The following is a 115343-nucleotide window of genomic DNA, read 5'->3' as shown; positions in this document are numbered from 1 at the left end:
GGCGCTCCTGGATGCCGCGGCCGCGCGCGGACTGCCGGTGCTGGATGACGCCAACGGCCCGTCGAACGAGGGTGCGGTGTTCGCGGACTACAACGCCATCGAGGGTGAGGACGGTTCGTTCGAACGTTGGAGCACCGCCCGCGCCTACCTCGAGCCAGCCCTTGGGCGGCCGAACCTCGACGTGCTCGTCGACAGCCCCGCGCACCGGATCGACCTCGCCGGCTCCCGCACGACCGGCGTGACGCACCTGATCGACGGACGCGAAGTGACCACGACCGCGGACCGCATCGTGCTGGCCGCCGGCGCCATGGACACCCCGCGCCTGCTGCAACTGTCGGGGATCGGTGATCCTGACCGGTTGGCGGCTGTCGGCATCCGTCCCCGGCATGCGCTGCCGGGCGTCGGAGAGAACTTCCAAGACCATCCGCTCGTGTTGGGCGTGAACTTCCGCGCCCGCGAAGGACTCGGGCCGGTCATCGGCAACGGGGGCGGGACGATGCTCAATTGGCGGAGCTCCTACGCCGAGCGCGGACCCGACCTGCACACGGTCATCGCGCACGGTTCCCGCGGCGATGAGGCCCTGCACGCGCGCTACGACCTCGGCGGCGATCAGATGTTCGCGCTAGTGCCGGGGCTCTACGGCTCCCGCTCTGTCGGGTGGGTGCGGGTGCGGTCGGCCGACCCGACCGTGCCGCCCGAGTTCCAGCCGAACTACCTCGCCGACCCGAAGGATCTCGTCGCGATGGTCGAGGCGATGGATGTCGCACAAGAGCTTGTCGCCGGTCCCGCGTATGCCGACCTGCATCCGGAACCGCTGACGCCTCCGCCGTCGATGACCGATCGCGCCGAGCGCGTGCAGTTCGTGCGCGAGAACGTCGGGAGCTTCTTCCACGGCGTCGGCACCGCCCGTATCGGCACCGACGAGCTCGCCGTCGTCGACCCTGGGCTGCGGGTGCGCGGACTCGAGGGGCTGTGGGTTGCGGATGCCTCGGTCATGCCGATCATCCCGACCGCGAACACGCAAGCCCCGACCGTGGCGATCGCCGAGCGCGCCGCCGAGCTCATCGCCGCGGACTGATTCCACCGTTCGGTCGCGCCGAAACGCGGGCACCCGGCATCCTCACCCACAAATCGGCGCGACCGAACGGTGCGCCACCCGACTCAGTCGCGCCATCGTGCGGGTTGCAGCCATGACTTCCCGCAGAACGGCGCGACTCAACGAGTAGCGGTAGCCCAGCGCACGAGGTCGCCGGCGAGCTCAGCCGGAGCATCCAGGTGCACGAGGTGACCGGCGCCTTCGATCAGGGTGAGGGAGGCGTGGGGGATGGCCCGCTGGAGGCGATGTGCGCGATCGATGGGAATCCAAGCATCAGCCGTTCCCCACACGATGTGCACCGGCTCGTCGATCTCGCCGTACCGCGGTTCGATGTCGTTGGTGAAGCGTTCGGATGCCTGCGCGATCTGCCGTACGAACGCAGCCCGTCCCGCATCCGTCGTCCACGGTTCGACGAGCATCGCGAGGTCCTCATCCCGCAGGCCGCGCGCACTCGCACCCCGGATATAGGTTTCGACCATGCCGCGATGGATGGCGGGAGGGATCTGCTCGAAAACCTCGGCGTGATCTCGCACGAGACGGAAGAAGGGCGAACCCCACGGCGCGAGGGCGACAACATCCACGAGCCCCAGCGCGGCGTAGCGAGCCCCATGGCACAGTCGAGCCCGCAACGCGACCGCACCGCCGATGTCGTGCGCGATAACGCGCGGCCGCTCGAGACCCCAGTGATCCAGCAGCGCCGCGAACAGCTCGGCCTGCACACAGATGTCGACAGCATGATCAGGATGCATCGACGACTGTCCGTATCCGGGCATGTCCCACAGGTAGACGGTGTGGGTTCGCGAGAGCGCGTGTGCGATCGAACGCCACAGCTCTGACGACCACGGCGTGCCGTGAAGAAGAACGAGCGGAGGCCCGTCGCCGAGCCGATCCCAGGCGACAGTGCGACCGCGCCAGTCGAAGGAGTGCGAGAGAGGAGTCATTGTGCATCCACCGTTGCAGCGGCATCCGACATCCCGCGGAGCCACTTCGGTCGCGTCGAACTGCGGCCACTCGCTCAACCGACCCGCAACAGGGCGCGACCGAACGAAACCCGCTTCGCGCTACGCCTCGCCGCGCAAGACATCCCCCGCATGGATGCCGATCGCCACCCAGTCCGCGAGCTCGGCGTCGTCTGCCACCTGCTCGGCAGGAACCCGGAGCCAGGCATCGCCCATGACCCGGCCGTTGCCCATCGTGGCGGGGATCGCACCGCGCGCCAGGCGCTCGTCTCGCTTCACCGGGTCGGTCCGCACCAACGCGCTGCCGCCGCGCTCCGCGACGATCGCGAGCGCCTCACGCACCATGAATCCGACGCCCCCGAACATGCGCATCTCGCGGACGTCGACATCCGTGATCATCCCGCGGATCCGCGCCGCCAGCTGCTCCCGCTCGTCGGATGCCGACATCCTGCCCCCTCCGGCCTCGCACCGCCTTGGCGCGAGCGTACTCCGCCCGAAACACCGACCCGCTAACGTTCGTTCATGATCCCGATCGAGAACCTGGTGGCGTTCATACTCACGTCGTTGGTGATCATCGTGATCCCCGGCCCCAGCGTGTTGTTCGTCATCGGCCGCGCCATTGCGCTGGGTCGCCGCGCCGGCGTCCTCAGTGTCGTCGGCAACGCGCTCGGCACGATCCCCGCGGTCATCGCTGTCGCTTTCGGCGTGGGCGCGATCGTCGCCTCGTCGGTCGTGGCGTTCACCGTGATCAAGATCGCCGGCGCTCTCTACCTCGTCTACCTCGGCATCCAGGCAATCCGCCACCGCCACGCGCACATCCCCGGCATCCAGCAGCGGCCGACCCGCACGCGTCGGCTCCTGGCCGAGGGCTTCATCGTGGGCCTCACCAACCCGAAGACGATTGCGTTCTTCGTCGCGGTGCTCCCGCAGTTCGTCGATCCGACGGCGGGCCCGGTCTGGCTGCAGCTCCTGCTGCTCGGTCTCGTCTTCGAGGCGCTGGCGCTGGCATCCGACAGCATCTGGGCCCTTGCCGCGGGCACCGCACGCGCATGGTTCGCTCGCTCACCCCGACGCATCTCGACCCTGTCGGCCACCGGCGGCGTCATGATGATCGGCCTCGGCGGCGCGCTCGCCCTCACCGGTTCGAAGTCCTGACACACGTTCGGTCGCGCCGTAGTGCGGGTAGCGGCGCCCCAGACCCGCGCGAAGACGCGACCGAAGAAGCTCGGCTCTACGGTCGGTCGCGCCGTGGTGCGGGTTGCGGCGGCCTAGGCCCGCGCGAAGGCGCGACCGAAGAAGCCTGACGCGCGCTCGGTCGAGTCAGTCGGCCGCCCGAAGTCCGAGGTCGTCGCAGGTCACGCCCGCGGTCTCGGGAAACACCGCTAGCGTGTCATCCCGCTGTACGCAGACGAACAGGTCTGGCACCGGGTAGGTCTGCCCGTCGTTCGGTGGGGGCCCGTCGAGCCCGGCACCGATGAGGCCGATGCTCCAGACGGATGCGCAGAGGTCGATCGCCCGAGAGACCCGATCCTCCCCCGCAGCCGAGGGGTCGCCCACCTGTTGCACGACGCTGTCGAGGGATGCCGCCTCGAAGCAGGATGCCGAGTTCTGACGCAACTCCGTTGAAGCCAGGGCGAGCAGCGTCCCCGCGGTGGTCGCGGCAACGAGCACCCCGGCTCCCACGAAGACGCCGACCTTCTTGCGGACGCGGGACCGCACACGAAGACGCTGGACGTCGTGCATGAGCACTGTCCGCATCCGGTCGAAGTCCGGCTCCGTTGCCGTCATCGCCCCCTCCGATCCCCCACAGAGTCCGACACCCGCCGTACGGCCTGTCGATAGCTGAGCCCGTCGACGGCGCAGAGCCGAAATACCTCCCGATCGGGCCAGCTCAGCGTCGCGACGATCCGCTGAACTTCCCGCCATCCATCCGACCCCCGAGAATCGGCGAGCTCACCCGCGCGATCTAGCGTGTCGACGGCGGCGCGGTGTCTCCGGCTAGACCGGTCAGGGTGCGCGAGTTCCCTGGCACGAGTATCGGCTGTCACCACCAGCCATGGCAAGCATGAGGCGCCGACGAACGTGATCCGCCGGCTCTTGCGCCAGAGCGTCAAGAACGCGTCGTGGGTCACCTCCTCGGCGTCGGGCTGTGCCGCAACGAGGTCGGTGACGACGCCGTGCACCACGCGCACATGCCGTTCGTGCAGCGCACTCAGCGCTGAATCGTCGCCGGCTCGCAGCCGGTCGAGGAGGGCGGTGTCGTCACGGGGGTAGTCGCCCGACCAGCGTCCCCACGCACTGGGGAAGGCCTGTGCGGAATCGACCACTCGAGGCTCCTTCCGACGATGCGCACCGATCAAACGCGTCCTATTCTCCCCCGCGGCGGGTTCCCATTCGCTGGTGGTGCGGGAGAGGTCCGGCCTCAACAGCGAAAAGCGCTCTGGTGCGCCGACCGCAATTCCTGGGAACCTGGCTCCATCATCCGTCGCACCCGAGAAAGAGCCACCGACATGAGAAAGTCACTTGGCGCCGTCGCCACCGCCCTGTTCGTGTTAGGCAGCGTAGCCCTCACCGCATCTGCCGCCAGCGCCGGCACCCCCGACCGCACCCAGAGCTGCTGGCAAGAGCTCGACACCGGACGATCGCTGTGTGTCGCGGCATCCGCCGACCTCGCGAATGCCGTCTACGACGCCTACGGCATCGCGATCTCGACTCCCGACGGCGCGGTGGGATCGGATGTCAAGCTTCAGGCCACGCGCGATGCCCGCGCGGGGGTCGTCGCTCTCGCGAGCACCGTCATCGGGATCTTCTACGAGAACTCCGGCTACGACGGTGCCTCGTACGTCGCCAGCGTCAGCCAAAACGGATGCTACGGGTACTCACACGGCTACACGAACCTCGGCTCGATCGGCTGGGACAACCGGATCTCATCGTTCCGGTCGTACTCAAACTGCCGGACAGCCATCTTCGCGAACACGAACTACGGCGGATCGTCCTACGGCTACTACACGAACTCGTCGTATGTCGGAAGCGCCATGAACGACCAGGCCTCGTCTATCCGCTGGGCTGCCTAAGGTTCCAGAGCGGCATCCAGCGCCCGGAAGGCAGCGCGGAAGTCCGCCCGCAACCGCGCCTTCTGAGCGTCGTCGCAGAAGGCCGCATCGATGCCGTTGAGGGCGATCTGCTTGGCTTCGTCTGCCGTCACCCCCATGAGGCGGAGCCCCTCGGTGTACTCCCGGCCGATGTCGGTGCGAAAGAACATCGCGTCGTCGGTCGAGACGTTCACCGCGAGCCCCGCATCGATCATGCGACGGATGCGGTGATCGGTGTCGATCGTCCACCCCGAGCAGATCGTCGTCGACAGCGGCGTCGCAGCGAACCCGATACCGCGGTCGCGGGCCAGCGCGACGATCTCCGGGTCGTCCACAATGCGATACCCATGGTCGAGCCGGTCGCAGCCCAGTTCTTCGATGGCGACGCGGACGGCATCCGGGGTCGCATGGTCGGTCTCACCGACGTGCGCCGTCAACAGAAAGCCGTGCTCGCGAGCCAGTTCGTAAGCCTCGACGAACCGTCCCGGATCTTCCGTGTTCTCGGGGGTCAGATCGTCCTGACCGAGCCCCACCACCTCGGGGCGCGGATGCGCGATCATCTCGCGCACGAGGTCGACAGCGGATGCCGCGTCAGCTCGCCGATTGATCGCGACAACGACCCGGAACCCGACGCCGAAGTCCTTCTCGGCCCGGGCAAGTCCCGCGATGATCGGGTCGATCACGTCGGTGTAGTCGAGGCCCCGGTCGGCGAAGTACTGCGGGTTGACGTAGTACTCGCGATAGCGCAGATTGCCGTCGGCGACGGCTTCGGCGACACCGGCATAGGCGACACGCTCGAAGTCTTCGGGATCGCGCAGCACATCATGCGCGAAACGGAATGCGACCAGAAAGTCGACCAGGTGAGCGAAGTCGAACAGCTCGTCAGGGTCGGTGGTCGGCAGCTCGACTCCGTGCTTGGCTGCCAGTTCGATGAACAGTTCGGCGCTCATCGTCGACGCGAAGTGGCAGTGCAACTCGGTCTTGGGCAGCAGGCGCAGATAGTCGGCGTACGAGATCACGCGGTCACCTCTCCGGAAGCGCGAGGCGGGGATCGCCCCGGAACCTGTTTCACGACGAGCAGTCGACACGGCTTCCCGTCGGCCGACCACCACCGGTGGGTGGTGCCGCCGGTGTAGTAGACCGATGCCCCCGGCTCGAGATCGCACGTCTGATCGCCGAGTTCGATGCGCACCTGGCCTTCGATCACATACAGAAACTCGTCTTCGGCGTGGACGAATCGCTCACCCGGCTCGAGGCTGTCTGACACGACCTCCATCGGGTGGAACGTGCGCGCGCGCTGCGCCAGCATCCGTGCCGTTCCCGAGGCGAAACCGTCGGGGATCTCCCCCTCGCCGGGGCGGCTGACCTCGACGAACGATCCGGACTCATCCGATGCGTCGGCTGCCGCGATGAGCTCGATAGGGCTGGTCTCGAGCGCGATCGCGATACGGCGCAGGGACCCCAGGCTCGGCTGCGCGAGCCCGCGCTCGAGCTGGCTGAGGAACGGATGCGAGAGCTCAGTGCGCTCGGCCAGTTGCACGAGGGTCAGCCCGCGGGTCTTGCGCAGCATCCGGATGTGGCTTCCCAGGCGAGCGCCTGCGGCACGCTCGTCGAGACCGTCGGGCACGCTCATGCGGCCGAGCGTACCCCGGCCGCGATCGCGTACTCGTCCACCAGCTCGAGGTAGGCGGCTCGGCGCGCGGGGGTGAGCCACGAGGCGTGGAACGAGTTGCGGGCAAGCTCGACCAGATCGGATGCCGAGAGCCCCGCCTGCTCGGCGAGCGCCACGTAGTTGTCACCGACGTAACCGCCGAAGTAGGCCGGGTCGTCGGAGTTGATGGTCACGCGGACGCCTGCGCGCAGCAGCGAGACGATCTCGTCGGATTTCATCTGCTCGGTGACGAAAGAGTTGGACACCGGGCAGCAGGTCAGCCCGATCCCGCGTTCGACCACGAGAGCGACGAGGTCGGGATCTTCGACGATGTTGGTGCCGTGGTCGATCCGGTCGACGCCGAACTCGAGCGCCTGACGGATGTGGTCGATGGACCCTGGCTGGTCGATGTCGCAGTGCATCGTGACCAGGAACCCCTCAGCGCGCGCCCTCTCAAAGACCGCGGCGAACTTCGCGGGGGGTTGTCGCGCTCATCGGAGTCAAGGCCCACGCCGACGATCCAGTGACGGTACGGCAGTGCCTCGAGCAGCGTCGACATCGCGTGCTCGGCCGAGAGGTCCCGCAGGAAGCACAGGATCAGCTCGGCCGAGATCCCGAGCTCGGCCTGAGCCCGCACGACCGCGCGGCGATAGCCGCCGATCACGGTCGCGAACGGGATGCCGCGACCGGTGTGCGCCTGCGGATCGAAGAACAGCTCGGCGTGCACGACGCCCTGCTCCTTCGCCCGAAGCAGGTACGCCCAGGCAAGGTCATGGAAGTCATCCGCGGTCTGGAGCACACCCATCGCCGGGTAGTAGACCGCCAGAAAGCTCGTCAGGTCAGTGAAGTCATAGGCAGCCTTCACCGCTGCGACATCGCTGTAGGGCAGGGTCAGCCCGTTGCGCTGCGCGAGCGCGAACATCATGTCGGGCTCGAGTGTGCCCTCCAGGTGCAGGTGCAGCTCGGCCTTGGGAAGCCCGCGGGCAAAGCTCGCCAGCTCAGACGGTGCCATGGTGCGCTCAAACGCCCTTCTGCGGATGCATCGCCATGCGGGCCAGCACGACATCCTCAACGATCTGGATGAGGTTGTAGAGCACCAGGGATGCGCCGGTGACGGCCACGACCGATGCCCACAGTGCCGCGAATTGCGCCTGCGGGACGAATCCGCCGATCGAGCCACCGATTCCGCCGCCGACCGCGAGCCATTCTGCGAGCAGGGCTCCGGTGATGGCACCGGGAACCGAGATGCGCACCGCGGCGAAGAAGGCGGGAAGTGAGGAGGGGAACGCCACCTTGCGAAGCTTCGTCAACGCTCCGCCGCCGTAGACATCCACGAGGTCGTTCATCATCGGCGGCGCGGACTTGAGTCCGAACGAAATGTTCACGAGAGCCGGGAAGAGAACGACGATGCCACCGATGACAGCTACCGTCCAGAAGTCGCGACCGAAGATCAGGATGATGACCGGAGCCATCGCGATCAGCGGCACCGAACGCAGGAGCATCGCCACCGGCATGAGGGCGTGTTCGATGCCCTTGTTCAGCTCGAACGCGAGGGCGGCAAGGAGAGCGACGACGAGGCCTGCGACGAAGCCGATCGCGGCGTCGCCCAGCGTGACCATGAGGTTCCCCAGCAACATCGTGCGGTTGGCCTCGGCAGCCGGAACGGTGAACAGCCAGTTCCAGACGTCGATAGGCCCCTTGGCGATCAGGGGCGAGAGCTGAAGAGCCCACAGCAGGCCCACCCAGATCACCAGAACGGCGACGATGGTGAGCACGAGGGTGAGCGTCGACCAGCCGAGCGCACGCAGTACGGCGCGGGTGGATTGGGTGCGCAGCTTGGCGGTGAGCTTCGCTGTTTCCGCCTGGATGTCGGTGGCTCCGGTGAGCGTGATCTGCGCCATCGTCAACGTCCCTTCGACCAGGGGGCGATCGCCTTGGCGATCCACCCGACGAGCGCGAAACCGAGAAGCGCGACGCCCCCGCTCAGAAGCGCCAGCGCCCATACCTGTGGCCCGTTCGACGCCTGCTGCGCGAGGATCATCGCAAGCCCCACCCCGACCTCGATCTTGCCGAAGAACTCACCGAGGACGGCACCGAGGAAGGCAGCGGGAACAGCGATCTGCAGCGCGCTGAGCGTCGCGGGAAGGGCCGCGATCAGCCGCACCTTGATGAGCTGTGTGAACTTCGATCCGCCGTAGACCGTGACCAGGTCAAGGCTCGACTTGTCAGCTGATTTGAGGCCGAGAAGCGCGCCGACGACCGTCGTGAAGAACACCGACAGCGCGGCCAGCACGATAGCTGTGCCACTGGGCTCACCGACCTTGGGAGGGGTGATGACGATGACCGCGAGCATGCCGATGGCAACGATCGGGATGCAGTACGTGAGGATCGCGAGCTGCATGGCGACCCCCTCCAGGCGCGGTGCGAGGAGCACGAACCCCGAAAGCAGAAGCGCCAGGCCGTTCCCCCACAGGTAGCCGATACCGGCCTCAGCGAGAGTGACGGCGAAGTTGTTGATGTAGTACTGCGGGCCCGTCTCGACCATGATCTGAACGACCTGGAACGGGGTGGGAATCGCGCTGGCACCCGAGGGACCGACATTGGAGAACACGGTGGCAGCGAGGATCCACCACAGCAGGATGATGCCGATACCGCCGATGACACCGATCAGCCACGGCGGGAGACGGAAGTCTTCCCACTCGATCGCGCGACCGCGCGTGGGGCTCTCAGTGGTCATCCGCCGCTGCTCCTCCGACACCGAACAGCAGCTCGGATGCCTGGTCGACGTAGGCGTGGAATTCGGGGGTGCGCATCATCTCGGGGGTACGGGGGCGCGGGAGGTCGATCGTCATGACCTCCTTGATCCGGCCCGGGCGCGGGCTCATGACTGCCACCTGGTCAGAGAGGAAGATCGCCTCCGAGATGCCGTGCGTCACCAGCAGTGTCGTCGCGGGCTTCTCAGTCCAGATGCGCAGGAGCTCGAGGTTGAGCTTCTGGCGCGTCATGTCGTCCAGCGCGCCGAAGGGCTCGTCGAAGAGCAGCACCTCGGGCTTCATGATCAGCGATCGCGCGATGGACACACGCTGCCGCATGCCACCCGACAACTGCGCAGGCTTGGCTTTCTCGAAGCCCTTGAGTCCCACGAGGGCGATCATCTCGTCGACATACGCCTTGTCGACCGACGCGCCAGCGATCTCGAAGGGGAGACGGATGTTGGAGACCACGCTGCGCCAGGGAAGCAGTGCCGAGTCCTGGAAGGCGATGCCGAGCTTGTTCTCTTTGCGCAACTCTTTCGGGCTCTTCCCGTCCACGCGGGTCGTGCCGCTGGTGGGCTGCTCGAGACCGGCGAGGATGCGCAGGATCGTCGACTTTCCGCATCCTGAGGGTCCGAGGAGGGACAGGAAGGTGCCCTGCTCGGTGTGTAGGTTGGCGTCTTGGAGCGCCGTGACGGTCTTTCTTCCGGTGGTGAAGACCTTGTTCAGTCCGGAGATCTGCAGGCCGGTGCCCAGGGACTCGCCCTGGGCACCGGTCGTTGCAGAGCCCGTCGTGAGTACTGAACCGGATGCGGTGGGTTCGGTCACGATGGATTCTCCTTGCGTGTTTCTGATCAGCCCGCGTAGGCGACCAGGTCGGGGTTCTCGGCGTAGACCTCTTCGAGCAGCGACAGGTCGAACAGGTCGGCTGCGGTGAGGGTGATACCGGCACCGGCGAGGCTCGCGATGGTCGCTTCCTGCAGTTCCGGAGTGATCCAGAAGAGGCCGAACTCCTCGGTGTCAGCCGAGACGACGAGCTCCTCGGACTGAGCGATGGACCCAGCGATCGAGTTCTCGGGGTTCAGGTCGAGGTCTGCTCCGTAGATCTCGTATGCCAGGCGAGCGCCCTCTTCGGGGTCGTTGACCGCATCGGTCCAGCCCTTGATCTCAGCGACCAGGTACGCCTTGAGCTTCTCGCGGTCGTTGGCGATCATGTCGTCAGTCGTCGTAATGGTCTCGGCAACGAACGGCAGACCGTTGTCGGCGAACGGCAGGTTGGCGACCTCGAAGCCGGCTGCGGCGACGGTGATCGACTCGTTGGTGAGGTAGGCCATGAAGCCGTCGACCTCGCCGTTGGTCAGCGGTGCCGGGTCGTACTGCACGGGCACGATCTCGAGTTCGGACTCGTCGATGCCGTTGGCAGCGAGCAGGGCCTTGAACAGTGCGGTGTTGGAGTCCTGAACACCGATCTTCTTGCCCTTGAGGTCTTCGGGCGTGGTGATGTTGCCGCCGTCAGCCAGCGAGAGGATCGTGAACGGGTTCTTCTGGTAGACCGCGCCGATGATCTTCAGCGGGGCGCCCTCGGCTGCCACGACTGAGCCGATCGAGACCGCGTCCGAGAAGGCGATGTCAGCCGTGCCCGAGATGAGCTCGGCGGCACCGGTCGAAGGACCGGGGGTGAGGACGACCTCGTCGAAGCCGGCCTCTTCGTAGTAGCCGTTCTCGAGGGCGAAGAAGTCGCCCGCGAACTCTTCGTTCTTGATCCAGCTGAGCTGAACGGCAAGCGTGCCGAAGCCCTCCGCAGCGTCGCCGCTGGTGGATTCGGCCGGAGTGGACTCGCCACCGCTGGCGCAGGCGCTCAGCGCGAGCGCCGACACGGCGACGGCTGCGACGGCCATGGCTGACCGGCGCACGATTCGAGAGGAAAGAGATGTCATGTTTGCTGCGTCTCCTGATCGCGGGTGAATGGGACACTCGGTGACGCGCGACTGCGGGACTCGTCGGGTCGTCGAGTCCGACGCTATGAGATGTAGATTTCATGAACACTCGCCGGACTGTTTCGTCTGCGTTACCGAATGTCGGATGCGACGAGCGTCGGATCCCGCAAAGCGGGCGGCGCGGTCAGCGCGGAACGCCGGCGCCGGGGGCACAGGAGATGCCCTCTTCTGCGCCCGGCTGCACCGTCAGCTCGCGAGGGGTCGACACTGCGGGATGCACCGGACCGGTCGTGTCTCGCAGAGCACCGCCGCGTCCCCCCGACCGCACCATGACGATCTCGGCCAGGATCGACAGCGCGGTCTCCTCAGGGGTGCGACCCCCGAGTGCCAGGCCGATCGGCGAGCGGAGTCGCTGGGTTTCGGCATCCGTCAGCCCCGCGTCGGCGAGTCGGCGAGCCCGGTCGTCGTGCGTGCGCCTGCTGCCCATCGCACCCACATACCCAGCCGGGCTGCGCAGCGCGACAGCGAGCGCGGGGACGTCGAACCGAGGATCATGCGTGAGCACGCAGATCGCGGTGCGCGCATCGATCGGCGTGCGCGCGAGGTAGTCGTGCGGCCATTCGTGCACGACCTCGTGGGCGTCGGGGAAACGCGCGGACGAGGCGAAGGCCTCCCGCGGGTCGCAGACCGTGACCTCGAATCCGGATGCCGCCCCGAGCCTGCTCAGCGCGACCGAGAACTCGACGGCACCGATGATGATCAGGCGCGGCGCGTGGGGAAACGGCAGGCCGAGCACCTCCATCGCGTCGACGTCGGTTCCGTAGCGCAGCGTGAGCGCGTGGGCATCGGTGCGGAGGCGCTCGAGGTCAGCGGTGAGTGCGGAGCGGATGCCGGGATCGGCCGTCGCGGGGACGTCGGTCTCGGCATCCGCGCCCTCTCGAGCGAGGACGAGGGTGCCGCGGCTGCGCCCGGCAGTGACGACGCCGAGCGCGCACGGTTCGCGACGAAGGATCGCGGCGCGGAGGTCGGCGATCGCTGCCGCGGCCGACGTGCCGCGGAGGACAGGGAGGACGAGCACGTCGATGACGCCGCCGCAGCTAAGGCCCGCCTCGAACGCGGTCTCATCGGAGATGCCGTAGCGAACGCGGGTCGATTCGCCGGACTCGATCGCCTGGAGGCACAGATCGTGCACGTCACCGTCGACGCAGCCGGCCGAAACGTTGCCGAAGACGACGCCGTCGGCATCCACGATCATCGCCGCGCCGAGTTCGCGCGGTGAGCTCGCCTGCGCCGAGACGAGCACCGCGAGCGCGAACTGACGCTCCTCGGCGACCCAGGCCGCGGCCGGATCAAGAATCTCTCGCATGCTCACCTCCCGGACTCCTGCCTATCATCCGGGTGTTTCTTCGAGATTGCGACAGCCGTCTCGAGCAGAACGCCGGCCCGGACGTCGGTGGCGGGGCGTAGCCTCGGGACGTGAACCGCACCGTGCTGACCGAGCGCCTGCGCGGGCTGGATGATCAGCTCGCGCGGCTGGACGCTGACGCCGCATCGCTGCGCGCCGACCGCGCTGCCGCGACTGCCGATGACGAGCACGACCCCGAAGGCTCGACGCTCTCGGGCGAGTGGCAGCGGGTCGAGGCGCTTCGGGATGCGGCCCTGCGCGACCACGCGGCGGTGGTCGATGCGCTGGCGCGCGTGGACGCGGGCACCTATGGCATCTGCGTCAGGTGCGGGCAGCCGATTCCGGCGGCGCGGCTCGAGGTCAGGCCGACGGCGACGATGTGCGTCCCCTGTGCGTCGGCCCAGCGCGCGTGACTCAGCGCGGGTGGCCGAACTGCGCTGCGCGCGCCGGCAGGTCGGTGTGCACGCGGGCTGACGCCTCGGCAGCCAGGGGGTTGGTCGAGACACCGTTCTCGCTCGCGAGCGCCCCGCCGACGTAGACCTGCTTCAGGTTGCGCAGGCTCATCGACAGCACGTAGGTGCGCACCGGGTGCCAGAGCGGTCCGACATCCGGCACCCGTGGGTCGACGACGACGAAGTCGGCGAACTTGCCGACCTCGAGGCTGCCGACCCGGTCGGCGACGCCCAAGATCTCGGCGCCACCGAGGGTGTGCAGGCGCAGCACCGTCTCGGGCGTCATCGACAGCGGATCCTTGGTGCGGGCGCGCTGCATGAAGATCCCCGCACGCATGTTGCCCCACGGGTCGGCGAGGTCGGTGCAGGCCTGGTCGTCGAGGCCCATCCCGACACGGATGCCGAGCTCGAGCATCTCGGGAACGAGCGCGACGCCCGACGCGAGGCGTCCATTGGAGGCCGGCTGCCACGACATCGACGCGCCGCCCTCGGCGGTGGCCCGGATGATCTCGGGAGTCGTCTGGATGAAGTGGCCGAACATCATGTCGGGGCCGAGCGCTCCGGCATCCCGATACATCGCGAACTTGGCCTGCTGCACCGGAACCGCTTCGGGAGACTCGAGGAAGTGGGCCTGGTTGGTCACGCCGAACCGGCGCATCGCTTCGACCTCGAGCTCGGCGGCCTCGGGGCGCGGCGACCACTGCACCTGGCCCATGATCGAGGCGCCGAGCGCGAGCGCGGGGTCCATGGCGCGGGTGTGTGCTACCTCCGCGGCGAAGCGGTCGAAGATCTCGTCATCGGTGCCGGTGGAGACATCCATGCCGATCGCGTCGACGAACCGGAGGCCGGCGTCGCGGCATCCGTCGGCCTGACGCGTGTGGTACTCGACGGGCCGCAGCGGTGCGTTGCCGCCGAGGCGCTTGCCGTCGACCATCGACTCCCACGCCTGCAGCGGATCGGTGAAGTTGTAGGCGGTCGTGACGCCGTTCGCGAGGAAGTCGAGCGACCCGTGCAGGGTCGACCAGTACATGTCGTCGGGGCTGAGGTTCGCGGTGAACCCGAGCATCGAGTCGCACCAGCCGTAGAGGGTCTCGTTCGCGCCGAGCCCGCGCAGACCGCTCGTGAACAGGTGGCTGTGGCTGGAGATGAACCCGGGCGCAACGAACGCGCCGGCGACGTCGAGGGTCTCGTCGGCGGTCGTGCCCGCGGGAGGCTGACCTGCTCCGGTCGCGGCGATGATGCCGTCTTCGACCAGCATCCAGCCCTCATCGAGGTAGCCGAGGTCGTCGGCGCCGGCGGCGACCGTAATAAGACGAGCGTTGATAACGAGCAGGGATGCCATAAGTTCTCCGGTGGTGCGAGGGTCTCGCAACGCTACCGCTCCCATGTTTCGCTGCTGCTACGCCAGGGGCTCCCGCGCGCTTTGGACCTCGATCCGCCAGCCCTCTCTGTTCAGTCGCGTCATATTGCGGGTGCTGTGTGCCAAGTCCGACCTCACGGCGCGACCGAACCGGACAGGGTCGCACCTTCTCGTGCGTGCAGCTCAGTTCAGTCGCGCCTTGTTGCGAGTGCCCTTCCCCAGAACCCGCAATATGGCGCGACCGAACGAAAGGGTGACCGGATCCAACCCCGCGAGCATCGTGACGGATGTCGCGGCCGGCGGCTCCTCCCCCGCTGGCGCCGACGGGCAGTTGTCCCCGGTTCTGTCCCAGCGTCCGCTCGGCAAGCGCCGCGCGTTCACGGTGGAGGAGTGCAGCCCCGAGAGCTTCCCGCAGACCTCGGACGAACGTTCTCCGTCCAGCGCGCCCGCGAACGTGGTGTGACGTCGTCTCGGCTTCGGGCATCCGACCTTGAGATGCCGTTCCGCGCGGTTCGGCGGCAGCGCCTCGAGCCCCCCGCCGACAGCCCCGACCGTGGCGAGTCGCTTCTGCTCGAGTCGCTGGACGCCTACGCGCAGCGGATGACCGAGCACGAGTTCTTCAGTCATATCTCCGCCGCGGTCGCCTGGGGCGTGCCGCTTCCGCGACGGATGCTGCGCGCGGGAGTTCTTGACGTCTCAGTGATCTGGCCGCGTCGCGCACCGGCCGGACGAGGCGTGCGCGGGCACGCACTGCGACCGTGGATGTGCGAGCTGGTGCAGCATCCGGTGCTGGGAGTCGCCGTGTCATCACCGGCGTCGACCTGGGCGATGCTGTCTTCCCACTACCAGTGGGTCGATGATGCCGTCGTCGCGGCGGACGCGATCATTCGCGAGCAGATGCATCCGGACGATCCGCCGCCGCTTGCCGGGCTCGCGGAACTCGAGGCCGCCGCTGACGCTGGTCGGCGGATCGGCGGCGATGTTCTTCGTAACGCCTTGCCCCTGGCTCACCCCCGATCGCGGTCGCGTCCGGAGACCCTGATGCGTCTTCTGCTCGGTCGGGCTGGCCTCGGTGGGTTCTTGCCGAACTTCGATGTATTGGACGGAGGTGTGTGGATCGCGCAGGTCGACTTCGCGCTTCCCCGCATCCGGCTTGCGCTGGAGTACGAGGGCGAGCACCACCTCACCGACCCCGTGCAGTGGGCAAAGGACATTGCGCGGATGGAGCGCTTGATCGAACTCGGCTGGCGCGTCATGCGAGTGACACAGTCAGACCTCTTCGGAACACCCGAGCTTCTCGTGGCCCGCATCCGTCGCGCCATCGACGCTGCCCGATGACTGGTCTACTCAATCGCGCTTCTTCGGTCGCGCCCAAATGCAGATGACACCGGAGCTACCCACAACAAGGCGCGACCGAACTGTGGGGCAACCACCCCAACGACCTCGCCACGAAATTCAGTCGCGCCGATGTGCGAGGTTGCACCGACGGGACCCACAACAAGGCGCGACCGAACGAAGAGTCTGCCCAGGTCTCGTGCGGCGAGGAGAAACAAGAAGCGTGGTGACCTTCGCTTCAGTCGCGCCGAAATGCGGGTGCACGCTCACGGGACCCGCACGAAGGCGCGACCGAAAATGCTGGCCCAGCTTCAGTCGCGCCGAAATGCGGGGTGACACCCGACAGACCCGCAACGAGGCGCGACCGAACCAGGGGACACCACCCGAACGACCGCCCGACGAAGTTCAGTCGCGCCGATGTGCGGGTGCATGCTCACGGGACCCACAACAAGGCGCAACCGAACGTAATGCTCCGCACGTCAGAGACGGTCGGCTGCCAGCTGGAGCACGGATTCGGTCAGGGCACGGATGCCGAGGGCAACGTCTGCGGCCGAAACCGCTTCGTCGGGGTGGTGACTCACGCCGTCGGGGTTCCGCAGGAACAGCATCCCGACATCCGTGATCGAGCCGATCGCCATGGCGTCGTGGCCTGCGCGACTGAAGATGACCGGCGGCTCGTCGCTGCGGCGCGGGGCCGCGTGCACGATGCCCTCACGCACGACGTCCTGCAGCAGCAGACCGCACCGGACCGCCGGGGCGTTGTGCACCTCCCGCGCCTGCCAACGCAATCCCCGGCGGCCCATGATGTCATCGAGCTCGCGGCTGATCTCGTCCCAGACCCGGTCTCGTTCGCCGTCGAGCTCGCCGCGCAGGTCGACGCTCAGATGCGCCTCGCCGGGGACGACGTTGACTGCGCCGGGGAATGCCTCGAGCTGGCCGACCGTCCCGATGATGTGGTGCGCGCTGCGGCAGATGCGTTCGACCGCGAGCGCAGCTTCGCTCGCCCCCAGCAGCGCATCCCGGCGCATGTCGTAGGGAGTTCCGCCGGCGTGCCGGGCTTCGCCCTCGACCGTGAGCTGGAAGCGGCGGGCGCTGGCGATCGAGGACACGACGGCGAGCGGCTCGCCGGCGCGATCGAGCTCGGGACCCTGCTCAATGTGCGCTTCGAGGTAGGCGACGAGATGGTCGGGTCGGCGCGCGGCCTCGCCGATCCGTCCCGGGTCGAGTCCGAACTCGAGGAACGCCTGCCGCAGGGTCACGCCGTCCTCGTCGGCGAGCGTCCACCAGGCGTCGTTCCAGGTGCCGGCAACGGCAGAGGATCCGAGCAGCGCCTTGCCGAACCGCGTGCCCTCTTCATCCGAGAAGGCAGCGACCTCGACGGCGAACGGCAGAGGCACCCGCGAGACCCCGTCACTCTCCTGGCGCAACAGGCGAACCACTTCGAGGGCCATGAGCGCGCCGATGATGCCGTCGAAACGCCCCGCATCCTTGACGGTGTCCAGGTGCGAACCGATCATGAGCGCCGGCGCCGCGGGGTCAGGATCGGCGCTGCGCTCGATGCGTCCGAGCTGGTTTCCCGCGGCGTCCTGCCAGGTTCGCAGGCCCACCTCACGCATCCATTCGGCAGCGAGCCGATTGACCCGGGCGTGCTCGGGTGAGAGATACACACGCTCGATCGCCCCCGACTGAGCGCTCACCCGCGCGAGTTCGTCGCAGCGGGCCATCACCCGACGGGCGGCGGCCGCGATGCGGTCGGGGGATGCTTCGAGCAAAGGCATGGGTCAGCCGACCGCCAGAGCGTCGGATGCGGCATCCGCACCGGCACCGGCAGGCACTGCCGCGCCGAATCGGCGGAGCACTGCCTCGAGCGCGACGAGGGTCTGCAGCACGGCATCCGGACGCGCGTTGTAGCCCATCGTGCCGATCCGCCAGACCTTGCCGTGCAGCGGCCCGAACGAAGTGCCGATCTCGATCCCGAAGTCCTCGAGCATCGCGGCGCGAGCGGCATCGCCCGGCACGCCCTCGGGGATGTAGACCGCGACGATGTTGCTCATCTTGTGCGACACGTCGCCGAAGACGCGCAGTCCCATCGCCTCGACACCGGCGAGCATCGCCGCCCCCACCCGGCGGTGGCGCGCGATGACGGCATCCCGGCCCTCGAGCAGCAGCAGGCGCGCGCACTCGCGAGCGGCGTAGAGCATCGAGGTCGCCTCGGTGTGGTGGTTCAGGCGCCGCGGACCCCAGTAGTCCAAGATCATGCCGAGATCGAAGTAGTTGGAGCGCACGAAATCGGGCGACGAGGGGTCGCCGGGTTCCCGGATGCCGGCCTCGATCTTCTTGCGCGAGGAGATCACGTCGACGGCGCGGTCGCTGAGGGTGATCGGCGCGGAGCCCGATGGTCCACCCAGGCACTTCTGCAGCCCCGCGGTCGCGGCATCCAACCCCCAGGAGTCGGCCTCGAACGGATTGCCGCCGAGCGACGCCGTCGCGTCGGAGTAGAACAGCACGCCGTGGCGGGCGCAGATCTCGCCGATCTCGTCGAGGGGCTGCAGCATCGTCGTCGACGTGTCGCCCTGCACAAGAGCCAGCAGGGTCGGCTTGACGCGGACGATGGCCTCTTCGATCGCGAAGGGCGTGAACACCTGCCCCCAGACCGTCTCGATCGTGTGCACCTCGGCCATCGCTCGCTCGGCGATCTCGGCCAGCAGATGGCCGAACCGGCCGAAGATCGGCACGAGGACGCGATCGCCGGGACGGATCAGCGAGAGGATCGCGGCCTCGATCCCCGCCCGCGAGGTGCCGTCGATCAGGAGCGTCGCGTCGTTGCCCGTACCCCAGACGCCGCGGTACAGCTCCTGGGTCTCGGTCATCGTGGAAGTCATGAACGGGTCGTACTGGCCGACCAGCGGCGCCGACATCGCGCGCAGCACGCCGGGGTAGGCGTCGACCGGCCCCGGGCCCATGAGGAGGCGGCGGGGCGGGTCGATCGGGCCGGGGATGCTGGATGCAGGTGCGTCGGTCATGTCAGGGGGTCCTTCCCGAGAGGTCGGTCGAGACGAGTGCCGCCAGGCGCCTGGCCAGGCGTACGAGCGCAATGTCGGTGCCAGCCCGCGAGACAAGGCACACTCCGACGGGCGCCGCACCCAGGGGCGAGCGCACCGTGAGCAGCGGAATCGAGATGGCGGGAAGACCAGCGACGGCGGCGGGAGTCGTCATCCGCAGGGTGGCCAGGCGGGTGGCGTCGATCTCGCCGGGATCCGCCGTGCGCGACGGCGCCGGTCCCGGAGCGGTGGGCAGCAGCAGCACGGCGTCGCGCACGAGGTGGTGCAGGTTCTCGCGCAACGGGGCGAGCGCCCCGCGAGCGTCGGCTTCCGCCGCGGGCGAGACCGAGGCCGCAAGCCGGAAGCGCTCGGCAACGGCGGGCCCGACCGCGCCGGGATGCTCGCGCAGCCACTCCCCGTTGTTGCGCCACGCCTCGGCGCCTTGCACCGTCCGGAAGGGCGCAACGTACTCGTCGAGGTCGCCGATCTCGACCCGCGCCAGCCGCGGGGGATCATCGGATGCCGCGAGCCGCGCGACGAGGGAGTCGAAGGCTTCACGGGTTGCCGGGTCCGCGGCATCCAACACCTCATCGGGCACGAGGAACCGCCACGGCAGGTCATCCCCGGACTCGCCGTAGACACTCTCGGTGGAATCAGACCCGTCGTAGCTCAGGCACCACTCCGCCACACGCTGCAGAGTCGCGCCGTCGCGGGTCAGCCACCCGACGGTGTCGAAGCTCTGCGCGAGGGGCAAAACGCCCTGCCGCGGCACGAGACCGTGGGTCGTGCGGAGCCCCCAGAGGCCCTGGTACGAGGCGGGCACCCGAATCGATCCGGCGGTGTCGGTGGCAAGTCCGACATCCGCTTGACCCAGCGCGACGGCGCTCGCCGCTCCGCTGGATGAGCCACCCGGAAGCGCCCCGGGGAGGGCGGCGTTCGGCGGTGTGCCGTAGTGGGCATTGTCGCCGGCGATCGAGTACGCGAACTCGTCGGTGCGCGCGAGACCCCGCACGGACGCGCCGGCTCGGATCAGGTCGGCAAGCGCAGGCGCCGTGGTCTTCTCTGCCCGCGCCTCGCGCAGGTAGGTGGGGTTTCCGGCGCCGATGCGGAAGCCGGTCAGGGCGAACAGGTCCTTCACCGCCACGGTGAGGCCGGCGAGCGGCCCCTCCCACGCGCCCTGCCAGAGCGGGTCGCCGACGCTACGCCAGATCGACCGGTCGAACGCCGGGGTGCGGGGCGTGACGTGTGCCGCCGTGATCAGCCACTGTCCATCGATGCGCTGCCACACCTGGGTCTGGATGCCGCGTCCGCCGCCGTGGAAGCGTGACTCGGCGACCAGCAGCGCGATGTCAGGCCCGAGCGGCCGGTACTCGAGGCGCTCGATCGTGCGCGGGGCAACGCCGCCGCGGGTGACCCGGAACGCGCTGATGGCGTCGTGGCCGACCAGGAGGCCGGCGCCGTCGGCGCGGATCGTTCCCTCCCCGGGGGCGAATGCGGCATCCAGCGCGTCGAGGTCGTTCGCGAGGATCGCCCGCTCATAGGCGTCGAAAGCCGTGAACAGGTCGGCGGGGATGTCGTCGGGAAAGCCACCCGGCACGGTCACGTCAGTCACGGTCCAGCTTCGCGAAGTCGGCCTCACGAATCCGCGCATGCACACCGCACACGACGTCCACAACCTGCGAGATGTCGAAGTCTGTCGCGGCCGACAGGTATGCATACGCGAGGTGTTCGTCCAGGCCCCAACGAGCCTCGATGAGCTTCACGGCTGCGCGCACGGCGTTGCGCATCGCGACGTTGAGGTCGACATCCATGCCCGTGGGAACGAGGTATTCGTCGGTGCGCACGAGGGGACCGACGATCTCACCGAACTCGGCGAGCGCGACCTCACGCGGGACGACCTCGAACTGCAGCGTCGCGCGAAGGGATGCCTCGAGCGCCGTGAGCGCGACCTCACCGTCACCCTGCGCGAAGTGCGGGTCACCGACGTACGCGAGAGCGCCGGCAACCTGCACCGGCAGGTAGAGCACCGACCCCTCCGTCAGTAGCTTGATGTCGATGTTGCCGCCGTGCGGCCCAGGGGGAACCGAGTGCGGGCGCTCGTCGTCGGAGACCGCGACCCCCATGATCCCGAGGAAGGGTGCAAGCGGGAACTCGATTCGACCCTCGCCGCCCTCGGTCACCGGCAGCACGCCCACGAGGCCCTCGGGCCGCGCCTCGACGGGAGTGAAGACGCTGACGTTGTGCGCGCCGCGCGGCAGTTCGCCGATCAGGGCTCCCTTGCCGTGACGGTTCGAGATCACGCCGTACGGCACGCGGGGTGCGAGGCTGACCACGGTGATCTTGAGGAGGTCTCCGGGTTCGGCATCCGTCACCCGAATGGGTCCGGTCACGACATGCGGGCCATCGGTGTCGGGGTTTCGAGACAGCGCCGAGGCCACCTCGACGGCGTCGTCGAGCACCGCCTCGCGGGGAATGCCGTGACTGCCGAAGTACGCAACCGGGTCGGTGCCGTGATCGTCAAGGATGCCCTCGTGGCTGACCGTGTCGATCGTCACCGTCTCGCCGGATGCGACCTCGAGCACCGCCGTGTCGGCGACGCACGGCAGGCGCCCCCACATCACGGTTTCGGGTGTGGAGCGCAGGTAATGGTCACCGGCGATCTCGCCGATACCGGGCTGGAGGATCGGGAAGGGAAAGCTGGTCATCGGGCTCCTTCGTCCGAAGCGGGATCGGTGGCCAGGATCTCACGCCCGTGACGGCCCGTGATCCCCCGGTTCGCAGTGTACGCCGTCTCCCCGTTGACCCAGGTTGCGCGCACGGAGCCGCGCAGCAGCGCACCGTCCCAGGGCGAGAGCTTGTTGCGGTATTCGAGGTCGGCGGCGCGAACGACGGATGCCGCATCCGGCGCGAACGCAGCCAGGTGCGCGGGAGCACCCTTCCGAATCACGCCGCGGCTGCGGATGCCGGCGATCGCAGCAGGCCCGGTCGTGAACCACGGAATCACGGTCTCGAGCGGGATGCCGCGGCGGGATGCTTCGGTCCAGACCGCCCGGAGCCCGGTTTGCACTCCGGAGATCCCGCCCCACGCGAGGCCGAGGTCACCGTCCTCGCGCTCCTTCAGATCCCGAGTCGCGGGCGAGTGATCGCTGACGACGGCATCGATCGTTCCGTCGAGCAGGCCCTCCCAGAGGAGGTCCTGGTTGTGGCCGTCACGCACGGGCGGGCAGCACTTCACGGTGCCCGATCCGTCGGGAAGGTCCTCGGCACGCAGAGTCAGATAGTGCGGGCAGGTCTCGGCCGTGAGCCGGATGCCGGCAGCCTTGGCCTCACGGATGACATCGAGCGCATGCCCATCGGAGACGTGCACGATGTGGGCGCGCGCGCCGGTGCGGCCGGCGGCAGCGGCGACAGCGGCGATCGCCGACTCTTCGCTGATCGGCGGGCGGCTCGCGAGGAATCGTGCATAGCTGCTGCCGATAGCCGGGTCATCGTGCAGGTGGGCGGGGTCTTCGGCGTGAGCGATGAGCAACCCGTCGAAGGCGGCAAGCTCGGTCAGCGCGGACTCCAAGTCCGCGGCATCCAGGTGCCCGAACTCGTCGATCCCCGAGGGCGAGAGGAAGCACTTCACCCCGACCACCCCAGCCGCGAACAGGGGATGCAGCGACCCGAGGTTCTCGGGCACGGCGCCACCCCAGTACGCGACGTCGACGGCGAGCTTGCCGGCTGTCGCTGCGCGTTTAGCGGCGAGCGCCTCGACGGTCGTGGTGACGGGCAGCGAGTTCAGCGGCATGTCAACCACCGTCGTGATGCCGCCCGCCGCTGCTGCAGCCGTGCCGGTTTCGAACCCCTCCCAGTCGGTGCGTCCCGGTTCGTTCAGGTGCACATGCGAGTCGACGAGTCCCGGGAGAAGCACTTCGTCGTCAGAGAGGACGAGCGCGGCATCCGGGTCGAACGGAGCGATCCCCGCGATGAGGCCGTCACGAACGAGGACTGTCGCGGCCGAGAAGCCGCCGTCAAGGAGCACCCGGCGTGACGCGAGGGCGAGGGCCGGGGACGACATGCCGTCACCGTATGATCCGCGCATTTCTCGCATGTTACCTGTACCAACATTTCGGATCACGTCTGCCGCCGTCGCGCGTCTAGCGCGTTACGGTGGCCGCATGGAGCTGACGCACTTCAATGACCTGCCCGAGGCCGAAGCGATCGAGGTCGTCTCGGTGTGGGCTCGCGTCCCGGCCTGGGCCGAGGCCGTGGCCGGCACACGCCCGTTCGCCTCCGTCGACGAGCTCGAGGCCACCGCCGACCGCCTCGCGCGCTCATGGGGCCGGCCCGAGCTGGATGCCGCACTCGCCCACCATCCCCGCATCGGCGAACGTCCGAGCGGCGAGGGCGCCGAGGCTAACGCGTCGCGGCACGAGCAGTCCGCGATGTCGGATGCCGCGGCATCCGTGGCCCAGCAGATCGCCGCGGGCAACGCCGAGTACGAGGCCCGATTCGGGCGGGTCTTCCTCATCCGTGCCGCCGGCCGCACGCCCGACGAGATCCTTGCCGAGCTGCAGCGGCGCCTGGAGAACACCGTTGACGCCGAGGTCGACGAGGCGCTCGACCAGCTGCGGCAGATCGCGATGCTGCGGCTGCGCGCCGCCATCGAACCCGACCCCTCGAGCGGAGAGTGAACCCGTGACAGCGCACCTGACCACCCATGTTCTCGACACGACCGGCGGAACGCCTGCCGCAGGCGTAGCGGTGACACTGCGGCACGCATCCGGTGAGGCGATCGCCGAGGCCGTGACCGATGCCGACGGTCGCGCCGGGCTCGGGCCTGAGCTGCTGCCCCCGGGAGCCTACGCGCTCACCTTCGACACCGGCGCGTACTTCGCAGCTCACGGCACCGACTGCTTCTATCCGAGCGTCACAGTGGACTTCACGATCACCGACGCCCGGCACTATCACGTGCCCCTGCTGCTCAGCCCGTTCGCATACTCGACCTATCGGGGCAGCTGAGACCCGCGTAACGCGGTCGTGACACACGCTCCCTAATGTTCACCACATGAAGATCATCATCATCGGCGCAGGAATCGGCGGCGCCAGTGCCGGGATCGCGCTGGCGCGGCTCGGCCACGAGGTCGTCATCTACGACCGGATGCGCGAGAACAAGCCGGTCGGTGCGGCACTGTCGCTGTGGTCGAACGGGGTGAAGGTCCTCAACTGGCTGGGGCTTGCCGACGAGGTGGCTGCGCTCGGTGGCCGGATGGATGACATGGCCTACATCGACGGCCTCACCGGAGAGACGATGTGCCAGTTCTCGCTTGAGCCGGTGACAGCGCAGACCGGTCAGCGCCCGTACCCCGTGGCGCGGGCCGAGCTGCAGGCACTGCTCATGGAGACGGTCGGGATGGACCGCATCCATCTGGGGCGCAAGGCGGTGTCGGTTGCCGAGCACCTGCAGAGCGTGACGGTGACTTTCGACGATGGCTCCACCGACAGCGGTGATCTGCTGATCGGCGCCGACGGGGCGCGATCGATGGTGCGTGACTACGTGACCGGCGGCGGCATCGAACGCACCTACTCGGGATACACGAACTTCAACGGCCTGGTGGCGCAGGATGCCGCGATCGGCCCCGCGAACCAGTGGACGACCTATGTCGGTGATGGAAAGCGCTGCGCCGTCATGCCGGTAGCCGGCGACCGCTTCTACTTCTTCGTCGACATTCCCCAGCCGGCGGGGCACGCCGCCGAGGCCGGTGAGCCCCTCGCCGCGCTGCGTGAGGCGTTCGGCGACTGGGCGCCCGGGGTTCAGACCCTGCTGGAGGCGATCGACCCGGCATCCTCGCTCAACCGCGTCGAGATCTGGGATATCGACCCGTTCCACACGTGGGTGAAGGGACGAGTGGCGATCCTCGGGGATGCCGCCCACAACACCGCGCCCGACATCGGTCAGGGCGCGTGCTCGGCGCTCGAAGACACCTTCGCCCTCGCGATCTCGCTGGCAACGAACACGAACTCCGTCGAGGATGCGCTGCTGCGCTACGAGCGCTCGCGCACCGAGCGCGCAGGTGACCTTGTGAACCGGGCTCGCAAGCGAGCGGCCGAGACGCATGGGTTCGTGCCCGGTGCGACCGAGGCCTGGTACGAGAGCCTGCGCGGCACCGACGGAACCGACATCATCCGCGGCATTGTCGGCAATATCGAGGGCAGCCCGATCAACCTCGGCGTCGGATCCCTCTGACCCTGCCGGGGCCGCCCCGCGGCATCCGTTCAGTCGCGCCATGCTGCTGTCCGGCGCCGCACAGACCCGCAACACGGCGCGACCGAGAATCCAGACTCATCTTTCAGTCGCGCCATACTGCCGGCGGGCGCCGAACAGACCCGCAACACGGCGCGACCGAACGTGGGGGTCGTACAGCTGATATGTGACTGATCCTTGTCAAGTGGCAGGGGAAAGAGCACCCGGAGTGATCGAGCTCCGGGTGCTCTTTCGTTGGGTCGGCGGTGTCACGTTCGAGGGTGACGAGCGTGTCGTTGGCGACGCGCGGTCAGACTGATATGCGCGGGTTGGTTACCGCAGGACGTGCTTTTCGGCTGGAGCGGGACCGCTTGTCTAGAGTCGAGCGTCGCCTGGTGGGCTGCTCATAGCTGTATCGCGGGTCGCTCCTCGCGGTGCCGTCATCGTCGTCGTGGCCGCCACCGACCGGTCGGGTCGGCTGTCAGTCGGGCATGACGGCCAAGGACCAGCACCAGCCTGCGAGTTCGCGGGCGACGGCGACGTTCGCGATCACGGGACGCTTCTTGCGGGTGGTGAACTGTTGCCACTTTCGATGCAGCCGATGGTTGCCGGCATCGCCGCGAGCGACGGCGATGCCGGGGGCTTGGGCCCATCGGGTCTGCATGACCGCGCCCGGACGATACGGTTTGCGGTGATGCCAGGCCGCTTCGACGAGCAGACGGCGGGCGTGGGTGTTTCCGGTCTTGGTGATCGAGCCCTGCACCCGAGACTGCCCGGAAGAGAACTCGGACGGCACCAGCCCGAGGAACGCGCCGATCGTTGACCCGGTGAATCTGTCCCAGTCGCCGATCTCGACCGCCAACGCGAACGCGGTCAGCGTGGAGATCCCGCGCAAGCAGCCCAGCCGCCGCACCGTGCCCGAATACTCGCTGCTGGCCGCCATCTGCTCGATCAGCTTGTCCAGGCGATCCTTGCGGGCTCCAACTTGCTGGACGGCTTCGTAGTCCGCGTCGAACGCAGCCTGCAGGCCAGGATGCTCGAATCGGTGTCGGCGCAACCATGCGTCGTGCGCACCCGTCCACGCTTTGCCGTCGTAGATGATCCCGTGTCGCAGCAACAGCTTCGAGAGCCGGTGCCGCGCAGCCATCAGCTCGCCGCGATTGTCCTCACGGGCGCGGACCAGATCTCGCGCGGTCTCTTGCTCGATCGATGGCACCCGGACCGCGACGATCTCGTCCAGCCGCAGCAGCCGCGCCAGATGCAACGCGTCCCGCGCGTCCGTCTTGACCCGGTCACCGGTCGGTCGTTGCAGCTTCGACGGCGCCGCGACCAGGCACATGACCCCTGCCGCCTCGAAGAGCCGCGCCAACGCGAACCCCGTCGGACCGGCCTCGTAGGTCACCGTCGTCGGCTGCGGCAAGGAGCGCACCCAGGCCACGACGCCGGCAGGGTCGTACCCGAATCGTCGCCGGATCACCTCACCGGTCCGCTCATCGATCGCGGCTGCGACCACGCTCCGCGCGTGCACATCCAGCCCGACGCTCGTACGCTGAGAACTCAACTGGGGCCTCCATTCGCCTGTCGGATAGGCCAGCCCCCACAGGCTGGCAACCCACGCTTACGCGAATCGAGGCCCCAGCCTCAAGAGGACCGAAGGCTCATATCGTCTAGACGACGAAGAGGGCGTGGACATCGCCCGCGACCGCACGGCCGTTCAATCCCTCGAGTTCCAGGAGCACCGTCGTGCCGATCACCTCGGTCCCGAGCGTCGTCATCAGTTCGCGCGCAGCGGCGATCGTGCCGCCGGTGGCCAGCACGTCGTCGACCAGCAGGATCCGAGTGCCCGGCGCGAGGTCGTCGTGAGCCTCGATGGCTGCTTCGCCGTACTCGAGGGCGTACGAGACGGATGCCGCGGGTCGGGGTAGCTTTCCGGCCTTCCGAATCGGCACGAGACCCACTCCCGCCTCGGCGGCGATGGCGCCCGCGAGCAGGAATCCACGGGCCTCGATCCCGCCGACGACATCGAACCCGTCAGCGAACGGCTCGATGAGCGCTCGGGTCACGGCGTGCAGGGCAGCCGCATCCGCCAGCAGCGGAGTGATGTCGCGAAACTGGATGCCGGGACTCGGGTAGTCGGGGATCGTCCGGATCAGGGACTCGGCGCGGTCAAGGGCGGCGGTGTCGGGCACGCGGCCAGACTACGGCGTGCGCGTGACGGCGGCATGTCGGACGAAGGCAGATCCCCCGGGCGGATTCGAGCGCACATCGTTATGCAAGCGCTTACATCGGTGCAGTATGGTGTGCTCTATGACTTCTGCAGAATCCGTCGCCACCCCCGCGCTCTCCCGCGAGGAAGCTCCCGGCGGCGAATGGTGGCGCACCGCCGTCATCTACCAGATCTACCCCCGCTCCTTCGCTGACCAGTCGGGCGATGGCATCGGCGACCTGCGCGGGGTGACGAGCCACCTCGGAGACCTCGCCGCCCTCGGCGTCGACGCCATCTGGCTGAGCCCCTTCCAGCGCTCGCCCCAGAAGGATGCTGGCTACGACGTCGCCGACTACTGCGACGTCGACCCGATCTTCGGCACCCTTGCCGACTTCGACGAGATGCTCGCGCAGGCGCACGCGCGCGGCATCAGGATCATCGTCGATCTCGTGCCCAACCACTCGTCCGACCAGCACGCGTGGTTCCAGGAGGCTGTCGCGTCTCCCGCCGGCAGCCCCGAGCGGGCGCGCTACATCTTCCGCGATGGCAAGGGCGAGAACGGCGAGCAGCCCCCGAACAACTGGGAGTCGGTGTTCGGTGGTGGCGCCTGGACGCGCCTGACCGAGCCCGACGGCACGCCCGGCCAGTGGTACCTGCACCTGTTCGACGCCTCGCAGCCGGACTTCGACTGGTCCAACCCCGAGGTGCGTGAGGAGTTCCGCCGCATCCTGCGCTTCTGGCTCGACCGCGGCGTCGACGGATTCCGCGTGGATGTCGCGCACGGGCTCGTGAAGAAGGAGGGTCTTCCCGACTACACCCCGCCGAAGGATGCCGGTTCGATGGGTGGCGGCGAGGCGGCTGTCCCGTACTGGGGTCAGGAGGGTGTGCATGAGATCTACCGCGACTGGCACGCACTGCTGGCCGAGTACGACGGCGATCGCGCCCTGTGTGCGGAGGCCTGGCTTCCCTCGATCGCACAGACCGCGCTCTGGGTTCGTCCCGATGAGATGCATCAGGCGTTCAACTTCGAGTACCTCGAAACGCCGTGGGATGCCGAGAAGCTGCGCCTCGTGATCGCCGACTCGCTCGCTGGCTACGGTGCCGTCGGGGCTCCGAGCACCTGGGTGCTCTCGAACCACGACGTGGTCCGCCACGCGTCGCGCCTTGCCCTGACCGCCGAGAACCCGCAGGGCGCGGGAATCGGGCCGAAGTCGCCGGGCAAGCCGGTTCCCGAGGTCGGACTGCGCCGCGCTCGCGCTGCGACGACCCTGATGCTCGCCCTCCCCGGATCGGCATACCTCTACCAGGGCGAGGAACTCGGTCTGCCCGAAGTCATCGACCTGCCCGACGAGGCACGGCAGGACCCGACGTGGTTCCGTACAAACGGTGAGCGCTACGGCCGGGACGGATGCCGCGTGCCGCTGCCCTGGACCTCGGAGGGACCCGCCTTCGGTTTCAACGAGACCGGGGAGGCCTGGCTGCCGCAGCCTGCCGAGTGGGCTGGCCTTGCCCGCGACGCCCAGCGCGACGATCCCGGCTCCACGCTCACCCTCTACAAGAACCTGCTCGCCGAGCGGCGGGCTCGGGGTCTTGGCGCGGGGACGCTCGAGTGGGTCGATGGTCTCGGCACGGATGTCGTGGCCTTCCGCAACGGCTCGATCACCGTGGTGGCAAACCTCGGCGACACACCCATCGAGCTTCCGTCAGGAACCGTCGTGGTCTCCAGCGGCCCGCTCACCGACAGGATGCTGCCGGTCGACCAGGCAGTGTGGCTCACCGGCGAGTAGGCCGCGAGCATCGTGATGGTCGGTATCGATGAGGTAGCCCGCGCGGCCGGGGTGTCCACGGCCACGGTGTCGCGGGCGCTCAGCGGCAAGCACAACGTGTCGGATTCGACACGGGAACGCGTGCAAGAGGCAGCGCAGCGCCTCGGATACGTCGTCTCCTCGTCGGCCTCGAGCCTGGCATCCGGTCGTACCCGCAACATCGGGGTCGTCATCCCGCACCTTGACCGCTGGTTCTTCAGCACGCTGCTCAGTGGCATCGCCGAACAGGTGACCCGGGCCGGATACGACATCACGCTGTACAACGTGACACCCGACCGGGAGCACCGCCGGCAGGTCTTCGAGACCTTCCTGCGCCGCCAACGCGTTGACGGCGTGATCGCCGTCGCGCTGGAACTCGGCGAGCACGAATCCAAGACGCTGCTTTCGCTCGGGATGCCGGTGATCGCGATCGGCGGACCCAACGAGTTGCTGCCAACGCTCTCCATCGATGACGTCGGGCTCGGGCGCCTCGCAACCGAGCATCTGCTCGCGATGGGCCACCTCGACATCGGCCACATCGGCGCCGACCCCGAGTTCGACATCGACTTCCACATCCCCTCCAGCCGACGGCACGGCTTCGAGCTGGCACTGCGAACGTCGGGTGTCGAGCCGAGGCCCGAACTGTTCGAGCCCGGCGACTTCACGATCGAAGGAGGCTTCCGCGCCGCGAAGCAACTCCTCGGCCGGCCCGGAGCCTCACCGACCGCGATCTTCGCGGCATCCGATGAGATGGCGATCGGGGCGATGCTGGCAGCCCGCGACCTGGGTTACCGCGTGCCGGAGGACCTGTCGATCGCAGGAATCGACGGCCACGAGCTGGGCCGATTCTTCGACCTGACCACGGTCGACCAGTTCCCCGCGGGGCAGGGCGCGCGCGCCGCCGCGACCATCCTCCACGAGCTCGAGCAGCCGGCGGGCAGTGTTCCCGACCGCGAAGAGCTGCCGTATGAGCTCGTCGTCCGCGGCAGCACCGCCCGCATCAGCGCGTAACCCCGGGACTTCCGAAGCTTGCGCGGCTGCCCGCGCAGGCGTAATCTCACCCGCCGTGACACCTGACGCGCCCGAATCGGGCGTACCCGAGACGCCGGTCGCCAAGCGCATCCTCCTGGGCCAGCCGCTGTCATCCGACGCGATGGACGAGCACCTCCTCCCGAAGAAGATGGCACTGCCGATCTTCGCCTCCGACGCGCTGTCGTCAGTGGCCTACGCGCCGCAGGAACTGCTGATGATCCTGCTGACCGGCGGCCTCGCGTTTCTCGCCTTCTCGCCGTGGATCGCCGCCGCCGTCGTGGTGCTGCTGAGCGTCGTCGTGCTCAGCTATCGGCAGCTCATCAAGGCGTACCCGTCAGGCGGCGGGGACTACGAGGTGGCCCGCACCAACCTCGGTGAGGTACCCGGTGTCGTCGTAGCGGCAGCCCTTCTGGTCGACTACGTCCTCACGGTCGCCGTTTCGGTGGCCTCCGGGGTCGACAACATCATCTCGGCGCTGCCTGGACTCGACCCGGCGCGCGTCGAGCTGGCCATCGGCTTCGTCGTCGTGATCGTGCTGATCAACCTGCGCGGCGTGCGCGAGGCATCCCTCGTCTTCGCGATCCCCACCTATGTCTTCATCGGCTCGGTGGTGTTCATGATCGGCACCGGGCTCGTGCGCACCGCGCTCGGGGACCCGCCGGTTGCGTCATCCGCTGAGTTCGCGGTGCAGGCCGAGAGCCTGTCACAGGCTGCCGTCATCCTGCTCGTTCTGCGCGCCTTCTCGAGCGGATGCTCCGCCCTGACCGGTGTCGAAGCGGTCTCCAACGGCGTCCCGGCGTTCCGCCGCCCCAAGGTGCGTAATGCCCAGACCACCCTCACGATGATGGGCGGCGTCGCGATCCTGATGTTCGCGGGCCTGACCGCGCTCGCCCTGGTGGCGGGAGTGCACTACGCGGAAGATCCCTGCACGCTCGTCGGATTCGACTGCGCGAATCAGCCGCAGCCGAGCCTCATGGCGCAGGTCGCTGCCGCAACGTTCGGCATGGGGTCGATCCCCTTCTATCTGATTCAGGCTGCTACCGCGCTCGTGCTGCTGTTGGCAGCCAACACCGCCTTCAACGGCTTCCCCCTTCTCGGGGCGGTCCTGGCCCGCGACGGATACGCACCGAAGGCGCTGAACACCCGCGGCGACCGCCTCGTGTTCTCCAACGGGATGCTGGTGCTCGGTCTCATCGCGATCGCCGTGCTGGTCATCTACCAGGCCAATCTCACGACGCTCATCCAGCTGTACATCATCGGGGTCTTCGTCTCGTTCTCGATCGGCCAGATCGGCATGGTGCGACACTGGCGCCGCATCATCCGGGCCACCACCCGCGTCGAAGCGCGGCGAGATCCGGCATCCGGCCTCGAGCGCCGTGGCGCGATCACGGGACTGATCATCAACACGACCGGAGCTACCTTCACCGCCGCCGTTCTCGTCATCGTGACCGTGACGAAGTTCACGCACGGGGCCTGGCTCGTCTTCCTGGCGATCCCGATCCTTGCCACCCTGATGCTCGGCGTGAACCGGTACTACCGCGACGTCGAGCACGAGATCCGGATGGATGACGAGATCCACTTCGGCTCGGACGGCGATGTTGCACTCGTCATGGTCAGCCGGCTGCAGAAGCCGGTAGCGAAGGCGCTCGACTATGCGATGGCCGCGCGCCACGACAAGACGATTGCGCTCCACGTTGCGACCGACCACGAGGATGCCGACGCCCTGCAGGAGGAGTGGAAGGCGCACGGAATCCCCATTCCCCTCGTGATCATCGACTCGCCCTACCGCACCTACGCGGGACCGATCGGCGAGTTCATCCGGCGCTATCGCGAGAAGAACGGGCCGGCCGTGATGACCGTGTATCTGCCGCAGTACATCGTCGGGCACTGGTGGGAGACACTGCTGCACAACCGCCGCTCCCGGCGGCTCGCCCAACAGCTCATGCTGATCCATGGCGTCACGATCACGCTCGTGCCGTGGTTGCTCGACTCGTCCGAGCTGATCTACGGTCGCCGGTCGCGCCCCTTGCCTGGCCAGGAGCGCGCAGGGCGTCCCTACGATCCGGTCGAGAACTTCGAGCACGCCGAGCACTCGAGCCTCGAGCGTCCGCAGGATTAGCGCGCGGCATCCATCGCCGGACCCGTCACCCCGGATCCGCCGACCCGATCCGCCGACACGTACGGCGCGTACGCTGGAGGGGTGACCGTTCCTGCCGTGACCCCGCTGGATCTCGCCGCCATTCGCGCCGATTTCCCCCTGCTCGCGCAGGAGGTGAACGGCCACCCGCTCGCCTACCTCGACTCTGCGGCGACGAGCCAGAAGCCCCAGCAGGTGATCGATGCCGAGATCGAGTTTCTGACCCACACGAACGCCGCGGTCCACCGCGGGGCCCACACCCTTGCCGCCGAGTCCACCGACGCCTTCGAGGATGCCCGCGAGGCGGTTGCAGCGTTCGTGGGCGCCGGCGAGGGTGAGCTCGTCTGGACATCCGGAGCCACCGCCGGCATCAATCTCATCGCATACGCCATCGGGAATGCGACGCTCGGTCGAGGCGGAGAGGCAGCGCGGCGCTTTGCCCTGCGCCCGGATGACGAGATCGTCGTCACAGAGTCCGAGCACCATGCGAACCTCATCCCGTGGCAGGAGCTCGCCGCCCGCACGGGTGCGCGGCTGCGCCATATCCCGGTGCTGGACGACGGCCGCCTTGACATGGGTGCCGCCGCCGAACTGATCGGCGACCGTACCCGGATCGTCGCGTTCCCGCACGTGTCGAACGTGCTCGGCATCATCAACCCCATCGACGACCTCATCGCTCTCGCGCGCGGTGTCAACGCGTTCACGGTGATGGATGCCTGCCAGTCGGTTCCGCACCTGAGCATCGACCTTCCGGCGACCGGCGTGGACTTCGCCGTGTTCAGCGGCCACAAGATGCTCGGCCCGTACGGCATCGGCGGGCTCTACGGCAGGCGGGAGCTGCTCAACGCCCTGCCGCCGTTCCTCACCGGCGGGTCGATGATCACGACAGTCACGCTGGATGAGGCCCAGTACCTGCCCTCGCCGCAGCGCTTCGAGGCCGGGACGCAGCCGGTCTCGCAGGCCGTCGGCCTCGCCACCGCCGCCCGCTACCTGCAGTCGCTCGGGATGGACGCGGTTCACGCGCACGAGGTCGAGCTCGAGCGGCGCATGCGCGACGGACTGCGCGAGATTCCCGGCATCCGTCTCCTCGGAGACACGGACGCCGCACCCCGCGTCGGGCTCGCCTCCTTCGCGGTCGACGGCGTCCACGCTCACGACGTGGGGCAGTTCCTCGACTCGCGGGGCGTGGCGGTGCGCGTGGGTCACCACTGCGCGCAGCCCCTGCACCGGCGGTTCGGTCTCACGGCCTCGGTGCGGGCCTCGGCATCCGTCTACACGACCCCCGATGAGGTCGACCGATTCCTGGACGCAACCCGTGGCGTCCGCGCGTTCTTCGGAGCATCCTGATGAGTCTTGAATCCCTGTACCAGGAGCTGATCCTGGACCACTCCAAGCGTCCGCACGGCTTCGGTCTTGCCGAGGCCGATGACCACACCGGCACGAGCTATCAGCGCAACCCGATCTGCGGCGACGAAGTGACGCTACGGGTGCGCGTCTCGGACGATGGTCAGACGATCCGCGATGTGACGTGGGAAGGCCAAGGCTGCTCGATCTCGCAGGCGTCGGCATCCATGCTCGTCGATCTCATCGACGGCGTCCCGCGCGAGAAGGCAGCTGAACTGATCGACGGTTTCCGCGAGGCGCTGCGCTCGCGCGGCACGATCGAGCTCGACGAGGACGTGTACGAGGATGCCGCAGCCCTCTCGGGCGTCTCGAAGTTCAGCGCCCGCGTCAAGTGCGCGATGCTCGCCTGGGTCGCCCTCGAAGAGAGCCTCGCCCAGACATCCTGAGGATTTCGCATCCGCCCTCAACGCCGAAGGGTCGCAACACGCCGTGCGCTGCACGGTGGCAGCGGCGTGTTGCGACCCCTCGCGTGAGACGGATGCCGCAAGCGGCGACTCAGGCCGGCAGGAGCTCCCGCTCCAGGCGGGCGTAGCTGGTCTCCATACCCTCGGTCATGCCCGTGGCCAGGACCATGTCGCGGGTGTCCTTGTCGGGGTACTCGATGAGGAGCGTGATGAGGGTCGCGCCATCCTCTTCGTAGAGGGACATGTCGTTGGTCGTCGACGGGAAGTCGGTGCCGGTCATGTGCTCGGTGGTCACCGCGCGCCTCGGGGCCTCACTCACGAGCGTCTCGCCATCGAAGCCGAACGCCTCACCCTCCACACCCTCGTCAGGCGTCCACTCGTAGCGGTAACGCCCGCCGACCGCCGGATCGATCTCGCACACCGTCATCCGCCAGCCATCAGGGCCCAGCAACCACTTCTTCATAAGCTCGGGCTCGGTGTGGGCCCGCCACACGAGATCCCGGGGTCCGTCGATCAGCCGCGTGATCCGCACGTGCGTATCGCTGAGGATCTCGGTCTGCGTGCCCTTGCCCTGCGCGTACTCCCGCAGGTCCTGCAGCACCGCGTCGAGTTGGTTGATCGCGAGCGTCGACCCTTCGACGGCACCGAACTCGACGACCTGCTCCAGGGCGTCGAGCGAGTCGAAGTAGGTGATGTTGGTGAGTCGCGAGCCCTCGGGCGTCGCCTCGAAGAGGAACTCGACGCGCATCGTGGGCATGCCTTCGAGCACGTCGCCGTCACCGTTGAGGAACGAGTCGAGCACCTCGAATCGGTGTGGCGAATCGATCGCGGTGAACTCCCAGCCGCCGCGCGACACCTCGCCCTGCGGGCTGGTCATCTGGTACTGCGCGCGGCCCCCGGGGGTGAGATCGAACGACGTGAAGGTCGCCGGCCACCCCGGAGGGCCCCAGAAGCGATCGAGCTGGGCAGGCTCGGTGAACGCCTGCCAGAGGCGCTCGACGGGCGCGGCGAAGTCGCCGACGAGTGTCATCGTGAGCGCGTCGGGGTCGGTGGTGACAGCGGTGACGGGCATCGTCAGTTCCCTTTCGTGGTGATGGATGCCGATGGGTCGGATGGCTCGGCGAGCAGGTCGTCGAGTCGGTCGATGCGCGCACGCCACAGGTCCTCATAGCGGGCGAGGAGCGCTTTCGCTCTGGCGATCATGATCGGATCGGCGCGAACGAGGCGCTCGCGTCCCTCCGCTCGCTTGATGATGAGGCCGGCCTCTTCGAGGACGGCGACGTGCTTCTGGACCGCCGCGAAGGACATGTCGTAGTCCTGCGCGAGCGCCGAGACCGAGTGCTCGGACTCGATAGTCCGGCGCAGGATGTCGCGCCGCGTCGCCGCGGCGAGCGCGTGAAACACGCGGTCAATCTCATCATCAGTGAGGTCCTTTTGTACAACCATTTGGTTGTACGTTAAGGCGCGCCAAGGCCGCCGTCAACCCCGAAGAGTTGTTGATTTCGCGCGTTTCCGCGGTGCGACCGTCGGGCGTCGCCGATAGGGTCATCCCGTGCCGACTCCCTGAGAATCGCTCCACTTCGTCCGCGGCGCGGCCGAAGCAGACGAACCAATGGGGTCGAAGGAGAAGTGGTGGGTCGAGCTGCCGATGTTCGGCGACCGACAGTGGTTACTCAAACTCGCGCGACTCGACGAGCTCGATGGGACTGTCAGCGGAGAAGATTGGGCCGAGTGGACTGTCCACCAATTGGCCGAGCAGCTCGGCGTCCCGAGCGCGACTATCCGCCCAGCAATCCTGGAAGGTCGGCGCGCAATCGTGTCCAGGTCAGTGCTTCGGGACAGTCTCGAGTACCTCGATCATGGCAACAGCGTGCTGTCAGCACGGTTCGCCGACTACGACTAGTCAATCCAGGGCGAGAACCAGGGCTACACGGTGGCGGCCGTCCAGCATGCGCTCGAGGAGGTTGGGCCGCCGGCCGACATCGACTGGCCAGGTGACTTCACTGCCTTTGACGTGTGGACCGGCTATCTGCTTATGGATGCTTGGGTCGCCGGACGCGACCGCCATCACGAAAACTGGGCGGTCATCCTCCGTGGGGGTGAGCGCCGTCTGGCACCTCCCTTCGACCATGGAAATGCGCTCGGCTCTCGAGGAAGACAACGAGGTGAACCCGAAGGCGGTTCTCGTCAATACCCTCGACGGCCAGAAGTTTGGCTACGTTCCGGACTGGCTCTGCCCAGATGTCCACGCTCGGATCAAGGACGGCTGGTCGATCACAGCGATCGCAGAGCGGGTCAACCCGGACGCGCCAGCACACGTTCGTGTGCTCTGCCGCCTCGACGCCTTCCGCGGCTAGCGATTGCCCGGAGCGGTTCTCGTGCGTCACAACTCGGTAAGCGTGACGGGACGGTCGACCCAACCGTCTTTGTAGGCTCTCGGGTCGGGAAAGTACCACGACAAACACCCCCCGATCGCACCTCGAAGGCTCGCCTGACGTGACATCCAGTGTCATCCCGCCGCGTTCCCGAAAGGATGTGCCCGCCGTCCACTCCGGGTGTGGCCACTCGGTCGTCGACAGCTCTACCCCGACGACCTAGCCTGACCACGCGGAGCCGCTCAGAGCGTGCGGGACCCTTCCGCGCGATCCCGGATCGGATCGAGAATCGCCTCCGCAGCCCAGGTCGCAGCGTCGGCGATGTCGCGACCACTCATCCCCAGCTGTCGGCGCATTGCCACCCAGGTCGCCGCCGAGTCGAGGTGACACAGTGCTGCGACAATCTGCTGTCGCTCGTTCTCCCCTAAAGAAGGGACCTCGTGCCGCAGGAGCGCACTGAACGCCTCGCGGTACGGGGCGGGCTCGGCACCGTTGACGCCGCGCATCGAGGTTTCGGCGACCACATAGGCCAACTCCGGGCGACGATCGTACGCTTCCATGGCCTCGCGAATCGCGATCGGGACATCGAAGATGGACTCGCACTGCGATCGAGAGAACGTCGTCCTCTCGATCCAAGCGGATGTCGCAAGCAGCAAGTCGACGCGGGTCGGGTAGTGACGGAACACCGTGCGCTCTCCGACTCCCGCCCGCAGCGCGATCACGCGAAAGGACACGTCATCCGTGCCCACTTCCTCGATCAGTTCGGCGTATGCCGCGAGGATCGCCGATTGGGTGGCAGACAGTTCGGCGTCCGCGTCGGTTGCGGCCACTACGCCGCCCTGCTCGCCTTCGTCTCACGTGGGAGCACTTGAGCCATCGCGGACTCGAAAGCCTCGAAGGTCTGGTCTCCGCTCATGTCGAAGCCCGTCCGCATCCGCGCCCAGAACTGCGCAGATGCGAAGTAGCGAGCGTTGGCGGCGATTCGTAGCGCGTCGCGTCGGTTCAGACCGGGCACCGACTCGTGCAACATGACCATGATCGCATCGGTCATCGGCGTAGCCTGCTCGTCGCCCATCGGGGAAAGTGAGGCACCCCGGGCCGCCACGAAAGCAAAGGCCGGCTCCGCGGCATACGCGGCAAAGCGACTCCGCACGGCTTCCCGGAACTGCGCGAACGTGTGGAACTCGGCGATCCGGAAGTGCTCCTCCTCGATCCAGCGACCCAGCGCATCCAGAAGGTTCGACCTCGTCGGGAAGCGGCGGTAGATGGTGCGCTCTGACACGCCGGATGCTTCGGCGAGATCGAGGTACGTGATGTCCTCGAATGTCCGATGTCGCAGCAGGGTCGCCGCGCAGGCGAGGATCGCACCAGAGGTGTCGATCGTCTCGTCAACGACCACTGTCGCGCTCTCCTCTCGTCGGCGGCGGCTCCGGCGGTAGGACGTATCGGTCCGAATCGTCGAGGGTGAGAGCCAGCGACGAGACGTATTGCACCTCGCCCCGAGGCCCCAACTCAGCCGACATCAGCATATCCGGCCGCTCAAAGGTGTACCCCGTGACGTGGCAACGAAGTCGCTCTCCGGAAGGATTCCCGTCCGCATCCAGAATCGGCGTCGGGATGCCGTCTGAGGACCGGCGCAGGTAGTACCGACCCCGCGTCGCGATCGCCATGAGCGGGGTCACGATGAGAGCTACCCCAATAGCAATCAGCACCGAGAATGGCTGCAGATTCGGGCCGAACGCCCCGGCAAAGGTCAGCAGCGACAGCAGGGAGGCGAGGCTCACAGATACGAGGCCGACCGGGTTCCAGTCGTGCAGCATGCCCCGCCGGAACTCGGGGTAACGCGGCGAGATCTTCAGGATCAGCTTGTTGATGACGATGTCGGCCGAGATCGTCACGAGCCAGGCCATCACAACGTTGGCGTACAGGCTCAGGACGAACGAGATGAGGCTGAAGACATCCATGAGCATGAGGGCAAGCGCGATGATGAGGTTGAACAGCACGAACACCGTGCGCCCGGGATATCGCTTGCGCACCCGGGTGTACACGTTCGACCAGGCCAGCGACCCCGAGTACGCGTTGGTGACGTTGATCTTGATCTGGGCGATCACGATCAACAGCAGCACCAGCGCGAGGGCGAGCCAGTCGGGCACGAGCGATTCGTACATCCCCAAGAACTGAGCGACCGGCTCGACTGCTCGGTCGCCGATCATCGGATCGACCTTGGTGACCAGATAGACCGCCAGGAACAGTCCGATGAGCTGCTTGGTCCCGCTGAAGACCACCCACCCCGGCCCGCTGAAGACAAAAGACACCCACCACGAGCGCGAGTTTCGCGCGGTGCGCGGCGGCATGACCCGGATGTAGTCGATCTGCTCGGCAAGCTGCGGGGTCAGCGCGAAGCACACCGCAGCGCTGGCAACGATCGCGCTGAAACTGACCTCGCCGTCCGAGAGTCCCGTGAACTCGACGAACTCGACGACCGACTCCGGTTGGGTACCGACGATCCAGATCAGGGGAAGCAGCGCCAGCGCCAGCCACAGCGGCGTCGTCCAGAATTGCAGTCTCTCCAGCGCCCGCATCCCGTAGATCACGATCGGGATCACGACCACTGTCGAGATGACATACCCCAGCGGCAGCGGAATCCCCACCGCCACAGCGAGTCCCTGCGCCATGATCGCGCCTTCGAGCGCGAAGAAGATGCAGGTGAATCCTGCGAACACGACGGTGGTGATGATCGACCCGTAGTAGCCGAAGCCGGAGCCGCGGGCGACCAGGTCGAGGTCGAGGTTGTACCGCGCCGCGTAATAGGCGACGGGAAATCCCACCGCGAAGATGATCACGGATGCCAGCAGGATGCCGAGCATCGCGTTTGCCGTCCCGTGCTCCAGCCCGATACTGGCGCCGATAGAGAAGTCGGCGAGAAAGGCAATCGACCCTAGCGCCGTACCGCCGACGGACAGGGCGCTCCACCGGCGGAAGGAGCGCGGAACGTAGCGGAAGGCATAGTCCTCAAGACTGTCTTCTGCAGCCGCTCGCGCGTCGCCCGCACGGTTCAGGGTCCGCATGCCCAGCGCACCCACTCTCACCTCCGCGATGTCGTCTGCTTCGGATTGTGCCGAGAGTGTGTTTCACCGGCGTTGCCGCGAGGAATCGATCTGAATCAGATCGCCATCGCGGCGCGTACATCGTCGATCGCCGACGCCCCACCCTCACCGCTCATCGTGATTCGACCCGATTGCAGCACGTAGTACGTGCTTGTCGATCGCAGTGCGAAGCCGACATGCTGCTCGACCAGCAGGACCGAGAGATCGCCGCGACGCGTGAGGTCGATGATGACCCGTTCGATATCAGCGACGATGTTCGGCTGGATACCCTCGGTGGGTTCATCGAGTACCAAGAGTCGCGGCTTGGTCAGCAGGGTACGAGCGATCGCCAGTTGCTGGCGCTGACCGCCCGACAGGAGGCCGGCCCTTCGCCCCAAGAGTTGCTTAAGGACCGGGAAGAGGTCGAACACTTCGTCGATATCGGAGCTGCGCTTTGCCACCAGCTGGAGGTTTTCCAGCGTGGTCATTTGCGGGAAGGACTGCTGCCCTTGCGGCACGTAGCCAAGACCGCGCTGCACCCGCTTCGAGGGCGGCATCTTGGTGACATCCTCACCGTCGATGCGTACCTGTCCACTCATCACCGGAATCAGGCCTGTAGCGACGCGCAGGAGGGTGGTCTTGCCCGCACCGTTATGACCCATCACCGAGACGGCGGAGCCGGTCGGAATCTGGATGGTGACGTCATGGAGCACCTTGGTGCGCCCATAACCTGCTGTGACGCCGGTGATCTCGAGCATCAGTGGCCCCCCTCGCCTTCCACGGCGGCGTCGGCGGCCGTCCCCAGATAGACCTCCTGGACCCGCCGGTCCGCCTGCACCTGTTCAACAGTCCCGGCAGCCAGGAGCTTGCCCGAGTGCATCACGGTGACCCACTCGGCGTAGTTGCGCACGAAGTCCATATCGTGCTCGATGACGATGATCGTGCGCTGATCGCCGATGCGCTGGAGCAGTTGCCCGGTCTCGTCCCGTTCGTCGGCATTCATGCCGGCCACGGGCTCGTCCAGGAACATGACCTTCGCGTCTTGGACGAGGAGCATGCCGATCTCAAGCCACTGCTTCTGCCCGTGCGCGAGGATGCCGGCAGGCTTGTCGCGAAGCCCGGACAGGCCGATCGTCTCTAGCGCGGACTCCACGTACTCGGGCACTCCGCGCCGAGCAAGAGGAAGTCCCCAGGCCCGGCGATGCAGACCGCCCGCGATGTCGAGGTTCTGGAGCACCGAGAGCTCGTCGAACACTGTCGCGGTCTGGAAAGTTCGCCCCACGCCGGCACGCACGATCTTGTTCGCCTTCATCGAGACAAGATCCATCCCGTTGTAGGTGGCAGTCCCGGTCGCGGGAACCAGACCGGTCAAGGCGTCCACGAGGGTCGTCTTGCCTGCTCCGTTCGGTCCGATGAGAAAGTGGACCTGTCCCTTGAGCATGAGCAGATCGACATCGTCGACTGCCTTGAACCCGTCGAAGCTGACCGTGAGGTGGGACACGGTCACGGAGGTTTCGGCATCGGGGACGAGGACTCCCGCGTCGGATGCTGCGGGCGCCGTGCTCGCGTCCTCACTCATGCTTTCGCCTCGCCTTCGATCGGCAACGGCGCGGGTGCGGAGGTGCGGTCACGCGCCAACAGGTCTTTGACCCGCCCCACCAGGGAGGCCAGGCCGTTGGGGAGGAAGAGGGTCACGACGACGAAGAGCAGACCGAGCAGGTATACCCATCCGTCGGGCCAACTCGAGGCGAGGCTGGATTGACCCCATCCGATGGCCATGGCACCCAGCACCGGGCCGAACAGGGAGGCCCGACCGCCGAGGGCAACGCCGGCGATCATGAGGATCGACGCGGAGGCCCCGATCTCTTGCGGCGTGATGATCCCGACCAGGGGAACGAACATGGCGCCGCCGACGCTGGCCATGACCGCGGCGATGACGAAGGCGGCGAGCTTGACGTTGGCCGGGTCATAACCCAGGAACCGAACGCGCTCCTCAGCGTCGCGGGTCGCCAGCAGCAGCTCGCCGAAGCGGCTGCGGTAGAGCTGCCACACCACGACCATACAGACGACGAGAAGACTCGCGGTGATGAGGTAGACCATCACCTGATTGGCGGGATCCTGCAGGTCGTATCCGAAGAACGAGGTGAAGCCGCTGAGGCCTGTGTCACCTCCGGTTTCGCGGATCGTCGAGCTGATCCAGATGGCGAGCGCGACGGCGAGCGCCTGGGTGAGGATGGCGAAGTAGGCACCTTTGACGCGACGCTTGAACAGCGCAAAACCAAGGATGCCGGCCACGATGATCGGCAGCACGAGGATCGCGAGCAGGGTGAACCACGGACTGCGGAAGGGCTCCCAGAAGGCGGGGAGCGGGGCTAGCGGGTCGTAGAGGATCATGAACCCGGGCAGGGCGTCCGGGCCGGCGGTTTCCAATGTCATGTGCATGGCCATGGCGTAGGCACCGAGGCCGAAGAACACGCCTTGCCCCATGACGAGCATCCCGCCGCGTCCCCACGCCAGTCCGATCCCGACGGCGACGATCGCCCAGGCGCAGTACTTGCCGAGGTTGTTGACCCAGTGCATCGTCAGGATCGACGGCGCCACCGCGAGGAGGATGACGGCGAAGATGCCGATGCCGATGAGCGAGTACCAGGGCTTGAGCTTGGTCAGGATGGTCATGCCAACCCCCTCGTGCGGACGGTGAACAGACCCTGCGGGCGGATCTGCAGGAAGACGACGACGAGCACGAAGGCGAGCACCTGAGCAAGGCTCCCGCTGGTCAGGTCGGCGAAGAAGGCCATCGCAATGCCGATCGCGAAGGCGGCGATCACGGTGCCCTTGATCTGCCCGATACCCCCAGCCACGACGACGAGGAAGGCGGGAATGATGTACTGGGTCCCCATCTGGGAGTTGGTTCCCCCGATGAGGGAGGCTGCGACACCCGCGACTCCAGCCAGTCCCGAGCCCACGAAGAACGTGATGCGGTCCACGGTCCGGGTGCGCACCCCGACGGTCTCGGCCAGGTCGCGGTTTTGCACCGTGGCGCGAATCCGGCGCCCGAACGAGGAGTACTTGAGCCAGGCGGCGAGGATCGCCACGCACGCCGCGGCAAGTCCGATGGTGAACACCTGGCGCAGTGGCCAGGCGTAGCCGAAGACGTTGATCTGGCCCTGGAGCCAGCCGGGGTTCTCCACCGGCACTCCCTGGGCGGGGAAGATCTGCAGGGCAGCCTGTTGCAGGATGAGTGCCACACCGACGGTGACCAGCAGTGTGTCAAGCGGGCGACGGTACATCCACTGGAGAATTCCGGCTTCCAGCAGAAGGCCCAAGAGCCCGGCGACGACGAAGGCGACGGGCAACGCGACAGGGATAGAGATGTTGCTGTCGGGGATGACGAGCTGAACGAGGAATGTCGTGAAGGCGCCGACCATGATGAACTCGCCGTGCGCCATGTTGATCACCCCCATCTGGCCGAAGGTCAGGGTGAGGCCGAGTGCTGTCAAGAGCAGCAAGGCGCCCAGCGCGGTGCCGTTGAGCAGCGGCGGAATCAGTGCATCCATTCGAGTTCACTCCCTTCTGTTCTCGCGCGTGTTCATGGAAGAGCCGGTGCTGCGGGGCCCCGGACAGGCCGGGACCCCGCAGTGCCTTGTGTGTGTCAGCCCGCGGCTGCCACGAGGGCGTTGCGCACGTCCTCGGGGAACCAGGAGTACTGCTCGAGGTACGGGTCGGGCTCGATGAACCCGTCCGATGCCCAGACGATGTCGAACTGGTTGTCGGCGTTGATGCGTCCGATGTGGCCCGGCTTGGAGATGTGGTGGTTCTCCCCGTTGAGGGTCACGACACCCTCGGGAGCGTCCACCGTGATCTCGTTGTCCAGGGCAGCCTGGTTGATCGCGTCGACGTCGAAGGAGCCAGCGGCTTCAACGAGGGCCTTGTAGAGGTAGAGCGAGATGTACGCGGCCTCCATGGGGTCCGAGGTCACGCCGCTGCTGCCCGGGTAGGCCTGCCAGGCCTCGATGAACGCCGGGTTGTTCGGGGTGTCGAGGGACTGGAAGTAGTTCCACGAGGCGTAGTTGCCGGTGACCTCGTGACCCATCGCGGGAGCTTCTTCTTCAGCGATCGAGACCGAGATGATCGGTGTCTCTTCGGGAGTGAGGCCCGCGTCGTAGTACGCCTTGATGAACCCGACGTTGGAGGAACCGTTGATCGTGTTGAAGATGTAGTCGGGGTCAGCCTCGACGATCTTGGCAACCTGGGTCGTCCAGTCGTCACGATCCAGCGGCACGTACTCTTCGCCGACGATCTCGATGCCGAGCTCCTCTGCGTAGAGCTTGATGATCGCGTTCGCGGTGCGGGGGAAGACGTAGTCCGATCCCGCCAGGAACAGGGTCTTCACTCCCTGCGATGCCAGGTAGTCCATGGCGGGAATGATCTGCTGGTTGGTCGTGGCACCGGTGTAGTAGATGTTCGGTGAGGACTCGAGGCCTTCGTACTGGACCGGGTAGAAGAAGAGGCCGTTGTACTCCTCGACGACAGGCTTGACAGCCTTACGCGACGAGGAGGTCCAGCCGCCGAAGATCGCGGCGACGCAGTCCTGCGTGAGCAGCTTCTCGGTCTTCTCGGCGAAGGTGGGCCAGTCGGTGGCGCCGTCTTCCTGGATGTATTCGATCTGCTTGCCCAGGATGCCGCCGTCGGCGTTGATCTCATCAGCCGCCATGTGCAGCACGTTCGAGACCGTGGTCTCGGAGATCGCCATGCCTCCGGTCAGCGAGTTGAGGAATCCGAGCTTGACGGTGTCGCCCGAGGTGTCGACGCAGCTCTCCGCGGCCGCAGGGGCTTCGCTCGAGGCTGCGTCGTCGGTGCGGGCGCCGCATCCGGCGAGGACGAGGGCTGCGGCTGAGGCCATGGCGCCTGCCGCAAGCAGCGTCCGTAGACGCCTGCCAGTGGTGATCATGCTGTGCTCCGTTTCAGGTTGCGTGTGCGAGAGCGCAAGCCGCACCGTCCGCACGGATGGCGCGACGAATACCGCTTGCGTGGCGTTCCGCGTCGGATGCGCCGTTCGCCCGGTCAGAGGATCTGTGGTGCGGGGTGGGACCCCTCGCCGAGGTCTGAGCGAAGAGGTCCCGAATCGCCGGTGGCAGAACACCGCCGACTGCTGCAGGTGAGTTCACCATGGACCCGTGGCATTACATTGCCATTACTCGAATGTGTCGACCATGTAAAACTGCCAGAGCCGTGATCCGCCTAGTGCCTTGAAATTACAGGGTTTTTCGCTGGTTCTCACCACGTCATGACGATGACAATGATGAGTGACTGACGCAAAAATGACAGACTTCTGTCACTGCTCGGGACACTGTCCGACAAGCATCCTGACAGTGATCCGACTCGCCGGCTCCTCAGGAGCCACGCCGAAGGGAGCGCCCCGTGCATCTGTCACCTGCGGATACCGAGAAGCTGCTGCTCGCCGTGGCGGGCATGGTGGCCAGAGATCGCCAGGCACGCGGCGTGAAGCTCAACCACCCGGAGGCCGTAGCCCTCCTGTCGACGTGGGTGATCGAGCGCGCCAGAGAAGGTGTCGGGGTAGCGGAACTCATGGCGGCGGGGCGCACCGTGCTCACCCGCGATGACGTCATGGAGGGCGTGGCCGACATGCTCGTCGACGTCCAGGTCGAAGCCACCTTCCCCGACGGACGCAAGCTCGTCACCGTTCACCATCCGATCGACTGAGAGGATCACCGTGGCATCGGGAACATCATCAGGACCGGGAGCCATCCGCGTGCGTCCGGGCCAGATCGAGCTCAACGCCGACCGCGACGCCGATGAGCGCCTCGAGTTGATCATTCTCAATACGGGGGATCGTCCCGTGCAGATCGGCTCCCACATCCATCTGCCCGACGTGAATGACGCGCTCGACTTCGACCGCGCGGCAGCTGCGGGATGTCGACTCGACATTCCCTCGGGGACCTCGGAGCGTTTCGAGCCAGGGGTCTCCAAGCGTGTGGCAGCGGTGAGCCTGCGCGGGAATCGGCGTGTGGCAGGCATCCGCATCCGACACGAGGGAGGAGATCTCTGATGGTCAGGATCGACAGGGAAAGATACGCCGCGATCTACGGGCCCACCGCCGGCGATCAGGTGCGCCTGGGCGACACCGACCTCTGGATCGAGATCGAGAGGGACCTCACCGCCGGCGGCGAAGAGGCAGTGTTCGGGGGCGGCAAGTCGATCCGCGAGTCCATGGCGCAGAGCACTGTGTCGCGCGCCGATGGCGCCCTGGACACCGTGATCACGAACGCGATCATCCTCGACTGGTGGGGAATCGTGCGCGCCGATGTCGGCATCCGCGACGGCCGGATCGTCGGGGTCGGGCGCGCGGGGAACCCCGACATCGCCGATGGCGTCGACCCTCGGCTGATCATCGGACCGTCCACCGACGTCATCTCCGGTGAGGGGAAGATCCTCACCGCGGGGGCGATCGACTCGCACGTTCACTTGCTCTCCCCGTCACAGATTCACGAGGCGCTCGCGGCGGGGATCACGACGATCGTCGGAGGAGGAACGGGACCGTCCGAAGGGTCGAAGGCCACCACCGTCACGCCGGGGTCCTGGCACCTCGAACACATGCATCGTGCCCTGGATGCCCTTCCGGTCAACGTCCTGCTGCTGGGCAAGGGGAATACCGTCTCGGCAGCGGCATTCGAAGAGCAGGCGCTCGCAGGTGCGGCGGGCTACAAAGTCCACGAGGACTGGGGCTCGACTCCGGCAGCGATCGACGCGAGCTTGCGCGCCGCCGAGGACTGGGGCCTGCAGGTCGCGCTGCATAGCGACTCGCTCAACGAGGCGGGTTACGTCGATTCGACGATCGCCGCGATAGCGGGGCGCACGATCCACGCGTTCCACGTCGAGGGGGCGGGGGGCGGTCACGCTCCCGACATCCTCTCGATCGCGAGTCTTCCCTACGTCATTCCCGGCTCGACGAACCCGACGCTGCCCCACACGGTCAACACCGTCGCCGAGCACCTCGACATGCTGATGGTCTGTCACCACCTCAACCCGGGAGTACCCGAAGATCTCGCCTTCGCGGAGTCCCGCATCCGGGGCACGACGATCGCCGCCGAAGACATCCTGCATGACATGGGCGCGATCTCGATCACCTCCTCCGACGCTCAGGCGATGGGACGGATCGGCGAAGTCATCACCCGGACCTGGCAGGTGGCGCACGTCATGAAGGCCAGGCGCGGAAGCCTCGGCACCTCCCTCCCCGCCGACAACGAACGAGCCCGTCGGTATGTCGCGAAGTACACGGTCAACCCCGCGATCGCTCACGGCATCGACGCGGAGGTCGGCTCGGTCGAGGTGGGCAAGCTCGCCGACCTCGTGCTGTGGGATCCACGGTTCTTCGGGTTCCGTCCGAGTGTGGTCATGAAAGGTGGTGGGCTGGTGTGGGGAGCCCTCGGCGATCCGAACGCCTCCATTCCCACCCCGCAACCGGTGCTGATGCGTCCCGCCTTCAGCGATGCCATCGGCGGTGCCCTATCGGTGTCGTTCGTCTCTCCCGCCGCGCTGGCGGCGGGGATCGAGGGCCGACTCGGACTGACACGCCGGATGCTGCCGCTGCAGTCCACCCGCGGAATCAGCAAAGCCGACATGCGCAACAACGATGCGCTGCCGCGGATCGACATCCGACCCGACACGTTCGACATCCGCATCGATGGCGAGCTCGTCGAACCCGCCCCCGCGTCGCGGCTCCCCCTGGCCCAGCTCTACCAGCTGTTCTGATGGCACTGTCCTCGACCTCCGCCGCGATGCTCCTCGCGGATGCCAGGCTGCCCTCCGGCGGTCACGCGCACTCCGCCGGCGTGGAGCCCGCGCTGATGTCGGGCCTGCAGGCAGCGGAGCTTCCCGCTCTGCTGCGCGGTCGGGCAGCCACGGTGACCCTCGTCGAGGCGGGGACTGCTGTCGCCGCACGCCACGTGCGCATGATCGACGGTGATCTGGACGCTGTCGAGGCGGCATGGGCGGCCCGTACCCCGAGCGCCGCGCTGAGGGATGCCGCGCGCCACCTCGCCCGCGGATACCTGCGGGTCGGGACCGAGCTCCTCCCCGGCGACTCGGCTATCCACACCTGGCGCGGGCGGGCGACCCCTCCGCCGCGGGCCTGCGTGCTCGGGGTCATCGCGGCGGGGCTAGACATGCCAGCGCTGGATCTGGCGCGACTGGTCGTCTACGAGGACATACAGGCAGCTGCAGCCGCGGTCCTCAAGCTCGAGCCTCGCGATCCGCTCGATCTGGTCTCTCTCGTGGTCGAGGTCTGCAGCGAGATCGAGAACGAGCTACCGCTGATTGCGCAGATCACCGACCCGACCGACATCCCCGCCCTGTCCGCACCGCAATCCGAACAGTGGGCCCAGGCCCACGCCCAATCGACCAGGAGGCTCTTTCGTGCCTGACCACTCACCTCGCGCCCTGCGGCTTGGCGTTGCCGGCCCCGTCGGCACCGGCAAGTCCTCACTCATCGCGACGATCTGCCGCATTCTTGCCGACGAGATCCGCATCGGCGTCATCACCAATGACATCTACACCGACGAGGATGCCCGGTTCTTGCGCTCTGCCGGAGTGCTCGATCCTGAGCGCATCGTCGCCGTGGAGACCGGGGCCTGCCCGCACACCGCCATCCGCGACGATGTCACCGCGAACCTGCTCGCCGCCGAAGACCTGGAGCGTGCCTTCGCGCCCCTGGACCTCGTCGTCATCGAGTCGGGCGGCGACAACCTCACCGCCACCTTCTCGCCCGCGCTCGTGGATGCGCAGATCTTCGTCCTCGATGTAGCTGGGGGCGGCGATGTCGCCCGAAAGGGTGGTCCCGGTATCGCCCGGGCCGACCTGCTTGTCGTGAACAAGACCGACCTCGCGCCCTATGTCGGGGTGGATGTCGAGCAGATGGTCGCCGACGCCACCCTCGCCCGCGACGGCCGCACGGTGCTCGCTCTCTCACGCACCGACGCCGTCTCGGTCGCGGCGTTGCGCGAGTGGGTGCTGTCGATCCTCGCCGCACACCGCGACGGATCGCACGTCCCCCAGGATCCCGGCCCCATGGCCCCCCACTTCCACGCCGACGAGGAAGGCGGCGGGTTCCTGCACAGCCACGCCGACGGCGAGCACGCTCACGCACACGCGGACGGGGCCCTGCACGATCACGCGGACCACGCCCACTCGTGAGACCCACCGTCGTCGAAGTGAGCGCGCGGGGCGACTCTGTCGCGTGCGCACTGGACGGCGAGCTGGTTCTCCCCCGCCTCGTGCATCGCCGGGGGCACTCGGTCGAGATCGCGCTGGTCTCGGGCCGAGCGATGCTCATGCCCGGGGACCACGTCGAGCTCGACATCCGTGTCGGGGACGGATGCTCAGTGCGCCTGGTCGACATCGGCGGTCTCATCGTCTACGGGCGAGAGGAGGTCGGCCAGTCGCAGTGGCACGCGCGCCTTGACCTCGGCGCCGATGCTCACCTCGTGTGGGATGGCCTGCCCACGGTGGTCACCGACGCGGGCTCTCTCACGCGGTCGATGACCGTGCGACTGGGCGCCGGAGCATCCGTGATCGCCCGCGAAACGCTCGTCCTCGGTCGCTCCGGCGAGCGCGGCGGCGCGCTCACAGCCGATGTGGACGTGACGGATGCCGCGGGCCCGGTGCTGCGCGAGCGCCTGCAGGTTCGCGGCGACCAGCCCCGGCCCGGCATCCTCGGCTCACACCGCGTGGTGGATTCAGTCCTCTACCTCGGCGAGGGGATCGAGGCGCCGCATGTGCCAGGCGCTCTGCGTCTGGACCTGGAGCGCGGGGGCGCTGTGCTGCGCTACCTCGGCGACCATGCCCACGACAGCCCGCTCGAGCGCCTGCTACCGCTCGGCACGGCGCTGCCGTTCGCTCGGAGCGCCAGCGATGATCCGGGTCTCGTGTCTTATACCGAGACCGGCCGAGGCGATGCTGGTCGTCCGCGCTTGGGACGGTGAGTGTCGAGTTCAAGCACCATTGCGTGTGGGGCATGCGCCGCGAGTTGTGCTTCGACGTGATCGAGCCACCGAAGTTCCGCCTCGACGCCGAAGATCATCGATGCGGTGACAAGCGACCAAGCGAGCTCTTCCGGCCCGCCCACGACCTCGCCACCGAACGTCGAACTGCGCAGAAACTCGAGGCGCCCCCTCGATGCTCGTCGCTGCGTGCTGATGATCTCGAACGCATCGACTCCCGGCAGCGTGGCCGCGAGCGCGAGCTTGATCGCGAGCTCATCCCTGGTCCCGGGGTTGCGTTCGACCGGAGACGCCAGCCAGGCGCGGGCCTCGCCGCGGCCGGCATCCGTGATCTGCCAGTAGATGTGGCCATCTGCGTCGGCTGTGCCTCGCAAAACGAGACCATCGCGCTCGAGCCGCTCGAGAGTGCCGTAGATCTGGCCGACGTTGAGCGACGAGCTCGACCCGGTGCGTCGCTCGAACTCCGACCGCAGCTGATAGCCGTAGCACGGCCCCTGCGCCAGGATCGCCAACAGGCTTTGCCTCACCGACATTCGAGTCTCCCTGCGCGCGATATGTATACCGGGTAACGTCGCTTCTCATGGATACCGCCGCGACGACGCTATGGAGTGTCGCTGGCTGGGCGTTTGGTGGAATCCGCCATATGGTCTGACCACATCGGGCGTCGATGTCGTGGGCTCCACTGAATGATTGGCGATGCGCCGGTTCTCGGCGTAGAACGGCAGCGTGTTCGGTTCGCCTCGGCGCCGCATGGTCGGATGCCTCGCCCTCATCCCCGTTGTCGCGATGGTCGCCGTCGCTTGCTCGCCGGCGGCTGCTACGGCTCCCTCGCCCACAACCATCGACCCGGTAGCGGGGATCGTCGTCGGAGACGGCGCCGTCGACATCGAGCTGTGGAGCGACCCGTCGTGCCCGCACTGCATGAGCCTCGACGAGGCGATCGGCGACGACCTCGCCGCCTTTGTCGCCGACGGCACGGCGACGTGGACGCTGCATCCGATGACCTACGTGAGCGCCAAGCGCGGCGACGTCACCGACTACTCGACCCGGGCCGCCGCCCTGCTTCTCGGCGCCGCAGCTGCGGGCGAAGATGACGCGCTCCTGCCGCTATACGGACTGATCCAGCAGAACCAGGTCACGGCAGATCACTCACCGAGCGACGAGGAACTCCTCGACTTCGCGGCCACGGCGGGTGCGACATCCGATCTGTCGACAGCGATTGCTGACTACGCGAGCCTGGCGGGCGCCGCCAATGACGCGTGGCTCGGCAGGGCGATCCCCGGCACCGACCAGGTCGTCGACCACGTCCCGTTGCTGGTCATCGACGGCACGGTGTTCGAGGTGCGTGAAAACGGCACGGATGCTGCGCGCTTTGCCGCTGCGGTAGCCGAGGCCGCCGCGGACTGACCATCAGCCGAGTCCCTCCCGGTGCGGCGCGGACGCCGCATCCGCCTCCCCGACCACGGGCTTGCGTGACAGGCCGACGGAGCCGGAGGCGGGATCCTTCGACAGCGCAGCAGCGACGGCGGCTGACTCGTCGACATCCGGGTATTGGGGCCGAAGCTGCACGGCCTGGCGCCGCTTCTGTTCCCGCTTGGCTTTGCGTGACGAGTACGTGAGGTTCAGCGCCTCGACGAAGATGGCGAAGGCCATCGGACCGTAGATGAAGGCCTTGTCGATCTTGATGTGGAAGCCCTCGGCGATGAGGAAAACGCCGATCAACAGCAGGAACGACAGCGCCAACATCTTCACGGTCGGGTGAGCGTTGACGAACGCGAAGATGAACCGCGAGGCGAAGAGCATGATGCCGAACGAGAGCACCACGACGGTGATGATGATGACCATGTTCGAGGTCATGCCGACGGCGGTGATGACGGAGTCGAGCGAGAAGACGATGTCGAGCAGCAGGATCTGTGCGATCACCGAACCGAAGGTCACGCTCTTGCGGCCGCCCGCGCCCTCGCCATGCTCCTCTTCGGCGCCCTCGAGCTTGTGGTGGATCTCGGTGACCGCCTTGTAGACGAGGAAGAGCCCGCCCGCGATGAGGATGAAGTCCTTCCACGAGAACGAAATGCCCCACAGGGTCACGACGGGTTCGGTGAGCGAGATGATCCAGCCCGCCGCAAAGACGAGGCCGACACGGATGAGCATCGCGAGCGTAAGACCGAGGTTGCGCGCCCGCGCCTGCTGCTCCTTGGGGAGCTTGGAGGCGAGGATCGAGATGAAGATGACGTTGTCGACGCCCAGCACGATCTCGAGGACGAACAGCGTGACGAAGACCGCGATCAGATCGGGAGTGAAGGCGAAGGAGAAGTCCACGCAGACAGCGTAGGGCCTCGGTTCGGTCGCGCCCTTGTGCGGGTTCGCGCCGCGCCAACCCGCGAAACGGCGCGACTGAAGAATCTGCACCACTATTCGGTCGCGCCTTGGTGCGGGTGGCGGGCTGACGAACCCACGTCACGGCGCGACTGAACGGTCATGCGAACCGAGTGGCATCGAGGACTGATACCCCGCCGCTTCGGGCGCACCAAACCGCAGCTGTGCGCTGGCGACACGTGCACCTACACTCCCCCGGCCCGCGGCGAGCGCCACTCGGTCGAGTGATGAGCGGCGTGTCAACGCAGGACGGGCCTGACGCACCAGTCGCAACGGCGCACGGATTGCCCGACACCCCGCCCGCAGCATCCGTCGCCCGGCGTGTTGGGCACGATCCGCGCCGTTGCGACGAGACCGCACGGCCACGTCGAGCGCCCGAAGAGGAGCACGAACCGACACGGATGCCGAAAGCGGCCGCCGCGTAGACTGGGGTCGCCCGCACGCTGGCGCCGGTCTCGGCATCCTCGACCACTGGAGTCCCACCCCGTGAGCACCCCGATCACTCCCGCCCGAGCAGTCGCCGACACCGCCGCGCCGAGAGGCGCAGCAGCAGCCGATACCGTTGAGAACGCCGCGGCGACGCCCGAACGCGAGCAGCCGTACGGCGCCCTCGGCCTGAAGGATGACGAGTACGCGCAGATCCGCGAGATTCTCGGGCGCCGGCCCACGAGCGGTGAGCTCGCCATGTACTCGGTCATGTGGAGCGAGCACTGCTCCTACAAGTCCAGCAAGATCTACCTGCGCCGGTTCGGGCAGAAGGTCAGCGACGAAATGCGCGAGCGTCTCATGGTCGGCATGGGCCAGAACGCCGGCGTCGTCGACATCGGCGAGGGCTGGGCGGTGACGTTCAAGGTCGAGTCGCACAACCACCCGAGCTACATCGAGCCGTTCCAGGGCGCCGCGACCGGCGTGGGCGGCATCGTCCGCGACATCATCTCGATGGGGGCGCGCCCGGTCGCTGTGATGGACCAGTTGCGCTTCGGCGCCATCGACAACCCCGACACCGCCCGCGTCGTGCACGGCGTGGTCAGCGGCATCTCGTTCTACGGCAACTGCCTGGGCCTGCCGAACATCGGCGGTGAGACCGTGTTCGACGCCGTCTACCAGGGCAACCCGCTGGTCAACGCTCTCGCCGTCGGCGTGCTGCGCCACGAAGACCTGAAGCTTGCCAACGCCTCGGGCGCGGGCAACAAGGTCGTGCTCTTCGGGGCTCGCACCGGCGGCGACGGCATCGGCGGAGCATCCATCCTCGCTTCCGACACCTTCGCCGACGGCGGCCCGACCAAGCGCCCCGCGGTGCAGGTCGGCGACCCGTTCGCCGAGAAGGTGCTCATCGAGTGCTGCCTCGAGCTGTACCGCGACGACCTCGTCGAGGCCATCCAAGACCTCGGCGCCGCCGGCATCTCGTGCGCGACGAGCGAGCTTGCGGCCAACGGCGGCAGCGGCATGCGCGTCGACCTCGAGAACGTGCTGCTGCGCGACCCGACCCTGACTCCTGAAGAGATCCTGATGAGCGAGTCTCAGGAACGGATGATGGCCATCGTCGCTCCCGAGAAGCTCGACGCCTTCCTCGAGGTCGTCGGCCGGTGGGAGGTCGAGACGAGCGTGCTGGGTGAAGTCACCGGCGACGGACGCCTGCAGATCTTCTGGCACGGCGAGCAGATCGTGGATGTCGACCCCTCGACGGTCGCGGTCGACGGCCCCGTCTACGAGCGGCCCGTCGCCTACCCGACCTGGATCGACGCCCTCCGCGACGACTCAGCCGCAGCGCTGCAGCGCCCCAGCGAGCCGGACGAGCTGCGCGAGCAGTTCCTCGCCCTGGTCGCAAGCCCCAACCTCGCCGACACGTCCTGGATCACCAACCAGTACGACTACTACGTGCTCGGCAACACCGCCCTCTCGTTCCCCGACGACGCCGGCATGGTGCGCGTGGACGAGGAGTCGGGCCTCGGCTTCTCCATCGCTACCGACTGCAATGGGCGCTACTGCCAGCTCGACCCGTACCAGGGTGCGCAGCTGGCCCTGGCCGAGGCCTATCGCAACGTCGCCGTCACCGGCGCCAAGCCCGTCGCGGTCACCGACTGCCTGAACTTCGGCAGCCCCGAGAACCCCGAGGTCATGTGGCAATTCGGGCAGGCCGTCGACGGCCTTGCCGACGGATGCCTCGAGCTGGGCATCCCGGTCACCGGCGGCAACGTCTCGTTCTACAACCAGACCGGCGACCAGCCGATCTTCCCCACCCCGGTCGTCGGCGTGCTCGGCATCATCGATGACGTCGCTCGTCGCATCCCGTCGGGGTGGCAGGATGCCGGCGAGAACATCTACCTGCTCGGGGTCACCGCCAACGAGCTCAGCGGCTCGGCGTGGGCGCAGACCGTGCACAACCACCTCGGCGGGCGGCCTCCGGCGGTCGACCTTGCCGCCGAGCGTCGGCTTGCCGATTTGCTGCACGCGGGCGCGCTGCAGGGCCTGATCTCCAGCGCCCACGACCTTTCCAGCGGTGGGCTCGCGCAGGCCCTGGCCGAGGGCGTCATGCGCTTCGGCGTCGGTGCGCGCGTCTGGCTGAACGAGATCATCGAACGCGATGGCGTGGATGCGGCATCCGCCCTCTTCTCGGAGTCGACCGGCCGCGTGCTCGTCTCAGTCCCCCGCGAGGATGACGTGAAATTCCGCGGTCTGTGCGAGGGACGCGGCTACCCCGTGCTGCGTATCGGCGTGACCGATGCTCCCGGCGATGGCGCAGACCCGAGCCTCGAAGTACAGGGACTCTTCACGGTGTCGGCATCCGACCTGCGCGAGGTCTCGCGCGCGACGCTGCCGGCCGCATTCGGGCCGACCATCGCCGAAGCCGCCCTCTAGACTGATCGCATGTCCGACGACGACACCAACGTCTACAGCGAGACCCGGCAGCGACGCATCAAGATCGTCGCGTGGGTCGTCATCGTTTCGCTGATTCTCGTGGGCGGTGGCGCCACCGTCCTCGCGCTGCTGTTCGGCTGAGAACCCTTCGGGCTTCCCCCCATACCCGGCGGGGGATACCGCGGTTAGCATGTCGCGTGGAACACCGCTCCAGAAGCTCTTCGCCGCACACGACGCGGTGACCAAGCGCTGGCTCGAGTACGAACTGGATGTGGCGAAGATCATCGCCTTCCCCGCCATGAGCGACGGCAGACAGCCGTTGACTGCGGCGTTCCTCCGAGCCAAGAAGGTCGCCGACCGGCTCCGCCCCGACTCCGAGAGCGCCAAGCTCTCGAAGGAACAGTTCACCGAGTACCGCACCGCGGTCACCGACTACGAGGTAGCCTTCGATCTTGCCGAGCGCGAGGCTCGCCGCATCCGCGATTCGTCTTTCACCGCCGACGAGCGCAAGCGCCTGAGCACCGCGCAGCAACTGCTGAGCGTCGCAATCGACCAGGCAGCGACTCCCGCCGAGCGACAGCTCGCGTACCGACGCGTGCGCGAAGAGCTCGACGGCCTGCTCGCGATCTCGGATGACGCGATCACCGTCCTTGAAGAGCGCGTCGCCCTCGAACTCCCCGCGACTCCCCCCGCCGCAGCTCCCACCGCAGAGCCGTCTGCTTCGGCATCCGAGCCGCCGCCCGGCCCCGCGGCGCCCGGCATCTGGCCCGTCCCGTCCCGCACTCCGCGCCCCTGACCGAAGCCGTTTGCCCCGGCAACTCCGCCTCGGGCGAGGTCTCGCTGACCCCACACGGATGCCGGGGTTGACGCACCCCGCGTTCTGTGGTTACCTACTTGAGTAACTAACCCAGAAACACATCGGAGGCGCGGATGATCGAAGAAGGCAAGGCCCTCTTCCTGCAGATCGCGGAGAGCGTCGAGGACTCGATCGTCGACGGGAGCCTGGCCGAAGAGGCACAGGCCCCCTCGACGAACGAACTCGCCGCCTTCTATCGGATCAACCCCGCCACGGCAGCGAAAGGAGTGACGATGCTCGTCGACAAGGGCGTGCTCTACAAGCGACGGGGCATCGGCATGTTCGTTGCCCCGGGCGCGCGGGAAAACCTGCTCGCCGAGCGACGCGCGGCATTCCGCGACCGCTACCTCACCCCCCTCTTGGCCGAAGCCCGAAAGCTCGGGCTCGGCTCCGAAGACCTCGCGCAGCTGCTCCGTGAGCACGCGCAGAACACGACAACGGAAGGCGACCAATGACCATCAACGATGTGGCACCCCCGCGGGTGCCGGCGAGACGGTGATCGAGGTGAAGAACCTCACCAAGCGCTACCGCGATACTGTCGCGGTCGACGATGTGAGCTTCTCGATTCAGAAGAACACCATCTACGGCCTGCTCGGGCGCAACGGCGCGGGCAAGACCACCGTGATGTCGATCCTCACGGCTCAGAACTTCGCCACCTCCGGCGACGTGCAGGTGTTCGGTGAGCACCCATACGAGAACGCTCGGGTACTGCGCCGGATGTGCTTCGTGCGCGAAAGCCAGAAATACCCCGACGACGCGAAGCCTATCCACGCGTTCGCGACGGCGAAGCTCTTCTTCCCGAATTGGAACCAGGAGCTCGCCGACCGCCTCATCGCCGACTTCCGCCTGCCGGTGCGCACCCGCATCAAGAAGCTCTCGCGCGGACAGCTCTCGGCCGTCGGCGTCATCATCGGTCTCGCCTCGCGGGCCGAAGTGACCTTCTTCGACGAGCCGCACCTGGGTCTGGATGCCGTCGCCCGCCAGATCTTCTACGACCGGCTGCTCGAGGACTACACCGAGCACCCGCGGACCGTCATCCTCTCCAGTCACTTGATCGACGAGGTGTCCAACCTCATCGAGCGCGTGCTCGTCATCGACCGGGGTCAGATCATCATGGATGCCGCCACCGACGATGTACGCAACCAGGCCACCGCCATCGTCGGCGACGCCACCGCCGTGGACGCTTTCGTCGCGGGGCGGGAGGTCCTGCACCGCGAGAGCCTCGGACGGGTGGCATCCGTCACGGTCGCGGGCGCGCTGTCCGCCGAGGAGCGCTCACGCCTCACCGCAGCCGGCCTCGACCTCGGCCCGGTGTCGCTGCAGCAACTGATCGTGCGCACGACGCAGCACGCCGATGAGACGGATGCCGCGGCATCCGATACCCGCACCACCACGAAGGGAGACCGGCGATGAACCGCGTCGGAAACGTCGTTCGCATGCAGCTGGTCAACAGGCAGACATTCATCTGGGTACCGCTTCTCGTGCTCGGCGGCACCCTGGCTGTCACGCTGATGATCTGGGCCATGTTGCCGCCCGAGGCAGTGAAGTACGGCGGCGGCGCGCAGGCACCCATGTGGTACTTCTTCGCCGTCGGCATCATGGGAATGACGCAAACCTTCCCGTTCTCTCAGGCGATGAGCGTGACGCGTCGGGAGTTCTTCCTCGGGTCCCTGCTGACCGCGGGGCTGACCTCCGCCATCCTCACGGTGATCTTCGTCATCGGCGGCTTCATCGAAAACGCGACCAACGGGTGGGGGGTCAACGGATACTTCTTCTACCTCGACTGGATCTGGAGCTCGGGACCGGTGGTCGCGGCCGCGTTGATCCTGTTCATGACGATGACCTTCTTCGTGACCGGCTTCGCGATCGCCACGATCTACAAGCGGTTCGGGCCTGCCGTCCTGACGGTCATCCTCGTTGGACTGGGGCTGCTGCTCGTCGGCGCGATGTGGCTCATCGGTCGTCTGAACGCTTGGGGGCAGGTCTTCGGCTGGATCGTGACGCAGGGCCCCGAGGGTCTCGCCGTCGGGCTGCTGATCACCCTGGTCGCTCTTTCCGGGATCGCCTACGGGCTGTTGCGGCGGACTATCCCCTGACGGATGCCGACACCAGGCAGCGGGGCTCCCGGCCAGATGGCCGGGAGCCCTCAGCGTACCTGCACCACCGCCACGTCGTCATCGCTGTCGTCGCCGCTCGCACGTCGTAGGCAATCTTTACTCATCGACGCTGACGTGCCGAGCCCCTACGGTCGGGTCGACGCCCCTGTCGCCATTGAGCCAAGGAGACCCATGCCCGCGCACCGTTCCCCCGTCACCGCCCTCGCCGCCGCCGCCCTGGCCGCGCTACTGCTCGCCGGCTGCACCGCCGACGGCACCGGCGCGGACGACGCCTCCGCCGCAACGGCTGACGCGATGGCTCCCGTCACCCAGGAATCTGACGAGGCGCCCGCCGAGCCCGAGGCCGAGCCCGAGGCCGAGCCCCAGGGCGAGCGTCCCGAGGGCCTCGACGCGAGCCTCCCGGTGCCACCCGGCACCCTGGTGAGCGCCACCCCGGAGTCGAGCGCATGGGAGTACATCTACTCGGGCGTCACGAGCGACGAGGCGCGCGCGTTCGCTGACTCACTGAAAGAGATGGGCTTCAAGCAGAAGGTTACCGTCGACTCCGACGGCGTCGAGCAGTGGTACTTCCAGAGCGCCGAGTGGGCGATCAAGCTCGAAGAGACCCATGCGGACGAGAGCCTGCGCTACTGGGTGGACCCGATCTCCGAATAGGCGACGCGCCATCCCTTGACGGATGCCGAAACCACGCAGAGGGGCTCCCGGCCAGATGGCCGGGAGCCCCTCGTCAGTGCCCGTGGATCACTGCACGATGATGGTGCTGAACGCGTTGGGGTTCTCCGAGATCCAGGCCTCAACAGCCTCGGCCTCGCGGCCCTCGCCGTACTCGTTCACGACCATGTCCTCAAGCGAGGCGTAGTCCGCGTCGCTCAGCTGGATGCCGGCGATGAGGTCGGCTGCCTCGGGGCAACGCTCCGAGAATCCGGCGGTGCCGAGGAAGTGCAGAGCCTCGGGCTCGCCCATGGCGCCCTGCGGGTCCTCGAGGTCCTTCAGACCGTAGGCCGCGTTGGCCCAGAACGGACGCCACGAGGTCACGACGATGTCCTCCTGTGCGTCGACGGCGTTGCCGAGCTCGGTGAGCATCGCGGCGGTCGACGAGGTGACGAGCTCGTACTCGCCGTCCAGGCCATATGCGGGCATCATGACGTCCTGGGTCTGAGCGGTCAGGCCCGCGCCCGGCTCGATGCCGACGATGCGGCCGCCGAAACGGTCCGCGTTGCCCGCGAGGTCCTCGATCGAGGTGATGTCGACGTAGTCGGGAACCGCGATCGTGAGCTTGGCGCCCTCGTAGTAGGCGTCCAGGTCCTCGATGTTGTCGCCGTACTCCTCCATGTACGAGGCGTGAGTGAGCTCAGGCCATGCGGAGGGGTAGATGTCGACGTCGCCCTGGGCGAGACCGGCGTAGAGCGGGCCCGCTTCGGTGAGCGTCTGCATCTCGACGTCGATGCCGAGCGCGCCGAGCTGGTTCTGCAGCAGGTACGCGGTGCTCAGGCCGTCCGTCCACGAGGGGAGGAAGCCGAGCGTGACGGTCTCGCAGCTCATGTCGCCGGAGGCGTCGGTCTGGTCGCCACTGGGCTCGGAGGCGCTGCTGCAGCCCGCGAGCGCGAGTGTGGCCACGGCCCCGAGAGCCAATGCTGTGCTGAGGTGTCGCTTGTTCATGTGAAACGCATCCTTCATGTATGTCTCGTTCGTTCCGTATCTTCTTCTCTTGGTGGGAAGCCGCGTGGTGTCCGCGCTCCTCCTCAGCCGGTGGTCACCGGCTGCCCGTGGGCTGGAGTGCCTCCGTTCCCACGTGGTTCTGTGTGTCCTCGTCCCTCGACTGCGCGGCTACTGTGGCGCGCGCGGTCCGTCGGCGCGCGAGCACGCTCCGTAGCGACGAGGGGTAGTCGGCGCGGTTGCCCAGCGCTGCAGTCACCCGGTCCAGGTAGACGGCGATGATCACGACGCCGAGGCCTGCCTCCACGCCAAGGGCGAGATTGACCGTCGACACCGACTGGACGACGATCTTGCCGAGGCCGTCCGCGCCGACGATTCCGGCGAGAACCGCCATCGACAGTGCCAGCATGATGACCTGGTTGACACCGGCCATGATCGTCGGCGTCGCCAACGGCAGCTGGATGCCGCGCAGGATCTGCGAGGGCGTTGCGCCGAAAGCCTGGCCAGCCTCGACGGTCTCCGAATCGACTCCGCGGATGCCGAGCTCGGTCAGGCGCACGCCCGGAGGCAGCGCGAAGATGACCGTCGCAACCAGGCCCGGCACGACCCCGATGCTGAAGAACGTGATGGCAGGGATCAGGTAGACAAACGCCGGCATCGTCTGCATGAAGTCCAGCACCGGCTTGAGAATCGTCCGTACCGTGTCGTTTCGTGCCGACCAGATCCCGAGCGGAATCGCAATGGCTAGCGCGACCACGGTCGCCACCAGGACCAGGGAGAGCGTCTGCATGGTCGGGATCCAGAGGTCCATCGCAATGATGAACACAAAGGCCAGCACCGTGCCGACAGCCATCTGCCACGACCGCACGAGCCATCCGATGAGCGCGAAGACGACGATCATCGCGGGGATGGGGATGATCAGGAGGATGTCGGTGAGTCCGTCGACGAGGAATCGCACGACGACGGTGATGAAATCGAACAGACCGCTGAGGTTATCTCGCAGCCAGTCGACGACTGTCTCGACCCACTGGCCGATAGGAATGCGGAAATCCATCAGACAACCTCTTCCGCGTCGCTGGTGTGTTCTTCGTCATGGGGCACCTGCGCGAGCACTTCGTCGATCTCTGCCCCGAAACAGGAATGACCGGGATCGTGATCTCGCCCGTGGCGCCGGTTCCTGGCCCGAGCGCTGCCAGGAGAGTCACGCGGGGAATGACGCCGGTCAATCTGCCGTGGTCGTCGACAACAGCCAAGGGCAGGGGCGACTCGACAGAGGGCACGAACAGGTTGATGAGTACCTCATCCTCCCGAACGCTCTGCGGGGCCCGCTTGATCGCCGAACCGATCGACTTCTCTCCCGCCTGGACGAGCTTCATCGCGTCACGGTCGGTGACGATCCCCACGAGCCTGCGGTCGCGTCCCACGACGTAGGCCGCGGCGGTGTAGGCGTCGCGCATCTGCCGCAGCGCGGTCCGCGGACCCGCGGTCTCGGTGACGACGGCGCGGGGCCGTTCCATCACGTTCGCCGCGGTCAACACGCGCGCACGATCCACGTCTTGGACGAACTGCTCCACGTAGTCGTTGGCGGGGTCGGTGAGGATGTCCTCGGGTGTGCCGATCTGCACGATGCGGCCATCGCGCATCACGGCGATGCGGTCACCGAGGAGCATCGCCTCATTGAGGTCGTGGGTGATGAAGACGATCGTCTTCTGCAGCTTCTCCTGAAGCTCGAGCAGTTGCTCCTGCATTTCCCGTCGAATCAGGGGGTCCAGGGCGCTGAAAGCCTCATCCATCAGCAGCACGTCAGGATCGGCTGCCAACGCGCGAGCGATCCCCACACGCTGCTGCATGCCGCCGGAGAGTGCCGAGGGAAGCTTGTCTCCCCAGCCTTCGAGCCCGACCAGCGCGAGGATCTCTTCCGCCTTCGCCAGCCGCTCGGAGCGCTCGACACCACGGAGCTGCAACGGGTAGGCGACGTTGTCAGCGACGGACCGATGCGGCAGCAGCGCGAAGTGCTGGAAGACCATCGACACGCGATCGCGCCGCAACTCACGCAGCTTGGCGGGCGTCGTGTCGGTGACCGACTCGCCGCGGACAGTGACGGACCCGGCGGTTGCCTCGTACAGTCCGTTGAGCATGCGGATGATCGTTGACTTGCCGGACCCCGACAGGCCCATGATCACGAAGATCTCGCCGGGGGCGACCGCGAAGCTCGCGTCGATGACGGCGGCGGTCCCCTCATCTGCGACGTCAGCGCGCGACTGTCCAGCGCGAAGACGTTTGACGGCCGACTGGGGGTTCTTGCCGAAGACCTTGAAAAGGCCTTGCGCTTCTAACGCAGGAGTTGTGGTCACTGTGCACCTTGGCAGCCGCTGCAGCTGGCTGCATCGGTCACGCCCGGGTGGCGATCACGGGCACGCGGAAACGGGCACGCATGCGCTGGCGTCGAATGTCGGATTCGAGCACGATCACCGACCGTACGCTCGCCGACAGTGAAAATCGGCAACCGCGGACTGGGTCGACGGGTTCGGGGAACCCAGCGAGCCAAGTTACCAGGCTTCCCCGCCGATAGCCACCCGGTGGCGCTTGAGCTCAGCGCCCGTCAGCAGCTTCCGTGTGGTGGCGGATCACCTCGGCGACAACGAACGAGAACCACTTCTGCGCGAATTCGGGATCCAGATCCGCGTCCTCGGCGAGGCGGCGCAGCCGCGCCACCTGCTGCTCTTCTCGCGTGGGATCGGAGGCCGGCATACCGTGCTCGGCCTTCAAGACACCCACCTGTTTTGTGGCCCGGAAACGCTCGGCGAGCATGAAGATCAGCGCCGCGTCGATGTTGTCGATCGTCGCGCGGAGGCGTAGCAGGTCGGTAACAGGGTCGATCGGCTCGGTCATCCCACTCCCTTCGGACTGTGTCGAGAGTATCGCCTCCCCCTCACCGAGAGAGCGGCCCCCTAGAGTGTGACCATGAGCGACGAGAGCCCGACCCCGCCAGCGACAGCGGCACCCGCGAAGGATGCCTCCGCCGACGTCACCTCGGCACCGGCGGATGCAGCCGCTGGCACCCCGAGCGGCGGCCGTTCTGGGTCGGCCTCGACCAGCCCTTCGCCGTCGGCTTCGCTGTCACCCTGGGCGGACTGGCGGCGATTCTGCTCGGCCTGGCGGTATCGAACCTCGCGACCGTCATCATCTACGTCAGCTTCGCGCTGTTCGCTGCGCTCGGCCTGGACCCGATCGTGCGGGCGCTCGAGCGCAAGGGTGTGCGACGGGTCTGGGGGATGGTGATCGTCTACGTCGGCTTCCTCCTGGTCATTGCCGGCGTCATGCTCCTGATCATGCCGACGGTCATCTCACAGGTGGCTCAGTTCATCCGCGACATCCCGACGATGATCAACGACTTCGAGAAGTCGGACGCGTTCGGGTGGATGCAGACGAATTTCGGCGACCAGATCGGCACGATCCTCAACGATGTCGAGAACTTCATCCTCAACCCCGCGAACATCGCCTCGATCACGGGCGGTGTGCTGGCGGTCGGCGCGGGGATCGCGACGGCGATCTCGGGCATCATCATCGTGATCGTCCTGAGCCTGTACTTCCTCGCCTCGCTCAACACGATCAAGGCCAGCTTCGTCCGCCTCACTCCCGCACGGGCGCGGGCGAAGGTCACCGAGATGACCGAGCAGATCACCGACGGTATCGGTGGTTACCTCATGGGGATGGTGATTCTCGCGTTCTTCAACTCGGTCGTCGCCTTCTTCCTGCACCTCTTCCTCGGACTTCCCTTCCCCGCGCTGATGGCCGTGGTCGCTTTCTGCATCACGCTCATCCCCCTCGTCGGTTCCGTGCTGTACTGGGGCATCGCCACGGTGGTCGCGCTGTTCACGAACCCGATCACCGCCCTGATTTTTGCCGCGCTGTATCTCATCTACATGCAGCTGGAGGCGTACGTGCTGACACCGCGGGTCATGAACCGCGCGATTTCGGTTCCCGGCTCGCTCGTGGTCATCGGAGCCCTCGTCGGCGGAACTCTCCTGGGCCTGCTCGGCGCGCTCGTCGCGATCCCGATCACCGCGTCCATCCTGCTGATCATCAAGCAGGTCGTGATCCCTCGGCAGGACGCGAAACTCTAGGCCATCTGGACGCGGTCAGACCGGTCCAGCAGCCCCAGCCGGTAAGCGGCGGGAACCGCATGGTGACGCGAGGTCACCCCGAGCTTTCGGTAGATCGCTGACAACTGCGTCTTGACCGTGCTCTGCGACACCGACAACGCCTTGGCCATGTCAGAGACCGAGCCGTAGCACTCGAGAGCCTTCAGCACGACAGCTTCTCGCGGCGTCAATCGCGGACGCTCCGTCACCACGAGCGCAGCCGACGCCTTCTCCACGGCAGCTTCGAACGCCGTGCGCATCCCGCGTTCCGACAGGTCGACGATCTCATCCATGAGCCATCCGGGCGTATGCGCGATGATCCGGACCAGACCCGCAGCGACGACCATGCCTCCACACACGACGCTGAGCCCGACCATCTGCTCGCGTGGGCGGAGTGGCGCGCCAAGAGCTTCCATGACGAGGTCACGGTCTGGACACCGCTTGCAGTGCTGACCGCACGCGGACGAATTCGAGAGATCCACATCTCGCCGCCGATGCGCGTCCCGCTACCCGCCGCCACACCGCCACAACCGGAGGAGAGCGCCGCATGAGTCGCATCCACAGGCGCAAGCGATCGCGCGAGCGACGACCTGCACCGCCACCGAGCGGGCCGCGGTGGTGGCACTACCTCCTCGTGGGTCTGATCGCAGCCGCTGCCATCGCTCTCGCTGCAGCGGCGCTCATGCAGGATCACTCGCCCCCGCGGCCAGGCGACCGCACCGTGTCGCTCAGTGTCCCCGCTGCTTCCTCGGAGCCCGGGGTGAGTGCATAGCCCCTCCGCGCTCCCGAGAGCGCCAGATGATGCCCGGGCCCATCTCGCGATAGGTCGGGTTGAAGACGAAAGCCGGCGCATGCCACACGATCCACACACCTGCGACGGTGAGCGCAGCCCAGAACGTGGACAGACGCTCCGCGAGGTGCGGCAGCAACCAGCCCCGCCATCCCGCTTCCTCCCCGAGCCCGAAGGTGAGGATCCACACGACGGCCACGGCTGCCACGTTCCACCCGGGAAGCTTCTCGGTCAGTCCGAACTGCGTCATGTCGGGCCAGCCGCCTGCGACGATGGCCGCGGTGAGGTAGCCGATCAGGAAGTACGCGATCGGCATCCCTAGGGCCCACCACCACCACACCCCGCGGAACCGCACCGAGAAGGTGCGCAGAGCCCCCGCGCGCACCCCTCGCCAGCCGCCACTGAAGGCGCTGGCGGCAACCGCGCCCGCGAGCGGACCGAACGAACCGACGAAGAAGATGAGGGGAACCGGCGGCAGCTCGGTCGAGCCCAGCGCCGCAACCACCAGGGGCGCCCACACCAGCCACGTGAACCCGAACGCGACAACCAGATAGACGACGACGCTCCCTCGGCGTCCGGCTACGGCCGTGTCAACGGCAGACGGCATCTCGACCTCCGCGCAAGCACTGGTGACCGCTCTCAGGCGGCGAGCTGGGAGTCAGACCCCTGCGGCGATTGTCACGGTAGGCGCAGGAGGCAGGTCGGTGAAGGGACCTCGGTCCTGGTCCTGGCACGCCCCGGAATCCCGCGAGCATCGAAAGGCAACACCGCGACGTCGCTCGATCGCTGGCCCGCGACGAGCAAACCGTCACCGACGACCAGGTGGTGCCGCGGCCAGTCGACTCCGGCCTCCACGAGCGCGAGCGGCGAGACCGTCTCGCCGTCGCCGGTCACCCGCATCACGGCGATCGTGTTGCTTCCCCGCACCCCGGCATAGAGGAGTGTGCCGTCGGCAGATCGCGCGAGTTCCGCGGCAGTGTCACCGTCGAGGGTCCCCGTGCCCAGCGGCGTTCCGCCGACCAGATGCCACGTTCCGGTGTCGTCCGGGGCCAGCACGAACAGTTCGCACGAGAGCTCGGCGACGATGTACAGGTGGCCGCTCGGGTGCAGGATGCCGTGCCGCGGCCCGGAGCCGCGGGGCAGCGTCACCTCCTGTACGAGCCGTGGCGCACGAGATCCCGTCTGCCAAAACCTGACGAGGTCGAACCCCATGTCCGTCGTAGCGACGACACCGGGGCTCACGACGATCGACTGATGGGCGTGCGAGACCCGCGGCTCCTGGTCGAACCCCGCGTATGGATCGGATGCCGCATCCGCCGTTGCAGAACCGCGGATGCCGCCGTCAGTGTCCAGCTCGAGCTGCACGACCTGGCCGTCTCCCCAACAGGCGACGAAGAGCCGCTCACGACCGGCGAGAATGTGGCACGGCGCGGCGCCGACAGGGGTCGGCTGCCCGAGAGCGTCCCACTGGTCGGGTCCCCGCTCCTGGAAGGCCTGGACTGCTCCGGAGCCTTCGAGGGTCGCGTACACCACATCGAGGGTCGGATGCTTCGCCACCCAGGACGGCGACGGGGCCGAGGCCAGGATGCCGCGCCAGCTCAGCGCGCCGCCCGTCGTCGAGTCGGCGTCGCCGGCGGTGAGCAGGCCGATCCCCTCGGCAGTGCCCTCCATGTCGGCCGTGTAGCCGCCTACAAGAAAACGCATGGGTGAGAGAGCTCAGTCGACCAGGTCGTGGCGCACGATGACGGCATCCCGGCCGGGTCCGACACCGATCACCGAGATGCGGGTGCCGCTCATCTCCTCGAGGGCGAGGACGTAGTCCTGAGCTTCCAGCGGTAGGTCCTCGAACGTTCGCGCCCCGGAGATGTCCTCGCTCCAGCCGGGCAGGTACTCCAGGATCGGGCGCGCGTGGTGGAAGTCCGACTGATTGTCGGGCACGTCGTCGAAGCGGCGCCCGTCGACCTCGTACGCGACGCACACGGGGATCTGCTCGAGCCCGGTCAGGATGTCGAGTTTGGTGAGCACCAGGTCGGTGATGCCGTTGATACGCGTGGCGTACCTGGTGATGGGCGCGTCGTACCACCCGACCCGCCGCGGTCGTCCGGTCGTGGTCCCGAACTCGAACCCACGCTGACGGATCCACTCGCCCTGCTCGTCGAAGAGCTCCGTCGGGAAGGGGCCGGAGCCGACGCGCGTCGTGTAGGCCTTGACGATGCCGACGATCCGGTCGAGGCGATTGGGGCCGACGCCGGATCCTGTCGCGGCACCGCCCGCGGTAGCCGACGAAGACGTGACGAATGGGTAGGTGCCGTGGTCGACATCGAGCATGGTGGCCTGGCCGCCCTCGAACACGACGAGTTCGCCCTTGTCGAGCGCGTCGTTGAGCAGGAGCGAGGTGTCGGTCACCATCGGGCGAAGCCGTTCGGTGTACGAGAGCAGGTCCTCGACGATCTCGTCGACCTCGATCGCGCGACGGTTGTAGACCTTCACGAGCAGGTGGTTCTTCTGCTCGAGGGCGCCCTCGACCTTCTGCCGCAGGATCTTCTCGTCGAACAGGTCCTGCATCCGGATGCCGACACGGTTGATCTTGTCGGCGTACGCCGGCCCGATGCCGCGCCCCGTCGTTCCGATCTGGCGCTTGCCGAGGAAGCGCTCGGTGACCTTGTCGAGCGTGCGGTGATACTGCGTGATGACGTGCGCTGCCGAGCTGATCTTCAATCGCGACGTGTCGATGCCCCGAGCGCGCAGCGCCTCGAGCTCGCCGAAGAGGACCTCGAGGTCGACCACGACTCCGTTGCCGATGACCGCGTTCACTCCCGGCGAGAGGATGCCCGAGGGCAGCAAGTGCAGGGCATACTTCTCATCGCCGATCACAACGGTGTGACCGGCGTTGTTGCCGCCGTTGAACTTGACGACCCAGTCGGTGCGGTCACCGAGCAGATCGGTGGCTTTGCCCTTACCTTCGTCGCCCCACTGCACTCCGACGATCACGATGCCTGGCATGACGAATTCCCCCGGGGTGACGAGCTGGTAGGTCTCGAGTCTATCGGCGCGTCGCGTCCCGGCCCGAGAAGGCTTTCGCGCTCCCGCTGGATATCGTGAGCGCATGCTGAGATCACGGGCCTGGGCCAACGCGTGGGCGGCGTTGCGACTGCTCGCAGCTGCCGCCGGCGTGGCGGCAATCGTCGGCCAGCTGGTGCGCACCCTGAGCATCTCCGCCAGCAACGGTTGGCCTCTGGTCCTGACCGCCGTCGACTTCTTCAGCTTCTTCACGATCCTCTCAAACGTGGGCGCGGCGATCGCTCTGACGACCGGCGCGATCCTGATCTGGCGCGGGAGCCGCGTCGATCCCGCCTGGTTTGCCACGCTCCTCGCAGCAGTGTCGACCTACATGCTCATCACCGGGATCGTCTACAACGCGCTGCTGCGCAACATCCCGCTTCCCCAGGGATCCACAGTTCCGTGGTCGAACGAGATCCTGCACGTCTGGGCTCCCCTGTTCATCCTGCTGGACGTGTTCTTCGGCCCACTTCGACGTCGCCTTCCCTGGCGTGCGCTCTGGACGATCATTGCCTTCCCGATCGTGTGGGTGATCTACACCCTCGTGCGCGGACCGCTCGTCACCGACTTCCGCACCGGCAACCCGTGGTGGTATCCCTACCCGTTCCTGAATCCCAACCTCCAGCCGTGGGGGTACGGCGGAGTCGCCCTCTACGTCGTCGGCATCGCGGCCGGCATCCTGGTGCTTGCAGCCGGGGTGATCTGGGTCGGTCGTCGTCGCGGCGCTGCCCGCGTGAAGGCGGCCGGCACCGCTCAGTAGACTGAGGTTCCATGTCGAAGGTCCTCCAGTCCCTGCCCATCGGCGAGCGCATCGGCATCGCCTTCTCGGGGGCCTGGACACCTCCGTGGCTGTCGCCTGGATGCGCGACAAGGGCGCGGTGCCCTGCACCTACACGGGGGACCTGGGCCAGCCCGACGAAGACGACATCGCCGCCATTCCCGGCCGAGCGCTCACCTACGGCGCCGAGGTGTCGCGGCTCGTCGACTGCAAGACCGCGCTCGTCGAGGAGGGCTTCGTCGCTCTGTCCTGCGGCGCGTTCCACATCCGCTCGGGCGGCCGCACGTACTTCAACACGACGCCGCTGGGCCGCGCCGTCACCGGTACCCTGCTCGTTCGCGCAATGAAAGAGGACGGCGTCGACATCTGGGGCGATGGCTCGACCTACAAGGGCAACGACATCGAGCGCTTCTACCGCTACGGCCTGCTCGCCAACCCCGCGCTGCGCATCTACAAGCCGTGGCTGGATGCCGAGTTCGTCCGTGAGCTCGGGGGTCGCAAGGAGATGAGCGAGTGGCTCGTGGCGCACGGATTCCCGTACCGCGACTCCGCCGAGAAGGCGTACTCCACGGATGCCAACATCTGGGGCGCGACGCACGAGGCCAAGACGCTCGAGCACCTCGAGGTGTCGCTCGAGACCGTCGAGCCGATCATGGGGGTGCGCTTCTGGGACCCCGCGGTGGAGATCGCCACCGAGGATGTCACGGTGACCTTCGAGGGGGGCCGCCCGGTCGCGCTCAACGGCAGGGAGTACTCCGACCCGGTGGAACTGGTCTTCGAGGCCAATCGCATCGGTGGCCGCCATGGCCTGGGCATGAGCGACCAGATCGAGAACCGCATCATCGAGGCCAAGTCGCGCGGGATCTACGAAGCCCCGGGAATGGCCCTGCTGTTCATCGCCTACGAGCGCCTGGTCAACGCGATTGTGAACGAAGACACGCTCGCGACGTACCACGAGCAGGGCCGGCGCCTCGGGCGTCTCATGTACGAGGGCCGCTGGCTCGAGCCGCAGTCGATCATGCTGCGCGAGTCGATCCAGAAGTGGGTCGGCTCCACGATCACGGGAACGGTCACGCTGCGGCTGCGGCGCGGCGAGGATTACACCGTCCTCGACACCACCGCGCCCGTGATGTCCTACGGCCCAGAGAAGCTCTCGATGGAACGGGTCGGCGACGCCGCGTTCGGTCCGACCGACCGCATCGGCCAGCTCACGATGCGAAACCTCGACATCGCCGATTCCCGCACGCGGCTCGAGCAGTACGCGAGCATGGGTCTGCTGGGCGGGCCGACCGGTGAGCTGATCGGTGCCCTCAAGCGCGGCGAGGCTGACGAGATCACCGAGCACGCGGCGCCCTATGATCACGACCGCGAAGAGCTCGCCGAGGCGACGGATGCCGCGGGCGAAGCTGCTGCATTCGACTTCGGCGCCGACTGAGTGGTGCCGACCGGCGACGGCTGAGCATTCGCCGATAAAAGTGCACATGAGTGTGCACTTTCTGCGATCATCGATGCATGCCCGAGATTGCTGTGCGCCCATCGCGCCGGGACGCCGTGCGCAACCGCGACGAGCTCCTCTCCTGCGCGCAGCGGGAGATCGCCCGCGATCCGCGAGCTTCGCTGGCCACGATCGCCCGGGCCGCAGGCCTCACGCGCCGCGCGCTCTATGGGCACTTCGCCGATCGCGATGCACTGGTGCGCGCAGTCATCGAGCGCGGTGCAGAGCGATTCAACGCGATAGCTCTCGGCGTCTCCGCCTCAGAACCGTTGGCTGAGCTGACCGAGCTGACCACCCGACTCTGGCAGGAGGCCTCCCTTGTTCACGCGTCCGCGGCGATCGCGCTCGAAGAGCGCTACCTGACGCTGACCGCGGCATCCCTCGCTCCCGTGCGGGCGCGGCTCGCGGCGATCGTCGAGTCAGGCCAGCGGACGGGCCGGATGCGGCGCGACATCAGCGCCGCCACCCTCACCCGCTTGATCGAGGAGACAGCGCGCACACTCATCGTGCGCTGGGACGAACAGGATGCCGAGGCCACGGCTCAGCTGGCAGTGCGTGCGGTGCTCAGCATTGCCGGGCTGTCTTGGCAGGATGTCGATGCCCGGCTGCCGAACGTAGACAAGGGAGAGGCTCCCGATGCACGTTGAACTCTCGGACGTCAGCAAGGGCCGGCGCGGGATCGCACTCCCGCACATGAGCCTCGGCTACGGCAATGGTGTCGCCCGACTCGCCGTCGCCGAGACCGAACAGCGCCCCACCGTTCTCGGTCTGATCGCGGCGGGCAGGATGACACCCGACACCGGCACCGTCCGGATCGACGGGGTTTCGGACCGTGGCGCGCTGCGCCGACGAGTAGCCCTCGTCGACGCGCCGGATGTCAGCGATCCCGCACCCAACGTCACCGTATGGGGCATCGTCGCGGAGGAACTCATGTTCGCGGGTCATCCAGCTTCGCCTCGCGCGGTGAAGCAGTGGCTGGTCGCCCACGACGCCGCTGCGCTCTCGCGTCTGCCGATCGCCGATGTGGCACCCGCTGCCCGCCTCCGGCTACTGATGGAACTCGCAGTTCTCCGGCCGGGGGTGGAGGGTCTCGTCGTCGTTTCGCCCGATCGTCACGGTGGTCACCCGCAGCGGTGGTGGCAGATCGCCGTGGGCTTTGCCGATCGCGGCATAAGCGTTCTGGTGATCGCCGGCGCGGCCTCGGGGGCGGTGCTTGCTGACATCGCTCCACGTGCCGAGCTCGGCCCACCGGACGAGAGCGCGCTCCCCGAGGAGGATCGAGCATGAAGGTCCCCGCCATGATCGCCGCCGAGTTTCGGCGCCTGACCGCGACGCGCATGTCGATCATCGCCCTCCTGGCGCTCATGCTGGTCCCCGTGCTTTACGGCGGCGTCTATCTGTGGGCGAATCAGGACCCCTACGGCAGACTGAGCGAGGTTCCGGTTGCCCTGGTGAACCTCGACACCGGGGCCGACAACGACGGCTTGCCGGTGAACTACGGTGACGAGGTCGCGGGGAGCCTTCTCTCCGACGGCAGCTTCGATTGGCGCGCGCTCGACGCGGATGCCGCCGCGAACGCCCTCGAACAGGGATCGGTGGACTTCACGGTCACGATTCCGGCTGACTTCTCGACAGCACTCGTATCGATCTCGGGTAGTGACCCCCACCAGGCCACCCTGTCGCTGGAGACCAACGACGCCAACAACTACCTCGCCTCAACGATCGGCGACCAGGCGATCGAGAAGATTCGTGCGTCAGTGGCGCAACTTGTCGGACAGGAAGCAGCGTCGCGCTTGCTTTCGGGGATCGCCGACATCCGCTCGAGTCTCGAGGATGCCGTCACCGGCGCGACCCAGCTCACCGACGGCACGAATCAGGCATCCGACGGCTCCGCTCGCCTGGCCGACGGCGCTGCGCAGCTCTCGTCCGGTGTCACACAGCTTGCGCAGGCTGCTCCGCAGCTGGCAGCCGGGGCAGCTCAGGTCTCCGACGGCACCGCAACGCTGGCGGGCTACGCCGACCAGGCCAGCGCCGCCAGCCAGCAGGCTGTCAACGAGCTCCCGACGGTTCGCCAGGACATCATTGACGCCCTCACCGCCGAGGGGCTGACGCCCGACCAGATCGACGCGGTGCTCGCCCGCCTCGATCCGCTTGCCGGGGCTGTGCAGAACGCCAACGCGCGGGTCCAGAGCGCTGTGTCATCCGTCGACGCTCTCGCCGCCGGCGCCGCGCAAGTCGCCGCCGGCGCACAGCAGCTCTCCGGCGGGCTTCAGGATGCCGCCGCCGGTGGGGCACAGCTGGATGCCGCATCCCGAACCCTGGCGGAGGGACTGACGCAGATCGACCAGGGGGCGGCGTCGCTGCGCGACGGCCTTGCCTCGGGGGTCGCGCAGATCCCCGATTCGGATGCTGCGCTTCGCGACGCGCAAGCGCAGACGATCGCCGATCCGGTTGCGGTGGAGACCGGCAAGGTCGCCTCGGCGGGGGATTACGGCGCGGGCCTGGCCCCGTTTTTCGCAGCCCTTGCCGGATGGATCGGCATCTATGCGCTCTTCCTGATCGTGAAGCCCATCTCGCGTCGCGCAGTGACCGCCCTGCACTCCCCGGTCCGGGTGACCCTCGCCGGATGGCTCACGCCGGGCCTTCTCGGCGGACTGCAGATGCTCGCCCTGTTCGGCATCCTCGCCGCGGCCCTCGGCTTCACGTTCTCGCATCCGCTGGCGACCCTCGGCGTGATGGTGTTCGCCTCACTCACTTATGCTGCGATCATCCTGGCCCTGAACGTGTGGCTCGGCTCGGTCGGCCAGTTCCTGGGGCTCGTCCTCATGGTGCTGCAGCTCGTGACGGCCGGCGGAACCTTCCCCTGGCAGACGCTGCCCGAGCCGCTGACCTGGCTGCACCACATCCTGCCAATGGGCTACGTCGTCGACGGGATGCGCCAGCTCATGTACGGCGGCGACATTGCCCGCGTCGGCACTGACCTCGGCATCCTGAGCCTGTGGCTCCTGGGTGGACTCGCGCTCGCGGCGATCGGCGTCTCGCGGATGACCCACGGCCGCACCCTCCGCGATCTCCAGCCGAGCCTGATCGGCTGACCCGGTTCGGGGCTGGCGAGCTAGGATGACCGTCTGACACCGAATCCCAGTCCCGCTGCGACGGCGTGTCCACCAGCCCCACCCGAGAGGCTTCAATGTCGAAGACCGCAGCCGCCCTCAGCGGAGATGCCCCGGACGCGCCGGTTCGCCCGCGCCTCGGCCGCCGCATCGGCCTCATCGCCTACAGCGTGTTCGTGGGGGTCGTCGTGCTCGCGCTGATCGCCGCGGGAGTCGGCGTGTGGTTCGTGAACCGCTCCTTCCCGCAGACCGAGGGAACGATCGCCCTGGACGGGCTTTCGGGCGCCGTCACCGTGCAGCGCTCCGAGCTCGGCATCCCGACGATCACCGCAAGCTCCACCGACGATCTGTTCTTCGCGCAGGGCTACGTCCACGCGCAGGACCGCTTCTGGGAGATGGACTTCCGCCGCCACGTCACCAGTGGCCGCCTGGCGGAGCTGTTCGGCGAGAGCCAGCTCGGCACCGATGCGTTCTTGCGGACTCTCGGCTGGCGCGAGATCGCCGAGCAGGAAGTGGCGGCGCTCGATGAGACCACGCTCTCGTACTACCAGTCCTACGCCGACGGGGTGAACGCGTATCTCGTGGACCGCGACAAGGCAGACATCTCACTGGAGTATGCAGTTCTCGGCCTTCAGAACGCCCACTACGAGATCGAACCCTGGACTCCCGCCGATTCGGTCGCGTGGTTGAAAGCGATGGCCTGGGACCTCCGGTCCAACATCGAAACCGAGACCGAGCGCGCGTTGCTCGCCACCACCTACACCGATGAGCAGGTCCTCGAGCTGTACCCGCCCTACCCGTTCGACGAGAACCCGGTCATCGTCCCTGAGATCACTGACGTTCCGGCAGCGACCGAGACGGCGGATGCCGCGACCGCCGGCATCCGGTGGACCGAGGTGGCCGATGTCGTGAGCGCCGTCTCGACGCTGATCGGCGGCACGGGCGAGGGCATCGGTTCGAACTCCTGGGTGGTGGCCGGCGACTACACCGACACCGGGATGCCGCTGCTGGCCAACGACCCCCACCTCGGAGCCTCCCTGCCGAGCGTCTGGTACCAGGCCGGTCTGCGCTGCTCCGTCGTGAGTGACACGTGCCCGTTCGATGTCAGCGGCTTCAGCTTCTCGGGCGTGCCCGGCATCATCATCGGGCACAACGCGTCGATCGCGTGGGGGTTCACCAATCTCACGACGGATGTCGTCGACCTCTACATCGAGAAGCTCGACGGCGACCGGTACTGGCGCGACGGTCAGCTGGTCGACCTCGACACCCGCACCGAAACGCTGAAAGTCGCCGGCGGTGAGGATGTCGAGCTGACCATCCGCTCGACGGTGCACGGCCCGATCGTCTCGGGGCTGACCGCGGACTTCGACGCGATCGCCGATGATCCCGTGACCGGCACGGCAGGCGCCACCGTGACCCCGACGGCTGAGCCCGAAGGGGAGACTGCCGTCAGCATCCAATGGACCGCGCTGCAACCGGGAACGACGGCCACGGCGATCTTCGAGCTGAACGCCGCCACGGACTTCACCGGGTTCCGCGCCGCCGCCGAGAAGTTCGTCGTGCCGGCACAGAACCTCATCTATGCGGATGTCACCGGCAACATCGGCTATCAGACTCCGGGGCAGCTGCCGATCCGCGGCGCCGGTGACGGGTCCCTGCCCCAGCCCGGATGGGACTCGGCCTATGACTGGCAGGGCTACGTCCCGTTCGCGGATCTGCCGGTGGCCTACAACCCCGACGAGGGGTACATCGTCACCGCGAACAACGCGATCGTCGACCAGAACTACCCGTACTTCCTCACTCGCGACTGGGACTACGGCTGGCGCGCGGCCCGCATCGACGAACTGTTGCAGCGCGCCATAGCCGAAGGGCCCGTCACCGCCGAGGTGATGCGCGGCATCCAGGCCGACAACCAGTCCGAGATCGGCAAGACCCTCATCACCGTGTTCGAAAACCTTCGGACCGGCGACGAGGCTACCGATGCCGCACTCGATCTGCTGCGGCAGTGGGACGCGCAGAACGACGCCGACTCGTCGGCAGCCGCCTTCGCGAACGTGGTGTGGGACGAACTCGCGCAGAACCTGTTCACGCGCGGTCGATCGACGCCGGTTCCACTGACAAGCCAGTCGCGACAGTTCCTCGTGGTGCAGAACCTGCTGGCAGACCCGGGTTCGCCCTGGTGGACGAACACCGAGATCGGCGTGTCGGGACAGCGGGACATGCTGGAGGCCAGCGCCCGCAGCGCGACCGAGATCCTCACGACGGCGCAGGGATCAAACCCACTCCAGTGGCGGTGGGGCACCCTGCACGCGATCACGCTCACCCACGAGACCTTCGGCACCTCGGGTATCGCGCCCATCGAGGCCCTGTTCAACCGCGGTCCGTTCCCGGTGGGCGGCGGCTCTTCGGTGGTCAACGCGACCGGATGGCCGCTCGGTGAGGGTTTCGCGACGACGACGGTGCCCTCGATGCGCATGGTCGTCGACCTGAGTGACTTCGACGCGTCAGGCTGGAACCACCTGACGGGCGCGAGCGGTCACGCGTTCCATGAGAACTACACCGACCAGACAGCAACGTGGCAAGCGGCAGGACTCATACCGTGGGCCTTCACTCGGGATGCTGTAACCGCTGCCACCGAGCACACCCTGACTCTCGAGCCGGCGAACTGAGCGTCAACCGGGACCAGCGCCGGTCTCGGGGCGGGAGGTCTCGATCTCGGCGTCGGCGAGTTCGTCGACGACGAGGTCATCCACGTCCATCGTGCGGTTGCGGTAGGCCTGGCGCCCCACCATATGAGCGGCCAGCGGCGATGCCGCGAGCTGGATCAGGATGATCGGCACGATGAACGCGACCACTGCCCAACTGCGCTGTGCGAGGGCGATCGCGACACAGACCAGGATGACGCCCAGGACCTGCGGCTTGGTCGCGGCATGCAGACGGCTCGGCACATCGCGAAACCTCACGAGTCCGATCGCCGCCGTCACACACAACAGCGCGCCGATCAGGATCAGCACGAGAGCGGCTCCGTCCAGAAGGGCCGCGATCTCAGCATCCGTCATTTCGTCACGTCCTTTCGTGCGACGAACCGTGCGATCGCGATCGATCCGAAGATGCCGACCGCCGCGATGATCAGGAGCACCGGCAGGGTGCGGGTGTGGTGTCCGATCACCATGTCGGCGCCGAGGATGCAGACAACCTCGGTCAGCAGCACATCGGATGCGACAGCGCGGTCAAGGATCGAGGGACCGACGACGATGCGCCACAGCGTGATGAGCGCCGCTGCCGTGAACGCGACGTAAATCGCGATGATCAGGATCGTCGAGATCGTCATGACACCTCCGCTTCCTGCGCCCGCCTCAGCCGTTCGAGCTGCTCGCGGGATCCGAATGCCCGGGTCAGGCGCGCCTCCCACGTGAGCGTCTCGCGACGGTGGGCCTCGATCTGTTCCTGGCCACGTACGCCGATGACGTGGAGGTACAGGATGCGGCGATCACGGTCGGCATCCAGCACGAGCGAGCCGGGAATCAGGGAACAGGCGATCGCGGTGTGTGCCATCAGCAGGTCGTCATCGGTGCGCAGCTGGACGGCGATGACGGCTGCGCCGGGCTGTCTGCGCAGATCGAGCACCTGCCACGCAACAGTCAGCGAACCGCGCACCAGTCCCGCGAGGAAGGTAACGACGAACACGAGCGCGTACCAGAGGTTCAGTCGGTTCGACAGTTCGACCACGGGCAGATGGAAAATGGTGGTCACAGCGACCGCAGCGACGAGCCCGGTGAGGAAGGCGAGCAGCGTGAACTGTCCCCACAGCAGCATCCACAGTGCGATCAGCCAGAGCAGAACGGGAAGCTGACGCCACAGGGCGGTGAAGAAGCCGACGGTCTCGGCCGGGCGATCTGTCACTGCTGCACCTCCCCGCTCATGTCGACCGATTCATCCAACTGCACGACGGTGATCGGCTCGAGCAGAGCCCCACCGACGCGCGCGCAGATCTCATACAGCGGCCCCGCAAAGACCGTCAGGGCGACACTGAACGCGACCATTCCCGCGGTCGCTGCCGTCATGATGCGCGGAATCACGCGGCGCTCGGTGATCGTCGTTGCCGCGGGTGCCTCCCGCAGGTAGGCAGTTCGCTGCGACGTCTCGGTGGAGTCGTCCTCCTCGCGCCAGAACGAGAGGTTCCAGGCGCGCATGAGGGCGTAGAGGGTGAGCAGGCTCGTGGCGATACCCGCGACGATGAGTGTCATCATCAGCGGCGTGCCGACCGCAGCGCCTGCGTCGAACAGCGCGTACTTGCCGATGAAGCCCGAGAACGGGGGGAGGCCGCCGAGGTTGACAGCCGGGATGAAGTACAGCAGCGCGATGACAGGTGCTGCCCGCATGAGCCCCTTGACCTTGAGGATCGAGGTGCTGCCGGCACGGCGCTCCACCAGGCCCACCGCAAGGAAGAGGGTTGTCTGCACCACGATGTGGTGGACCATGTAGTAGATCGTCGCCCCGATCGCCGCGGGCGTGGCGATCGCGATCCCGAAGATCATGTAGCCGACGTGGCTCACCAGCGTGAACGACAGGATCCGCTTGAGTTCGGCCTGCGCGACGGCACCCAGGATGCCGATCACCATCGTCGCGAGCGCCGCGATGAGCAGGATCGTATTGAGGTCGTTCTCGAGGAAGATCTGCGTTTCGGTGCGGATGATCGCGTAGACGCCGACCTTCGTCAGCAGGCCCGCGAACACCGCCGTGACCGGCGCGGGCGCCGTCGGATACGAGTCGGGAAGCCAGAACGAGACCGGGAAGACCGCGGCCTTGATCGCAAAGGCCAGCAGCAGCATGACGTGCAGCACGTACTGCGTCTCCTGCGGCAACTGCGTCATCCGGTCCGCGAGCTGGACCATGTTGACCGTTCCGGTCGCACCATAGATCATCGCGATCGCCGAGAGGAACAGGATCGACGAAACCAGAGAAACGACGATGTAGGTGATGCCCGCACGGATGCGTTGCTCGCTGTTTCCGAGGGTGATGAGCACGTACGACGCGACGAGCAGAATCTCGAACCCGACGTACAGGTTGAACAGGTCACCCGCGGTGAAGGCGACGAAAATACCCGCCGCGAGGATCAGGTAGGTCGGGTGGAAGATCGAGACCGGGGTGTCGTCGTCGCCGTCGGCGGCTCCCTGCCCGATCGAGAACAACAGAACGGCCAGCAGCACGACGCTCGAGACCATGACGAGCAGCGCCGCAAGGCGATCGACGTAGAGCACGATCCCGAACGGAACAGGCCAGCCGCCCACCGACACCGCGAAGGGGAGGTTCGACGCGTCGACGGCGACCAGCAGCACTGTCGCGATCGCGAGCGTCAGAACGAGCGTGACGACAGAGACACCCACCTGAACCCGGCGGTGGCGTCCGGCGACGAGCGCAATGGCCGCACCCAGCAGGGGCAGGGTGACCAGGAGCGGAACGAGGGCGGTCATGACCCTGATCCCTTCGTCCTGTCTTCCGCGGCTTCGGATGCGAGGAAGTCGCTCGTCGCATCGTCGTCTTCGGGTTCGATCTCCTGATCCATCTCGTCGTCGGCTCGCATGCCGCGTTCGCGAAGCGCGACATCCGCTTCGTCTTCATCGAAGGTGTCGGCCTGCCCCAGCTGCCACGAGCGGTAGATCAGGGCCAGCAGGAACGCCGAGATGGCGAAGGTGATCACGATCGCGGTCAACGTCAGTGCCTGGGGGAGAGGGTCTGACATCTCCTGGGGTTCTCCGTCGCCGTAGAAGGGCGCGATCCCCGGGCGCCCCATAACGATCAGCAGTAAGAGGTTTGCGGCGTTGCCGAGCAGAAGAAACCCGATGAGCACGCGCGTGAGGCTGCGCTCGAGCATCGCGTACACACCGGCGGCGAAGAGCACTGCCATGATGACGATCAGAACGATCGAGACGTTCACGATCCGCTCACCCCCTCGCGCGCAGCGACGGAGTTCACGGCAGCATTCGCCTGACGGTCGACCTCGGCGCCGAGACTGCGCAGCACATCCAAGACCAGCCCGATCACGACCAGATAGACACCGATGTCGAAGATCGTCGAGGTGACGAACTCGATGTGCCCGAGCACGGGAACCTCGGCCTCGAAGATGGCCCGGGTCAGCGGCTCGACGCCGAAGGCGAGCGGGATGATCGCGCAGGCAACGGCGATTCCCATGCCGATCCCGAGGAAGCGCCCCGCGTCAGTCGGCGCCGCAGCACCGAGTTCGTAGCGGCCCCCGGCGATGTAGCGCATCACCAGCGCCATCCCGGCAACAAGACCCGCCGCGAACCCACCACCGGGAAGGTTGTGCCCGGCGAACAGGAGGTACAGCGACACGATGATGATCGAGTGGAAGAGGATACGCACCACGATTTCGAGCAGGATCGACCGGTTCTCGGGACGCACGCGCTGCCCCGCGACGAGCCAGGCATTGCGGCCGGTTGGGCCGTCGGCATCCGTCTCGGCCAGCGGCGTGCGGCGACGCAGCGCGCGCTGAGCGCGCTGGACGATCGGCGCGGTGATCTGCGGCAGGGAATCGGAGCGGTTCGTGACGAACACCAACGATGCGACGCCGGTGGCGGCGAGCACGACGACCGAGAGTTCACCCATCGTGTCCCACCCACGCAGGTCGACCAGCGCAACGTTGACGACGTTCTTGCCGTACCCGATCTCGTAGGCAAGGTTCGGGAAGGCCAGCGAGATGGGCAGATCGACGCGGGCTCCGGTCGCCACGATGGCAACGCCGGCCATCGTCAGCCCGACGAGCACGGCCAACACCGCGCGGCCCGCAGCGAACGCCGAACCGTTATGGGCACCCAGACGCGACGGGATGCGACGCAGCACGAGCGCAAAGGCGACCAGGGTGACGGTCTCGACGAGGATCTGCGTGAGGGCGAGATCGGGCGCACCGCTCGTGGCAAACAGCACCACCATGCCCAGGCCCGTGACCGAGACCAGGACGACGCCGGTGTAGCGCTTGCGGGCACGAACGGCGATGACTCCTGCCGCGATCATCACCGGAGCAACGGCCAGTTGCACAGGCGTATGGAAGGCATCCAGGTCGGCCTGCCAATCGGATGAGGCCAACAACGCGGTGCCCTCGCCGGCCACGAGCACGAGGAAGATCGTGGCGACGTAGACCGGCAGCGATCCCCGCTGAACGAGCGTGGTCGTCAGCACCGAAAGTCGCTCGATCATCCGCAACGAGCCGTTATAGGCATCCACCGCCGTGAAGGGAAGAACGCGCCGGCGTCCGACTCCCCGCGCCGTGAAGACAAAGAGCACGGCACCGAGCGCGATCGTACCCAGCGAAATCCATAGGGCCGGCTCGAACCCGTGCCACAGCGCGAGGTAAGCGGGATGTTCCGGCGCAGGAACGCCCGACGTCGCGGCGGGCGCCAACTGTGCGTACGGCGTGAAAGCGACATCGAGCAGGGGAGCAGCGAAGCCTCCCCCGAGGCTGAGAATAGCCAAGATGACGGGCGCCGAAACGAAGCCGGCCGATGGCGCCGGCCACGAGACGGCGACGATGTCGCGCTTGGTCCAGAAGGCGCCCCACACGAACCGGATGCCGTACGCCGCGGTCAGGACTGAGCCGGCGACGACGGCAAGCAGCGCGATGAGGCCCCACACCGAGCCTCCGAGCGCCTCATCCAGGAGGGCGGCAAGAGCGCCTTCCTTGGCGACGAAGCCGACGGTGGGGATGATCCCGACCATGGACGCGATCGACACGATCGCTGCCGTGGCCAGGGCCGGCGCCTGGCGTCCGAGCCCGCTGATCTCACGAAGATCGCGGGTCGAAAGCTGGTGATCGATGATCCCGACGACCAGGAACAGGGCCGACTTGAAGAGGGCATGACTGAGCAGCAACGCCAGCCCCGCCAGCGCGGCATCTTGTGTGCCGTACCCGAGCACGACCATGAGGAAACCGAGCTGACTGACAGTCCCGTACGCGAGGAGGCGCTTGAGGTCTGTCTCGCGCAGGGCTTGCCATCCGCCCAGGAGCATCGTGAAGCCGCCGAGGCCGATCACGATCGGGTGCCACGCGGGGTTCTCGGCGAACACCGGCGCCAACACCGCAACGAGGTAGATGCCCGCCTTGACCATCGCCGCTGCGTGCAGGTACGCCGAGACCGGAGTGGGCGCTGCCATCGCACCCGGAAGCCAGAAGTGGAACGGGAAGATCGCCGACTTGCTGAGCGCTCCGACCAGCAGCAGCACGAGCGCGGCTGTCGCGACGGGACTGACGGGTGGGTCGGCGAGGATCTCGGACAGGCTCGAGGTTCCCGCCTGCACCACGATCAGGACGACACCGATGAGCATGACAAGACCACCGAGGGTTGTCACCAGGAGCGCCTGCAGCGCCGCCCGCCTGCTTGCCGCACGCCGGTTGTAGTAGCCGATAAGCAGGTACGACAGAACGCTCGTGACCTCCCAGAACATCACGAGCACGACGACATCGTCGGTGAGAACGAGTCCGTACATCGCCCCCGCGAACGCGAGCAGTACGGCGGCGAACTGGCCGAGGTCTTGTTTGCCATCGAAGTACCACCGGCAATACAGCAGCACGAGGGCGCCGACTCCGGTGACGATCAGCGCGAGCACCCACGAGAGGGTGTCCATCCGCATCGACAACGCGATGTCGAGGGGCCCGATCCAGGTGAACGACTCGAACGGGATGTCCGAAGCGAGCACTCGGGGAGAGAGCGCCGCGGTGTAGACGAAAGCCCCGAACGAGACGGCGGCGGCGAAGAAGAACGCTCGCGGCCCCCACGCCCGCACGAGCACCGGCAGGGCGAGTGACCCGATCGTGAACGCCACGAGAACGAGGAGCATGCAGGCCTCCTCGTGGTCGTCGTCCCGTCGATGCTGCGGGATCGGGCGATCAGGGTGTGGTTCTCATCCTATCCGGGCCGTGATCGGGCGTGGCCGTCTGGCCATAGGATCACGCCCGGGGAGCCGGGCCGGCGGTGGTACCGGTTCGGAACGAACACGTGAACGTGACGGATGCCGCATCCTCCCCCGCCAGCATCGACACCACTGCAGTCCCGGCGGCGCGCCCCTTCTCGACGGCCGGCTGCACCAGGGTCGTCAGTTCGTAGGCATCCAGGCCGTCGACGTCCACCCCGTCGAAGCCGGTGACGCTGAGGTCCTCGGGAACGCGCAGGCCGCACTCTTCTGCTGCGCGGATCACGCCCGCGGCAAGCAGGTCGGTCTGGGCAATCACCGCGGTCGGTCGGTCGGGCCCGGCAAGAATCTCGCGGCCTGCTATCAAGCCTTCATCGATCGAGCTGGTCACCGCAGCGTATGTCGGGGCTTCGGGATAGACGGCACGGGCGCCGGTCAGGCGCGCCGCGGTCACGTCGACCTCGACGGCATCGGCGGGTCCGAACCAGCCGCGGGCACGCGACGGACGGATCGGGAGAGTGAGCAGGGTCACCCGCTCGTGGCCGAGGTCCCTGAGGTAGCTCGCTGCCCGCTGCTGCGCCGCGCTGTTGTCCAGTTCGATCCGCGGGATGTCGGGCCCCGCGTCGCCTTCGATGACGACAACGGGCACGCGTCGAGCGCGCAGAACGTCGAGCGAGGGCTGGCGGGTTTGTCCGAATCCGACGAGGACCGCAGCATCGATCGGCGCGGAGGTCATCGCCGATGACACCTCGATCGCACCGCTGTCGGTGCCGGTTGCCGGAGCCGCAGCTGACGTCTCATCGGGCAGCAACAGAAGCCCCGCACGAAGCGGCGCCACCCCCTCGGCGATGCCGTCCATCATCGCTATCGTCACCGGGTCGTGAAAGGCGGCACGCAGCGAACCCCCGAATACGACGCCGACGATGCCGGACCTGCCCCGCCGCAGCGACGCGGCGCGGGGATCCGGACCGGTGTACCCGAGCGCCTCGGCAGCCGCCAGCACGCGACGGCGGGTCTCGGCGGAGGCGGGCGCGTTGCCACTGAAGACGACGGACGCCGTGGAGGGGGAGACTCCGGCTTCGCGCGCGACGTCAGTGATCGTTGCCCTGCGCTCGCTCATGGTGCCTCGATGGTACTGGCTTGCACGCGCCGTGAACCGGGACATGGTGCGCGTCGAAACGATTCGATACACTCGTCCGGTGGATACCGCTCTCACTCGCGCTCAGATCACCCGATGGCGCACGGCTGTCTTCACCATCTTCTTCCTGAGCGGTCTGAGCGTGGCGACATGGGCTGCGCGGGTGCCGGCGATCAAGGCGACGCTCGGGGTCGACAATATTCAGATCGGCTTCATGCTGCTGGGCGCAGGTCTGGCATCGATCATCGGCCTGTCCCTGGCATCCGTCGTTCTCGCCCGGTTCGGTGCTCGCCGAAGCATGCTCGGCGCCATCCTCACCTTCTCGGTCGGTGTCGCGCTCGTCGGAATCGGTGTGGACGTCGCGAATTCATACATTCTCGTGATCGTGGGTCTCGCGTTGTTCGGACTGGGCAACGGCTCCGTCGACGTCATGATGAACGTCGAGGGTGCCGCGATCGAAAAGACGATCGGCAAGACGATCCTTCCGCTGTTCCACGCCTTCTTCAGCTTCGGCACCGTCGCCGGCGCGGGCCTCGGTGCCCTCGCGATCGCGGTGAACTCGAACGTGCTGACGCACACCGCGCTGATCGCCGGTCTCCTCGCCCTGACCGGCCTGTGGGCCAGCGCCAACGTGCCCGCCCGGGAGATCGCGATGGACCCGGATGCCGACCCGACGCCGACGCAGAAGCCGCGCATGCGCGAACGGCTGAGCGTCGCCCTGTCGGCATGGAAGGAGCCCCGCACCTACACACTCGGGATCATCATGCTCGGGATGGCCTTCGCCGAGGGCGGGGCCAACGACTGGCTCGCCCTGGGGGTCGTGGACGGCCACGACGCCAGCGAAGCGCTCGGGGCGATCGGGCTTGCCGTGTTCTCGGTCAGCATGACGGTGGTCCGGGTCTTCGGTGGGCCCCTGGTCGACAGGTTCGGCCGCGTCGCCACCCTGCGCGTGCTTTCCCTGCTCGCGGCATCCGGCTTGCTGCTGTTCATCCTCGCGCCGAACGTCCCACTGATCTTCGTCGGGGCTGCGCTCTGGGGCGCGGGCACCTCCCTGGGCTTCCCGCTCGGGATGTCGGCCGCCGCTGACGACCCCGCGAAAGCCGCAGCACGCGTGAGCGCAGCCGCCACGATCGGCTACGTCGCGTTTTTGTGCGGCCCACCGATCCTGGGGTTCATCAGCTTCCATATCGGCGTGCTCAACACGCTCTACATCCTGGTCGCCCTCGCAATCGCCTCCGGGCTCGCATCGGGTGCTGCCCGGCCGCTCGCGGTGCCCGCTCCGGCGCCTGCCGGCGGTGAGCGCCCCTCGGAACCCGCCGATACTCGCGCGGAGTGAGGGCCGTTAGGCTCGACGGGTGCGTCTTGTCATCGCCCGCTGCACCGTCGATTACACCGGCCGACTGAACGCGCATCTCGCGCTCGCGACCAGGCTGCTGGTTCACAAGGGCGACGGATCGCTGCTCGTGCACTCGGACGGCGGCTCGTACAAGCCCCTCAACTGGATGAGCCCGCCCTGTTCGCTGGTGGTGGAAGAGCCGGATGCCGAAGCCGCCGACGTCGGCGTCATCGAGCAGTGGCGCGTGACCCACGCGAAGACCGGCGATGCACTCCTCGTGCGAATCTACGAGGTTGTCCACGACTCCTCGCACGAGCTCGGCATCGACCCGGGCCTGGTGAAAGACGGCGTCGAGGCTGACCTCCAACGACTCCTTGCCGAGCAGGTCGACGTCATCGGCGACGGGCTCAGCCTCGTTCGTCGCGAGTACCCGACCGCCATCGGCCCTGTGGACCTGTTGCTGCGCAACCCCGACGGCGGCACGATCGCCGTCGAGGTGAAACGTCGAGGCGACATCGACGGGGTTGAGCAGCTCACGCGCTACCTTGAGCTGCTCGGGCGGGATCCGCACCTGGCACCGGTGACGGGAGTGTTCGCGGCCCAGGAGATCAAGCCGCAGGCGCGCGTGCTGGCCACGGACCGTGGCATCCGCTGCGTCACCCTCGACTACGAGGGCATGAAGGGAATCGAGTCCGGCGCGCCGCGCCTGTTCTAGCCCTCACCCGCTAGCCGCGGTCACGGTGCCGCGGTTCCCCTAGCGTGGAGTCATGCGATCTCCCTGGACCTGCGTGCTGTGGGACGTCGACGGCACCGTCGTCGACGCCTCCGACGGCATCCTTCGTCGACTGACCACGACCCTCGAGCACTTCGGCTATCCCGCACCGACCCGGGCCGAGCTCGTCCACTGGATCGGTCCGCCGATGTTCGAGTCGTTCCAGGTGAACCTCGGCATGACCCCGGAGCAGTCGACGGATGCCGTCGCCTATTACCGGGCCCTCAGCAAGGCCGACGGCTATACGACAGGTGCGCGGTTGTTCGACGGCATCGGCGAGCTCATCGCCGATCTCGATCGCGCCGGAATCCCGCAGGCGACCGCCAGCTCCAAGCCCGAGAACCAAGTCGTCGCCCTGATGGAGCATTTCGCGCTGTCGCCGCACCTGCGTGCGATCACCGGCGCCACTCCCGATGAGCGGACACTCAGCGCGAAGGCCGACATCGTCGCTGAAGCGCTGCGGCGGCTGCGCGCGGTGGGCGTCGACACGTCGCGGCCCGTGCTCATCGGGGATCGTCACCACGATGTCGAGGGGGGCGCCGTCAATGACGTGCCGGTGATCTTCGTGCGGTGGGGTTTCAGTTGGCCCCACGAGTCCGAGGGTGCACAGGCAACGGTCGACGACGTCGCGTCGCTGCGCGAGTTGCTGCTGACACCGACAGAATAGGTGCGCAGGAGGGCAACGATGACCGACACCGCAGCGACCGAAACCCGCGCGCGATCGACACTCGGTGTCGGGATTCGAACCGTCGTGTCACGGATGCCGGCCACGATCGTTTTCGTCCTCGCACTGCTCGCGGTGGGCGTCATCTGGCAGGGCCTGTGGCAATCGTTCAAGCACAATCCGCTGTTCGCGGAGGTGGCCTACGGGCTGCCGGCGTTCCTGGAGGGCCAGTGGTGGGCACCGGTCACGGGAACGTTCTTCGTCGTCCATCCGTGGGTCTACCTCATCACGATCGCGAGCTTCGTCGGCATGGGGTACCTCGAGTGGCGGCGCGGAACCCGAGTAGCCCTCGCGTACTACACGGTGGGACAGCTGTTCGCGATCTTCGCCAGCGCCCTGGCCCTCTGGCTCCTGGCCTTCACACCCTGGCCCTGGGCGCAGCGCGAGGCCCTCGCCCTGGATGTCGGCCCCTCCGGCGGCACGATGGCCTGCCTGGCGGCTGCCGCCAGCCTGCTGCCGTCGCCGTGGCGCTCCCGCGCGTGGCTCGTACTGCTCGGCGGCGGCGCGGTGGCCCTGCTGTATTGGGGTTCGCTCGCGGACATCGAGCACACGTTCGCGATCCTGCTCGTTCTGGTCGTGGCGCGCCCGCTCCGGGTCCGACGCGTGAGCGTTCAAGAGCAGCGATTCGTCGCCCTGATAGCGGTTCTCGCGCTGGCAGCGATCGAGACCCTCACCTCCATCGTTCCCACCGATGGTCCGTTCGGTCGCACCGAACTCGGCGGTGGGTCCTGGATCGACACCGCAATCGACGTCGTCATCCTGCTTCTGGTTGCCCGCGGACTGTTCCGCGGCCGCCGCTGGGCGTGGGTCATCGCCGTCGTCCTCGCGAGCATCAACGTCGTTCTGGGCATCCTGGTCATCGCGCTGTACGTCAGCTTCCCCGCCGCCGATCTCACCTGGGACGGCGACCCGTCGGTAACGGTCGCGACGGCGGTCTTGTGGGGCATCCTGCTCGTCTACCTCGTGTGGGTGCGCGGCGCTTTCCGTGGGCGCCGCCGCGCGAGCCTCGGCCTCAGCCCGACGCCAACCGATAGCGATGTGCGCCAGATGCTGCACGACTTCGGCGGCGGCACCCTGTCGTGGATGACGACCTGGGAGGGCCTGTCGTATGCCCGCACGAGTTCGGGAATCGTCGCCTACCAGCGCCGCTCAGGGGTGGCCCTCGTTCTGGCCGACCCGCTCGGACCCCGCGAGAGCCGCGCGGAATCGGTGCGGGAGTTCGTCTCGATGGCCGAGAGCGCGGGGCTCATACCGTGCTTTTTCTCGGCCGATGACGCAACCCGCGCTGTCATACCGGAGGGCTGGCGCAACCTCATCGTCGCCGACGACACGATCGTCGACCTGGCGGGACTCGAATTCACCGGCAAGCGGTGGGCTGCGGTTCGCACGTCGCTGAACCGCGCGAACCGCGAAGAAATGACCTTCCGGATGACACGCCTGGTCGACGAGCCCTGGGGCATCCAGCAACAGCTGCGCGCCATCTCTGACATGTGGGTCGGCGATAAGGGCCTGCCGGAAATGGGATTCACACTCGGCACTCTGCACGAGGCTGCCGACCCTGAGGTGCGCCTGGCGCTGGCCATCTCACCGCACGGCGACGTCGACGGATTCCTCTCCTGGCTACCGGTCTACGGCGAAGGCCGCATAGAGGGCTGGACCCTCGACCTCATGCGCCGCCGCGAGGGCGGGTTCGGGCCGGTGATGGAGTTCCTGATCGGTTCGTCGGCGCGATTCTTCGCCGACGAGGGAGCACGGATGCTGTCCCTGTCGGGCGCGCCCTTGACGCATGACTACCCGCCGGACGCCGGCATGATCGCTGACATCACCGAGCGGCTGGCCGACATGCTCGAGCCGGTGTACGGCTTCCGGTCGCTGCACCGCTTCAAGGAGAAGTTCCATCCGCGCTACGAGTCGCTGTACCTGCTGTACCGCGACGAGGCTGACCTGGCGCGGATCGGACTCGCGTTGACCCGAGCGTTCCTGCCCGATGCTTCGCTGCGTCAGCTCGCTGGATCGAGTCGGGAACTGCTCCGCAGCGGACGATCCTGAGGGACACCGCGCGATCGAACGCGGCGCCATCGAACGTGGTGCCATCGAACGCCCGGGCCGAGCAACGCTCCAGACCCGGGCGTCGACGGATCCCCCCGGATAGATCGCGCCAAAGCGCGACGAGCCACACTCTATCGACACCCGCGTCCCGCAGGTACCACCGCTGGGTCAGATCGCCGGTCCGCTCAGGATGTCGCGAGGAAGACCGCGTCACCGCCGGTGTTGAGCACCGTCCAGACGCCGCCCTCGATCTCCTCGGCCGGGACGCTCACAGCGACGTTCGCCGACAGATCCTCGGCGGGCGGATACACCGTTCCGATCGACCAGAGCTGATTCGGTATGTCAGCTGCGGCATTCTCGAACAGTTCGTAACTGCGCCCGCTCGCGCCGATGTAGCGCACGACAAGGGAGGCCCACGGGTCGATCCCGAGCGCGTCAGCGTCCGCCGGATCCTCGCCCGCCTCGACCAGCTGCGCACGGATCGCATCCCAATCGATGAGGATACGAAGCGGCAGCACGACATACCCGTCGCCGACCTCCGTCGCGGCAGTCGCACCGACTGACCATGCCGACGCGTCCGAGAGCCGGATGGTCTCGCCGACCGGGAGCGGGTTGCCCCGCGTCCCCGGCGCAGCCTCCGCACTCTCGCTGACCGACGGAGTCGGACTCGGGTCGGGCGCCGACTCGGCGGTACACCCCGTCACCGCAAGCCCCACGATCGTGAGTGCGGCCAGGGCCGCGGCAGGCTGGAATCTCATGACGCCTCGAGTCGGGTAGGACGAAAAGAAGGCCCCTCTCGGGACCTTCTCTCCTGTGCGCGAGGGGGGAGTTGAACCCCCACGCCCTTTCGGGCACTGGCACCTGAAGCCAGCGCGTCTGCCTATTCCGCCACTCGCGCGAACCGCGGCGGACCGCGGATCAACTTCCCGAGGATATCACGACGGATCGGCGCGTCGAGCCCGGTATCGGCGCTTCCGCCAGGTCGTCCATGGCCCGTTCAGAGTCTCCAACTAGCATGGGTGGACCGCTCTGCCTGCCTGAGGAGATCCGTGGGACTACTTGACAGCTTCGAGAAGGGACTCGAACGTGCCGTGAACGGCGCGTTCGCGAAGACCTTCCGTAGCGGGATCCAACCCGTCGAGATCGCCTCCGCCCTGCGCAGCGAGCTCGACAAGAAGGCCGCCGTGGTGGCTCGGGACAGGATCCTTGCCCCGAACACGTTCACCGTCCGGCTGGCACCCGCCGACGACGAACGGATGCAGGCGATCGGACAGCCGCTCGTCGACGAACTGGCCGAGCTCGTCACGAAGCACGCACGCTCACAGGGATATACCTTCGCCGGCCCCGTTTCCGTAACCATTCGTCGAGACGACGCCCTCTCGACCGGCACGCTGCAGGTCGACTCGTCGACCGCACAAGGCTCGGTGTCATGGCGCGGCGTACTTGACATCGCGGGCCAGCGGCATCCGCTCGTGAAGGCCCGCACGGTGATCGGTCGGGGAAGCGACGCCGACATCACGCTCGCGGATTCCGGAACCAGCCGCCGGCACGTCGAAGTGCTGTGGGACGGCGAGCGCGCGATGGTGCGCGACCTCGGGTCGACCAATGGCACGCTGCTGAACGGTCGCAAGATCACCGAGTCCCCCCTGCCACCGGACTCCACCATCACGATCGGCCGCACCGACATGATCTTCCGCGTCGTCGCGCAGGCCTCGGCGCCGGCGCGACCTGCAGCATCCGATGCCACGCGCGCTTTCGACGTGTTCGACGGGGGCGGCCGCGCATGAGTGAACTGACACTTCTTCTGCTGCAGATCGGCTTTCTGCTGCTGCTCTGGTTCTTCGTCTTCGCCGTGGTCTACTCGTTGCGTGCCGACGTGTTCGGTGTGCGGGTACGACGGATGCCGGAGGCTGCGGCGGCCGGACCGTCTTCGCCCCGAGAGACAGCCCCCGTGGCGCCCACAGCACAGCCGGCACCCTCCGGAGCCGCTGGGGGACCCGCAACGAGAGACGCCGTCTCGCGCATCGTGATCACGAGCGGCCCCAAGGCCGGTCTCGAGCTCCCCCTGGGAACCGAACCGCTGACGATCGGGCGATCCAGCGAGTCGGGCCTGGTCATCCGTGACGACTACACCTCGAGCCACCACGCGCGTCTCCTGCTGTGGGGCGAGCAGTGGATGCTGCAGGATCTCGATTCGACGAACGGCACCTGGCATGACGGCGCACGCGTGAGCGCGCCGGTCGAGGTGAAGATCGGCGCCCCGATCAAGGTCGGCGCGACAACCTTCGAGCTGCGGAAGTAACGGCCGACCCGTCATGGTCTTCGAAGGATCCAGCGCGGCGCTGTCGCACACCGGCAAGGTGCGCTCGAACAACCAGGACTCCGGGTACGCCGGGTCCAACCTGTTCGTCGTCGCCGACGGGATGGGCGGCCACGCCGGTGGCGACGTGGCCTCGAGCATCGCGATCGCGCAGCTGGCAGAGCTCGATCGACCCTTCGACTCACCCGCTGCAGCAGAACGCGCATTGGGCGAGGCGATCACCGATACCGCGGCTGCCCTCATCGATACCGTCGCCGCGCGCCCGGAACTGGCCGGCATGGGAACCACCGTGAGCGCGCTTGCGATGGTCGATGACTACGCCGTGATCGCCCACATCGGCGATTCCCGCGTGTACTTGTACCGCGACGGGGCCCTGACCCAGATCACGACGGACCACACGTTCGTCCAGCGTCTGGTCGACTCGGGTCGCATCACTCCCGAAGAGGCGCGGTATCACCCGCGGCGCTCGGTGCTGATGCGCGTGCTCGGTGACATGTCGCCGAACCCCGAGATCGACACCTTCGTCATGCCGACTCAGCCCGGTGACCGCTGGCTCCTGTGCTCGGACGGGCTGTGCGGCGTCGTCCCCGACACCCAGACGTCCAAGGCACTCGCGGCAGATCTCGCTCCCGCCCGCACCGCCGACGCTCTGCTGAAGATGGCTCTGGATGCCGGGGCTCCCGACAACGTCACCATCGTGCTGGTGGATGTCGGGGGGCGGCATCCGCTCTTCTCGGGAACCGCGACGGTTGTCGGGTCCGCGTCGAATCCGGAGGGAATCGACGTCCCCGCGGCCCGCAGCTCCCTGACGGGCTGGTTGCATCCTGCGCGGCAGGCAGCCAACGAGCCGACCCATTTCGAACCGGCCCCGGAGTTCCTCGAAGAGCTCATCGAAGAGGACCGCCGCCGGTCGCGACGCCGCCGGCTTGCCTGGATCGCAGGGTTCGTGATCGTGCTCGCGATGATCGGCGTCGCCCTCTTCGGCGCCTACCAGTGGACGCAGACCCGCTTTTTCGTCGGCGCCGACGACGACACTGTCGTCATCTACCGCGGCATCCAGCAGAACATCGGCCCGATCTCGCTGTCGACGCCGTACGAGGACACCGGCATCCTGCTCGCCGATCTGAGCAACTTCAAGCGCGCAACGGTCGAAGGCACGATCTCGGCCCGATCGCTCGCAGATGCGCGAGCGATCGTGAACGCGCTCGATCCCGACGACGCGGAGGAATCAGATGGCTGATCCCGCGATCACGCGTGAACCGGCGGCCGACGTCTCGACCGACACGGCAGTCGTTCGCGCGCTCAAGCGACTGCGCACCCCGCAGAAGCAGCGCAACCGCGAACTCGGCCTGCTGCTGTTCGCCCTCGTGCTCTCGCTGGGCGCCCTCGCGCTGGTGCAGCTCGGCGTCATGGGCGAGATCGCCCCCGCCTACCTCATCGCCTTCGGCGGACTGTTCACCACGGTCATCGCCGTCCACATCGCCTTGCGCGTCTGGGCCCGGGATGCCGACCCGTTCGTCGTGCCGATTGCGACCCTCCTCACCGGGCTCGGGATCGCGATGATCTACCGCATCGACCTCGCCGACGGCGCCGAAGGGTGGGATGCGGCGTCGGTTCGCCAGCTCGCCTGGGCGGGCATTGCGATCCTCGGATGCCTCGCCGTGGTGATCGCGCTGCGCAACTACCGCGTGCTGTTCCGCTACACCTACATCTTCGGGTTCGCCGGGATCGCCCTGCTGCTACTTCCGATCGTGCCGGGCCTCGGTACCGATGCGAACGCGGACGTCTGGGTGTCGCTCGGGATCTTCTCGTTCCAACCCGGCGAGCTCGCGAAGATCTCGTTGGCGATCTTCTTCGCCGGCTACCTCGTGCGCACCCGCGAGAGCCTGAGCTCGGTCGGAACCCGGTTCCTGGGCATGACGTGGCCGCGGGCGCGCGAGCTGGGTCCCCTCCTCGTCCTCTGGCTGATCTCGCTCGGCATCATCGTGCTGCAGCGCGACCTCGGCACCGGACTGCTGCTGTTCGGCATGTTCGTCGCGATGCTCTACGTCGCCACCGGCAAGACGTCCTGGGTCGTCATCGGTCTCGTCCTGGCCGCGGCCGGCGCCTTCTTCGCCTCGCGGGTGCTGTCCTACGTCGGCGGACGGTTCGACAACTGGCTCGACCCGTTCAACCCTGAGCGCATCGACGCCTACGGCGGCAGCTTCCAGCTCGTGCAGGGAATCTACGGCCTCGCCCACGGCGGGCTCATCGGCACCGGGCTCGGGCAGGGGCGGCCCTACATCACGCCGCTGTCGCAGAGCGACTACATCCTGCCGAGCCTGGGTGAAGAGCTCGGCCTTGCCGGTGTCTTCGCCATCCTGCTGCTGTACATGGTGTTCGTTGCGCGCGGCATCCGGATCGGCGTCGCCGGTCAAGACGACTTCGGCAAGCTGCTGGCGACCGGTCTCGCGTTCACGATCGCCCTGCAGGTGTTCATCATGGTCGGCGGCGTCACCCGAGTCATCCCCGTCACGGGCCTCACGACACCGTTCCTGGCCGCGGGCGGATCCTCGCTCGTTGCCAACTGGATCATCGTGGCCCTTCTGCTTCGCATCTCGGATGCCGTCCGCAGCCGTCCTCGCGCGGTGATCGGATGATGGGGGTGATGCGGCGATGACCAAGGAGTTGCGGCGGCTGAGCATCCTGATGCTCATGATGTTCCTCGCCCTGTTCGCCTCGACGACGTGGATCCAGGGAATCCAGTCGGCGGATCTCGCCGACTACCCGCGCAACACGCGTGCCCTGTACGACTCCTACGAAGTGCAGCGCGGCTCGATCATCGCAAGCGGCTCGGCTATCGCGTCATCGGTCCCCTCGAGTGACGTCTTCAGCTGGCAGCGGGTCTACGTCGACCCCGACATGTGGGCTCCGGTGACCGGGGTGATCCCGGTGGTGGGCGAAGCGACCGGCATCGAACAGGCCATGAACGACGAGCTCAGCGGCACCGCAAGCTCGCAGTTCCTCTCTCGCATCGAACAGATCCTCACCGGGCAGCCGCCGCGCGGCTCCAATGTCGTGCTGTCGCTGGATGCCGACGTCCAGCGAGCCGCGTACGAGGCCCTCGGCGACCTGCAGGGCGCGGTCATCGCGATCGAACCCGACACGGGCCGAGTCCTCGCGATGGTCACGAGCCCCAGCTACGACACGAACCTCCTCGTTTCGCACGACACCGCTCAGGTCGAGACTGATTACGCCGCCCTGCTCGCGGATCCCGCGGACCCGCTCTACAACCGCGCCATCGCGGGGGATCTCAACCCACCGGGATCGACGTTCAAGGTCGTCGTCGTCGCGGCGGCTCTGGCGTCGGGCGACTACACGCCCGATTCGCAGATCCCGAACCCGGCCATCTGGCAGCTGCCCCAGTCGTCGAACACGATCCGCAACGCCAGCGGCGGAACATGTGGGCCGGGCGAGACGGTATCGATAGCCGACGCGCTGCGCCTGAGCTGCAACATCCCCATGGCTCAGCTTGCCGTGCAGCTCGGAGACGAGGCCATCCGCCAGCAGGCTGAGAAGTTCGGCTTCAACCTCTCGTTCAGCATCCCGCTCGACTCGATTCCCTCGAGCTACCCCCGGGGGCTGGACGCTCCGCAGACCGCGCTCACCGGCTTCGGTCAGGGGCAGGTGACGGCGACGCCGCTGCAGATGGCGATGGTCTCGGCCGGTATCGCCAACGGCGGCATCGTCATGAACCCCCGCATGGTCGACCAGGTCATCGGGCCCGACCTTTCGGTGCAGCAGACGTTTGAGAGCACCGTTTTCGGCGAGGCACTGAGTCCCGCGTTGAACGAGGAGATGGTCGCCATGATGGTCGCGAATGTCGAAAACGGCGCCGCCTCGAATGCAAGAATAGAGGGCGTCGACGTGGCCGGTAAGACGGGTACGGCGGAGAACGGACCCAACAAGCCGTACACCCTCTGGTTCACCGGGTTCGCGCCCGCCGACGATCCCGAGGTGGCAGTGGCTGTCGTCGTGGAGAACGGTGGCGGAATGGGTCAGTCGGGATACGGAGATCTCATCGCGTCCCCGATCGCGAAGAAGGTCATGGAGGCGGTGCTGAACAAATGAGACCGACGCAGGGTGTGACCTTCGGCGGCCGTTACGAGCTGGATTCGCGAATCGCGATCGGCGGCATGGGCGAGGTCTGGGAAGCAACCGACCACGTCATCGGACGGACGGTCGCGATCAAGATCCTCAAAGACGAGTACATGGGCGACCCCGGGTTCCTCGAGCGGTTCCGCGCCGAGGCCAGGCACGCAGCGCTCGTCAACCACGAGGGCATCGCCAGCGTCTTCGACTACGGCGAAGAGAACGGCAGTGCGTTCCTGGTGATGGAGCTCGTTCCCGGTGAAGCCCTGTCGACGATCCTCGAACGAGACGGATCGCTGTCGACTGACAAGACGCTCGACATCATCGCCCAGACCTCTGCAGCCCTGCAGGCAGCGCACGCGGCGGGCCTCGTCCATCGAGACATCAAGCCCGGGAACCTGCTGATCACCCCCGACGGCCGCGTCAAGATCACGGACTTCGGCATCGCTCGTATCGCCGACCAGGTTCCCCTGACCGCGACAGGCCAGGTCATGGGCACCGTGCAGTACCTCTCGCCCGAGCAAGCATCCGGTCACCCGGCCTCCCCTGCCACCGACATCTACTCGCTCGGGATCGTCGCGTACGAATGCCTGGCCGGCAAGCGTCCGTTCACCGGCGAGTCCCAGGTCGCGATCGCGATGGCCCAGATCAACGAGCAGCCGCCGCCGCTGCCGCCAACCGTGGCTGTTCCGGTACAGAACCTCGTCATGGCGATGATCGCCAAAAAGCCCGAGGACCGACCTGCCACGGCGGCTGCCGTTGCTCGGGCAGCCACGGCTCTGCGCCGAGGCGACGTCGCCGCCGCAGCAGCAGCGATCCCGGCGATCGCCACGGGCGCCATCGCCGCTGATGACGCAACGGCACTGCTGACGTCCACCGCGACATCCGCCGAGACACGGCTGATGCCGGCTCCGGAGACCCCTACCGAAGAGCCTGCGCCGCGCAAGCGCAGCCCGTGGACCTGGCCCCTCGTCGCGCTCATCGTGCTGCTTGTGCTCGTGCTCGGCGGCACGATCTGGGCCCTGGTTGCCAACCAGCCGCCGTCACCCGACCCCACGAGCTCGTCGTCGGCCCCGTCGCCGAGCGCCTCGACACCGACGCCCTCGCCGAGTGAGACCCGCATCAACATCGACGCCCTGAACCTCGTCGGCATGCAGTGCGACCAGGCTGTGCAGGATGCCAAGAGCGCGGGGGTGCTCGAAGTGGTCACCGACAACGGCACTGCTGCTCCGGATGACTCGCAGGTCGGCGTCGTTTGGCAGGTGAACCCGACCGGCAACATCGAGCCGACAACGGCGCTCACGATCTCGTGCTACGGCCAGGTCACGCCCATCGGCGGCCCGAGCAACCCCCCGGCGATCCAGGGCGGTGAGCCTGCTGTGGCGGGCTCGACCGTCACGCTGACGTGGGACAGCTTCACCTGCCCCACCGGCACGGGCACGCTCAGCGGCTACACCGTCACCCTGCAGAACGCGGTCTTCACCGTTGACGGCACCTCGCAGCGCACGTTCCCCCGAACGACCGCGAGGAGGCGATCCTGATCGCCAACGCAGCCGGACAGACGCTCACCGCGTCGTACACCGCCCTGTGCAGTGGCGCCGAGCAGCGCACGTCGGATGCCTCACCGCAGATGCAGGTTCAGATTGAGGCTCCAGCGACCCCGACCCCCACTCCCTGACCGGAGGTTCACAGGAAGCGCTCGACTAGGCTGAACAGGCTGGCTCAGTCAGGGAGGGGTAGTGTGACCGACGATTCTCGCGTGCTGTCGGGGCGCTACCGGATCGACGAGTCGATCGGCCGTGGCGGCATGGCATCGGTGTATCGCGGATACGACCTGACCCTCGGCCGCGACGTCGCCATCAAGATCCTCGATCCTGAGCTGGCCCGCGATGCCGGTTTCCGCACGCGCTTCCGCTTGGAGGCGCAGGCGGCGTCGCGGATGTCGCACCCGACGATCGTGCGCGTGTTCGACGCCGGCGAAGAGACCGAGTCCCTTCCCGACGGCACGACCCAGCCGGTGCCGTACATCGTCATGGAGCTGGTTTCTGGTCGACTGCTGAAGGACGTCATCGAAGAGGGCCCTGTCGACGCCGAGCGTGCCGTCGCCTATGCCGACGGCATCCTTGAAGCCCTCGAGTACTCGCACCGTGCCGGTGTGGTGCACCGCGACATCAAGCCCGGCAACGTCATGGTCACCGCCGACGACCACATCAAGGTCATGGACTTCGGTATCGCTCGCGCCGTCTCGGATTCGTCGTCCACCGTCGCCGAGACCACCGCGATCCTCGGCACCGCCGCCTACTTCTCGCCCGAGCAGGCGAAGGGCGAACCGGTCGATGCCCGTGCCGACCTGTACTCCACCGGTGTCGTGCTCTATGAGCTGTTGACCGGCAGAGCGCCGTTCCGGGGCGAGTCCCCGGTTGCCGTTGCCTATCAGCACGTCAGCGAGACCCCCCTCACGCCGTCGGAGATCAACGAAGAGATTCCGCGAGCGCTGGATGCCGTAGTGCTGCGCGCTCTCGCGAAGGATCCCTACCAGCGCTACCAAGACGCCCCCTCGTTTCGCGCCGCACTGACTCACGCACTGACCGGTAAGGCGCCCTCCCGCCGCCAGTTGGGAACACTCACCAGCGAGCTCTACGGACCCAACCCGCGGCAAGCCGCAGAGACTGCCCGGTCGCTTCGGCAGCTCTCGACCGACACGACCATGCGCCGCACGCAGTCGGGTCCCCCCGTGGCCTGGGTGTGGGCAGGCGTCGCGATCCTGGCCGTGTTGCTGATCTCGGTCTTGTTCTGGGTGCTCACCATTCCGCGCGGGGACGAGAACGTCCCCAGCAACTCCCGGATCGTCCCCGACCTCACCGGCATGACCTACGATCGGGCCGCCGAAGAACTGACCGCGATCGACCTCGTTCCGGTGCGCGTCGAAGAGTCGAGTGTCGAGGTGGCCGAAGGAAACGTCATCCGGACAGAACCCGGCACGGATGTCTCGGTCGAGGTGAACCAGGAGATCAAGGTTTACGTTTCGACGGGGCAAGAGCTCGCGGCCGTGCCGACGCTCACCGGCCTCACGCAGGAAACTGCCGCGCAGGCCCTCGAGCAGGTCGGTCTGAAGGTCGGCACGGTGACCTCGCGCAACGACCCCGCCCTCGACGCCGGAATCGTCATCGCTGCGGACCCGGCTGGCGGTGATCAGGTCGCGGTTGGAAGCAGCGTCGACCTCGTCGTTGCGACGGGACGCGTTCTGATCAACGACGTGACCGGGTACACCGTCGAGGCTGCCACGCGCGAACTCGAAGCCCCGGACACTCAGCTGACGGTCGAGACGCAGGAGGACACGTCGTGCCCCGCGACCAACCCGCCTGTCGTCATCGCTCAGTCCCTCGCGCCCGGTGAGGTCCCGGTCCGCTCGACGATCACGTTGACCTACTGCTCCGGTTGACCCCCGACCGCACGGCGCCGAGCGGCGCTCGCCTCGTCTGGCTAGACCGTCGAGACTGCAACGTGCCCGCGAGAGAGCCCACTGAGCGCACGGCCTCGCGGGCACGGTGCAGTCTCGCGAGGGATTGACTCACACGCCGGCGGCGACGTGCGGCCGGAGCGTGCGGGATCGTTCGACGGCATCCGGATAGCCGACCTGTTCCAACCAGTTCGCCAGCAGCCGGTAACCGCCTTCGGTGAGCACGCTCTCGGGGTGGAATTGCACACCCCACAGCGGCGCGTCGCGGTGCGCGATGCCCATGACGATTCCGCTGTCGGTGCGGGCCGTGACGACGAGACTCTCGGGGATCGAGTCGGGATCAATCGACAGCGAGTGATACCGGTTGGCGATGAACGGCGACGGGATTCCGAAAAAGAGCGTCGACCCATCGTGAGTGACCGGCGAGGTGACGCCATGGAACAGTTCCGGAGCGACGGACACCCGCGCACCCAGTGCCTCGGCGATCACCTGGTGCCCTAGGCACACTCCGAGCACGGGAACACCCCGCTCCACGGCCTCGCGCACAAGATTCTGCGAGGCCGCGGTGTCGGCGGGGCGACCGGGACCGGGGGAGATAAGGATGCCGGCGTGTTCACCGACGAGCCGCGGGACGGCATCCACGCTGACCTGGTCTGCCTCGACCATGACGGTAGCGGCACCCAACTCGTGCAGGTACCCGACGAGCGTGTGGACGAAGCTGTCGTGGTTGTCGACTACGAGCACCGGTGCGATGCTCGCTGGATCTGCGGTCACCCGACTGTCGCGTCCTGCGGAGTGGTCAGCTCACTGATCCAGGGGAAAACGTAGAACACGAGGCCGTACAGAACAGCGGCGGCCATCACGGTGAGAATCGCGACCTTTGCCCACCACGGGCCGGGCAGCACGTGCCAGAGAGCGGCATACATCAGGCGATTCCTTCCGTGAGGGATGCGGGCGGGCCGGCTTCGCGGGGAGTGAACGACTCGAACACGCCGTACGCGACGATGCGCTCCGTCATGCTCCAGCGCGGACTGCAGCTGGTCAACGTGATGTAGGCATCGCCGGCTGCGACATCCAGCTGCGGCGTCGCGTTGAGCACTGAGGTCTCAGTCGGCTTCACATACTCGAGGGTGCGGAACCGATAGGTGTACCAGCCGGCTTCAGTTTCGACGACGATCGCATCGCCGATCCGCAGGGTCTCGATGTCGGAGAACGGCTTGCCGTACGTCGTGCGGTGGCCGGCGACGGCGAAGTTCCCGGTCTCTCCCGGCATTTGCGTGCCCGGGTAATGACCGATGCCGATCGGGTCGAGCGTTCGTGCACGCGTCACACCGCCCGCGACCGGCACCATGTAGTCCGAGCCCCAGCGGGGAACACGCATGACAGCGAACTCTTGCGCGTCATCGGGCTGCCCGAGAACAGGGATGGAAACGTCGGCGTCGGTGGTGGCGGTCGGCTCCGGCGAGGCCGAAGCATCCGGCGTTGGAGATGCAGTCTCTGCTGCCTGTGCCCACTGCTCCGACAACTCGCTGCCGGCAGCGTTCTTCTGCGCGCCCTGGATGACGTCTCCGAGCCACAACTGCCAACCGACATAGAGGAAGGCGAGGACACCGACGGTGATGAGTAGTTCCCCGATCACGCCGAGGACGCTCACCCGGCGGCGGCGCTTCGTGGTGCGACGCGATCGCCGGGTCAGCTGCGGCGTCTCCTCCGCATCACCCACGGCATCCCCCTCGTCTGAGTCCTCGTTTGGGCCCAGGTCACCGGGCGTCGTACATCACGGGCGATTCTATTCGTCTCCTGCTGGAGGAGCCCTGGCAGTTAGACTTGACGCATGGCACGCCCGAGCAACGACGACGAACCGATCGTCGAGAGCAGCAGCGCGGATTCCGCACCGAACCCTGTCTGGTTCAAGCCGGTCATGATCGGGCTCATGCTGCTCGGCCTGGTCTGGGTTCTGATCTTCTACATCAGCGGCACGCAGTTCCCGATTCCCGGGATCGACGCGTGGAACCTCGTCATCGGATTCGGGATCGCCTTCGTCGGCTTCCTCATGACCACACGCTGGCGCTAGCCGCGCGGATCGGTACCCACCGAATTACACCGCTGTGATTCATCCCCAGGTGTGGATGAATCTGTGGATGAATCACACGTAGAACACGGCGGGGATCGCCAGCAGCGCCAACAAGCCGACGCCGATAGCGATGAGAAGTCCGATCTGCAGCGGCTGGCGAGCCCGCGTGCGGGTTCGGGCGAACACGAGCCCGATGAGTGCTCCGACGACAAGGCCGCCAATGTGCGCCTGCCACGCGATGTTGTACCCCGGGACGAACCCGATCACGAGGTTGATGCCGAGCACGATCAGGATGCCGGTGATGTTCGCCCCGATGTGACGACCGATCACCAACAGCGCGCCAAGGAGACCGAAGACGGCGCCCGAGGCTCCGACTACCCAGATGCCGGGCGCAATCAACGCGACGCCCACGGATCCGCCGAGTCCCGAAAGCAGGTACAGCGCGACAAATCGCGCGTGACCGAGAAGCGGCTCCAGCGATCTGCCGATCATCCACAGCGCGAGCATGTTCAGTCCGATGTGGAAGAAGCTCGAGTGCAAGAAGACAGCCGTGAGCAACCGCCACGGCTCGAATGCGATCGATGGGATCACAAAGGCGCTGTTGAAGGCGAAGATGCCCTCGAGCGCGGGGATGAAAAGCTGAAGAACGAAGACCGCCGCCGTGATCGCGATGATGACGTAGGTCGCCGTCGGTCGCTGGGTTCCGACAGTCATCGGAGCCCGAGACCAGCGTCGCTCGGCCTTCTTCTGGGCAGTGGTCTGCGTCGCACGCTGCTCACGCAGGCACTCCGGGCAGATGACCCCGACTGCTGCCGGGGTTTGACACTCCGGGCAGATCGTGCGCATGCAGCGCTGGCACAGCACAAAGCTCTGCCGGTCCGGATGCCGGTAGCAGAAGTTATCGCGGTTGCTGCGGAACTCGTCGGAAGTCGTCACGGCGGACGCCGCCCTCCGGTCAGACCGAAGCGATGTCGATCGACGAGATCACGACGGGCTCGATCGGACGATCGCCCGGGCCGGTGGCAACGGCGCTGATCGCGTCGACGACACGGCGGGAGTCGTCATCCGCGACCTCACCGAAGATCGTGTGCTTGCCCTGCAGCCACTCGGGTCCTCGGCCACCCTGGCCGGGGACCGTGATGAAGAACTGGGAACCGTTCGTGCCCTCGGGCTGGCCGGTGATCGCGTTGCGGCGGAGGCCCGCGTTGGCCATTGCGAGCTTGTAGGGCTCGGTGAAGGTGAGTTCGGGGCTGATCTCGTCGTTGAAGTTGTATCCCGGTCCGCCTGTGCCGACGCCCAGCGGGTCACCGCCCTGAATCATGAAGCCTTCGATGATGCGGTGGAAGATGACGTCCGTGTACAGCGCGCCCTCGCCCGGCTTACCGGTGGCCGGGTGCGTCCACTCACGGCTTCCGTCAGAGAGCCCGACGAAGTTCTGGACGGTGCGCGGGGCCTGGTCCCCGAACAGGTTGACGACGATGTCGCCGTGGTTGGTGTGGATCGTGGCGACCGCGGTGTGCTGAGGCATGACGCCATTCTTTCAGAGTTCGCCGTGAACACTTCCCGTCTGCGGCACACATGGCAAGATGGGAAGACCACGTCGACACGACAGGGAGGGCCCCGTGAGCCTCAGCCGCAAGCGCAAGAAGGAACTCCGCAAGCTCCAGAAGCACGCGAACGACATTTGGGAGTCGCAGCAGGTGCTCGTCGGCGAAGCCGCTGACATCGCCCGGGAAGCCGGTCGGCAGCTGGGCAACTACGGCCGCGAGCAGGTCGTACCTCAGGTTCAGGAGGCCTACGGCAAGTACGCGCAGCCGTATGTCCAGCGCGGACTCGCATCGTCCAAGTCGTTCCTGACCAACCGAGCGATCCCTGCGACGGGAGCCGTCGTCGGTTCGGCCCTCTCGGCATGGGACGCCGCAAACGAGACTCGCGCGAGACTCGCTGCGGGCCGTGGACTGTCTGCGCCCGACGCCAAGAAGTACGCCAAGCTCGCCGACAAGTACGGCAAGGATGTCTCGAAGAAGCTGTCCAAGAAGCTCTCGGGACTCGAGCCCCAGAAGCAGGGGATCGGTGCCGGTGGCGTGTTCGCCATCATCCTCGGTGTCATCGCCGCAGCCGGTGTGCTTTACGCCGCCTGGCAGACCCTGCGGGCAGACGACGAGCTGTGGGTTGCCGACGACCCGCTGCGCGCTCCCGACGCCTGATTCAGATCAGCCAGTGCTGCGGCGCCCGGTTTCCGGGCGCCGCAGTCGTTTGCGCTGAAGCCTTCAGCGCGCGAAGGACTCCAGTCCCGCCATCCGCAGGCCGATGTTGACGAGGCTGACGCGCTTCAGTCGCCGCACCTCCGACAGCGGGAACCACTCGGCTCGATCCGTTGTGCCATCGGTTTCGTTGCGCAGCTCGCCGCCGGTGACGTGGGCGCGGTAGACGATGCGCAGTGCCTGCAGCGGCAGATCCGACCCGGCCACGAGTCGGCGGCGGGCGGGGATCACGCGCGAGTGGATGCCGAGAAGTTCGTCGAGCGCAACGCGGTAGCCGGTCTCTTCGCGGGCTTCGCGGCGTGCCGCAGCATCCGGACTTTCGCCGGGTTCGAGGCCGCCGCCAGGAAGGGTCCAGCCGGAGGCACCGCCTTCGTTCCAGTGCGCGAGCAGCATGCGCCTGTCGTCGTCTATGACGATCGAGTAAGCCGCGACCCGCAGATCCATGGACTTACGATACGGGAGCTGCCGGCAGCATCCCCCGCATGCGGGACCGGAACGTCGCATCCGATCGCCGCGGCGAAAGCCGTCCGCGCTCGCGCAGAATCGGAAGAACGAGGTCACCGAACGCCTCGACATCCCGGGTTCCGAAGACGGGCTCGATCAGGAACCCGTCGAGTCCCGTGCGGGCCGCAAGTTCCTCGACCCCGTCAGCCACCTCGGTCGGGTCTCCGACCAGACGGAAGCCCCGCGTGCCGCGGCCGCGCAGCTCGTCGAGAATCTCCCGCACCGTCGGAGCGGGTCGCTCCGCGCTGCCGAGGAATCGCTCGATGTTGCTGGTGCCCATCTGTCCGATCGGTCCGCCGGCGTCGAGCACCTGGTGGAGAGTCTGGTCGGGATCGAGGGTTCGCAGATCGATGCCGGTGTTGCCCGCGTAGAGAGTCGCCACAACATCGTCGGTCTGCATCCTGTCGAATTCGTCGGCAAGCTCCCTCGCCTCGGCAGAGGTCTCGGCAACGATCGCGGTCAGCCCCGCCATCGTCACGAGCGGTGTCGTGCGCCCTTCGTCGCCGGCACGTCGGTGCAGATCGGCCACCGCCGCTGCGGTGTGGCTCGGTGTCGTCGCCTGGACGAACACACACTCGGCGTGCCGCGCGGCGAAGGCCCGACCGGCCGGAGACGTGCCGGCCTGGAAGAGCAGGGGCGTGCGCTGCGGCGTAGGGGGCGCGCCATAGTAGCCGCGGGAGCGGTAGTGGTCACCCTCGTAGACCACCCGATGGATGCCGGACCGTTGCGCGTAGACGCCGGACTCGCGGTCGGCTATGAGCGCGTCGTCACTCCAGGCATCCTCCCAGTAGCGCCGCGCCAGCGAGACGTACTCTTCGGCCATCGCGTAGCGGGTGTCGTGCGCGACCATCCCGTCATGGCCGAAGAGTTCGGCAACAGCGTTCTGCGAGGCGCCCGTGACGATGTTCCAGCCGATCCGTCCACCCGAGATCACGTCCAGGGTTGAGAAGCGGCGGGCGAGCTGGACGGGGTGGTCGATGCCGGTGGTCGCGGTGACGACGAATCCGAGGTCGGACGTCTCGCGCATGAGCACCGGGAGTAGCGTTGCGGGGTCGTACCCCGAGAAGTTGATGCCCTGCGCAACGGCGTCGGCACTGATGTCATCCCCGACGATCGGATAGCCATAGCCGTCGGCGAAGAAGAGGAAGTCGAAACCGGTGGCATCCATGACCTTCGCAAGGCGCACCCAGCGCTCCGGGTCGGCGAAGTCGATCGAGTCGCTGATCGGATGCGGCCAACTGAGCGTGCCACCCACCTGGGGGCCGTACACCTCGAATACCCCGAACCGCAGTGCCGACACGTTCACTCCTTTCGCCGCGCACGCACGTGCCGCGGTGTCGCAACGCTACGCGGCGGCTGTTACGCGCGCGTGACGTTGCGAGAGGCAGGGAACCTCCGGAGGAAAACTGTGGAGCCTAGGAGATTCGAACTCCTGACATCCTGCTTGCAAAGCAGGCGCTCTACCAACTGAGCTAAGGCCCCGGGGCTTGCGTGGGGCTACCAGGACTTGAACCTGGGACCTCTTCATTATCAGTGAAGCGCTCTAACCGCCTGAGCTATAGCCCCGTGCGCTGTCGGCGCATCGCACCGTCAACCTCCAAGACTTTACCCGACGGGGCGCGGTTTCCACGAATCCGGGCGCTGGATCGCAGCGAGCGCTCCGCGCGGCCCCTCCCGGTCCGCCGTCGGAGTTCGCTTAGCCGATCCTTCATTGCGCACCGCCATGGTGGAGTTGTTGACTGAGCGGCGTGACAGACGCAACACACGCCCACGAGCCGCACGCCACCGGCGTGAGCCAGAAGCTCAACTGGCTGCGAGCCGGTGTTCTCGGTGCCAATGATGGCATCGTCTCCGTTGCCTCACTCGTTGTCGGTGTCGCGGGCGCGACGACCGACACTCCGGCGCTCCTGCTCGCAGGTGTGGCCGGCCTCGTCGGCGGCGCTATCTCGATGGCGCTCGGCGAGTACGTGTCGGTGAGCAGTCAGCGCGACAGCGAACGCGCACTCATCGCGAAAGAGCGCCGCGAACTGGCCGAGATGCCGGCGGAAGAGCTGGAAGAGTTGACGCAGCTTTACCAGGAGCGGGGTCTCAGTCGCGACACCGCGGTGCAGGTCGCGAAGGAGCTCACGGCCCACGACGCCCTCGCGGCTCACCTCGAGGTGGAACTGCACATCGATCAGGACGACCTCGTCAGCCCGTGGCAAGCCGCGTTCTCGTCGGCTGTGGCGTTCACGTTCGGAGCGCTTCTGCCGCTGCTCGCGATTCTGCTCCCCCCGCCGGAGTGGCGGGTGCCGGTCACCGTCGTGGCAGTGCTCATCGCGCTGGCGGTCACCGGTTCTATCTCCGCGCGCCTGGGCGGCGCGTCGCAGGGACGCGCTGTCTTGCGCCTGGTTATCGGTGGCGCGCTGGCGCTAGCGGCAACCTACGCGATCGGTACCCTGCTCGGCACCACCGTCGTTTAGCGCCGGCGTTCGCCGAGCCGATGCGTGAACGGCTGGCGCGTCAGTTCGAGGTGAAGCCGACGAGGAGTCCGCCGGTGACCTTCACCGCGAGGTTGTAGATGCCGGCAACAACGGCGCCCATAACGGTCACGACCACGAGGTTCAGGATCGCGACGATCGCCGAGAACGCCAGAACCTGCGGGAGCGACAAGATTGCCGACATGGAGAAGGCTTCGCCGGTCACGCTGCCGATGAACTCGTCAGCCTGCGAGATGAGGCCCGTGCTCTCCAGGATCAGGAAGATCAGGACGAAAAACACGACGGTCGCGATGGCGATCGCGACAGCCGCGAGGAACGACAGCTTCACGGCCGACCAGAAGTCAAGGTAAACGAGCCGCAGGCGCACCTGCTTCGTCGTGGTCTTGCTGGATTTCTTGGCGAGTTTGTCGGCAACCGTCGTCATGCGTCGGGACTTCCTTCAACGATCTGGGGGGAGGCGGCGTCATCCGACGCATCCGTGGCCGCGGCGACTTCTGCCACAACCCGCTCTCCGTTACGCGCGACCGCGATGATGCGATCCTCGTCATCGGGGCGGGCGAAGACGACACCCATGGTGTCGCGACCCTTGGCGGGGACCTCGGCCACGGCAGAGCGTACCACCTTGCCGCTGGCAAGAACCACCAAGACCTCGTCGTCCTCCGAGACGATCAAGCCGCCCGCGAGAACCCCTCGATCCTCAGTCAGCTTCGCGACTTTGATGCCCAGGCCACCGCGGCCCTGCTCCCGATACTGGGCCACATCCGTGCGCTTGGCGTAGCCGCCTTCGGTGACGACGAACACGTATCCCTCGTCACGAACCACGGATGCCGACAGCAGGCAATCGTCGCCGCGGAACGACATTCCCTTGACGCCCTCGGTCGCCCGTCCCATGGGTCGAAGCGCAGCATCCGTCGCGGTGAACCGCAGCGACATACCCTCACGGCTGATCAGCAGGATGTCGTCGTCCTCATTCACGAGCATCGCGGAGGTCAGTTCGTCGCCGGCATCGTCACCCTCGCCGCCACGCAGCTTGATGGCGATCACGCCGCCCTGACGGTTCGTGTCGTACTCGGTCAGGCGCGTCTTCTTCACCAGCCCACTGCGGGTGGCAAGCACCAGGTAGGGCGCCGCCTGGTAGTCGCGGATGTCGAGGATCTGGGCGATCTCCTCCTCGGGCTGGAGCGCGAGGAAGTTCGCCACGTGCTGGCCCTTCGCATCGCGACCGGCCTCGGGAAGCTCGTACGCCTTCGCACGGTAGACGCGGCCCTTGTTGGTGAAGAACAACAGCCAGTGATGGGTCGTCGTGACGAAGAAGTGCTCGACCACGTCGTCGGCCCGCAGTTGCGCGCCCTTGACGCCCTTGCCGCCACGGTGCTGCGAGCGATAGTTGTCGCTGCGCGTGCGTTTGATGTACCCCGCGCGGGTGACGGTGATGACCATCTCTTCTTCGGGGATCAGGTCTTCCACCGACATGTCGCCGTCGTAGCCGGGAAGGATCTCGGTGCGGCGGTCGTCGCCGAATCGATCGACGATCGCGGTGAGTTCGTCGCGGATGATGGAACGCTGCCGCGTGGGGTCGGCCAGGATCGCCTGGAAGTCCAGGATCTGGGCCTCGAGCTCGGTGGCTTCGTCGATGATCTTCTGCCGTTCGAGGGCAGCGAGGCGGCGCAACTGCATCTGCAGGATCGCATCGGCCTGGATGTCGTCGATCTCGAGCAGGTCCTTCAGACCCTCGCGCGCATCCTCCACCGTCGCCGAGCGACGGATGAGGGCGATGACCTCGTCGAGCGCATCGAGCGCCTTGAGATACCCACGCAGGATGTGCATCCGCTCTTCGGCCTTGCGCAGCCGATACCGGGTGCGCCGGACGATGACGTCGACCTGGTGCTCGATCCAGTAGCTGATGAAGCCGTCAAGCGGCAGCGTGCGCGGCACACCGTCGACGATGGCCAGCATGTTCGCGCCGAAGTTCTCTTGCAGTTGCGTGTGCTTGTAGAGGTTGTTGAGCACGACCTTGGCGACCGCGTCGCGCTTGAGCACGATGACCAGGCGCTGACCGGTGCGGCCCGATGTCTCGTCGCGGATATCGGCGATACCCGTGATCTTGCCCTCGCGCGCGAGGTCACCGATCTTTACCGCGACGTTGTCGGGGTTGACCTGGTACGGCAGCTCGGTGATCACCAGGCACGTGCGTCCCTGGATCTCCTCGACGTTGACCACGGCCCGCATCGTGATCGATCCGCGGCCGGTGCGATAGGCATCCTTGATCCCCTTGGTACCGAGTATCTGCGCGGATGTCGGGAAGTCGGGCCCGGGGATGCGCTCCATGAGAGCTTCGAGGAGCTCCTCGCGGGTGGCCTCGGGGTGCTCGAGCGCCCACAGCGCACCGGCCGAGACCTCGCGCAGGTTGTGCGGTGGGATGTTCGTCGCCATCCCGACGGCGATACCCACTGAACCGTTGACCAACAGGTTCGGGAACCGGGCCGGCAGGACGACCGGCTCCTGCGTCTGCCCGTCGTAGTTGGGCTGGAAGTCGACGGTCTCTTCCTCGATGTCGCGCACCATTTCGAGAGCGAGCGGCGCCATCTTGGTCTCGGTGTATCGAGGTGCCGCAGCCCCCTGGTTGCCCGGCGTCCCGAAGTTGCCCTGGCCGAGCGCGAGCGGATAACGCAGCGCCCACGGTTGAACGAGGCGGACGAGGGTGTCGTAGATCGCGGAGTCACCGTGCGGGTGATACTGACCCATGACCTCGCCGACGACGCGCGAGCACTTCGAGAAGGACTTGTCGGGGCGGTATCCGCCGTCGTACATGCCGTAGATCACGCGGCGGTGCACGGGCTTCAGGCCGTCGCGCACATCGGGGAGGGCGCGGCCGACGATGACGCTCATCGCGTAGTCGAGGTAGGACCGCTGCATCTCCAGCTGCAGGTCGACCTGATCGATTCGACCGTGGTTGTGCACCGGCTCGGGACGTTGTTCGTCTGCCATGTCTGTCTCTACTTCGTCGTTTCGATGTGCTCGCGTGCTCAGATGTCCAGGAAGCGGACGTCTTTCGCGTTTCGCTGGATGAACCCTCGGCGAGACTCCACGTCCTCGCCCATGAGGATCGAGAAGATCTCATCGGCGGCGGCGGCATCGTCGATCGTGACCTGCCGCAGCGTTCGGGTCTGTGGATCCATCGTGGTCTCCCACAGCTCCTCGGCGTTCATCTCACCGAGACCCTTGTAGCGCTGGATCGCGTTGTCCTTCGGGATCCGCTTGCCCGCGGCGGCACCCTCGGTCAGAAGGGCATCGCGCTCGCGGTCCGAGTACACGTACTCGTGGGGGGAGTTGGACCACTTGATCCGGTAGAGAGGCGGCTGCGCGAGATAGACGTAGCCGGCTTCGACGAGACCGCGCATGTAGCGGAACAGCAGGGTCAGCAGCAGCGTCGTGATGTGCTGGCCGTCGACGTCGGCATCCGTCATCAGCACGATCTTGTGGTACCGCGCCTTCGCGATGTCGAAGTCCTCGCCGATCCCCGTGCCGAAGGCCGAGATCATGGCCTGCACTTCCTTGTTCCCGAGGGCCCGGTCAAGACGCGCCCGTTCGACGTTGAGGATCTTGCCGCGAAGGGCGAGGATCGCCTGCGTGTGCGGATCGCGACCGCCGACCGCCGACCCACCGGCGGAGTCACCCTCCACGAGGAAGATCTCACTGATCGAGGGGTCCTTGGAGACGCAGTCCTTGAGCTTGTCGGGCATCGCCGCCGACTCGAAGACGCTCTTGCGGCGTGCGGTCTCACGGGCCTTGCGGGCCGCCAGTCGTGCGGTCGCGGCATCGATGGCCTTGCGGATGACGTTCTTGGCCTGCGCAGGATTGCGGTCCAACCAGTCCGTCAACTGGTCGCCGACCACCTTCTGCACGAAGGCCTTCGCTTCGGTGTTGCCGAGCTTCGTCTTGGTCTGGCCCTCGAACTGAGGCTCCGAGAGCTTCACGGAGATGACGGCGGTGAGTCCCTCGCGGATGTCTTCACCCGTGAGGTTGTCGTCCTTCTCCTTGAGCATGCCCTGGGCCCTGGCGTACCTGTTCACGAGGGTCGTCAGAGCGGCTCGGAATCCCTCTTCGTGGGTTCCGCCCTCGTGGGTGTTGATCGTGTTCGCGAATGTGAACACGTTCTCGGTGTAGCTCGTGGTCCACTGCATCGCCAGCTCGAGCGAGATGTGGCGCTCGGTGTCTTCGGATTCGACCTCGATGATCTCGTCGTTGACGACCTCGGTCTTTCGCACCTTGTTGAGGTATTCCACATAGTCGACGAGCCCGCGCTCATAGAGGAAGTCGTCGTGCGGCTGGGTGGCACTGGTGCTTCCCGACTGGTCGTCGACGACGTAGGCCGACTCGGGACGCTCGTCCCGCAAGGTGATGCGCAGTCCCTTGTTGAGGAAGGCCATCTGCTGGAACCGGGTGCGGAGCGTGTCGTAGTCGAAGTGGACGGTATCGAAGATCCCGGCATCCGGCCAGAACGTGATGGTCGTTCCGGTCTCATCGCTCGGCTCGCCCTTCTCGAGCGGTGCCAGGGGCGTGCCGCCCTCGCGGAAGGACTGGCGCCAGACGAATCCCTGGCGCTTGACCTCGACCTCGAGCCTCGTCGACAACGCGTTCACGACGGAGGAACCGACGCCGTGCAGACCGCCCGAGACCGCATACCCGCCGCCACCGAACTTGCCACCCGCGTGGAGCACCGTCAGGACGACCTCGACGGTGGACTTCCCCTCGGTTCGGTGCATGTCGACGGGGATTCCGCGGCCGTTGTCGACCACCCGCACGGCGCCGTCCTCGAGGATCGTGACGGTGATGGTGTCGCAGTAGCCGGCGAGGGCCTCGTCGACGGAGTTGTCGACGATCTCGTAGACCAGGTGGTGCAGGCCTCGCTCACCGGTCGAACCGATGTACATGCCGGGGCGCTTGCGCACCGCCTCCAGACCCTCGAGCACCTGGATCGCGTCAGCCCCGTATTCGTTCTGGACCTTGCCGGCGTTTGCGAGCTGGGGATCTTCGGGAACGCTTTCAGGGACTTCTGAGGGCATGGTGAGAGGCGCTCCACATCGACGATAGGACTGTCGGCCAGTCTATCAAGTCCAGGCCCGCATTCAGCCCTCTACGGGCCTGTGGCGCGATGAAATTCGCCGTGACGTCCCGGGAGGTGGGTCAGCCGTAGGTATCGCGCGGACCGCGTCCTGGAACGGCTCTCGGCCCCCATTTCCAGGAGGGGACGTCCGGCCCGATGAAGCGGACGCTGTCGACACCTGCGTCCGGGAACCTCCGGACGATCTCGGTGAGGATCTGCGAACGCATGTTCTGCAACTGCCGGGCCCACGCCGTCGAATCGGCCTGGACCGTGAGGATCCCGTCGACGAATCCCACGGGGCGCGTGTGACGCGCCGTCTCGGCCCCGGCCACCTCGTTCCAGGTGAGAACCACATCTTCCCGGGCCAACTGGGCGTCCCATCCCGCCTCCCTGGTGAGGTCGGTGAGGATGTCGGCAACACCCTTCGGATCGCGACCCGGGGTGAACGGCTCGTTGTCGTCATCCGTTCGACGCCGCCGGCGCCGGGCGACACGCGCCGTCGGGGCAAGCCCTCGAAGACGCAGATAGGTGGCGATGGTTTCGGGCACCGACGATGCCTGATCCGTATCGGCGGTCATGACGAACCCCCCTCCGCCGGGCTGCCCGCCCCGGTGACATCCGCTGTTCCGGCTCCACTCAGGGTGCCGGCCTCGACGCGGACTGTGCCGACGCGAAGCGCAGCCGGGACATCCTGCTCCACCGCAGCGGTCACGATCACCTGCTCGAACGCGCCGACGATGTCGGCGAGTCTTGCCCGGCGGCCCGCGTCGAGTTCGGCGAAGACGTCGTCGAGGATGACGATCGGGTCACCCAGCTGCGACTCGGCTCGGAGCAGGTGAGCGGACGCGATCCGCAGCGCCAGGGCCAGCGACCACGATTCACCGTGCGAGGCGTATCCGCGCGCCGGCAGACCGCGAAGCGAGAGCAACAGATCGTCCCGGTGCGGACCCACGAGGTTGACGCCGCGCTCCAGTTCCGACGCACGCTTGTCTCGGAGCGCAGCGCGGAACCGCTCGAACAGGTCGCCGGTCTCGGTGACACCGACGGTGCGCTCATCGTCATCGGGATCGGCGCCGTCGACGGAGAGTACCCAGCGCGCATCGGGGGTGTGATCTGCCCCGGCGATCGACGCGTAGGCATCCGCGATCGGTCCTGCAAGATCCCTGACCAGCGCCTCGCGGGCGCGGATGATCTCGACCCCGAGCGCGACGAGCTTGTCATCCCACACATCCAGGGTCGGGAGGGCTTCAGCGTCCAGGCGCCTGGCGCGGGCCGATTTCAGCAGCGCCCCGCGCTGCTTGAGAACGCGGTCGTAGTCGGCGAGTGTCGCCGACAGTCGCGGGTATCGCTGCACCAGAAGCTGGTCGGCGAAGCGGCGCCGCGCGCCCGGATCACCGCGGACGATCTGCAGGTCTTCCGGCGCGAACAGGACGACATGCGCGTAACGTCCGAGCTCTCCGGTGCGGATGCCGGTTCCGTTCACCTGCGCACGGTTGGAGCCCTGGCGGTTGATCTGGACGTCGACGTTCAACCGCCGTTCCCCGTGCGCGAGGGTTGCCCGAACGATGGCGAAGTCCGAACCGTCGCGCACCAGCGGTGCGTCAGATGACACGCGGTGGGAACCGGCCGTCGCGAGATATCCGACAGCTTCAGCGAGATTGGTCTTGCCCTGACCGTTGCTTCCGACCAGAACCGTCGGTCCGGTGGAGAGCTCAAGCTCGGCACGAGCGTAGTTGCGGAAGTCGGTGAGACTCAGCCGCTCGACAATCATCGGTACAGGCTATCCGCCACCGGCGACGCGCAACCCGCGTCGGCGATCAGCGCAGCAGCAGGTTGGGCTGCAGCAGGTACTTGAAGGAATCCTCGCCCGAACGGTCGACCGAGGTCTGGGCGGTAATCAGCACGGGGCTCAGCTTGTTGGCGTTATCGCTCGAGGTGAAGGTCACCCGTGCGAACTCGCTGCGAACCGCGCCGAGAGCCTCGAGCAGGTACTGCGGGTTCAAGCCCAGCGTGACATCGTCACCGCTCAGCGTCGCATCGACGGATTCGGTAGCCCGGGCCTGTTCGGTGCCGGCGGCATCCATCGACACGCCCTCTGCGGTGAACGTGAACCGCAGCGGCGCTGACCGGTCAAGCACCAGCGACACACGGCGCACCGCTTCGGCGAACTCCGAGGTGCTGACGACTGCGTGGTGTTCGGTCTGCTCGGGGAACAGCCGGCGGACCGGAGGGAAGTTGCCCTTGATCAGCAGAGACGTGACTGTCTTGTTGCCCGCCGTGAACGCGATGATCTCGCGGTCGCCGCTCCCCGAGAACGCGATCGAGATCTGCCCCGAGTGCGCGAAGGTCTTGCCGACCTCGGTCAAAGTGCGGGCGGGAACGAGAGCTGTCGCACCCTCTTCGGATGCTCCACCTGCCGGATCCCAGGGAATCTCCCGCAGGGCGACCCGGTAGCGGTCGGTGGCGACGAGGCTCAGACGGTTGCCGGAGACTTCGAGCTGAACACCGGTCAGCACCGGCGTGACATCGTCGCGGGATGCCGCGAAGGCTACCTGCGCGATCGCGGTGGCGAAATCTTCGGCGGGGACGAGACCCGACTCGCCCGTGACTTCGGGAATCGCAGGGTACTCGGCAACCGGCATGGATGCGAGCGTGAAGGTCGCCGAACCGCAGGTCAGCAGGATCCCGCCGTCGTCGTCAACGCGAACAGTGACCGGAGCGTTGGGCAACCGGTTCGCGATCTCGGACAGCAATCGACCGTGGACGAGAATCGTCCCCGGGTCATCGACCGTTGCCTCGATGAGGGTTCGTGCCGATGCTTCGTAGTCGAACGCCGACAACGACAGGCCGTCTGCGCTTGCCTCGATGAGGATGCCCGCCAGGATCGGCTGCGGATTGCGTTGTGGCAGCAGCTTGACGACGAACGACACAGCCTCGCTGAACACATCGCGGTTGACTTCGAACCTCACGTGCGCTCCCTCGATCCGGTTGGGCTCTCCCATGCTAGTGCCCACATGTCTTGTGACTTCAAGAGATCCGCGGGGGCTCGCCCTGACGGCAGCGTCGCACCGAAGGTCATCGAACCGGATTCATCTCAAGAAGTTCTTTGTCATGGTGTTAACAGCTGTGGGAACTGTGGATGAATCGCGCGATCCCTTGTGCCGAGCCGAAACCACATTCGTGTCATTTGTGGAGGGACTGCGGATGAGTTGCGTGAAGCGACGCGTCGTCGTTCGCGACGGAAGCTCTCGTTCCACAAGCGCGCGCAGCTTCATTCACAACTGAGCGTGCAGCTTCCACACTTATCCACAAGTTATCCACACTGTGGGGAACGCGTATTTTTGTGCCACCACCCGCGTCGTGTCAAGTGAGAATCCATGAGCTTCCTATGAGCCCCGGATTGGTCGCAAGCGAGTCGGCTCAGCGGCCGTTGCGGCCCAGCTGAGCGGTGATCTCAGACACCTGGTTGTAGATGGAGCGACGTTCCTTCATGAGGTCGCTGATCTTTTTGTAGGCGTACATCACCGTCGTGTGATCGCGGTTCCCGAAGAGCTGCCCGATCTTCGGCAGCGAGAGGCTCGTCCGCTCTCGGCACAGATACATGGCGATCTGACGGGCGGTGGCGACTGCCTGCGAGCGGCTGGACCCGTAAAGGTCGTCGACCGAAAGCTTGAAGTACGTAGCGGTGGCCGCGATGATGTCGGTCGGTGAGATGACGTTGGCGTCATCCTGATCGATGATGTCGCGCAGCACGGTCTGGGCCAGCGAGATGTCGAGGCTCGAGCGGTTCAAGCTCGCGAAAGCCGAGACCCGGATGAGTGCGCCCTCGAGTTCGCGGATGTTCGATGAGACCGCGGTGGCGATGTACTCCAGGACGTCGTCGGGAATGTGGAGTCGCTCACTCTGCGCCTTCTTACGCAGGATCGCGATGCGCGTTTCGAGGTCGGGTGCTTGGACATCGGTGATGAGGCCCCACTCGAACCGACTCCGCATCCGATCTTCGAACCCGGTCAGGTGCTTCGGGGGCACGTCGCTCGTGATCACGACCTGCTTGTCGTGGTCATGGAGCTGGTTGAAGGTGTGGAAGAAGGCTTCCTGGGTCTCTGCGCGGCCCTGCAAGAACTGGATGTCGTCGATGAGGAGGATGTCGACATCCCGGTATCGAGCCTGGAACGCGGCGCCCCGGTTGTTGGCGATCGAGTTGATGAAGTCGTTCGTGAACTCTTCGCTGGAGACGTATCGAACCTTGATCCCGGCATAGAGGCTGATCGCGTAATCGCCGATCGCGTGCAAGAGGTGGGTCTTGCCGAGTCCGGAATCGCCGTAGATGAAGAGCGGGTTGTAGGCCTTGGCCGGCGCCTCAGCGACGGCTACCGCGGCTGCATGAGCGAACCGGTTGGACTGGCCGATGACGAAGTTGTCGAAGGTGTACTTCGGGTTCAAGCGCGTGTCGGTTCGCGACGAGGTGTTCGTCGACTCGACGGGTTCCTCGGCAGCGCGGTGAACGGATGCCGCGGGCGGGGCTGCCAGCGGCATGACCGCTGTCAGGTGAGACTCGGCCAGGTCAGGGTTCACGACCACACGGAAAGCCGACACGCTCTCACCACTGCCATCCTCAGCGTGAGCCAGTGCCTCGAGAATCGGCGCGCGCATCCTCTTATTGATCTGCGCTGCGGTCAGCTCATTGGGAACATCGAGGTAGAGGGTTCCACCCATGACGCCCTGCGCCACCGCGAGATTGAGGAATCCTTCGAGCTGCGGAGTGATGCGATCGTCCCCGCGCATGATCTCCAGTGCGGCAGTCCAAACCGGAACATCGGGAATCTCCTGGGTCACCATGGCCCCCCTCAGGCATTAGCGGCATCGGTGCGGCGAGCCCGTCCCCGGCTGTGGATAACTTTCGGAGCAACGGTAGTCAGCGGCATCCGTCAGCGCAAAATCAACTGTAGACGCGACGCGCGTGTCGTCTCCAGATGGTGGATGACGCTGGGGATAATGTTCCTTCCCCTCCGGTCGGTTTGAGTTCGGGAGCTTCGCGA

General features: G+C 67.0%; 110 protein-coding genes, 3 tRNA genes and 3 pseudogenes (1 of these 116 running past the window's edge). 51 read left to right on the top strand and 65 right to left on the bottom strand.

Going from position 1 to position 115343, the window contains the following annotated elements; translation table 11 throughout:
* Positions 1-1078, top strand: the 3' portion of a protein-coding gene (locus tag MICSW_RS00580; protein ID WP_464496461.1) for a GMC family oxidoreductase. Its footprint begins 488 nt before the window's first position; only the last 1078 of its 1566 coding nucleotides appear in the window; its start codon lies off the left edge, out of view; it ends in the stop codon at positions 1076-1078.
* A 137-nt stretch (positions 1079-1215) separates the two neighbouring features.
* Here the strand turns inward: MICSW_RS00580 and MICSW_RS00575 are convergent, their stop codons facing one another.
* On the bottom strand, positions 1216-2037 hold the full coding sequence (locus MICSW_RS00575; protein WP_464496460.1) for an alpha/beta fold hydrolase: 822 nt from the start codon (positions 2035-2037) through the stop codon (positions 1216-1218).
* Positions 2038-2157: 120 nt separating this feature from the next.
* Positions 2158-2502 carry a TfoX/Sxy family protein gene (locus MICSW_RS00570; RefSeq protein WP_292801229.1) on the bottom strand — a complete coding sequence of 115 codons (345 nt, stop codon included), beginning with the start codon at positions 2500-2502 and terminating at the stop codon, positions 2158-2160.
* A gap of 75 nt (positions 2503-2577) precedes the next feature.
* Here MICSW_RS00570 and MICSW_RS00565 point away from each other — a divergent pair, with 75 nt between their 5' ends.
* A complete protein-coding gene (locus MICSW_RS00565) occupies positions 2578-3210 on the top strand; it encodes a LysE family translocator (protein WP_464496459.1) in 633 nt (210 codons plus the stop codon).
* 165 nt (positions 3211-3375) lie between these two features.
* Here the strand turns inward: MICSW_RS00565 and MICSW_RS00560 are convergent, their stop codons facing one another.
* The gene (locus MICSW_RS00560; protein ID WP_464496458.1) at positions 3376-3843 is read right to left on the bottom strand and encodes a hypothetical protein; all 468 of its coding nucleotides are present in this window, start codon (positions 3841-3843) and stop codon (positions 3376-3378) included.
* Entirely contained in the window at positions 3840-4382 is a 543-nt protein-coding gene (locus MICSW_RS00555) for an RNA polymerase sigma factor (RefSeq protein ID WP_292726917.1), read from the bottom strand. Before MICSW_RS00555 ends, MICSW_RS00560 begins: the two co-directional genes overlap by 4 nt.
* Before the next feature lie 183 nt (positions 4383-4565).
* On the opposite strand from MICSW_RS00555, the gene MICSW_RS00550 reads away from it, so the two are divergent.
* A complete protein-coding gene (locus MICSW_RS00550) occupies positions 4566-5129 on the top strand; it encodes a hypothetical protein (protein ID WP_464496457.1) in 564 nt (187 codons plus the stop codon).
* Here MICSW_RS00550 and add (MICSW_RS00545) read toward each other — a convergent pair.
* The 8 genes and pseudogenes from add (MICSW_RS00545) to MICSW_RS00510 form a co-directional block, all read right to left on the bottom strand.
* A complete protein-coding gene (add, locus tag MICSW_RS00545; protein WP_228179269.1) occupies positions 5126-6166 on the bottom strand; it encodes an adenosine deaminase in 1041 nt (346 codons plus the stop codon). The genes MICSW_RS00550 and add (MICSW_RS00545) overlap by 4 nt on opposite strands.
* Positions 6163-6780 (bottom strand): helix-turn-helix domain-containing protein, encoded by a 618-nt coding sequence (locus MICSW_RS00540; RefSeq protein WP_464496456.1) that lies wholly within the window; start codon positions 6778-6780, stop codon positions 6163-6165. Before MICSW_RS00540 ends, add (MICSW_RS00545) begins: the two co-directional genes overlap by 4 nt.
* A pseudogene (add, locus tag MICSW_RS00535) lies at positions 6777-7720 on the bottom strand (adenosine deaminase). Before add (MICSW_RS00535) ends, MICSW_RS00540 begins: the two are co-directional and overlap by 4 nt.
* Before the next feature lie 97 nt (positions 7721-7817).
* Entirely contained in the window at positions 7818-8699 is an 882-nt protein-coding gene (locus MICSW_RS00530) for an ABC transporter permease (protein ID WP_228179272.1), read from the bottom strand.
* A gap of 2 nt (positions 8700-8701) precedes the next feature.
* Complete coding sequence (locus tag MICSW_RS00525) at positions 8702-9535, bottom strand: ABC transporter permease (RefSeq protein WP_292735208.1); 834 nt, start codon at positions 9533-9535, stop codon at positions 8702-8704.
* Positions 9525-10307, bottom strand: a complete 783-nt coding sequence (locus tag MICSW_RS00520) for an ABC transporter ATP-binding protein (RefSeq protein ID WP_228179320.1) — start codon at positions 10305-10307, stop codon at positions 9525-9527. The genes MICSW_RS00525 and MICSW_RS00520 overlap by 11 nt, the downstream gene beginning before the upstream one ends.
* A 98-nt stretch (positions 10308-10405) precedes the next feature.
* Positions 10406-11488: an ABC transporter substrate-binding protein gene (locus MICSW_RS00515; RefSeq protein WP_464496455.1), complete on the bottom strand. Its 1083-nt coding sequence runs from the start codon at positions 11486-11488 to the stop codon at positions 10406-10408.
* 184 nt (positions 11489-11672) lie between these two features.
* Complete coding sequence (locus tag MICSW_RS00510) at positions 11673-12854, bottom strand: XdhC family protein (RefSeq protein WP_464498447.1); 1182 nt, start codon at positions 12852-12854, stop codon at positions 11673-11675.
* A 110-nt stretch (positions 12855-12964) separates the two neighbouring features.
* Between MICSW_RS00510 and MICSW_RS00505 the strand changes: the two genes are divergently transcribed.
* Positions 12965-13306, top strand: coding sequence for a TraR/DksA family transcriptional regulator (locus MICSW_RS00505; RefSeq protein ID WP_228179276.1), 342 nt, complete (start codon positions 12965-12967; stop codon positions 13304-13306).
* Between the two features lies 1 nt (position 13307).
* Here the strand turns inward: MICSW_RS00505 and MICSW_RS00500 are convergent, their stop codons facing one another.
* Positions 13308-14687: an amidohydrolase family protein gene (locus MICSW_RS00500; RefSeq protein WP_464496454.1), complete on the bottom strand. Its 1380-nt coding sequence runs from the start codon at positions 14685-14687 to the stop codon at positions 13308-13310.
* A 271-nt stretch (positions 14688-14958) separates the two neighbouring features.
* Here MICSW_RS00500 and MICSW_RS00495 point away from each other — a divergent pair, with 271 nt between their 5' ends.
* Positions 14959-15168: a hypothetical protein gene (locus MICSW_RS00495; RefSeq protein WP_292728436.1), complete on the top strand. Its 210-nt coding sequence runs from the start codon at positions 14959-14961 to the stop codon at positions 15166-15168.
* Positions 15165-16043 (top strand): endonuclease domain-containing protein, encoded by an 879-nt coding sequence (locus tag MICSW_RS00490; RefSeq protein ID WP_228179279.1) that lies wholly within the window; start codon positions 15165-15167, stop codon positions 16041-16043. Before MICSW_RS00495 ends, MICSW_RS00490 begins: the two co-directional genes overlap by 4 nt.
* 476 nt (positions 16044-16519) lie before the next feature.
* Here MICSW_RS00490 and MICSW_RS00485 read toward each other — a convergent pair whose 3' ends face one another.
* Genes MICSW_RS00485 through allB form a run of 5 tightly spaced genes read right to left on the bottom strand, consistent with a single transcriptional unit; the run spans position 16520 to position 23141 of the window.
* A complete protein-coding gene (locus MICSW_RS00485) occupies positions 16520-17818 on the bottom strand; it encodes an allantoate amidohydrolase (protein WP_464496453.1) in 1299 nt (432 codons plus the stop codon).
* A 3-nt stretch (positions 17819-17821) separates the two neighbouring features.
* On the bottom strand, positions 17822-19063 hold the full coding sequence (locus MICSW_RS00480) for a pyridoxal-phosphate-dependent aminotransferase family protein (RefSeq protein WP_464496452.1): 1242 nt from the start codon (positions 19061-19063) through the stop codon (positions 17822-17824).
* A gap of 1 nt (position 19064) precedes the next feature.
* Positions 19065-20693, bottom strand: coding sequence for an AtzH-like domain-containing protein (locus MICSW_RS00475; protein ID WP_464496451.1), 1629 nt, complete (start codon positions 20691-20693; stop codon positions 19065-19067).
* Positions 20686-21786 carry an acetamidase/formamidase family protein gene (locus MICSW_RS00470; protein WP_464496450.1) on the bottom strand — a complete coding sequence of 367 codons (1101 nt, stop codon included), beginning with the start codon at positions 21784-21786 and terminating at the stop codon, positions 20686-20688. The genes MICSW_RS00475 and MICSW_RS00470 overlap by 8 nt, the downstream gene beginning before the upstream one ends.
* Positions 21783-23141, bottom strand: a complete 1359-nt coding sequence (gene allB, locus MICSW_RS00465) for an allantoinase AllB (RefSeq protein WP_464496449.1) — start codon at positions 23139-23141, stop codon at positions 21783-21785. The genes MICSW_RS00470 and allB overlap by 4 nt, the downstream gene beginning before the upstream one ends.
* Before the next feature lie 100 nt (positions 23142-23241).
* On the opposite strand from allB, the gene uraD reads away from it, so the two are divergent.
* The 3 genes from uraD to hpxO are packed head-to-tail and all read left to right on the top strand — an operon-like array spanning position 23242 to position 25310.
* Positions 23242-23757 carry a 2-oxo-4-hydroxy-4-carboxy-5-ureidoimidazoline decarboxylase gene (uraD, locus tag MICSW_RS00460; RefSeq protein WP_292735234.1) on the top strand — a complete coding sequence of 172 codons (516 nt, stop codon included), beginning with the start codon at positions 23242-23244 and terminating at the stop codon, positions 23755-23757.
* Positions 23758-23761: 4 nt separating this feature from the next.
* Positions 23762-24085: a hydroxyisourate hydrolase gene (gene uraH, locus MICSW_RS00455; protein WP_292735237.1), complete on the top strand. Its 324-nt coding sequence runs from the start codon at positions 23762-23764 to the stop codon at positions 24083-24085.
* Positions 24086-24131: 46 nt separating this feature from the next.
* Positions 24132-25310 (top strand): FAD-dependent urate hydroxylase HpxO, encoded by a 1179-nt coding sequence (hpxO, locus tag MICSW_RS00450; RefSeq protein WP_292735240.1) that lies wholly within the window; start codon positions 24132-24134, stop codon positions 25308-25310.
* A 478-nt stretch (positions 25311-25788) separates the two neighbouring features.
* Here the strand turns inward: hpxO and MICSW_RS00445 are convergent, their stop codons facing one another.
* Both MICSW_RS00445 and MICSW_RS00440 read right to left on the bottom strand, forming a co-directional pair.
* Positions 25789-26868, bottom strand: a complete 1080-nt coding sequence (locus MICSW_RS00445) for an IS110 family RNA-guided transposase (protein WP_292735243.1) — start codon at positions 26866-26868, stop codon at positions 25789-25791.
* Positions 26869-26974: 106 nt separating this feature from the next.
* A complete protein-coding gene (locus MICSW_RS00440) occupies positions 26975-27496 on the bottom strand; it encodes an adenine phosphoribosyltransferase (protein ID WP_228179289.1) in 522 nt (173 codons plus the stop codon).
* Between the two features lie 118 nt (positions 27497-27614).
* Between MICSW_RS00440 and MICSW_RS00435 the strand changes: the two genes are divergently transcribed.
* From MICSW_RS00435 to sufU, 5 genes are all read left to right on the top strand, one after another.
* Positions 27615-29300, top strand: a complete 1686-nt coding sequence (locus MICSW_RS00435; protein ID WP_292735249.1) for a glycoside hydrolase family 13 protein — start codon at positions 27615-27617, stop codon at positions 29298-29300.
* 15 nt (positions 29301-29315) lie between these two features.
* Positions 29316-30329: a LacI family DNA-binding transcriptional regulator gene (locus MICSW_RS00430; RefSeq protein ID WP_292735252.1), complete on the top strand. Its 1014-nt coding sequence runs from the start codon at positions 29316-29318 to the stop codon at positions 30327-30329.
* Between the two features lie 43 nt (positions 30330-30372).
* Positions 30373-32469, top strand: a complete 2097-nt coding sequence (locus MICSW_RS00425) for an APC family permease (RefSeq protein ID WP_464498445.1) — start codon at positions 30373-30375, stop codon at positions 32467-32469.
* An 81-nt stretch (positions 32470-32550) separates the two neighbouring features.
* Positions 32551-33834, top strand: coding sequence for an aminotransferase class V-fold PLP-dependent enzyme (locus MICSW_RS00420; RefSeq protein ID WP_464496448.1), 1284 nt, complete (start codon positions 32551-32553; stop codon positions 33832-33834).
* Positions 33831-34277 carry a Fe-S cluster assembly sulfur transfer protein SufU gene (gene sufU, locus MICSW_RS00415; RefSeq protein WP_228179322.1) on the top strand — a complete coding sequence of 149 codons (447 nt, stop codon included), beginning with the start codon at positions 33831-33833 and terminating at the stop codon, positions 34275-34277. The genes MICSW_RS00420 and sufU overlap by 4 nt, the downstream gene beginning before the upstream one ends.
* Before the next feature lie 109 nt (positions 34278-34386).
* Here sufU and MICSW_RS00410 read toward each other — a convergent pair whose 3' ends face one another.
* Complete coding sequence (locus MICSW_RS00410; protein WP_464496447.1) at positions 34387-35367, bottom strand: SRPBCC family protein; 981 nt, start codon at positions 35365-35367, stop codon at positions 34387-34389.
* A 2-nt stretch (positions 35368-35369) separates the two neighbouring features.
* Entirely contained in the window at positions 35370-35741 is a 372-nt protein-coding gene (locus tag MICSW_RS00405) for an ArsR/SmtB family transcription factor (protein WP_228179294.1), read from the bottom strand.
* A gap of 166 nt (positions 35742-35907) precedes the next feature.
* Here MICSW_RS00405 and MICSW_RS00400 point away from each other — a divergent pair, with 166 nt between their 5' ends.
* Both MICSW_RS00400 and MICSW_RS00395 read left to right on the top strand, forming a co-directional pair.
* Complete coding sequence (locus tag MICSW_RS00400; RefSeq protein WP_292729685.1) at positions 35908-36198, top strand: hypothetical protein; 291 nt, start codon at positions 35908-35910, stop codon at positions 36196-36198.
* Positions 36199-36394: 196 nt separating this feature from the next.
* Positions 36395-36652, top strand: a complete 258-nt coding sequence (locus MICSW_RS00395; protein WP_292735267.1) for a hypothetical protein — start codon at positions 36395-36397, stop codon at positions 36650-36652.
* Positions 36653-36912: 260 nt separating this feature from the next.
* Here the strand turns inward: MICSW_RS00395 and MICSW_RS00390 are convergent, their stop codons facing one another.
* From MICSW_RS00390 to urtA, 8 genes are all read right to left on the bottom strand, one after another.
* On the bottom strand, positions 36913-37500 hold the full coding sequence (locus MICSW_RS00390) for a helix-turn-helix domain-containing protein (RefSeq protein ID WP_292729679.1): 588 nt from the start codon (positions 37498-37500) through the stop codon (positions 36913-36915).
* Positions 37500-38069, bottom strand: coding sequence for a TetR/AcrR family transcriptional regulator (locus MICSW_RS00385; RefSeq protein ID WP_292729677.1), 570 nt, complete (start codon positions 38067-38069; stop codon positions 37500-37502). The genes MICSW_RS00390 and MICSW_RS00385 overlap by 1 nt, the downstream gene beginning before the upstream one ends.
* Positions 38059-39738 carry a purine-cytosine permease family protein gene (locus MICSW_RS00380; protein ID WP_292729675.1) on the bottom strand — a complete coding sequence of 560 codons (1680 nt, stop codon included), beginning with the start codon at positions 39736-39738 and terminating at the stop codon, positions 38059-38061. Before MICSW_RS00380 ends, MICSW_RS00385 begins: the two co-directional genes overlap by 11 nt.
* A 95-nt stretch (positions 39739-39833) precedes the next feature.
* The gene (gene urtE, locus MICSW_RS00375; protein WP_292735269.1) at positions 39834-40514 is read right to left on the bottom strand and encodes an urea ABC transporter ATP-binding subunit UrtE; all 681 of its coding nucleotides are present in this window, start codon (positions 40512-40514) and stop codon (positions 39834-39836) included.
* A complete protein-coding gene (urtD, locus tag MICSW_RS00370; RefSeq protein WP_292729672.1) occupies positions 40514-41335 on the bottom strand; it encodes an urea ABC transporter ATP-binding protein UrtD in 822 nt (273 codons plus the stop codon). Before urtD ends, urtE begins: the two co-directional genes overlap by 1 nt.
* Positions 41332-42432 carry an urea ABC transporter permease subunit UrtC gene (urtC, locus tag MICSW_RS00365; protein WP_292729669.1) on the bottom strand — a complete coding sequence of 367 codons (1101 nt, stop codon included), beginning with the start codon at positions 42430-42432 and terminating at the stop codon, positions 41332-41334. Before urtC ends, urtD begins: the two co-directional genes overlap by 4 nt.
* Positions 42429-43313 (bottom strand): urea ABC transporter permease subunit UrtB, encoded by an 885-nt coding sequence (urtB, locus tag MICSW_RS00360; protein WP_292729664.1) that lies wholly within the window; start codon positions 43311-43313, stop codon positions 42429-42431. Before urtB ends, urtC begins: the two co-directional genes overlap by 4 nt.
* 95 nt (positions 43314-43408) lie before the next feature.
* Positions 43409-44707 (bottom strand): urea ABC transporter substrate-binding protein, encoded by a 1299-nt coding sequence (gene urtA, locus MICSW_RS00355; RefSeq protein ID WP_292729661.1) that lies wholly within the window; start codon positions 44705-44707, stop codon positions 43409-43411.
* A gap of 470 nt (positions 44708-45177) precedes the next feature.
* Here urtA and MICSW_RS00350 point away from each other — a divergent pair, with 470 nt between their 5' ends.
* The 6 genes from MICSW_RS00350 to MICSW_RS00325 are packed head-to-tail and all read left to right on the top strand — an operon-like array spanning position 45178 to position 49757.
* Positions 45178-45480: an urease subunit gamma gene (locus tag MICSW_RS00350; protein ID WP_292729658.1), complete on the top strand. Its 303-nt coding sequence runs from the start codon at positions 45178-45180 to the stop codon at positions 45478-45480.
* Between the two features lie 10 nt (positions 45481-45490).
* Positions 45491-45826, top strand: coding sequence for an urease subunit beta (ureB, locus tag MICSW_RS00345; RefSeq protein WP_292729655.1), 336 nt, complete (start codon positions 45491-45493; stop codon positions 45824-45826).
* On the top strand, positions 45826-47529 hold the full coding sequence (locus MICSW_RS00340) for an urease subunit alpha (RefSeq protein WP_292735271.1): 1704 nt from the start codon (positions 45826-45828) through the stop codon (positions 47527-47529). Before ureB ends, MICSW_RS00340 begins: the two co-directional genes overlap by 1 nt.
* On the top strand, positions 47529-48200 hold the full coding sequence (locus MICSW_RS00335) for an urease accessory protein UreF (protein WP_292735274.1): 672 nt from the start codon (positions 47529-47531) through the stop codon (positions 48198-48200). The genes MICSW_RS00340 and MICSW_RS00335 overlap by 1 nt, the downstream gene beginning before the upstream one ends.
* Positions 48193-48969: an urease accessory protein UreG gene (gene ureG, locus MICSW_RS00330; protein WP_292735277.1), complete on the top strand. Its 777-nt coding sequence runs from the start codon at positions 48193-48195 to the stop codon at positions 48967-48969. Before MICSW_RS00335 ends, ureG begins: the two co-directional genes overlap by 8 nt.
* A gap of 17 nt (positions 48970-48986) precedes the next feature.
* Entirely contained in the window at positions 48987-49757 is a 771-nt protein-coding gene (locus MICSW_RS00325) for an urease accessory protein UreD (protein ID WP_295793775.1), read from the top strand.
* Here the strand turns inward: MICSW_RS00325 and MICSW_RS00320 are convergent.
* Positions 49706-50308 (bottom strand): PadR family transcriptional regulator, encoded by a 603-nt coding sequence (locus tag MICSW_RS00320; RefSeq protein ID WP_347424151.1) that lies wholly within the window; start codon positions 50306-50308, stop codon positions 49706-49708. The genes MICSW_RS00325 and MICSW_RS00320 overlap by 52 nt on opposite strands.
* Before the next feature lie 193 nt (positions 50309-50501).
* Here MICSW_RS00320 and MICSW_RS00315 point away from each other — a divergent pair, with 193 nt between their 5' ends.
* Positions 50502-51182 (top strand): thioredoxin domain-containing protein, encoded by a 681-nt coding sequence (locus tag MICSW_RS00315; protein ID WP_464496446.1) that lies wholly within the window; start codon positions 50502-50504, stop codon positions 51180-51182.
* 3 nt (positions 51183-51185) lie between these two features.
* Here MICSW_RS00315 and MICSW_RS00310 read toward each other — a convergent pair whose 3' ends face one another.
* Positions 51186-52094: a TerC family protein gene (locus MICSW_RS00310; protein WP_464496445.1), complete on the bottom strand. Its 909-nt coding sequence runs from the start codon at positions 52092-52094 to the stop codon at positions 51186-51188.
* Between the two features lie 555 nt (positions 52095-52649).
* Here MICSW_RS00310 and purL point away from each other — a divergent pair.
* From purL to MICSW_RS00275, 7 genes are all read left to right on the top strand, one after another.
* A complete protein-coding gene (gene purL, locus MICSW_RS00305; RefSeq protein ID WP_464498441.1) occupies positions 52650-55010 on the top strand; it encodes a phosphoribosylformylglycinamidine synthase subunit PurL in 2361 nt (786 codons plus the stop codon).
* A gap of 9 nt (positions 55011-55019) precedes the next feature.
* Positions 55020-55151, top strand: coding sequence for a hypothetical protein (locus MICSW_RS00300; protein ID WP_267189853.1), 132 nt, complete (start codon positions 55020-55022; stop codon positions 55149-55151).
* Positions 55152-55200: 49 nt separating this feature from the next.
* A complete protein-coding gene (locus MICSW_RS00295; protein WP_464496444.1) occupies positions 55201-55806 on the top strand; it encodes a hypothetical protein in 606 nt (201 codons plus the stop codon).
* 134 nt (positions 55807-55940) lie between these two features.
* Positions 55941-56321 carry a GntR family transcriptional regulator gene (locus tag MICSW_RS00290; protein ID WP_228179312.1) on the top strand — a complete coding sequence of 127 codons (381 nt, stop codon included), beginning with the start codon at positions 55941-55943 and terminating at the stop codon, positions 56319-56321.
* Between the two features lie 40 nt (positions 56322-56361).
* On the top strand, positions 56362-57279 hold the full coding sequence (locus MICSW_RS00285) for an ABC transporter ATP-binding protein (protein ID WP_464496443.1): 918 nt from the start codon (positions 56362-56364) through the stop codon (positions 57277-57279).
* Complete coding sequence (locus MICSW_RS00280; RefSeq protein ID WP_464496442.1) at positions 57276-57962, top strand: hypothetical protein; 687 nt, start codon at positions 57276-57278, stop codon at positions 57960-57962. Before MICSW_RS00285 ends, MICSW_RS00280 begins: the two co-directional genes overlap by 4 nt.
* 192 nt (positions 57963-58154) lie before the next feature.
* Positions 58155-58637, top strand: a complete 483-nt coding sequence (locus MICSW_RS00275) for a hypothetical protein (protein WP_228179315.1) — start codon at positions 58155-58157, stop codon at positions 58635-58637.
* 87 nt (positions 58638-58724) lie between these two features.
* On the opposite strand, the gene MICSW_RS00270 is transcribed toward MICSW_RS00275, so the two are convergent.
* The 4 genes from MICSW_RS00270 to MICSW_RS00255 form a co-directional block, all read right to left on the bottom strand.
* Entirely contained in the window at positions 58725-59642 is a 918-nt protein-coding gene (locus MICSW_RS00270; RefSeq protein ID WP_228179324.1) for a glycine betaine ABC transporter substrate-binding protein, read from the bottom strand.
* Between the two features lie 94 nt (positions 59643-59736).
* Entirely contained in the window at positions 59737-60693 is a 957-nt protein-coding gene (locus MICSW_RS00265; RefSeq protein WP_228179316.1) for an ABC transporter permease, read from the bottom strand.
* Complete coding sequence (locus MICSW_RS00260; RefSeq protein WP_464496441.1) at positions 60632-61993, bottom strand: quaternary amine ABC transporter ATP-binding protein; 1362 nt, start codon at positions 61991-61993, stop codon at positions 60632-60634. The genes MICSW_RS00265 and MICSW_RS00260 overlap by 62 nt, the downstream gene beginning before the upstream one ends.
* A 238-nt stretch (positions 61994-62231) precedes the next feature.
* Positions 62232-62531, bottom strand: coding sequence for a chorismate mutase (locus tag MICSW_RS00255; protein WP_228179318.1), 300 nt, complete (start codon positions 62529-62531; stop codon positions 62232-62234).
* Between the two features lie 17 nt (positions 62532-62548).
* Here MICSW_RS00255 and MICSW_RS00250 point away from each other — a divergent pair, with 17 nt between their 5' ends.
* The gene (locus MICSW_RS00250) at positions 62549-63766 is read left to right on the top strand and encodes an AI-2E family transporter (RefSeq protein ID WP_464496440.1); all 1218 of its coding nucleotides are present in this window, start codon (positions 62549-62551) and stop codon (positions 63764-63766) included.
* Here MICSW_RS00250 and MICSW_RS00245 read toward each other — a convergent pair.
* From MICSW_RS00245 to MICSW_RS00230, 4 genes are all read right to left on the bottom strand, one after another.
* Complete coding sequence (locus MICSW_RS00245) at positions 63763-64200, bottom strand: response regulator transcription factor (protein ID WP_228179253.1); 438 nt, start codon at positions 64198-64200, stop codon at positions 63763-63765. The genes MICSW_RS00250 and MICSW_RS00245 overlap by 4 nt on opposite strands.
* 312 nt (positions 64201-64512) lie before the next feature.
* Positions 64513-65181: a CPBP family intramembrane glutamic endopeptidase gene (locus tag MICSW_RS00240; RefSeq protein WP_228179252.1), complete on the bottom strand. Its 669-nt coding sequence runs from the start codon at positions 65179-65181 to the stop codon at positions 64513-64515.
* Between the two features lie 71 nt (positions 65182-65252).
* A complete protein-coding gene (locus MICSW_RS00235; protein ID WP_464496439.1) occupies positions 65253-66278 on the bottom strand; it encodes a lactonase family protein in 1026 nt (341 codons plus the stop codon).
* Positions 66279-66290: 12 nt separating this feature from the next.
* Positions 66291-67577 carry an adenylosuccinate synthase gene (locus tag MICSW_RS00230; protein WP_292725952.1) on the bottom strand — a complete coding sequence of 429 codons (1287 nt, stop codon included), beginning with the start codon at positions 67575-67577 and terminating at the stop codon, positions 66291-66293.
* Between the two features lie 103 nt (positions 67578-67680).
* Between MICSW_RS00230 and MICSW_RS00225 the strand changes: the two genes are divergently transcribed.
* From MICSW_RS00225 to MICSW_RS00200, 6 genes and pseudogenes are all read left to right on the top strand, one after another.
* Positions 67681-68394: a Pr6Pr family membrane protein gene (locus MICSW_RS00225; RefSeq protein ID WP_348681403.1), complete on the top strand. Its 714-nt coding sequence runs from the start codon at positions 67681-67683 to the stop codon at positions 68392-68394.
* An 11-nt stretch (positions 68395-68405) separates the two neighbouring features.
* Positions 68406-69847, top strand: a pseudogene (gene argG / locus MICSW_RS00220) (argininosuccinate synthase).
* Positions 69848-69924: 77 nt separating this feature from the next.
* Positions 69925-70554 carry a TetR family transcriptional regulator gene (locus MICSW_RS00215; protein ID WP_464496438.1) on the top strand — a complete coding sequence of 210 codons (630 nt, stop codon included), beginning with the start codon at positions 69925-69927 and terminating at the stop codon, positions 70552-70554.
* Complete coding sequence (locus tag MICSW_RS00210) at positions 70544-71194, top strand: P-loop NTPase family protein (protein ID WP_464496437.1); 651 nt, start codon at positions 70544-70546, stop codon at positions 71192-71194. The genes MICSW_RS00215 and MICSW_RS00210 overlap by 11 nt, the downstream gene beginning before the upstream one ends.
* A complete protein-coding gene (locus MICSW_RS00205) occupies positions 71191-73002 on the top strand; it encodes a YhgE/Pip family protein (protein ID WP_464496436.1) in 1812 nt (603 codons plus the stop codon). The genes MICSW_RS00210 and MICSW_RS00205 overlap by 4 nt, the downstream gene beginning before the upstream one ends.
* A 95-nt stretch (positions 73003-73097) precedes the next feature.
* Positions 73098-75689: a penicillin acylase family protein gene (locus MICSW_RS00200; RefSeq protein ID WP_464496435.1), complete on the top strand. Its 2592-nt coding sequence runs from the start codon at positions 73098-73100 to the stop codon at positions 75687-75689.
* Positions 75690-75692: 3 nt separating this feature from the next.
* Here MICSW_RS00200 and mnhG read toward each other — a convergent pair whose 3' ends face one another.
* The 7 genes from mnhG to MICSW_RS00165 form a co-directional block, all read right to left on the bottom strand.
* A complete protein-coding gene (gene mnhG, locus MICSW_RS00195; protein WP_292728112.1) occupies positions 75693-76079 on the bottom strand; it encodes a monovalent cation/H(+) antiporter subunit G in 387 nt (128 codons plus the stop codon).
* Positions 76076-76351 (bottom strand): MrpF/PhaF family protein, encoded by a 276-nt coding sequence (locus MICSW_RS00190; RefSeq protein ID WP_228179242.1) that lies wholly within the window; start codon positions 76349-76351, stop codon positions 76076-76078. The genes mnhG and MICSW_RS00190 overlap by 4 nt, the downstream gene beginning before the upstream one ends.
* On the bottom strand, positions 76348-76923 hold the full coding sequence (locus tag MICSW_RS00185; RefSeq protein ID WP_228179241.1) for a Na+/H+ antiporter subunit E: 576 nt from the start codon (positions 76921-76923) through the stop codon (positions 76348-76350). The genes MICSW_RS00190 and MICSW_RS00185 overlap by 4 nt, the downstream gene beginning before the upstream one ends.
* The gene (locus MICSW_RS00180) at positions 76920-78494 is read right to left on the bottom strand and encodes a Na+/H+ antiporter subunit D (RefSeq protein WP_228179240.1); all 1575 of its coding nucleotides are present in this window, start codon (positions 78492-78494) and stop codon (positions 76920-76922) included. The genes MICSW_RS00185 and MICSW_RS00180 overlap by 4 nt, the downstream gene beginning before the upstream one ends.
* Positions 78491-78958, bottom strand: coding sequence for a Na(+)/H(+) antiporter subunit C (locus tag MICSW_RS00175; RefSeq protein WP_228179239.1), 468 nt, complete (start codon positions 78956-78958; stop codon positions 78491-78493). Before MICSW_RS00175 ends, MICSW_RS00180 begins: the two co-directional genes overlap by 4 nt.
* Complete coding sequence (locus tag MICSW_RS00170) at positions 78955-81873, bottom strand: Na+/H+ antiporter subunit A (RefSeq protein WP_292728106.1); 2919 nt, start codon at positions 81871-81873, stop codon at positions 78955-78957. The genes MICSW_RS00175 and MICSW_RS00170 overlap by 4 nt, the downstream gene beginning before the upstream one ends.
* Before the next feature lie 109 nt (positions 81874-81982).
* A complete protein-coding gene (locus MICSW_RS00165) occupies positions 81983-83065 on the bottom strand; it encodes a LacI family DNA-binding transcriptional regulator (RefSeq protein ID WP_464496434.1) in 1083 nt (360 codons plus the stop codon).
* 79 nt (positions 83066-83144) lie between these two features.
* On the opposite strand from MICSW_RS00165, the gene MICSW_RS00160 reads away from it, so the two are divergent.
* From MICSW_RS00160 to MICSW_RS00145, 4 genes are read left to right on the top strand one after another with little or no spacing between them, the layout of a single operon-like run.
* Positions 83145-84419 carry an MFS transporter gene (locus MICSW_RS00160; RefSeq protein ID WP_228179236.1) on the top strand — a complete coding sequence of 425 codons (1275 nt, stop codon included), beginning with the start codon at positions 83145-83147 and terminating at the stop codon, positions 84417-84419.
* Between the two features lie 19 nt (positions 84420-84438).
* Positions 84439-85134: an endonuclease NucS gene (gene nucS, locus MICSW_RS00155; RefSeq protein ID WP_228179235.1), complete on the top strand. Its 696-nt coding sequence runs from the start codon at positions 84439-84441 to the stop codon at positions 85132-85134.
* Positions 85135-85186: 52 nt separating this feature from the next.
* Complete coding sequence (locus tag MICSW_RS00150; protein WP_228179234.1) at positions 85187-85858, top strand: HAD hydrolase-like protein; 672 nt, start codon at positions 85187-85189, stop codon at positions 85856-85858.
* A gap of 18 nt (positions 85859-85876) precedes the next feature.
* Positions 85877-87964 carry a bifunctional lysylphosphatidylglycerol flippase/synthetase MprF gene (locus tag MICSW_RS00145; RefSeq protein ID WP_464496433.1) on the top strand — a complete coding sequence of 696 codons (2088 nt, stop codon included), beginning with the start codon at positions 85877-85879 and terminating at the stop codon, positions 87962-87964.
* A gap of 185 nt (positions 87965-88149) precedes the next feature.
* On the opposite strand, the gene MICSW_RS00140 is transcribed toward MICSW_RS00145, so the two are convergent.
* Together MICSW_RS00140 and MICSW_RS00135 are read right to left on the bottom strand one after the other, a co-directional pair.
* Complete coding sequence (locus MICSW_RS00140) at positions 88150-88722, bottom strand: hypothetical protein (RefSeq protein WP_228179232.1); 573 nt, start codon at positions 88720-88722, stop codon at positions 88150-88152.
* A gap of 56 nt (positions 88723-88778) precedes the next feature.
* Positions 88779-88862, bottom strand: a tRNA-Leu gene (locus MICSW_RS00135).
* A gap of 151 nt (positions 88863-89013) precedes the next feature.
* Here MICSW_RS00135 and MICSW_RS00130 point away from each other — a divergent pair.
* The 7 genes and pseudogenes from MICSW_RS00130 to pknB all read left to right on the top strand — a co-directional run bounded on the left by MICSW_RS00130 (position 89014) and on the right by pknB (position 97857).
* On the top strand, positions 89014-89751 hold the full coding sequence (locus MICSW_RS00130) for a DUF3662 and FHA domain-containing protein (RefSeq protein WP_347424165.1): 738 nt from the start codon (positions 89014-89016) through the stop codon (positions 89749-89751).
* Positions 89748-90266, top strand: a complete 519-nt coding sequence (locus tag MICSW_RS00125; protein WP_464496432.1) for an FHA domain-containing protein FhaB/FipA — start codon at positions 89748-89750, stop codon at positions 90264-90266. Before MICSW_RS00130 ends, MICSW_RS00125 begins: the two co-directional genes overlap by 4 nt.
* A gap of 13 nt (positions 90267-90279) precedes the next feature.
* A complete protein-coding gene (locus tag MICSW_RS00120; RefSeq protein WP_228179229.1) occupies positions 90280-91524 on the top strand; it encodes a PP2C family protein-serine/threonine phosphatase in 1245 nt (414 codons plus the stop codon).
* A complete protein-coding gene (locus tag MICSW_RS00115) occupies positions 91517-92923 on the top strand; it encodes an FtsW/RodA/SpoVE family cell cycle protein (protein ID WP_375237529.1) in 1407 nt (468 codons plus the stop codon). The genes MICSW_RS00120 and MICSW_RS00115 overlap by 8 nt, the downstream gene beginning before the upstream one ends.
* 16 nt (positions 92924-92939) lie before the next feature.
* Positions 92940-94394 carry a peptidoglycan D,D-transpeptidase FtsI family protein gene (locus MICSW_RS00110; RefSeq protein ID WP_228179227.1) on the top strand — a complete coding sequence of 485 codons (1455 nt, stop codon included), beginning with the start codon at positions 92940-92942 and terminating at the stop codon, positions 94392-94394.
* A pseudogene (locus MICSW_RS00105) lies at positions 94391-96093 on the top strand (serine/threonine-protein kinase). The gene MICSW_RS00110 and the pseudogene MICSW_RS00105 overlap by 4 nt, the downstream one beginning before the upstream one ends.
* 63 nt (positions 96094-96156) lie before the next feature.
* Positions 96157-97857, top strand: coding sequence for a Stk1 family PASTA domain-containing Ser/Thr kinase (pknB, locus tag MICSW_RS00100; RefSeq protein ID WP_228179225.1), 1701 nt, complete (start codon positions 96157-96159; stop codon positions 97855-97857).
* 129 nt (positions 97858-97986) lie between these two features.
* On the opposite strand, the gene MICSW_RS00095 is transcribed toward pknB, so the two are convergent.
* From MICSW_RS00095 to MICSW_RS00085, 3 genes are read right to left on the bottom strand one after another with little or no spacing between them, the layout of a single operon-like run.
* Positions 97987-98649, bottom strand: a complete 663-nt coding sequence (locus MICSW_RS00095; protein ID WP_292730080.1) for an anthranilate synthase component II — start codon at positions 98647-98649, stop codon at positions 97987-97989.
* The gene (locus tag MICSW_RS00090) at positions 98646-98801 is read right to left on the bottom strand and encodes a hypothetical protein (protein ID WP_195692659.1); all 156 of its coding nucleotides are present in this window, start codon (positions 98799-98801) and stop codon (positions 98646-98648) included. The genes MICSW_RS00095 and MICSW_RS00090 overlap by 4 nt, the downstream gene beginning before the upstream one ends.
* Positions 98801-99598 carry a class E sortase gene (locus MICSW_RS00085; protein ID WP_292733557.1) on the bottom strand — a complete coding sequence of 266 codons (798 nt, stop codon included), beginning with the start codon at positions 99596-99598 and terminating at the stop codon, positions 98801-98803. The genes MICSW_RS00090 and MICSW_RS00085 overlap by 1 nt, the downstream gene beginning before the upstream one ends.
* Before the next feature lie 111 nt (positions 99599-99709).
* On the opposite strand from MICSW_RS00085, the gene MICSW_RS00080 reads away from it, so the two are divergent.
* Positions 99710-99949: a cell division protein CrgA gene (locus MICSW_RS00080; protein ID WP_464496431.1), complete on the top strand. Its 240-nt coding sequence runs from the start codon at positions 99710-99712 to the stop codon at positions 99947-99949.
* A 72-nt stretch (positions 99950-100021) separates the two neighbouring features.
* Here MICSW_RS00080 and MICSW_RS00075 read toward each other — a convergent pair whose 3' ends face one another.
* Positions 100022-100885, bottom strand: coding sequence for a rhomboid family intramembrane serine protease (locus MICSW_RS00075; RefSeq protein WP_228179221.1), 864 nt, complete (start codon positions 100883-100885; stop codon positions 100022-100024).
* Between the two features lie 19 nt (positions 100886-100904).
* Complete coding sequence (locus tag MICSW_RS00070; protein ID WP_228179220.1) at positions 100905-101477, bottom strand: peptidylprolyl isomerase; 573 nt, start codon at positions 101475-101477, stop codon at positions 100905-100907.
* 94 nt (positions 101478-101571) lie between these two features.
* On the opposite strand from MICSW_RS00070, the gene MICSW_RS00065 reads away from it, so the two are divergent.
* Positions 101572-102156, top strand: coding sequence for a DNA helicase (locus MICSW_RS00065; RefSeq protein ID WP_292730096.1), 585 nt, complete (start codon positions 101572-101574; stop codon positions 102154-102156).
* Positions 102157-102219: 63 nt separating this feature from the next.
* Here the strand turns inward: MICSW_RS00065 and MICSW_RS00060 are convergent, their stop codons facing one another.
* The 4 genes from MICSW_RS00060 to MICSW_RS00045 form a co-directional block, all read right to left on the bottom strand.
* Complete coding sequence (locus MICSW_RS00060) at positions 102220-102657, bottom strand: NUDIX hydrolase (protein WP_228179218.1); 438 nt, start codon at positions 102655-102657, stop codon at positions 102220-102222.
* 4 nt (positions 102658-102661) lie between these two features.
* The gene (locus MICSW_RS00055; protein WP_292730100.1) at positions 102662-104017 is read right to left on the bottom strand and encodes an NtaA/DmoA family FMN-dependent monooxygenase; all 1356 of its coding nucleotides are present in this window, start codon (positions 104015-104017) and stop codon (positions 102662-102664) included.
* A gap of 109 nt (positions 104018-104126) precedes the next feature.
* Positions 104127-104199 (bottom strand) — tRNA-Ala (locus tag MICSW_RS00050).
* Between the two features lie 10 nt (positions 104200-104209).
* A tRNA-Ile gene (locus MICSW_RS00045) sits at positions 104210-104283 on the bottom strand.
* A 182-nt stretch (positions 104284-104465) separates the two neighbouring features.
* Between MICSW_RS00045 and MICSW_RS00040 the strand changes: the two genes are divergently transcribed.
* Positions 104466-105179: a VIT1/CCC1 transporter family protein gene (locus MICSW_RS00040; RefSeq protein ID WP_228179216.1), complete on the top strand. Its 714-nt coding sequence runs from the start codon at positions 104466-104468 to the stop codon at positions 105177-105179.
* 40 nt (positions 105180-105219) lie between these two features.
* On the opposite strand, the gene MICSW_RS00035 is transcribed toward MICSW_RS00040, so the two are convergent.
* From MICSW_RS00035 to dnaA, 7 genes are all read right to left on the bottom strand, one after another.
* Positions 105220-105621 (bottom strand): DUF3566 domain-containing protein, encoded by a 402-nt coding sequence (locus MICSW_RS00035; RefSeq protein ID WP_228179215.1) that lies wholly within the window; start codon positions 105619-105621, stop codon positions 105220-105222.
* Entirely contained in the window at positions 105618-108185 is a 2568-nt protein-coding gene (gene gyrA, locus MICSW_RS00030; protein ID WP_464496430.1) for a DNA gyrase subunit A, read from the bottom strand. Before gyrA ends, MICSW_RS00035 begins: the two co-directional genes overlap by 4 nt.
* A gap of 38 nt (positions 108186-108223) precedes the next feature.
* Positions 108224-110263 carry a DNA topoisomerase (ATP-hydrolyzing) subunit B gene (gene gyrB / locus MICSW_RS00025; RefSeq protein ID WP_464496429.1) on the bottom strand — a complete coding sequence of 680 codons (2040 nt, stop codon included), beginning with the start codon at positions 110261-110263 and terminating at the stop codon, positions 108224-108226.
* Between the two features lie 121 nt (positions 110264-110384).
* Positions 110385-110882 carry a DciA family protein gene (locus MICSW_RS00020; protein WP_464496428.1) on the bottom strand — a complete coding sequence of 166 codons (498 nt, stop codon included), beginning with the start codon at positions 110880-110882 and terminating at the stop codon, positions 110385-110387.
* On the bottom strand, positions 110879-112075 hold the full coding sequence (gene recF / locus MICSW_RS00015; RefSeq protein WP_464496427.1) for a DNA replication/repair protein RecF: 1197 nt from the start codon (positions 112073-112075) through the stop codon (positions 110879-110881). The genes MICSW_RS00020 and recF overlap by 4 nt, the downstream gene beginning before the upstream one ends.
* A 46-nt stretch (positions 112076-112121) precedes the next feature.
* Positions 112122-113273, bottom strand: coding sequence for a DNA polymerase III subunit beta (gene dnaN / locus MICSW_RS00010; protein WP_292729783.1), 1152 nt, complete (start codon positions 113271-113273; stop codon positions 112122-112124).
* Positions 113274-113724: 451 nt separating this feature from the next.
* Positions 113725-115020 carry a chromosomal replication initiator protein DnaA gene (dnaA, locus tag MICSW_RS00005; RefSeq protein ID WP_464498437.1) on the bottom strand — a complete coding sequence of 432 codons (1296 nt, stop codon included), beginning with the start codon at positions 115018-115020 and terminating at the stop codon, positions 113725-113727.
* Between the last annotated feature and the right edge of the window lie 323 nt (positions 115021-115343).

The organism is Microbacterium sp. SW12 (genome assembly GCF_055391095.1).
This window is presented reverse-complemented; position numbering and strand designations above follow the sequence as displayed.

Bases quoted from the DNA above. Each gene is read 5' to 3' on its own strand.
- MICSW_RS00295 (WP_464496444.1), top strand. From the start codon at position 55,201: ATGTCGCGTGGAACACCGCTCCAGAAGCTCTTCGCCGCACACGACGCG.
- MICSW_RS00035 (WP_228179215.1), bottom strand. From the start codon at position 105,621: ATGACGACGGTTGCCGACAAACTCGCCAAGAAATCCAGCAAGACCACG.
- MICSW_RS00500 (WP_464496454.1), bottom strand. From the start codon at position 14,687: ATGGCATCCCTGCTCGTTATCAACGCTCGTCTTATTACGGTCGCCGCC.
- MICSW_RS00125 (WP_464496432.1), top strand. From the start codon at position 89,748: ATGAGTGAACTGACACTTCTTCTGCTGCAGATCGGCTTTCTGCTGCTG.
- MICSW_RS00060 (WP_228179218.1), bottom strand. From the start codon at position 102,657: ATGGATCTGCGGGTCGCGGCTTACTCGATCGTCATAGACGACGACAGG.
- MICSW_RS00570 (WP_292801229.1), bottom strand. From the start codon at position 2,502: ATGTCGGCATCCGACGAGCGGGAGCAGCTGGCGGCGCGGATCCGCGGG.
- MICSW_RS00190 (WP_228179242.1), bottom strand. From the start codon at position 76,351: ATGACGATCTCGACGATCCTGATCATCGCGATTTACGTCGCGTTCACG.
- allB (WP_464496449.1), bottom strand. From the start codon at position 23,141: ATGTCGTCCCCGGCCCTCGCCCTCGCGTCACGCCGGGTGCTCCTTGAC.
- MICSW_RS00080 (WP_464496431.1), top strand. From the start codon at position 99,710: ATGGCACGCCCGAGCAACGACGACGAACCGATCGTCGAGAGCAGCAGC.
- MICSW_RS00180 (WP_228179240.1), bottom strand. From the start codon at position 78,494: ATGACCGCCCTCGTTCCGCTCCTGGTCACCCTGCCCCTGCTGGGTGCG.
- MICSW_RS00565 (WP_464496459.1), top strand. From the start codon at position 2,578: ATGATCCCGATCGAGAACCTGGTGGCGTTCATACTCACGTCGTTGGTG.
- MICSW_RS00170 (WP_292728106.1), bottom strand. From the start codon at position 81,873: ATGCTCCTCGTTCTCGTGGCGTTCACGATCGGGTCACTCGCCCTGCCG.
- MICSW_RS00225 (WP_348681403.1), top strand. From the start codon at position 67,681: ATGCTGAGATCACGGGCCTGGGCCAACGCGTGGGCGGCGTTGCGACTG.
- MICSW_RS00200 (WP_464496435.1), top strand. From the start codon at position 73,098: ATGTCGAAGACCGCAGCCGCCCTCAGCGGAGATGCCCCGGACGCGCCG.
- MICSW_RS00290 (WP_228179312.1), top strand. From the start codon at position 55,941: ATGATCGAAGAAGGCAAGGCCCTCTTCCTGCAGATCGCGGAGAGCGTC.
- MICSW_RS00430 (WP_292735252.1), top strand. From the start codon at position 29,316: ATGGTCGGTATCGATGAGGTAGCCCGCGCGGCCGGGGTGTCCACGGCC.
- MICSW_RS00400 (WP_292729685.1), top strand. From the start codon at position 35,908: ATGGGGTCGAAGGAGAAGTGGTGGGTCGAGCTGCCGATGTTCGGCGAC.
- MICSW_RS00245 (WP_228179253.1), bottom strand. From the start codon at position 64,200: ATGGAAGCTCTTGGCGCGCCACTCCGCCCACGCGAGCAGATGGTCGGG.
- MICSW_RS00470 (WP_464496450.1), bottom strand. From the start codon at position 21,786: ATGACCAGCTTTCCCTTCCCGATCCTCCAGCCCGGTATCGGCGAGATC.
- MICSW_RS00300 (WP_267189853.1), top strand. From the start codon at position 55,020: ATGTCCGACGACGACACCAACGTCTACAGCGAGACCCGGCAGCGACGC.
- MICSW_RS00280 (WP_464496442.1), top strand. From the start codon at position 57,276: ATGAACCGCGTCGGAAACGTCGTTCGCATGCAGCTGGTCAACAGGCAG.
- dnaA (WP_464498437.1), bottom strand. From the start codon at position 115,020: ATGGGTGGAACCCTCTACCTCGATGTTCCCAATGAGCTGACCGCAGCG.
- MICSW_RS00115 (WP_375237529.1), top strand. From the start codon at position 91,517: ATGGCTGATCCCGCGATCACGCGTGAACCGGCGGCCGACGTCTCGACC.
- MICSW_RS00235 (WP_464496439.1), bottom strand. From the start codon at position 66,278: ATGCGTTTTCTTGTAGGCGGCTACACGGCCGACATGGAGGGCACTGCC.
- MICSW_RS00380 (WP_292729675.1), bottom strand. From the start codon at position 39,738: ATGCGGACCCTGAACCGTGCGGGCGACGCGCGAGCGGCTGCAGAAGAC.
- MICSW_RS00435 (WP_292735249.1), top strand. From the start codon at position 27,615: ATGACTTCTGCAGAATCCGTCGCCACCCCCGCGCTCTCCCGCGAGGAA.
- MICSW_RS00480 (WP_464496452.1), bottom strand. From the start codon at position 19,063: ATGACCGACGCACCTGCATCCAGCATCCCCGGCCCGATCGACCCGCCC.
- MICSW_RS00540 (WP_464496456.1), bottom strand. From the start codon at position 6,780: ATGAGCGTGCCCGACGGTCTCGACGAGCGTGCCGCAGGCGCTCGCCTG.
- MICSW_RS00150 (WP_228179234.1), top strand. From the start codon at position 85,187: ATGCGATCTCCCTGGACCTGCGTGCTGTGGGACGTCGACGGCACCGTC.
- MICSW_RS00560 (WP_464496458.1), bottom strand. From the start codon at position 3,843: ATGACGGCAACGGAGCCGGACTTCGACCGGATGCGGACAGTGCTCATG.
- MICSW_RS00275 (WP_228179315.1), top strand. From the start codon at position 58,155: ATGCCCGCGCACCGTTCCCCCGTCACCGCCCTCGCCGCCGCCGCCCTG.
- urtD (WP_292729672.1), bottom strand. From the start codon at position 41,335: ATGAGTGAGGACGCGAGCACGGCGCCCGCAGCATCCGACGCGGGAGTC.
- MICSW_RS00340 (WP_292735271.1), top strand. From the start codon at position 45,826: ATGGTCAGGATCGACAGGGAAAGATACGCCGCGATCTACGGGCCCACC.
- MICSW_RS00320 (WP_347424151.1), bottom strand. From the start codon at position 50,308: ATGTCGGTGAGGCAAAGCCTGTTGGCGATCCTGGCGCAGGGGCCGTGC.
- MICSW_RS00215 (WP_464496438.1), top strand. From the start codon at position 69,925: ATGCCCGAGATTGCTGTGCGCCCATCGCGCCGGGACGCCGTGCGCAAC.
- recF (WP_464496427.1), bottom strand. From the start codon at position 112,075: ATGATTGTCGAGCGGCTGAGTCTCACCGACTTCCGCAACTACGCTCGT.
- MICSW_RS00110 (WP_228179227.1), top strand. From the start codon at position 92,940: ATGACCAAGGAGTTGCGGCGGCTGAGCATCCTGATGCTCATGATGTTC.
- MICSW_RS00210 (WP_464496437.1), top strand. From the start codon at position 70,544: ATGCACGTTGAACTCTCGGACGTCAGCAAGGGCCGGCGCGGGATCGCA.
- urtB (WP_292729664.1), bottom strand. From the start codon at position 43,313: ATGGATGCACTGATTCCGCCGCTGCTCAACGGCACCGCGCTGGGCGCC.
- MICSW_RS00230 (WP_292725952.1), bottom strand. From the start codon at position 67,577: ATGCCAGGCATCGTGATCGTCGGAGTGCAGTGGGGCGACGAAGGTAAG.
- MICSW_RS00090 (WP_195692659.1), bottom strand. From the start codon at position 98,801: ATGTATGCCGCTCTCTGGCACGTGCTGCCCGGCCCGTGGTGGGCAAAG.
- MICSW_RS00405 (WP_228179294.1), bottom strand. From the start codon at position 35,741: ATGGTTGTACAAAAGGACCTCACTGATGATGAGATTGACCGCGTGTTT.
- MICSW_RS00165 (WP_464496434.1), bottom strand. From the start codon at position 83,065: ATGAGCGAGCGCAGGGCAACGATCACTGACGTCGCGCGCGAAGCCGGA.
- urtC (WP_292729669.1), bottom strand. From the start codon at position 42,432: ATGACCATCCTGACCAAGCTCAAGCCCTGGTACTCGCTCATCGGCATC.
- MICSW_RS00485 (WP_464496453.1), bottom strand. From the start codon at position 17,818: ATGCCTTTGCTCGAAGCATCCCCCGACCGCATCGCGGCCGCCGCCCGT.
- MICSW_RS00515 (WP_464496455.1), bottom strand. From the start codon at position 11,488: ATGACATCTCTTTCCTCTCGAATCGTGCGCCGGTCAGCCATGGCCGTC.
- MICSW_RS00255 (WP_228179318.1), bottom strand. From the start codon at position 62,531: ATGACCGAGCCGATCGACCCTGTTACCGACCTGCTACGCCTCCGCGCG.
- urtE (WP_292735269.1), bottom strand. From the start codon at position 40,514: ATGCTCGAGATCACCGGCGTCACAGCAGGTTATGGGCGCACCAAGGTG.
- MICSW_RS00265 (WP_228179316.1), bottom strand. From the start codon at position 60,693: ATGGATTTCCGCATTCCTATCGGCCAGTGGGTCGAGACAGTCGTCGAC.
- hpxO (WP_292735240.1), top strand. From the start codon at position 24,132: ATGAAGATCATCATCATCGGCGCAGGAATCGGCGGCGCCAGTGCCGGG.
- MICSW_RS00270 (WP_228179324.1), bottom strand. From the start codon at position 59,642: ATGAACAAGCGACACCTCAGCACAGCATTGGCTCTCGGGGCCGTGGCC.
- MICSW_RS00550 (WP_464496457.1), top strand. From the start codon at position 4,566: ATGAGAAAGTCACTTGGCGCCGTCGCCACCGCCCTGTTCGTGTTAGGC.
- MICSW_RS00525 (WP_292735208.1), bottom strand. From the start codon at position 9,535: ATGACCACTGAGAGCCCCACGCGCGGTCGCGCGATCGAGTGGGAAGAC.
- MICSW_RS00410 (WP_464496447.1), bottom strand. From the start codon at position 35,367: ATGCCCGTCACCGCTGTCACCACCGACCCCGACGCGCTCACGATGACA.
- MICSW_RS00240 (WP_228179252.1), bottom strand. From the start codon at position 65,181: ATGCCGTCTGCCGTTGACACGGCCGTAGCCGGACGCCGAGGGAGCGTC.
- uraD (WP_292735234.1), top strand. From the start codon at position 23,242: ATGGAGCTGACGCACTTCAATGACCTGCCCGAGGCCGAAGCGATCGAG.
- MICSW_RS00530 (WP_228179272.1), bottom strand. From the start codon at position 8,699: ATGGCGCAGATCACGCTCACCGGAGCCACCGACATCCAGGCGGAAACA.
- MICSW_RS00070 (WP_228179220.1), bottom strand. From the start codon at position 101,477: ATGCCTCAGCACACCGCGGTCGCCACGATCCACACCAACCACGGCGAC.
- urtA (WP_292729661.1), bottom strand. From the start codon at position 44,707: ATGATCACCACTGGCAGGCGTCTACGGACGCTGCTTGCGGCAGGCGCC.
- MICSW_RS00145 (WP_464496433.1), top strand. From the start codon at position 85,877: ATGACCGACACCGCAGCGACCGAAACCCGCGCGCGATCGACACTCGGT.
- MICSW_RS00205 (WP_464496436.1), top strand. From the start codon at position 71,191: ATGAAGGTCCCCGCCATGATCGCCGCCGAGTTTCGGCGCCTGACCGCG.
- MICSW_RS00140 (WP_228179232.1), bottom strand. From the start codon at position 88,722: ATGAGATTCCAGCCTGCCGCGGCCCTGGCCGCACTCACGATCGTGGGG.
- mnhG (WP_292728112.1), bottom strand. From the start codon at position 76,079: ATGACGGATGCTGAGATCGCGGCCCTTCTGGACGGAGCCGCTCTCGTG.
- MICSW_RS00335 (WP_292735274.1), top strand. From the start codon at position 47,529: ATGGCACTGTCCTCGACCTCCGCCGCGATGCTCCTCGCGGATGCCAGG.
- MICSW_RS00120 (WP_228179229.1), top strand. From the start codon at position 90,280: ATGGTCTTCGAAGGATCCAGCGCGGCGCTGTCGCACACCGGCAAGGTG.
- MICSW_RS00575 (WP_464496460.1), bottom strand. From the start codon at position 2,037: ATGACTCCTCTCTCGCACTCCTTCGACTGGCGCGGTCGCACTGTCGCC.
- MICSW_RS00020 (WP_464496428.1), bottom strand. From the start codon at position 110,882: ATGACCGCCGATACGGATCAGGCATCGTCGGTGCCCGAAACCATCGCC.
- gyrA (WP_464496430.1), bottom strand. From the start codon at position 108,185: ATGGCAGACGAACAACGTCCCGAGCCGGTGCACAACCACGGTCGAATC.
- gyrB (WP_464496429.1), bottom strand. From the start codon at position 110,263: ATGCCCTCAGAAGTCCCTGAAAGCGTTCCCGAAGATCCCCAGCTCGCA.
- MICSW_RS00510 (WP_464498447.1), bottom strand. From the start codon at position 12,854: ATGCGAGAGATTCTTGATCCGGCCGCGGCCTGGGTCGCCGAGGAGCGT.